Genomic DNA, 112,738 nt, shown 5'->3' on the forward strand with positions numbered 1-112,738 from the left:
TCGAGCCGGGACAACTGGCCTACGCAGTGCCGGTGGATGCGCTGAGTGGTGAATTGCGCCTGCGCCATCTGGTGCGTTTCTCGCAAAAAGGCCAGTTCAACCTGCCGCCGGTGCGGTTCAAGCAGGTCTATGCGCCGCAGCATCAGGCTCAGGAAACCAAAGCCGCGCTCGGCCAGGTCACGGTCAACTGACATGATCCGGCCGCTGCTGTGGCTGTTGATCGGGATCATGCCTGCGCTGGCAACGGCGCAGGACGAGCCCTTACGCCTGGCTTATCAGGGCGAACTGTTGTCGCTGAGCCAGACGCAACTGATCGCGCGCGAGCCGTTGCCTCCCTCGCTGGAGGCGCCGCTGGGTAGTTTGTGGAAATTGTTTGTCTACGCCTGGCTGGTCGATACCGGCGCGCGTGAGCCGGCTTATGAATGTCGCGGGCAGTCGAAAGAAGAAGTCTATTGCTGCACCGCGGGCGGCAAGATCGAGCGCGATCAGGCGTTGGTGAAATCCTGCGGCTTGTATTTTGAACCGGCACGGTTGGGCATTTCTGCTGCCGATTGGCGCAGCTATTGGCAGGCGCGGCAGGCACCGACGTGGTTGCTCGATCTGCCCTCGGTGCAGCCAGCGCAGCGGGTTTCCGTTGTGGAGTTGCTGAAGGTGCTGGCCTCGCTGCCGGCGCAGGATCAGGCGCGGCGGGTGTTGCTCGACGTGGTGCTGAACGCGGCTGACGGCAATGTCGTCGGCGAACTGGGCGGGCGCTTGCGGGTGAAAACCTGGAGCTGGTTCGGCGACCAGGATCCACAGTCGCGTCAGGGTGGCTTTGCCGGTTGGACGGCGGACGGTGCGCCGGTCTGGGCCGGCGGGCGTGGCACCAGTCAGATGGTGTTGCGGCATTACGGTCAGGCACTGGCGACGGCTTTGCCAGCGGCATGGCCGGCCGAGGCGGGGCGTTGTGTCGAAGTCGGGCTGTTTTCGAAGTACCCGCTTGCGAAGGTTTCGACGGGCGAACGAACAGTGACGTCCGGTCCGTTACAGGGTGACTACCGCGTCGAATTCGCCAACGGCAACGCGCTGGATATCCACAGTGACGGCGAACTGTTTTTGCTCAACGACAAACTGGTCGCCCGGCTTGATCGTGAGGAGTATGTCGCCCGCGTGCTTGAGCGCGAAGCCAAGGCGCAACCCGCCGAAGCCGCCAAAGCCCTCGCTGTGGCGATCCGCACCTACCTGTTGCAAAACGCCACGCGCCACGGCGACTGCCTGAGCATCGACGACAGCAGCAACCGCCAACGTGTCGCGCCACGCCCAGCCTCTGCCGAGTCACGCAACATCGCCGCCTGGACTGCGGATCTGGTCCTTGCCGGCAGCACCGTCACCTATCACTCCGACCAACCGGGCCCGGACAAACTCGCCTGGCAACAAGCCGTCGAGCAGGCCAACGCCGGCCAGCGCTACGACGCGATTCTGCTGCACGCCTACCCGCGCGCCAGCCTCAGCCGCTGGGACAACCCAGTCGCCTCCTGCGAAGCGCTGCCCGCCGCGCAGGACTGGCTACAAAAACAGCGACGCGGCTGGCGGCCGAAGCTTGCCAGCGAAACCGGCTACAACGACGTCAGCACTTTCGCCGTATGCAAACTTGCCTTCGGCCGGCCCTTCGTCGACCGCGAACGCCAGCGCATCTACGTGCGCGGCGTCCTGACGCTGCAGGACCGTCTCGACCTGACTCACGAATACCTGCACCTGGCCTTTGAAGCGCACCCCAACGGCCAGGACGAAACTTACATCGAAGGGCTCGCCCGTCACCTTTTGCTGGAATAGACCATGACACTCCGTTATCCACAGGTCTTGCTGCTGCTCTGCACGCTGACCGCGCTGGCGCCGATCTACGCCGCCGACAGCGTCAAACTTGACACCCCGATCAGCGGCTGGCGCAGCGGCGCACCGGAAGGTGAGGGCGAGAGCTTTCGCCAGACCGTCAACTACCCGGCTTCGTCGGTGAACACCCCGATTGGCCAGGCCAATACCGCGCGCATCAGCGGCGAAATCAAAGCCAGCGCGAAAAACAACCAGCCCGGCCGCCTGATCGTCAACGGCGTCAGCATGCCGCTGAAAATCGACGCCAGCGGTCGCTTCGACCGTCCGTTTTCGTTCCCGAACGGCAGCAACAGCGTCGAAGTGCGCAGCCCCGACGGCCAACAACGCCACCGTACCCAATTCCTCAACACTCGCGGCGGCGCCACCCCGGCCAAACTGCGCGTACTGCTGGCCTGGGACAGCGACGGCACCGACCTCGACCTGCACCTGATCACCCCCGACGGTGCGCACATCTGGTACGGCAACCGCGTCGCACCCAACGGCGCCGCCCTCGACGTCGACGTCACCACCGGCTACGGCCCAGAAATCGCAGCCATGCCCGCGCCGATCAAAGGCCAATATCTGGTGTATGTGAATTATTACGGCGGTGGCTATCGCGAGGATGACGAGGGCGAGGGCGAGGCGGTGCAGGCGTTGACCACGGCGCAGGTGACGGTGATCACCGAAGAGGGCACGCCGAGTGAGAAAATGGAGACGTTTCTGGTGCCGATGCGGGCGGTGGGTGAGCTGACGTTGGTGAAATCGTTTAGTTATCCGTGAGGGAATTGGTCCACAGGTTGGAGCAATGCGCTCGGCAGTATCTGGTTACTTAATTCGTGTTCGACGCTCGACTTACAGCTCAGCCAGTATGACCTTTTCCCGTTCAGGAGCGGCGAGGCGATCTTTAACGGTGGCGGTAAGTTGTTCATCTTCATCACTGCTGCGCTTTCCGTCGCACGGGGGCTCGCCAAGTTCGGCAATATGCTTCAGCGCGTCTTCAACGTGAAGCGAGACTATTGGCATTTGTCTACTTCCTGCGAGATTTGGCCCAACGGTAGCCAATGCATTACGCGATGTACAAGCGAGAAATACGTTTCAGCCAGTAAATGTGATTTCTTTCAGGCATTAAAAAGCCGGCTTGTGGCCGGCTTCTCGGGGACTGGCTTGGCTTATTTTTGGTAAGCCGCGCCAGCCTTCAAAACGTACATCCGGATCTTGCGTCCGGCTGTGGGACTTGGTCAGACGTTGGTCTGCCGCGTCGGGCGTCATCTGAGCCGCGGGAGCGGGTCGATGCGCAAATGTGGGGCGCAGGATACTGAGTTTTGCCTGGGATGCCCAGCCCAGAGTGCGGATTAGAGCGATTTCCGGGGCGCAAAAGCGGATCTGGACCGCCATGAAGGGCCTCATCGCCAGCAGGCTGGCTCCCACAGGGTTCGGTGCAGGAGCCATAAGCTGCGTCAGTTCAAAGAAACGGCACCACCGGCCGGCGCTTGCTCACCGTCGACCACCAGAACACCCAGCCCAAGATGTGAATCCTTTGCTCCTCGATCTGTGCCGGGCGGAAGACCTCGTCCGGGTACTCGGCGCTGTTGTGGCTGCGCAGGCGCAGGCCGTTGCCGGGCATGCGGTGCAGGTATTTGATGCGCAGCATGCCGTCGTGTTCGATGGCGTAGATTTCGCCGTCGACGACCTGGGTGAGGCTGCGGTCGATGGCGACGATGGAGCCGTCTTCGATGCGGTCGGCCATGCTGTTGCCGATCATGTGGGCGCAGATGGCGTCGCCGGGGCGCACTTCGAGCTGGTCGAGGTGGGCGCGCAGCAGGCGGATCGAGAGGTCCGGATCCTGGATGACGTGGGTCTTGTCGGAGCTGTCGAGCGGCGTTTCCTTGAAAAAGGCCAGTTCGACGTCGTTGGGGTGGATGAATCGGTAGCTGCCTTGCGGGTCGTTGGCGTCGAAATGGTCGCCATTGCTCGCCGGTGGGCTGAGGCTTGGGGATTCCTTGGTGCCTTCGCCGGTTTTCAGCCATTCGCTGTTGACGGACAGCAGGCGTGAGACTTCTTCCATGCGATACGCCGGGACGCCCCGGGTGTACCAGTTGTGGACATTTTGGGCTTCCGTGCCCCAGAACTTTGCGAAACCCGTCGTCGAGATGTTCGCAGCTTCCAGGAGTGCCTTGAATCTTGGACCGCTAGTGTTCTTTCTCATAAACACGGAGTCTACGGCCGTGCCAGAGCGGTTTGAATAAACCGCGCGTTCAAAATCGGGCTGAATTTTGCGACGGGATGTAAGCCGCACTTGTGGGAAATTACACGGCTTAAAACTTTTCTGTAGTCCGCTCTAAACAGCTTGTTTAAGCGAGCTTAGGCCGGACATAAAAAACCCCGGGTCAACCGGGGTTTTCTCAAGCATCACGCAGCGAGCCGTCGCTTAGCCTTTGTAGGCGGCAACCGACTTGGTGATCGCTTCGCGGGCGGCGTCTGCACCGGCCCAGCCTTCGATCTTGACCCATTTGCCTTTTTCGAGATCCTTGTAGTTCGCAAAGAAGTGCTCGATCTGCTGGATCAGCAGTGGCGGCAGGTCGGTGTATTCCTTCACGTCGACGTACAGCTGCGACAGCTTGTCGTGTGGCACTGCGATGACTTTGGCATCGCCGCCGCCGTCGTCGGTCATGTTCAGGATGCCGACCGGACGTGCGCGGATCACCGAACCTGGGGCAACCGGGTAAGGGGTCACGACCAGCACGTCGAGGGGATCACCGTCGTCAGCCAGAGTGTTCGGGATGTAACCGTAGTTGGCCGGGTAGAACATTGGGGTGGCCATGAAACGGTCAACGAACAGGCAATCGCTGTCTTTGTCGATTTCGTATTTGATCGGCGCGTGGTTGGCCGGGATCTCGATCGCGACGTAGATGTCGTTCGGCAGGTCTTTGCCAGCCGGAATCTTGCTGTAGCTCATTGGGCGTTGCCCCCGTAGTTGACCAAAAACACTTGGCCGGATTGACCAAAAAGTGGCGGCGATTATAGGCATATTCTGCCGTCGACGCCATGGACCGAAAGTCGTGTGCAGCTTAGTCGTGCGCCTGATAGACCGGGTCTGTGGCCTGAAGTTGCCGCAACCTGCCCAACGGGTCCTGGCGGTAGAAAAGCTGCAACTGCGCGTACACCTGCGGATAGGCCTCGTGCAGCAGATCCGGGGCGCTGAAAAAGTATTCACTGGTGACTGCGAAGAACTCCGCCGGGTTCTCCGCGGCGTACGGATCGATGGCGGTTTCGGCATCGGGATCATGGTCTAGCTGGCGGTTGAGATCGTCGTAGGCCGCCTGCATCACCTCAGCCCAGTCGCTGACGCGCATGGCGGCGTGCAGCGGCGGCAGGCCATTGGCGTCGCCGTTGAGCATGTCGAGTTTGTGCGCCAGTTCGTGGATGACCAGGTTGTAGCCTTCCCAGCCACCGCTGGCCATGACGCCCGGCCAGGCGAGAATCACCGGCCCCTGTTGCCAGGCTTCGCCGCTGTGTTCGCCGTCCCACTCGTGCTCGATGCCGCTGGCGTCGCGATGGCGTTGCGGGCTGAGGAAGTCGTCGGGGTAAAGGACGATCTCATGAAAGCCCTGATACCAGTTCAAATCACCGAGGTTGAGCAGCGGCAACTGCGCCTGGGCGGCGAGCAGCAGGCGTTGTTCCTGATGCAGTTCGACGCCGGGCAGGGCACTCAGGTGTTTGTCTTCAAGGAACAGCACACAGGCGTCGCGCAGCCACTGGTCTTGCGCGGCGCTGAGGCCATCAAGAAAGCTCAGATGATGGCGCACCCGCTGCCAGACATCATCGGCAATCGGATGCCTGGCCAGAATGCGCCGGCGACGCCAGGCGCTCAGCGACCACATCGCTTAGTGCGATTGCGCTTTGGTGCCGCCAAAACGGCTGCGCACCACACCGATGATCATCGGCACCAGCGACAGCAGGATAATGGCCACCACCAGCAGCGACAGGTTCTTCTTGATGAACGGCACATTGCCGAAGAAGTAGCCGAGCGTCACCAGGCCACCGACCCAGAGGATTGTGCCCAGTACGCTGAAACCGAAAAAGCGCGGATACGGCATGCGCGCGATGCCGGCGACGAATGGCGCAAACGTACGGATGATCGGCAGGAAGCGCGCCATGGTCACGGTCTTGCCGCCGTGCTTGTCGTAGAAATCGTGAGTTTTTTGCAGGTAGTCGCGGCGGAATATTTTCGAATTGGGATTGCTGAACAGCTTTTCCCCGGCGGTGCGCCCGATCACGTAGTTGGTGCTGTCGCCAAGGATCGCCGCGAGCATCAGCAGACCACCCAGCAATACCGGGTCCATGCCACCACCCGCCGCCACGGCGCCGGCAATGAACAGCAGCGAGTCGCCCGGCAGGAACGGCATCACCACCAGACCGGTTTCGCAGAAGATCACCAGAAACAGGATGGCGTAGATCCATGGCCCATAGTTGTTCACCAGCAAATCGAGGTAGACGTCGAGATGCAGGATAAGGTCGAGCGGGTTGAAATCCATGGAGGCACCTGTATGGCGGCCCGACTCGGCAGGCCTGTGCGGATGACTTCGTGTAAGCCTACAGCGAGGTGTAGTTTTTCTTACAAGCCGGAAAGCTCGCGATTATACGGTCTGGCAGGAGGAATGCGTGTCGGTTTTGTCGCGAGGAATGTCGCCTGTGATCAATTGTCAGGCAGACCCGACGTGTGGCGAGGGAGCGTGCTCCCTCAGCACCCGGCTGATGGCGATCAGAGCTCGTCGCTGATCGGCAACACGTAGTTCTTGAACTCGGTGTCTTCCTTGAATCCGATGGATTCGTAGGTTTTCTGCGCCACTTCGTTGTCGGCGCTGGTGGAGACGCGCATGCGCACGGCCTGGGTTTCCTTGGCCATTTTTTTCGCGGTGCGGATCAGGTTGTCGGCCACCAATTGCCGGCGCGCGTCTTCGGCGACATAGATGTCGTTGAGGATCCACACGCGCTTGAGCGACAGCGAGGAAAAGCTTGGATAGAGCTGACAGAAACCCATGAGTTTCTTGTCGTCGTCATCGGCCAGGGCCAGGTAGATCACCGATTCCTTGCGGCGCAGGCGCTTTTCGAGAAAGGCGCGGGAGGAATCCGGGTAAGGCAGGGAACCGTAGAACTCGCGATATTTGACGAACAACGGGGTCAGCAAATCCAGATGTTCGAGGGTCGCTTGAATAATCCGCATGATAGGTCTCGTCTTCAAGTGGCTGTCTTCAACTGCTCTGACGGCGATGGGAAACCCTGGCGGCCGTGCTTCGATCCTGCCTGAAACCGGCGCAGAAAGGCAATGCGGAAACGGTTCAGGCGGGCGGCGGATCAAGCAGGAAATTGCCCTTCATGTTCACCTCATCGTCCGACTCCAGCGTCTGCAGTTGGGCTTCGTCCTTCAGATTGACCCCCGACAGCTGCCGTCGACAGGCTTCACGCATCAGATACAGCAGGCGATGCGCCGCCATGCCATAGCTCAATCCCTCCAGGCGGACATTGGAGATGCAATTGCGGTAAGCGTCGGTCAGGCCGACCTTGGGCGCATAGGTGAAATACAGGCCGAGGCTGTCCGGCGAACTCAGGCCCGGCCGCTCGCCGATCAGCATCACCAGCATTTTCGCCCCGAGCAATTGGCCGATTTCGTCGCCGATGGCAACGCGGCCCTGTTCCACCAGCAGCACGGGTGCGAGCGACCAGCCGTCGGCGCTCATCTGATCTTCCAGGCGCTTGATAAACGGCAAGGTATGTCGATGCACGGCCAAGGCCGACAAGCCGTCCGCGACGACAATCGCCAGATCGACGCCGCCCGGATGGGCGCTGGCGTAATCGCGCAAAGATTGCGCCGACTCGTCGCTGAGCTTGCGGCCCAGGTCCGGGCGTTGCAGATAGGTGTTGCGATCCGGCGCCGCGCTGTGCAGCAGCAGGCTTTCGCGTCCTTCCTCCTGCAACTGTGCGCTGAGCCCGGCATGATCGAACGGCAGGTGCACCGCATCGCGCGCCTGCGCATGGGCGAGCTGGAAATCCAGCTGAGCGCCGGTCGGCAGGCTCGTGCCGGTACGGCCCAGAGCAATACGCGCCGGAGTCAGGCGACGCAGTTGCAGCCACGGGTTTTGCGGGTCTACAGGCGGTTTTTCCATGCCACTCATCCCAATTGCGCCAGCGCCTGGCGGAAGGCCGGCGGCAGATTGTTGCCAAAGCGCACCTTGCCATCGGCTTGCGTGAAGATGCCCATGTTGGCCAGCCACTGCTCGAACTCCGGCGCCGGTTTCAGGCCCAGGGTCTGCCGGGCGTAGAGGGCGTCGTGGAATGAGGTGGTCTGGTAATTGAGCATGATGTCATCGGAGCCGGGGATGCCCATGATGAAGTTGATCCCGGCGACACCGAGGAGCGTCAGCAGGGTGTCCATGTCGTCCTGATCGGCTTCGGCGTGGTTGGTGTAGCAGATGTCACAGCCCATCGGCACGCCAAGCAACTTGCCGCAGAAGTGATCTTCGAGGCCGGCGCGGATGATCTGTTTGCCGTTGTAGAGGTATTCCGGGCCGATAAATCCCACAACCGTGTTCACCAGAAACGGCTTGAAATGCCGCGCCACGGCATAGGCTCGCGTCTCGCAGGTCTGTTGATCGACGCCGTGGTGGGCATTGGCCGACAGCGCGCTGCCCTGACCGGTTTCGAAATACATCAGGTTCTGCCCGAGGGTGCCGCGGTTCAGGCTCAACCCGGCGTCATAGCCTTCCTGCAACACATTCAGATTGATACCGAAACTGGCGTTGGCCGCTTCGGTGCCAGCGATCGACTGGAACACCAGATCCAGCGGCACGCCACGGTTGATCGCCTCGATGGAGGTGGTGACGTGGGTGAGTACGCAGGCCTGGGTCGGAATGTCGTAGCGCTGGATGATCGCGTCGAGCATTTCCAGCATGGCGCAGATCGAGGCAATGCTGTCGGTGGCGGGATTGATGCCGATCATCGCGTCGCCATTGCCGTAGAGCAGGCCGTCGAGAATGCTCGCGGCGATCCCGGACGGCTCATCGGTCGGGTGGTTGGGCTGCAGGCGGGTCGACAGGCGACCTTTCAAGCCGAGGGTGCCGCGGAATTTCGTCACCACGCGAATCTTTTGCGCCACCAGCACCAGATCCTGTACGCGCATGATCTTTGACACGGCTGCGACCATTTCCGGCGTCAGGCCGGGGGCCAGCAGGCGCAGACTGGTTTCGTCGGCGGCGTCGCTGAGCAGCCAGTCGCGAAAGCCACCGACGGTGAGATGGCTGACGACTGCAAAGGCCTGCTTGTCGTGGGTATCGATGATCAGTCGGGTGACTTCATCGGCTTCGTAGGGAACCAGCGCTTCCTGCAGAAAATGCGTGAGTGGGGTGTTAGCCAGGGCCATTTGTGCGGCGACGCGCTCGCCGTCATTGAGCGCGGCGATTTCCGCGAGAAAATCCCCCGAACGTGCCGGACTGGCCTTGGCCATGAGGTCTTTGAGGCTGTCGAAGCGGTAGGTCTGCGCGCCGACCGTGTGAGCAAAACTGGCCATTCAGCGTTCTCCGTGACGGCGCAGAACACTCTGCGCCGTGGTTTTCGACAATCAGTGCAAGGCTTGTTCAGCTTTCTGAATCGCTGCGAATTCTTCTTCCGGCGTGCCCGCTACCAAGTGATGCCGACTGTAGAAGGCAAAGTAAGCAATTAACACTCCATAGATGATGGCGGCGCCGATCACCACCCGTGGATCGACGAGGAACCCCGCCACCACGGCGATGCACGCCAGCACCAGCGCCACGCCCGAAGTGAAAATCCCGCCCGGCGTGCGATACGGCCGATCCATTTTGGGGCGGCGGATGCGCAGCGTGATGTGCGCGGCCATCATCAGCACGTAGGAAATGGTTGCGCCGAACACCGCCACCAGAATCAGCAGGTCGCCCTGACCGGTCAATGACAGCCCGAAGCCGATAATCCCGGGAATTACTAGCGCCAGCACCGGCGCCTTGCTCTTGTTGGTCTGCGACAATTTGCGCGGCAGGTAACCGGCCCGCGACAACGCAAAGATCTGCCGCGAGTAGGCGTAGATGATCGAGAAGAAACTGGCGATCAGCCCGGCCAGGCCAACGAGGTTGACGAAGCTGCCCATCCAGGTCGAGCCGCCATAGGCTTTGCTCAAGGCTTCGACCAGCGGATTGCCGGAGGTCAGCAGCGAATTTGCGCCGGCGCCACCGGGGCCGACGATCAGAATCAGCAAGGCGAACATCAACAGCACCAGCATCGCGCCGATCAGGCCACGCGGCAGGTCGCGTTTGGGATTCTTGGTTTCTTCCGCTGCCAGCGGCACGCCTTCGACGGCGAGGAAGAACCAGATCGCATAGGGAATCGCCGCCCACACGCCAACATAGCCGAATGGCAGGAACGGGCTGGCGCCGGCAGCGGCGGTGACCGGAATGTCGAGCAGGTTGGCGACATCGAAGTGCGGCACCATCGCCACCAGAAACACTCCCAGCGCCAACGCGGCGACAGCGGTGATGATGAACATCAGCTTGAGCGCTTCGCCTACGCCGAAAATATGGATGGCGATAAAGATGATGTAGAAGGCCAGATAGATCACCCAGCCGCCGATGCCGAACAGCGACTCGCAGTAAGCACCGATGAACACCGCGATGGCGGCGGGCGCAATTGCATATTCGATGAGGATTGCGGTGCCAGTGAGAAATCCGCCCCACGGTCCGAACGCGCTGCGGGCAAAGCCGTAACCACCGCCGGCGGTGGGGATCATCGAGGACAGTTCGGCGAGGGAGAAGCACATGCACAGGTACATGGTCGCCATCAGCAGCGTGGCGAGAAACATGCCGCCCCAGCCACCCTGGGCGAGGCCGAAGTTCCAGCCGGCGTAGTCGCCGGAAATCACGTAAGCAACGCCCAGGCCCACCAGCAGGACCCAGCCGGCGGCGCCTTTTTTCAATTCGCGTTGCTGGAAGTAGTCGGTGCCGACTTTTTCGAAGTCGACAGAGGAGCCGGTCGCCGGAGCGCCAGCCGGGGATTCGCTTGGCATAGGGTGCACCTTTCTTATTGTTTTATTGGCCCGGCGGTATCGCCAGGAACCTGATCGTCCCTACGCGCAGCGAAGGAATGCCTCAACGGACGCTCCGCGTTCGGCTTTTATTGTCCCCGCTACAGCCGGGAACCTGATCGTTCCCACGCTCTGCGTGGGAATGCAGCCCGGGACGCTCCGCGTCCCTTCGAAACCGAACGCGGAGCGTCCGTTGAGGCATTCCCACGCGGAGCGTGGGAACGATCAACAAAGGGCGATGCGGTAATCACTGCTTCGCCCCATCCGCTTAGAAGAAGCCCAACGGATTGATGTCGTAGCTCACCAGCAGGTTCTTGGTCTGCTGATAGTGGTCGAGCATCATCTTGTGGGTTTCACGGCCGACACCGGACTTCTTGTAACCACCGAACGCGGCATGCGCCGGGTACAGGTGGTAGCAGTTGGTCCACACGCGGCCGGCCTTGATCGCCCGGCCCATGCGGTAGGCGCGATTGATGTCGCGGGTCCACAGACCGGCGCCGAGGCCGAACTCGGTGTCGTTGGCGATCGCCAGGGCTTCGGCTTCGTCCTTGAAGGTGGTGATGCTCACCACCGGGCCGAAGATTTCTTCCTGGAACACGCGCATCTTGTTGGTGCCCTTGAGCAGGGTCGGCTGGATGTAATAACCGGTGGCCAGGCTGCCTTCGAGTTTTTCCACTTTGCCGCCCGTCAGCAGCTCGGCGCCTTCGCCCTTGGCGATTTCCAGGTAGGACAAAATCTTGTCGAATTGCTGCTCGGATGCCTGGGCACCGACCATGGTGTCGGTGTCGAGCGGGTCGCCGCGTTTGATCTGGCTGACTTTCTTCATCACTGCCTGCATGAATTCGTCGTAGATCGATTCCTGTACCAGCGCGCGGGACGGGCAGGTGCACACTTCGCCCTGGTTGAAGAACGCCAGCACCAGGCCTTCAGCGGCTTTTTCGATGAAGCTCGGTTCGGCTTGCATGATGTCTTCGAAGAAGATGTTCGGTGATTTGCCGCCCAGTTCCACGGTGGACGGAATGATGTTTTCCGCCGCGCATTTCATGATGTGCGAACCGACCGGGGTCGAGCCGGTGAAGGCGATCTTGGCGATGCGCTTGCTGGTCGCCAGCGCTTCGCCGGCCTCTTTGCCGAAGCCTTGCACGACGTTGAGCACGCCCGGCGGCAGCAAGTCACCGATCAACTCCATCAGCACGCAGATGCCCAGCGGCGTTTGCTCGGCGGGCTTGAGGACCACGCAGTTACCGGCGGCCAGCGCCGGGGCGAGTTTCCACGCGGCCATCAGCAGCGGGAAGTTCCACGGGATGATCTGGCCGACCACGCCCAGCGGTTCATGAATGTGATAGGCCACGGTGTTGCCGTCAATTTCCGCGGCGCTACCTTCCTGCGCGCGCAGGCAACCGGCGAAGTAGCGGAAGTGGTCGGCGGCCAGCGGGATGTCGGCGTTGAGGGTTTCGCGAATGGCCTTGCCGTTGTCCCAGGTTTCGGTGATCGCCAGCAATTCGAGGTTGGCTTCGATGCGGTCGGCGATTTTCAGCAGGATCAGCGAGCGCGCCTGCACCGAAGTCGCACCCCAGGCATCGGCGGCGGCATGGGCGGCGTCCAGCGCCTTGTCGATGTCTTCGGCGGTGGAACGGGGGAATTCGGCAATCGGCTGGCCATTCACTGGCGAGGTGTTGGTGAAGTACTGACCTTTGACCGGCGCGACGAACTCGCCGCCGATGTAGTTACCGTACTTGCTCTTGAACGAGACCTTGGCGCCGTCAGTACCGGGGTGAGCGTAACGCATGATGATGTTCTCCTTGGCTTTGTACTTATTAGAGAAACGCGCAAGTGCGCTTGCTATAAGCGTAGAGCAAGGGCCGGGCCATTGCCGCGCAGGTCAGGCAAATCAAGGCGTTGCACGGTTTGTCTCGGACGAGCGGGGTGATGCTGTGAGGGGTTCGGTACAGCTGCGGTGACGATTTGTACCGTTTCTGGCACAGCCCGTGACCGGGCGGTCTTGCCAGCATTGCAATGCGCCGGTGCCTGGAGGATGCTGGGCGTCACCTCAGCATTGGGCCGCCGCGCCTCGGGGAGAACAATAAGAAATGCACGACAACCATTTGAGTCGCCATGCCCGCCAGGTCCTCACCGCCACCCAGGGCAAGCCGCATTTGCACGGCCCCGGTGCCGACCCGTCGATCGCCCGCTCCTGGCGGCGGTGTCTGCAGGACTATCACCTCGACCCGGCCCTGAGCATGGCCCCGACCGTGCTCGAACACGGGCGTGTGCTGGAAAGCCGCGAACGTCTGCAGCAAGTGCTGCAAATTGCCGGGACGGAAATGAGCAGCCTGCATCAACAGCTTTCCGGCGCCGGCCACGCGGTGTTGCTGACCGATGCGCGGGGGGTGATCCTCAATTGCGTCACCGCGCCGGCCGAACGCAAGATTTTCGAACGCGCCGGGCTCTGGCTCGGCGCCGACTGGAGTGAAGCCTGCGAAGGCACCAACGGCATCGGCACTTGCCTGGTCGAGCGCCAGGCGCTGACCATTCATCAGGACGAACACTTTCGCGGCCGCCACACCGGCCTGACCTGCTCGGCGAGCCCGGTGTTCGACCCGCACGGCGAATTGCTCGCTGTGCTCGACGTGTCTTCGGCGCGCCACGAGGTTTCGCGCCAGAGCCAGTTCCACACCATGGCGCTGGTCAATCTGTCGGCGAAGATGATCGAGAGTTGCTACTTCCTGCGCTGCTTCGATAACCAATGGTTGCTGCGTTTTCATCTGCAGGCCGAGTCGGTCGGGCTATTCAGCGAAGGCTTGCTGGCGTTTGACGGGGAAGGACGGATCAGCGCAGTCAACCAGAGTGCGTTGAACCTGCTTGGGCATATGCGCGGCGGCTTGCTGGGCAAACCGGTGGAAGCGTTTTTCGATTGTTCTCTCGATGACTTGCTCGCTCGCGCCAGTGCCAATGCCAGCGCCAGTTGGCCGCTGCGCACCCGCGACGGCCGGCATCTGTTTGCGGTACTGCGCGGCGAATCGCGCAAACCGCTGCCCATCCCGGCCCCGGCGAAAATCATCGAAGCGCCGCGCCTGCCCGGCATCTGCCTCGGTGACGAGGCGCTGCAAGCCAGTTTCCGAAAAGCCCTGCGCGTGTTCGAACGCGATGTGCCGCTACTGATCAACGGCGAAACCGGCACCGGCAAGGAAGCCTTCGCCAAGGCTGTGCATCAGGCCAGTCAGCGCTCGGGCAAGACCTTCGTCGCGCTCAATTGCGCGGCGATCCCGGAGAGCCTGATCGAGAGCGAACTGTTCGGTTATCGCGGCGGCAGCTTCACCGGCGCACGCAAGGACGGCATGCGCGGCAAGTTGCAGCAGGCCGATGGCGGCACCCTGTTTCTCGATGAAATCGGCGACATGCCGCTGGCTCTGCAAACCCGTTTGCTGCGGGTGCTGGAAGATCGCCAGGTGGTGCCGCTCGGCGGCGAACCGGAGACGGTCAATGTGCGGATCATCAGCGCCACCCACCGCAATCTGCTCGAACGGGTCGAGGACGGCAGTTTTCGCGAGGATTTGTATTACCGCTTGAATGGGCTCGAAGTTGCGCTGCCGGCGTTACGCGAGCGCAGTGACAAGGCGCAGTTGCTGGATTTTCTGCTCGCCGAGGAGGCGGGCGGTGAGGCGATTGTGATTGAAGAGACGGCGCGTCAGGCGTTGCTGGCGTTCGACTGGCCGGGCAATGTGCGGCAGTTGCGCAATGTGCTGCGGACGTTAGCGGCGTTGTGTGATGAGGGGCGGGTCGGGGTGGAGGATTTGCCGGGGATGATTCGGCAGGTGCGGCCGGTGGTTGTGGCGGTGGAGTCTTGCGAGCGACCGCTGGAAGATGCTGAACGTTCTGCGTTGCTTAATGCGTTGGAGCAAGCGCATTGGCATATGACTCGCACTGCTGAGCAACTGGGCATCAGCCGCAATACGCTTTACAGGAAGCTGCGCAAGCACGGGATTGAGCGGCGTGTCAGCTAGAAGGCCCTCACCCTGGCCCTCTCCCAGAGGGAGAAGGAACCGACCGCGTTGTTTGCGAAATTTTCGCCAACTTGCGATATCGAGCCGAACTCAGGATCTGAAAGTGACCGAGATCGGCTCCCTCTCCCTCGGGAGAGGGCTGGGGTGAGGGGCTACAGTCGAAAACCGAACCCGAGATCTAGCGGCGTACCCGTGCGCAGACTTCACCTAAAGAGTGCCATTTCCCCCTCCCTACGCTAACCTGCGGCCATGTTTTACGAGGTCGACTATGCACATTCATATTCTGGGTATCTGCGGGACTTTCATGGGCTCGATGGCGGTGTTGGCCAAAGAGCTGGGCCATCATGTGACCGGCTCCGACGCCAACGTCTATCCACCGATGAGCACACAGCTCGAAGCCCAGGGCATTCAACTGACTCAGGGCTACGACCCGGCGCAGCTCGATCCGGCGCCGGATCTGGTGGTGATTGGCAATGCCATGTCCCGTGGCAACCCGGCCGTGGAATACGTGCTGAACAAAGGCCTGCCGTACGTCTCCGGCCCGCAGTGGCTGGCTGATCATGTGCTGCAAGGTCGTTGGGTGCTGGCAGTTGCCGGCACCCACGGCAAGACCACCACCAGCAGCATGCTCGCCTGGGTGCTGGAACACGCTGGCATGAGCCCGGGCTTCCTGATCGGCGGTGTGCCGCAGAATTTCTCGGTGTCGGCGCGGCTGGGCGGTACGCCGTTCTTCGTGATCGAGGCCGATGAATACGACAGCGCGTTCTTCGACAAACGTTCGAAGTTCGTCCATTACCGCCCGCGCACGGCCATTCTCAACAATCTGGAATTCGATCACGCCGATATCTTCCCGGATCTGCCAGCGATCGAGCGGCAATTCCATCACTTGGTCCGCACCATCCCGAGCGAAGGTCTGGTTATTCACCCGACCACCGAGCCGGCGTTGCAGCGGGTGATCGAGATGGGTTGCTGGACCCCGGTGCAAACCACCGGTGCCGGCGGTCAGTGGCAGGTCAAACTGCTCAGCGAAGACGGTTCGGCGTTCGAAGTGATGTTCGAAGGCGCGTCGCAAGGCACCGTTGAATGGGAGCTGACCGGCCAGCACAACGTCGCCAACGCCCTGGCGGCGCTGGCAGCAGCGCGGCATGTCGGCGTGGTGCCGTCAATGGGCATTGCCGGTCTCAGCGCATTCAAGAACGTCAAACGCCGCATGGAAAAAGTCGCGGAAGTGCGCGGCATCACCATTTACGACGACTTTGCCCACCACCCGACTGCCATCGCCACCACCCTTGATGGCCTGCGCAAGCGCATTGGCGACGCGCCGCTGATCGCGATCATCGAGCCGCGCTCCAATTCGATGAAGCTCGGCGCGCACCGTGACGGTTTGCCGGACAGCGTGGTCGATGCCGATCAGGTGATCTGGTACGCCCCGGCCAATCTTGGCTGGGACCTGGCCGCGACTGCCGCGCTGTGCACGGTGCCGTCGATTGTCAGCGATTCGCTGGAAGGCATCATTGAACGCGTGAAGAGCCAGGCCCAGCCGGGCACGCATGTGGTGATCATGAGCAACGGTGGCTTCGGTGGTCTGCACGGCAAACTCGCCGAGGCGCTGCAATGAACGGTTACTCGCAGGCCGGTGGCCCGGAACGCATCACGCTGGCGATGACCGGCGCGTCCGGCGCGCAGTACGGTTTGCGTCTGCTCGATTGTCTGGTGCGTGAAGATCGCGAAGTGCACTTTCTGATTTCCAAGGCTGCGCAACTGGTGATGGCCACCGAAACCGACGTGTCGTTGCCGGCCAAGCCACAGATGATGCAGGCGTTTCTCACCGAATACACCGGCGCAGCCGCCGGGCAGATTCGCGTGTACGGCAAGGAAGACTGGATGTCGCCGGTGGCCTCGGGCTCCGGTGCGCCGGCGGCAATGGTCGTGGTGCCGTGCTCGACCGGCACGTTGTCGGCCATTGCGACCGGCGCCTGCAACAACCTGATCGAGCGCGCCGCTGACGTCACGTTGAAAGAGCGCCGCCAGTTGATTCTGGTGCCGCGCGAGGCGCCGTATTCGAGCATTCATCTGGAGCACATGCTCAAGCTGTCGAACATGGGCGTGACGATTCTGCCGGCATCGCCGGGGTTTTATCACCAGCCGCAGACCATCGATGATCTGATCGATTTTGTCGTGGCGCGCATTCTCAATCTGCTCGGCATCCCGCAAGACATGCTGCCGCGGTGGGGCGAGCATCATCTGAGCAGCGATGAATAAGCTGCTGGCGCTGGTGCTGGCCGTGCAATTGACCGGCTGCGCCACAGCGCGGACGCTGGACGCGGCGAAACCCGGCGCGCCGGTGGTGTATTCCGGTACGCGACTGGATTGGTATGCGCTCAATGGTGGCTGTTGTGCGAAAGACCGCTTCGGCGCCGAGGCGCCGAGCTATCCCGGGGTGGACCTGCCGGCCAGTGCGCTGCTCGATACACTGTTGTTGCCGTTGTCACTGCTGACTGTGATTGGCGTGGGTTTTCAGGCGACGGGCGGATTGTAGGGAGTGCTGCGCACTCCATCGCCAGCAGGCTGGCTCCCTCAGTTGCTCTGCGACTGATCGTTCCCACGCTCCGCGTGGGAATGCAGCCTGGGACGCTCCGCGTCCCTTCCAGAGCCGAACGCGGAGCGTCCGAAGAGGCATTCCCACGCAGAGCGTGGGAACGATCAACCCAGAGACGGTTATTTGCCGAGCTTGCGCAACTCATCCGACTCGATCACCCGCACCCCATCCTGCTCTTCCAGCGCCAGCCGCCACATCGCCCGCGCCAAGTGGCAGGCTTCGATGCCGCGGTACTTTCCCGGAATCAGCTTCGACAACGGCCCGGCCAGTTGCTCGGCCAGACGCGGTTCAACCCGCTCGCCCAGCAGCAATGAAGGCCGGCAGATGGTCAGCTGCGGCCAGTCCTGCGCGCGCAGTGCCTGTTCCATTTCGCCTTTGACCCGGTTGTAGAACACCGAGGATTTCGGATCGGCGCCAATCGCACTGATCACGATCAGATGCCGCGCGCCCATTTCCCGCGCGCGCTTGGCGAACGCCACGACCATGTCCAGATCCACCGCGCGAAAGGCTTCTTCCGAACCCGCCTGCTTGATCGTGGTGCCGAGGCAGCAATAAGCGATATCGACGCGACCGCTCAGCTGCGGCAGAAATACCTGCGGATCGCCGACCGGGTTTTCCAGGTGTGGATGTTCCGCCAGGGGGCGACGCGAAGGGGCGAGCACGCGCGAAATCGTCGGTTCGTTGAGCAGGCGATCGAGTAGATGTTCACCGGTCAGTCCGGTGGCTCCGGCAAGCAATACGTGCTGAGGCGTCAAGTACATAGTGTCTCTCCCTTGATACTGTTCAGCTTAGTTGCCTTTTGTCGCCACGTCGTTCAACGCAGCACTTTGCAACGCTTTACGGGCCTGCTGTTTGCGCAGCAGTTGCCAGTGCGACAACACGGTTTTCGGCGCCCAGATTTGCGGCTCCGAGGCTTCGAATCCGTCCGCCAGTTCACGCTCGGCGACGGTGGCCTTGGCCAGTTTGAACGCTTGCTCAAGATCGTCGGTCTGGTTCAGCGCCTGGGCGAACAGTGCGTCGCCGAAGTAGGTGAAATTGGCCTCTTCTGAACAGCCGAACGACACCCGGTCGGCGCGCGAGGCGGTCATGATCAGAGTGCGTTCGTCTTTCAGCGCTGGAATGAAACCGCCGGAATAGCACGACGAAATAACGATGATCTTGTCACGGTGTTTCAACGGCGCCAGCACCGCAGCGAGTTCGTCGGCGGGCAGGTCGGCCAGTTCCATGCGCGGCTGATCGAGCACCAGTTCATGCTCGGCGGTGCCGTGGCTGGTCAGGTAGATGAACAGCAAGTCTTCCGGGCCACTGCGTTCGGCCAGGGCTTGCGCGGCGCGGCGCAGGTTTTCGCGGGTGGCCATCGGCCGGTCGCCGAGGTGGTCGCGATGATTGACCAGACGAATCTGGCCGAAGGCACCGAAACGCGTGTTGAGCATGTTGGCGACAAAGTCCGACTCGCGCAGAAACACGCTTTGCTTGCCGTCGCCGCCGAGGGTCAGGGTGTACAGCTCCACGGCCGGGGTCGAGGCCGGTATCGCGCTCAGCGCGTCTTCGAGCAAACGGCCCTGCGCGAGCAGACCGAGTTCAAGGGTGTCGGGCAGCAATTTGCCGTCGGCGTCACGCACGCGCTGGCCATTGATCCAGGTGCCGCTGAGCACGCTGCCATCGGTCAGCACCAGGGTGCCGCGCCCGGAATAGCTGTCGTTGTCGAAACCGCCGATGTAGAAGCTGCCGTCAGACAGGTTCAAGCGGCCCTGGCCGGTGAAGCGCCAATCATTGAATACGCCGATGTAATGGCTGCCGTCGGCGCCGATCAGTTCGCCCTTGCCGGTCAGCGCGCCTTCCTTGAACTGGCCGAGCCAGACGTCGCCATCGGCGTTCTCGTAGCGGCCCTTGCCGTGCAATTGGTTGTTCTTGAAGCCGCCCACGTAAATGTCGCCGTCGGCGCTGTTGAACGTGCCGTTGCCTTCGAGCTGGCCGTTGACGAAATGGCCGGTGAAGGAGTTGCCGCTGGCGTCGCCGCGCTGGCCTTCACCGTTGGGTTTGCCGTGGGCGAACTGGCCCTGATAGGAGCTGCCGTCTTCCATTTCCAGACGGCCGAGCCCGGAATACTGGTCGGCACGGAATTCGCCACGGTACGTCATGCCGTTTTCTTTCAGCGTGCCTTCGCCGTCGCGCCGGCCCTGTTTGAAGCCGCCGGTGTAGCTGCTGGCGTTGGTGGTCAGGCTACCCTGACCGTCGAACAGACCCTGTGCGAACTGGCCGCGATAGACCTCGCCGTTGCTGCCGTGCCATTCGCCCTGACCGTGCCACTGGCCCTTGTCGAACTGCCCGGCGTACCAGCTGCCGTTGGGGTAGTCGACACGGCCCTGGCCTTGCAGCAAGCCATCGACCAGTTCGCCGCGATAGCGTCCGCCGTCCGGCAGGCGTGCATCCGGCGGCAACAGCGATTCGCCGTTGCCGCAAGCGGTGAGCATCAGGGTCAAGGCAAGGGGTGCAAGACAAGCAAGTGAGCGCATAGCGGGATCCGGGCAATTAGGCGACCGAGTATGCCGCAGCTATGCGTCGCATATATAGAGAGGTGACGCGAAACAGCGTGCGCTGCTTCGCATCCGGAACGATCAGACGAAGCAGAGCGACAAGGGTTCGGCAATATAGGCCGGTTTCTCCGAGCCCTCTATCTCGAGGGTTGCGATAGCCTTGAGCAACCACTGGCCGGGTTTTTTCTCGGTCACTTCAACCAGATCGACCTTCAATCGGACTTTCGAGTCGACCTTCACCGGCTGAATGAAACGCACGCTGTCCAGGCCATAGTTGACCACCATCTTCACGCCTTCCGGCAATACCAGAATGTCTTCCATCAGTTTCGGCATCAGCGACAGCGACAGGAAACCGTGGGCGATAGTGCTGCCAAAGGGCGTTTGCGCGGCTTTGACCGGGTCGACGTGAATGAACTGATAATCACCGGTGGCTTCGGCAAACAGGTTGATGCGTTCCTGATCGATGGTGAGCCATTCGGAACGTCCGAGTTCCTTGCCGACATGATCTTTGAGCTCTGCAACGGGAACATAGGGCATTGAGACTCTCCTTGGGTTCATCGGTTTTATAGTTTTTCAGGTGGGGGATTTGACCGCCCTGCGAACCACTGTAGATCATCACGGCGATTTGCTGCGGTCAACCGACCATGCTTTTGGCGAATGCCGATCCATAGCGCAGGCGTGCTTATAATGCAGGCGACTTGCGCGGAGAGATGTCTGATGTTGCTACGTGGCCTGACCCTGCTGGTGCTGTTTCAATTGCTCGGCACCGCCCTCAATCATTTGCTGTTGCCGGTATTGCCGGGGCCGATCATCGGTCTGCTGCTGTTGCTGGGGTTCCTGATCATTCGCGGTGAAGTCGGTGAGCCGCTGAACCTGGCGGCGGGCAGTCTGCTGCGTTATCTGCCGTTGCTGCTGGTGCCGCCAGCCGTTGGCGTGATGGTCTATGCAGCGGCGATTGCCGCGGATTTCTGGGCGATTGTCGGCGCGCTGGTGCTGTCGCTGATCCTGTCGATGGCCTTTGCCGGTGTGCTGATGCAGCGCCTGGTCAAGCGCCACGCGCCGCCGACGGAGGAATCCTGATGCTGTTCGATTGGCAAGGGGCCTGGGCGTCGGTCATTCATCATCCGCTGTTCGGCATCGGCATCACACTCGGTGCCTATCAACTGGTGCTGGCGGCGTTCGAGAAAACCCGCTGGATCTTTTTGCAGCCGGTGCTGGTCTCCATGTTGCTGGTGATCGGTGTGCTGGTCGGTTGTGGCGTGACGTACGCCGAGTACCGCAAGAGCACCGAAATCCTCAGCATCCTGCTCGGCCCGGCGACGGTGGCGCTGGCGGTGCCGCTGTATCTGAATTTGCGGCGCATTCGGCAATTGTTCTGGCCGATATTTACTACGCTGGTGATAGGCGGGGTGGTGGCGACCGGCATGGGCGTGGCGCTGGGCTGGTGGTTCGGCGCCGAGCACATGATTCTGATGACCATGGCGCCGAAGTCGGTGACTTCGCCGATTGCCATGCTGGTGGCCGAGCAGATCGGTGGCGTCGCGGCGCTGGCGGCGGTGTTCGTACTGATCACCGGGGTGATCGGGGCGATCTTCGGCCCGGCGCTGCTGACCCGTCTCGGCGTGCACAGCCCGGAGGCGCGCGGCATGGCGCTGGGCATGACCGCCCACGCGGTCGGCACGTCCGTGGCGTTGCAGGAGAGTGATGAGTGCGGCGCCTTCGCGGCGCTGGCGATGAGTCTGATGGGCGTGGCCACGGCGGTGTTCCTGCCGTTGGCGGTGTCGATGGTGGTGTAAGGAAATGTCTATGAGCCTGCCGCTTTTCCCGCTGAACACAGTGCTGTTCCCCGGCTGCAACCTCGATTTGCAGATCTTCGAGGCGCGCTACCTCGACATGATCGGCCGCTGCATGAAACAGGGCGTGGGCTTCGGCGTGGTGTGCATCCTGGAAGGCAGCGAAGTCGGCGTCGCACCGCAAGGTTTTGCCCTGGTTGGCTGCGAGGCACGCATCACCGATTTTCAGCAGCAGGACAACGGCCTGCTCGGTATTCGCGTGCAGGGCGGTCGCCGCTTCACGGTATTGCGCACCGAAGTCCAACGCGATCAGTTGATCCTGGCCGACGTCGAATGGCTCGACGACGAACCCGAACAACCGCTGCAGGACGAAGACGCCGATCTGGTCGCGCTGCTCAAGGCGCTGGCCGAACACCCGATGGTCGAAGCGCTCGACATGGGCACCGACGCTGCCGGTCAGCAATCGCTGGCCAATCAACTGGCCTATCTGTTGCCGTTCGCTGAAGAAGACAAGATCGACCTGCTGCAACTCGATGATCCCCAGCAGCGGCTGGACGCAATCCAGGCCTTGCTCGATGAGTTGCAAGGCGAGTTGTTCGCCTAGTCATTCATCTGGTTGTACTTTGAATCAACTGATCGCGTTTGCCAGCATTGTCGCACTGATGACTTTGTCTTACTTTCAAGTAGCCCGCAGGACGCGGGTAATTTGAATAAGAACAAGGAAGAAGTCATGACTGTATATGAAGATGAATGGGCATTCTGGGACGATATTGCCGGCAAGTATATTTTGAAACATGCCGAGACCGACCATAACGTCAATAATGTGATTGAAGCTGCATCGACGTATGCCGATCGCATGGTGATTGCCCGACGTAAACGAAAATCGGCAAAAGTCCCGACCGGGGATGTCCCTCGGATGTCTGCATCCGCCTCGACCATAGTGGCGTCCGCCGCTGTTTGAAGACTTTTCCTTTTTCGAGATTGCCTGTCGTGGGTATAGCCGACGGCAGGATGCTTACAGGTGCAAACCATGTCCATAACCAAAGTAAACAGCAAAACATTCAATGCGCATCTTTATCTGAACGGCCGGCCGGTGGTGCTCAATCAACAGCGTCTGCAAAAGGCCCTTGGCCAACTGCGCATTACCAAACGCGAGCAACTGGAAGCCGAGGTGGGGCTGGCGGATACGCGTGTCGCCAGTTTCATTACGCTGGCCGATCATGAAGACGACGAACCGCTGTTACTGAAGTTCGTCCCGCAGGGTGACAACTATGAGATCTCACTGGTGCATACCGGAGCGTTTGCCAATGCGCGCCTTTACATAGAGGCCCTGACCCATAATCTTTTAGCCAGCACCAGTGCCGCCGCGCAGCACTTTTCCATCAGTACGTACGGCGTACCCAAAGCTTCGCTGGGCGACTTCGAGGCGGGCCCGGCCCATCTTGAGTTGAGCAGCAAAGCGGTCGACAGTAAATCCACGAGCAAGCCTTTTTACCACCACGTAAGCAGCGGCCTGGATACCTTTGCGGATGAAGATCCCAACCTCACCGGGCACAACGCTTTCAATAACAAACCGGCGACATTTGTGATCAAAGTGGTTCGATAGTTACAGGCTTCACGCCAGTAAAAAAAACGCGCCATTCATCCTGGAATGAATGGCGCTTTATCTTACGTTCGGTAATGTTCGGCCACTGGCCAGGTTACATCGTTGGAGCTCGTCTCACGACCTTTGGGCAACTTCATCACCACGCCGCCGGAACGGGCTATTTCATCAATCAGACCGTCATAGGCATTGTTGCCATATCGATCGTAATCGTTGGTTCCTGCCCACGTGGCTTTCTCGATGGCCTCGGCCCTGTCACCGGCCTGCAGAAAAACATCCTCTACTCTCGCCGCCCGGCTCAGGTCTGAACTCACCAGCCAGATCCGCTCGGCACTGATACCACGCGTCGGCATCGATATCCGGCCCTCAAGGGTATCCCCGTCAAAATCCCTGTTGTTCAGGTATATGTTCTCTACTCGCGGGACCACTTCGATGTTGCGAGTGTCGATGACATAAAGAAAGCCAAGGTGCTGGTCACGCCGTAACAAGGGATAATCGCGGGTCTCGTCCATCTTGAAGGATGTGTCGGAGTCTTCGCCTGAACTGTGTCGGAATCCACTTGAAGAATCGCTATCGGAGAAATGTCCCGGGTAACGGTTGGCCTGGCTGTTGTAGTGCCGAGGGTTGGAGTAATAATCGAAGCCCATGTAGGACAAGGCGTTGGCCACACCGAAGGTTGAACTGAATGCCCGTTTGGTCGTTGAGTCAGAGGGATTGCCGCGCAATTTCACCAGGCGTTTGTCTCGCGCCAGTTCAAAAGGCGTGCGCAAATCGGCGCGGAACATTGCCGGAATGTCCGTTCGGTAGAGGTAATCATGCTGGTTGCGCTTGTATCCTGCGTATTCAAGATAATCGTTAAGGAACTTTTGCTCATAGCGTTGGGGAAGGGGAGGCAAATCGTACTCGTGGTTCTCGCCTTCCTCCCTCAGTCTCAGGCTGAAGGGTTCAAGCTCTTCTGCAATATGTGCAAACCTTGTTTCGTCCGACGTGCTCTGGGTTAAGCGCTTGTGCTGTTTGGCCCACTCGGGAAACGTTCCATGCTCCATTTCCAGGCGCAGCCGATTTTGTTGAGCGATGCTCAAGTTGTAGCTGCGCAGAATCTCCGTTCGTTCTTTTTGGGATTTGTCCGGAAAGGACCATCTCAGTGAGTCGGTCAGGAATTTATGGGCGCTCGGTTCATTGAAGCGGGTAGCCCAGTCGGGGGCTTTTCCGGCGGCTTCTGCTTCGCTGCGCAACACCAGCGCCCGCGCGCCCTCCAGACGGTAAGTGCTCCATATTTCGCCATCGCTCCAATGCGCCAGCTTCACGGGTACCGAGATGTCTCCCCGTGCTTCATCGGGATCGACTCGTATCAGACCGCCGTTTTCGTCGACAAACGCGTGACCTGCATTTTTTTCCACAATCTGCCGTTCATACCATTTGCCGTGCTCGCCCGAGTATTCGATCAGCCTGATTTTATCCACTGAATAATATCCGCGGCTGTCGGCGATATGAGACTGCGTGTATTGCCGGGAATCATAGTATCCAAGCGGTTTGTTCAAGCTCCAGTGATTGCTCTCACCAATTCGATAGAGCGGTGGCCCCGAAGCCGTTCGCTCGGTCGGCAGCTTGGCGCGGTAGGCTTTCATCGTTTCGTGATACACGACCATCACTGTCTGTATGGCGGTTGTTGCGTCGTCGCTGACATCAGCGAACTTTCTGCCTTTGTAACTCCGCAGCCCTTCTACATCGTGAGCGGAGAGCCCGGTCAAAGCGTTTTGTCGATAAGGCTCCAGTGGCGAGGAGCGCACGGGTGCCAGCGGCTCGTCAATTTCGCTCATTCGTGTGACCGAGACCGCAGTCTCTCCCCTCAGTGCTTCGTCACTCGTCCCGTCGGCGCTACGCCGCGTCGAGTCATCCATAGCGTCGGAGCGGGTCCGGCCAGAGAAGTGAAAATCCACGTCAACGGGACGCTCGACAGCGGGACGAGGCGTTGACGGGACAGGTGCGTCAGGCGTTGGCGAGGGGCGCAGAGTGCCAGTGTTCTTGCGCATATAAGGTTCATTCCTTTGTGTAGGTCAGCCATCCATTGGCTGAGTGGGGTTATGGATACAACAGATACAAATGTTCCCGGAATTCGGAAATTAGGGTTTCATCCATGACATACATATTGAGTATTTCTTCATCTGACCATTGGAATAGCTCGATACTCCGCCCGATGTCGGCCCCGCTGGGTTTGTGTCTGCACCGTCTCGTGGAGACTGCGCAGGGCTGGCGGTCTCGATGGGAGGTGTTTTCGGGCGCGTGCCCGTTTTTGGCCGCATGGTTCAATCTCCTTTTTGGAAGAAGCAGCCTTTCCGTTGGCTGAGTGTCAGAGCGCCGGCGCAGCAGTCAGAGCCACATCGGCGCCCATTGGGTGTTGGATGGATGATCAGATTTTCTGGTCTGACGTGATGAACAAATCTTCAGGACTGATCGGGTTCTGTGGATCGCTGTCGAGGCTCCAGTGCTGCTTCGTCGAGCGGTAAACCAGCGAGCCGGTTTTGCCCTTGGCGCTAAGGTGGGTGACATGCACGCTGGCGGCCAGTTCGTTGCGCTGGCGTTGCGCGTCGATCTCGGCCATGAGCGCTTCGACGCTGGTGTAAGCGCTCGCATCGATGGCATACAACTGAAGAACTTCGAACAGCAACGACACTTCGTAAATATGCCCCGCGGACGTCACCACGCTGACTGACTCGACCGGTGCGTCGTCGTCGACAGTCGGCAGTTCGATCACGGCGCTGCCGATACGCAGGCGGGTGGTATCGAGCTGAATGTCATCGCGCTTGATCGTCTCCGTCATGGCGCTGGTGAAGATGTTCCAGACCGATGCGTTGGCGGTTTTCGCTGCCGCGCCCGGTGTTGACAGACGCACGATCGAGTTGCTGGTCAGGTACACGTCGTACGTCGAGCTTTGCCCATGGAGCACATGGATGCCGGTGTGCGGCCCGGCGGGAATCACAACTTTGCTCGGGTGCGCGGGCAGTGCCAGTTTTTCCCCCGCCAGCGGCCGGGTGAACAGGTAATTGCCGGTACGCCGCTTCAGGCAACTGCGGGTGCTCTGGCTGCGGAGGCCAGGGTTAAGCGCATCGTCCTGGTAGTTCAGCTCCGGCACTTGCAGGCGATATGAAACCTCATCCTGCAAAATAAGGACGATGTCCTGAGCAAGCAGCGGCGTGGTGACTTTCAGGCTGTTTCTGCCGCTGTAGCCGGTGGCGGCGGCGATAGGCTGAACTACCCCTTTGAAGGTCACGACTTTCTCCGGCAGGTGCAGCGCCAGGTCGATGTCTTTGTAAGTCAGGTGGGTATTGCCGGAGACACCCTTGCGGATTTCGACTTCATAACTGACCACGACATCTTCTATTTCAGTGCTCTTGAAGTCGACGTGAACCGTACGTGAAGTGCGCGTCGCATGACGTTTGGCGACGAATTCGATATCGCCAGGCAGGCGCGACACATAATGCCGTTTGCGCCCCAGGTCATTGATGTCCAGCGTACCGCTACTGATGATCTCTGCCACAGGGCTCGGTTTGCCGATGACGGTCACCGCCACATCGACCCGCTCGACCGAGGCCGCGCCCGGTTTACTCGGCAGCAGCGCCAGCAGCTCATATTCGTCCTGCGTCTTGAACACCAGCTGGGTGTTTTTCAACTGGCGCTCGCCGTCGATCCGTTGGTAGACATTTTCGATGGTGAGGACATGCTCGGGATCGTTGCCGTCGACGCCGCGCAGAGAGCGGACCACCAGGGCGGTGTCGTTGATTTCCCAGCGCTGGATGACTTCCCGCGGCCAGCCGAACTCGATCAGGCTGGCGTGTTCGCCGTCTTCGATGATTGTCGTGCGCAAGCAGGTATCGGCGATGTAGTAGCGGTCCCTGCCGCTGCCGCCATCGACCCGGCAATCGACGCCGCCGATGGCGATGGTGTCGTCGCCAGCGCCGGCATTGACCCGGTCGTAACCATTGGCGGCGATCCGGTTGGCTTCGTCGCTGCCGGTCACGCGACTGGTGCCTTTGCGCAGTGTCGAGACGTTCTCGATCGATGTCAGCTGGGCGACGTGTACGGCGCCGACATCGGCATCCAGCCCGCGCAGGCTGACCTTGCCGGTCTGCAGGTTGATGTCGTGGCCTATATGGGTGGTGTCATCGAGTGGGCGGCTGCCTTCGAACGCCAGCGTGTCGGAACCGGCGCCGCCATCGAACACGCTCAGATGAGCCGGTTTGCTCGCCCGGTTGAGTTCGTCATGGGTCACTTCGTGGTAAAACGCGTCGCTCTGGGCGCCGCCCGTGAGGGCCTTGTGACCGGCGCGGAAAGAAAACAGGTTCGGTTGATCGTTTACCCCGACTACTCGATCATTGCCATCGCCGAGGCGCCAGAACACACCTTTGCCATCGCCCGCCGTGCCGGAAACCTTACCTGCAAGGTCCGCTGGCAAGCCTTTGCCGGCGTCGATCTCATCGTCACCGTCGACGACCGCCGCCTGGCTATCGAGCTTGAACGGCTGTTCGCCGGCTCGCTCGTTCCATTGGTAGCGCCAGAGTTCGACCGATTTGAGCTCGACCCGAAATGCGCCGTTTATCACATGTTCCAGAGAGTGTTTGTACGCGCCTTCGAGCATTTGTCGGGCAGACAATTGCAGTTGGTCCTGATGGTCGCGATAACCCTTGGAGACCTTGAAGCGGTCCATGACCTCCTTGTCCAGTTCCTTGCCGGTGAAGGCGAACCAGCCTGAGCGCAAGCGTTCGTGGGCGGTCAGCTCGATGTAGTCGTCGATGTCATCGACCACGCGCGCGGCCTGATAAATCATCGAGCCGGCGATCAACAGTGCGGCGGCGGCCAGGCCTAGAGGGCCGGCGACGCTGCCGAAACCCGCCAGGGCCGCCACGCCCAGTGCGAGGCTGATACCCGCGCCGGCGACACTCAGGCCGGCGCTGACGTAGTGGTCCTGCGCCACCTTGCCGGAGGTCACCGCTGCGGCTTTGAACGATTTCACCGCATCATTGATGTCGAAGGGCAGCGTGAGGATGCTGGCGAACATGCCGGCGCCGCGGCTCAGGAATTTGCCGACAGAAGTCCGCGGGAAATAACGGAAGATCATCCCGCCGTTTCTGATCATCGCCTGGCCACCTTTGCTGAAGCCCTGCTCAACGATCAGTGAACCCAGTTCGGCGGCTATCGAGCCGCCCTGAATCCAGGCTTCCCCGGTTTCACCGTGCTTGATTGCATCCGTCATCGCCATGTAGCCGCTGTAGATGCCGAACGCTTGCATGCCGACGCCGGCGCCGCTCATCAAATAGCTTTTGCCTCGATTGACCCAGCCAGGTGAGTTTTCAAAGGCGTCAACGCGCTGGATATCGAGTTTTTGCGCGGACTGACCCAAGCGGTTGAGGCGCTCGAAAGAACTGCCTGGATCGATACCGGTAGCGCGAACGAACAGGTCCCCGGCGACGGGCGAACGCTTGCAGCAGATCTCGAAAAACAGCATGGCAGGGGCACCACTGTCGGCGATGTCGGCGGAGCGCAAGCGTGCATGGACCTTGTCGGCATCGAAATTCAGACCGTCGAGAAAGGCTTGATCGGCGCTCTGCATGCCGGCGTTCGCCGGGCTGATGGGTTGGCCGTGGATGGTTGCGCCGAGGGCTTGCAATTCGACCCGACTGGTCATGACTTCGCCAATGCGTAACGGGCCGAAATGTTTGTCGAGGGTGGCCAGCGTACGTCGGTAGGGCGCGTCCGGGTCCGCCGCAGTGACCGAGGGTGGCGGTATCAACCGAGCGGGCTGGCGCCCGTACGGGTTGGCTGATGCGCTAATTTGCTCCATCCCGAGGGCGCGGGCTTCGAGGGCGGCGAGGCTGGGTGTGATGAGTTTTGACACGGTATCAGTCCTTTAATGATGTGTTTGACCGGCTTCCATGCCGGGTGCTTCAGTGCAGGCCGTTGCGTACTCACGGCCAGGTAATGTCGTAGGCGAATTCGTTGCGGTTGCCGGAAAGCCTGACGATCGGTTTGGCTGCCGCTTCGGCACTGTCGATCAAGCGGTCGTATTCCCAGGCATTGGCATGGCCGGCGCGCGTGGCGGCTTCGATGAGTTCGGCGCGGTCGCCGGCCTGCGCGGCGATGTCATCGATGCGGGCAGCTTTGGTCTGCGCTGAATTGAGCAGCCAGATGCGCTCGGCCGCCAAACCGCTGCGGGTGACTGAAATCAGCCCTTCGAAATCATCGGAAGGGAACCAGGTCGGCGGCGTGTCGCGGGCCGCCGAGTTGAACAGCATGTTTTCTTCATGCGGGACCACTTCCAGGCCGCGCGTGTCGAGGACGTAGAGAAACATTTCCTGTTGTTTAGAGCGGCTGCTGCGGTAGTGGCGATCGTTGTCCCACGGAATCGGACTGGCCGGATCCGACCAGTCGGAGGACGTCGCGCTGTCACTGTCACTCGCATCACTGACATCGCTGTCCGAGGACGATTCATCGGCGTCGCGCCCTGGATATTTGTTGGTCTGGCGCTCGTAACGCAGATACTCCGGGTCGGGGCTGCTTGCGTACATCTGGCCTTCCTTGAGGTTGAAGGTTGCGCTCAACGGCTTGTGCGTTGTCGCCCCCGGTTCGTGGTGATAGCGCGGCAACAGGGTGCGGTCAGTAGCCAGCTCGAACGGCGTACGTTCATCGCCTCGAAACAGCGCCGGGATGTCGGTGCGGTACAGGCAGTTGTTCTTGTTGCGCTGGTAGCCGAGCTTGCTCAGCAGTGCTTCACGGACCTCATGGGTCAGGCTGCTTTCCGGGGAGTACCAGTCATGCCGGGCGTCGCGTTTGAGGTTGAGTTCGGTGGTGGCGTCGCGGCTCAATTGTTCGAGACGCTGCGGATTGTCGACGTCCTCGGTCAAGCGCTTGTGCGCCTCGGCCCATTCCGGCATCGCCAGTGTGCTTTTGAGTTCCTGGCGCAGGCGGGTCAACTGGCTTGGCAGCAGGCTGTAGGACTGCAGAAGGGTTTCGCTTTGCGCGCGGGTCTTGTCCGGGTGCAGCCAGCGCAGGGCGTTGTCGAGCAGATCGCTGTGAGGATTAGCCGTCTCTCGAGCGTCGACCCAGTCCGGTGGCTTGCCGCTGGATTGGGCTTGGGCGCGAAACCGCGTGATCTGCTGACCTTCGATGCCGTACAGCATCCAGATTTCACGATCAGTCCAGGATGTCAGCTGCGCAGGCTCTGCACCGAAGCCAGCCGCTGGCGCAGTGACGCGGACGGGGTTGCCGTATCTGTCCATGAAAGCGAACTGAGCCTCGGCGGCGTTGGTGCTCGAGAACGGCACGAACTCGTGATAGCCCTGAGCATCCGGCGAGCGCATCGTCCGTCGGTAATGCAGCTGATCGATGTGCACTGGAGCGGGCAGCGGTCGCGGCTGCTTGGCGGCGCTCGCCTCGGTGCCTGGCATCGCGGGGCGCTTGTGCATCGTCGGATCGATTGCCCCTCGTTCAGCGCCGACTGCGGCGGGCTGTTCGCTCAGGCGCCAGGTCGAACGGTCGGCGTTTTTGTACAGCCTGGGGCCGGAGGGGCTGCGCTCGGTCAGCAGTTTGCTGCGCCAGATGCCGTCATCATCGAGCCCGACATGGGTGGTTTCGACGCCGTCGGCATATTCGACGTCGACAAAGCGCCGACCGACGATCCAGCGAAAACCATCGTCGTCGGCCGCTTGCATGCCGCGTAGAAAGTCCGGTTGCAACCAGTATTGATCCACCGCGCCGGTTTGGCGGGGCGGCGCAGGAGTTTGCGTCGAAAGGGCACTGATGGTGACGGCCGGCGCGGGTTCGATATCGGTGCGGGCATCAACGTTTCGCGGCGTGCTGACGGGGTCGGCAAAACCGGGTAGCCGCCAGGTTGCAGAAGTACCGGGGGAGGGCGCCGGAATCGGCGGGTCGGGTTGTCGAACGGTGGTGGTGGGTTTGCGTGGCAGCTTTGGGCTCATGAGTGACTCGAATCAATGGATCAGCAATATAGCTACAACTTCAAAGTCTGATTGGTTGAAGTGTTTTGATGATCGAAGTTATTGAATTTGACGAGTCAATCTAATGCTTTTTATGGAGTGCGGAATTGCTTATCGCGGTGCGCAGGGTTGAATTGTGTAACCCGGTTTTTTCAAATATTTACAGGTGGGAAAGTTTCCGTGTTGTCGCGCGAAAACTTACGAGCAATGAGAAAGTTTGAATAAGTTAATCGCGCTGCCCTTGTCGGAACTTTCCGAAAAGAGCAGGGCGAGAAAACAACGCTTGTGCAGTTCAATCAATAAGCGTAACGCAGCAGCGTATGTGGAAGATGGCGCAGCACGAAGAAACCGAACATCGCCAGCATCGCCGGCAGGACCAGCCACCAGACTTTGAAAGGCATCGCATTGAGCGAGGTCGAACGCTGGCTCAGCCACAGGCTCGCCGCGCACACGCAACTGGCGAGCATGGCGCCGGCCAGCACATCGGTCGGCCAGTGCGCGCCCAGATACACTCGCGACAGGGCAATGGCCAGCGCCGGTATGCAACCGATCAGCAACCAGGTCAGGCGCATGCGCGGTGGCTGGCCGCGACCGGCCAATACCGCGAGGCTCAGAAACAGGGCGAACGCGCCGGAGGCGTGGCCGCTGGGCATGCTGTAAGTGGTCAGCGGATCGCTCAGCACTTCCGGGCGTACCCGGGCGAAGAAGTATTTGGTGCCGGTGTTGGCCAGCGCCGTCACCAGCAGCGTAGCGCCGGTAAACATTGCGTGGCGCCATTGCTTGCACACCAGCAGCAGGATCACCAGCAAGGCGCTGAACATCAGCATGTTGCGGAATTCGCCGATCAGAGTCAGCGTCACCGCGATCTCGTCGAGCGCCGGCTGGCGATGTTCCTGGACCAGGGTCATCACGCCCTGGTCGAGCGCCGTGAGGTAGGGATAGCCGATGAACAGACCGATCAGGATCAGCAGGCTCATGCTGCCGATCCACAGCGTGGCGCGGCGATGGCGGCGCAAGCTGCTGTTGACGCTCATCCCCACCATGACGGCAATGCTGGCGGCGACGATCCCGGCTTCGAGCCAGAAGCCCTCGGGCAGGGGCAAGCGGAACGCCGCGCCGGTGGCCCAGCCCGGCAGCAGGTAGGCGAGGCTCCAGCCGGCCGCAGCGAGCAGGCTGACAGCGATAAAACGTGGGAACGGCATGTCGCACATGCCCGCCACCATCGGCAGCATCGGTCGTAGCGGGCCGATGAAGCGCCCGACCAGCAGGCTGGCGATGCCGTATCGATGAAAATACGACTCGGCGCCGGCCATCCACTCCGGATGGCTGCGCAGCCCCGGCAGGCGACGAATGTTCTGGTGAAAATGCCGACCGAGAAAATACGAAATCAGATCGCCGAGAATGCCGCCGAGAAAGCCCAGGAGCAGGGTTTCGCTCAACGACAGCGCGCCGCTGCCGGCCAGAACCGCGACAGCAAACAGCAGAACGGTGCCTGGCACGATCAGTCCGGCGATCGCCAGGCATTCCACCAGCGCCACAAGGAACACCGCCGCCGCCAGCCACTGTGGATTGGCCGCCAGCCAACCGGTCACGCTATCGAGCCATGGGCCCATACAGAAAAACTCCATTGATTCTTAATTGATATTCGGGGCTGACTACTCACCTGTGGGCGCGAGCCTGCTCGCGAATGCGCTGTATCAAGCGATGAAAATGCTTTTTTAGAGCCCCCTTCGCGAGCAGGCTCGCTCCCACAGAGGTAAATCATTGAGTTGCGGGTTCGGTGTCGGCTCCAGGCAGCAGAAAATAATCCCGGCCTTCGACCTGACCCCGGCGCAGCGGGTTCCGCGTGCACCATTGGGCGTAGGCCGCATCGACGAAGCGGTACATCAGGTGCTCGTCCCGTCCCAGCGGAATGCCCAGACGAGTCGTTTGAATAATGTGTGAGGGCGCGGGACCGGTGTCTTCCACCAATAACAGTTGATGGTCGAAACGCTTGGCATCCCACATCGGTACTTTCAGCCCGAGGGCCTTGCACAGCAATGTCTGCCCGGCGCAAAGCTTCTGCGCTGGGCGCGCGCGACCCTGAGCGTCGGGGTTGTTCAGGAGCATTTGTGCCATGCTCGCCGGACCGCTGATTTCATCGACCCATGGATACGCCGATTTGATCAGCACGGCGTTGCCCGGGCCCTGCGCGCTGAAGTTCAGCGAATCGCCGCCACGGGCGTAGTACATATAGATGTGCCCGCCATCCAGAAACAAAGCCTTACGCTTTTCCGTGTAACCGAGTGAGGCATGGCTGCCTTTTTCGGCGCAGTAATAGGCTTCGGTTTCGATGATCCGCGCGCTCAGCCACAGATCGCCGACGCGATGGCGGATGACTTTGCCGAGCAGATCCTGCGCCAGCACCTGGGCGTCACGCTCGAAAAAACTGTCCGGCAGGCCCACCGGCAGGCGTGTGGGCTGAGAGTGTAGAGGCTCGTTGCTCATGGTGGGCACGGTTGATCCAGGCTCAAGAGGCCGTGATGATAACAACGCGGAGCTTAATTACGTCTGAACGATGGCCATTCGCAGCTCATTTTGACCATCCGCCCGTCACCGCTGTTAGTCGGGGGACGTGACAGCTATAATCTGCCGCTTTCCTCTTTGCCAAGACCCCAGCAGACCATGACTGAGTCCGTTCTTGACTACATGACCCGATTGGGTCGCGCCGCCCGCAGCGCTTCCCGGGTCATCGGCCGTGCCAGCACCGCGCAGAAAAACCGCGCCCTGCAGGCTACCGCCAATGCCCTGGACGCTGCGCGTGCCGAGCTGGCAGCAGCCAACGAACAGGATCTGGTCGCCGGCCGCGCCAACGGTCTGGAGCCGGCCTTGCTGGAACGTCTGGAACTGACCCCGGCGCGCATCGACGGGATGATCGTCGGTTTGCGTCAGGTCGCTGCGCTGCCGGACCCGGTCGGCGCGATCCGTGACATGAGCTTCCGTCCGTCGGGGATTCAGGTCGGCAAAATGCGCGTGCCGCTGGGCGTGATCGGGATCATCTACGAATCCCGGCCCAACGTGACCATCGACGCCGCCAGCCTGTGCCTGAAGTCCGGCAACGCGACGATCCTGCGCGGCGGCTCCGAAGCGATCCATTCCAACCGGGCGATTGCTGCGTGCATTCAGCGCGGTCTGGCCGAGGCCGAGCTGCCCGCTGCCGTGGTGCAAGTGGTGGAAACCACCGACCGTGCCGCCGTCGGCGCGATGATCAGCATGCCCGAGCATGTCGATGTGATCGTACCGCGCGGCGGCCGCGGCCTGATCGAGCGCATCAGCCGCGATGCCCGCGTACCGGTGATCAAGCATCTGGACGGCATCTGCCACGTTTATGTCAGCGAACACGCTGATCTGGGCAAAGCCCAGCGCATTGCCTTCAACGCCAAGACTTATCGTTATGGCATCTGCGGGGCGATGGAAACGTTGCTGGTCGACCAGACCGTTGCGCAGGCTTTCCTGCCGGCAATGGCCGCGCAGTTCCGCGAAAAAGGCGTCGAGCTGCGTGGTTGCGAGCGCACTCGAGCGATCATCGAAGCCGTCGTGGCCATCGAGAACGACTGGAGCAGCGAGTATCTGGCGCCGATTCTGTCGATCCGCGTGGTCGACGGGCTGGATCAGGCCATCGAACACATCAACCATTACGGCTCCCACCACACCGACTCGATCGTCAGCGAAAACCTCGCCGACACCCGGCGTTTCGTGGCGGAAGTCGACTCGGCCTCGGTGATGATCAACACGCCGACCTGCTTTGCCGATGGATTTGAATACGGATTGGGTGCCGAGATCGGCATTTCTACTGATAAGCTGCACGCCCGCGGCCCGGTGGGCCTCGAAGGTCTGACCTGCGAGAAGTACATTGTGGTCGGTGATGGCCAGTTGCGCGGCCAGGCGACGGTCTGACTTGACCGACCTCGACCTGACAGCGCCGCACACCGGCAGCGAGTCGCGCCCACGACGCATCGGCGTTCTGGGCGGTACGTTCGACCCGGTGCACATTGGCCATTTGCGCGGCGGGCTGGAAGTCGCCGAGGCGCTGGCGCTCGATGAGCTGCGCATGCTGCCCAGCGCGCGCCCACCGCATCGCGGTACGCCGCAGGTGTCGGCGCAGGATCGGCTGGCCATGGTCGAGTGTGCGGTGGCCGGTTTGCCGCCGCTGATGGTGGACGCCCGCGAATTGCAGCGGGACAAGCCGTCATGGACCATCGATACCCTGGAGTCGCTGCGCGCCGAAATGCCCGCCGAGACCCAGGTTTTTCTGCTTTTGGGCTGGGACGCATTTTGCGGCCTGCCCACTTGGCACCGCTGGGAAGAGTTGCTCCAGCATTGCCACATCCTGGTGCTACAGCGCCCGGACGCCGACAGCGAACCGCCGGATGCCTTGCGCAACCTGCTGGCAGCGCGTTCGGTGAGCGACCCGCTGGCCCTGAACGGGCCGAGCGGACAGATTGCATTCGTCTGGCAGACACCGCTCGCGGTTTCCGCCACCCAGATCCGTCAACTGCTGGCCAGCGGTAAGTCGGTACGTTTCCTGGTGCCCGACGCGGTCCTGGCCTACATCGATGCGCACGGTCTGTACCGTGCGTCGAACTGAACAAGGCGTGCTTCACGGATACGAATCACCGTATCGCCAAGCCGCCGAATACATGAGCAAAACGAGTTTTATATGACTGACAAAGATCTACCGAAAGTAAAGCGCAAAGGCACGTTCAAGAGCGCGCCGCTGCCGGAAGTCGCCAGCACCAACGAACCGCTCAAGGGCGATGAACTGGTCAAGCTTGCCGTCGCCGCACTGGAAGACGTCAAGGCCCAGGACATTCAGGTCATCGATGTTCGCGACAAGCAGAGCATCACTGACTACATGATCATCGCCACCGGTACCTCCAACCGTCAGATCAACGCGATGCTCGACAAGGTTCGCGAAGAAGTCAAAAAGCAGGGCGCCAAGCCGCTGGGCGAAGAAGGCAAGGGCGACAGCGACTGGGTTCTGCTCGATCTCGACCTGGTCATCGTGCACATGATGACGGCCTCGGCGCGTCAGTTCTACGACCTGGAGCGCCTGTGGGCCGGTGCCGAGCAGAGCCGTGCGGCCGATGCCAGGCACCACAGCCCGGAAAACACCCACGAGCATTTCACCAAGCTCAACAAAGACCAGCTGTAAGGGATTGCTGTGCGACTGCGCCTGATCGCCGTCGGTTCACGCATGCCCAAGTGGGTGGAAGAAGGCTGGCATGAATATGCCAAGCGTCTTCCGTCCGAGCTGGCGCTGGAACTGGTGGAAATACCGCTCAATACCCGTGGCAAGAATGCCGACGTGGCCCGATTCATCCGCCAGGAAGGCGAAGCCATGCTGGCCAAGGTCGGGCAGAACGAGCGGATCGTCACGCTGGAAGTCCACGGCAAACCCTGGAGCACCGAGCAACTGGCGGTCGAACTCGATCGCTGGCGGCTGGATTCGCGCACGGTCAATTTCATGGTCGGTGGTCCCGAGGGGCTGGCGCCGGAAGTCTGCGCCCGTGCCGATCAGCGCTGGTCCTTGTCGCCGCTGACATTGCCGCATCCGTTGGTGCGCATCCTCATCGGCGAACAGTTGTATCGTGCCTGGACCGTGTTGTCCGGTCACCCTTACCACAAGTAAGCCTGCCCTCATGTCTCAGCCGATCCGCATCAAGGACCACGAAAAGGACGCCCGCCTGGTGCGCAGCCGCGTCGTGTTCGGGGCCATCACGGTCATGTTGCTGATCGTTGTGCTGATAGCGCGGTTGTATTACTTGCAGGTGATCCAGTACGAATATCACTCGACCTTGTCGGAAAACAACCGCGTCCATGTGCAGCCGATACCTCCCACGCGTGGGCTGATTTTCGACCGCAACGGCGTGGTGGTCGCGGACAACCGCCCAAGCTTCAGCCTGAGCATGACCCGCGAGCGTTCCGGCGACTGGCAGCAGGTGCTCGACGTCATCGTCGAAGTGCTGGAGCTGACGCCCGAGGACCGGGTGATCTTCGAGAAGCGCATGCGGCAGGGGCGCCGGCCCTTCGAGCCGGTGCCGATCCTGTTCGAGCTGAGCGAAGAGCAGATTGCCCGCATCGCGGTAAACCAGTTCCGCCTGCCGGGCGTCGAGGTGGTCGCGCAACTGGTCCGTCACTATCCGCAGGGCGCGCATTTTGCGCATTCGGTGGGCTACATGGGACGGATCAACGAGAAAGAGCTGAAGAGCCTCGATCCGGTCAACTACAGCGGCACCCACCACATCGGCAAAACCGGCATCGAGCGTTTCTACGAGCCGGAATTGCACGGGCAGGTCGGTTACGAGGAAGTCGAGACCAACGCCCGGGGCCGCGTTTTGCGCGTGCTCAAACGCACCGATCCGATTCCCGGCAAGGACATCGTCCTGAGTCTGGACATCAAGTTGCAGGAAGCCGCCGAGGCCGCGCTGGGCGGGCGGCGGGGCGCCGTGGTAGCGCTCGATCCGAAGACCGGTGAAGTGCTGGCGATGGTCAGTCAGCCGAGTTTCGACCCCAACCTGTTCGTCACCGGGATCAGCTTCAAGGCTTACGCCGAATTACGCGATTCCATCGACCGGCCGCTGTTCAACCGCGTGCTGCGCGGCCTGTATCCGCCGGGCTCGACGATCAAACCGGCGGTGGCGATTGCCGGCCTCGATGCCGGCGTCGTCACGGCGTCGAGCCGGGTGTTCGACCCGGGCTATTACATGCTGCCCAACTACGACCACAAGTATCGCAACTGGAACCGCACCGGGGACGGCTTCGTCGACCTCGACACGGCGATCATGCGGTCCAACGACACCTACTTCTATGACTTGGCACACAAGCTCGGCATCGATCGGCTGTCGGCGTACATGAACAAGTTCGGCATCGGCCAGAAAGTCTCGCTGGACATGTTCGAAGAATCCCCCGGCCTGATGCCGTCGCGTGAATGGAAGCGGGCGACCCGCAAACAGGCATGGTTCCCCGGCGAAACCCTGATTCTCGGGATCGGCCAGGGCTACATGCAATCGACACCGCTGCAACTGGCCCAGGCCACGGCACTGGTGGCCAACAAAGGCATCTGGAACCGTCCGCACCTGGCCAAGTCGCTTGACGGGGTCAAGCCTGTGGATGACAACCCGATGCCGAACATCGTGCTGCGCGATCCGTCCGACTGGAACAAGGTCAACCACGGCATGCAGCAGGTGATGCACGGCGCCCGCGGCACCGCGCGTAAAGCGGCGATCGGTGCGCAATACCGCATCGCCGGCAAGTCGGGTACCGCCCAGGTCGTGGCGATCAAGCAGGGCGAGAAGTACGACCGCTCCAAGGTCCAGGAACGCCACCGCGACCACGCCTTGTTCGTCGGCTTCGCCCCGGCCGAGGATCCGAAAATCGTCGTGTCGGTGATGGTCGAAAACGGTGAGTCCGGTTCCGGCGTCGCTGCGCCAGTGGTGCGTCAGGTCATGGATGCCTGGCTGCTCGATCAGGACGGACATTTGAAGGCCGAGTACGCCAGCCCAATCACTGCGGAGGCCACGGCCCGTGATGAATAACTTCGATCGCATGCTCTCCAGTGAGGATGTGATGCGTCGCCGTGCGACGTTGCTGCAAAGACTTCACATTGATGGCCCGCTGCTGATCCTGCTGCTGATCCTCGCCGCCGGCAGCCTGTTCGTGCTGTATTCGGCCAGCGGCAAGAGCTGGGATCTGCTGGGCAAACAGGCGACCTCGTTCGGCATCGGCCTGGTGGCGATGATTGTCATTGCCCAGTTCGAGCCGCGCTTCATGGCCCGCTGGGTGCCGCTCGGTTATGTCATTGGCGTGGTGTTGCTGCTGGTGGTGGACATCATGGGCCACAACGCCATGGGCGCCACGCGCTGGATCAACATCCCCGGGGTGATCCGCTTCCAGCCTTCGGAATTCATGAAAATCCTCATGCCGGCGACCATCGCCTGGTACTTGTCCAAGCGCACCTTGCCGCCGCAACTCAAGCATGTCGGGATCAGCCTGATGCTGATCGGCGTGCCGTTCGCGCTGATCGTGCGTCAGCCCGACCTCGGCACTTCGCTGTTGATTCTGGCCGGCGGCGCTTTTGTGCTGTTCATGGGCGGGTTGCGCTGGCGCTGGATCCTCAGCGTGCTGGCGGCGGCGGTGCCGGTGTCGGTGGCAATGTGGTTTTTCGTCATGCACGACTACCAGAAGCAGCGCGTGCTGACCTTCCTCGATCCGGAAAGCGATCCGCTGGGCACCGGCTGGAACATCATCCAGTCGAAAGCCGCGATCGGTTCCGGCGGTGTTTTCGGCAAAGGTTGGTTGCTCGGCACCCAGTCACACCTGGACTTCCTGCCGGAAAGCCATACCGACTTCATCATTGCCGTACTCGGTGAAGAGTTCGGGCTGGTCGGCATTTGCGCACTGTTGCTGATCTATTTGCTGCTGATCGGTCGCGGGCTGGTGATCACCGCTCAGGCGCAGACCCTGTTCGGCAAATTGCTCGCCGGGGCGTTGACCATGACATTTTTTGTTTACGTTTTCGTCAACATCGGTATGGTCAGTGGCCTGTTGCCGGTCGTAGGGGTGCCGTTGCCGTTCATTAGCTACGGAGGAACTTCGCTGGTGACACTGCTGTCAGCGTTTGGGGTTTTGATGTCGATCCATACCCATCGCAAGTGGATCGCACAGGTTTGAATAAGGTGAACAGTTCAATGCAAGTCATGCGTGGCTGGGCGACTCGATGCGCGCCGCTGGTTGGCCTGATGGGCCTGCTGGGCAGCGTCCAGGAAGCGCTGGCCGGCGAATACGAAGGCTCGCCGCAGGTGGCCGAATTCGTCGGTGAAATGACCCGCGACTACGGTTTCGCCGGTGAGCAATTGATGGCGGTGTTCCGTGAGGCGCAGCGCAAGCAGGCGATTCTCGATGCCATTTCCAGGCCTGCCGAGCGGGTCAAGCAGTGGAACGAATACCGCCCGATGTTCATCACCGACGCGCGCATCGCCCGTGGTGTCGACTTCTGGCGTCAGCACGAGGCAACCCTGGCGCGTGCCGAGCAGGAATACGGCGTGCCGGCACAAGTCATCGTATCGATCATCGGCGTTGAGACCTTTTTCGGACGTAATACCGGTAATTACCGGGTAATCGATGCGTTGTCGACGCTCGGTTTCGACTATCCTCCCCGTGCCGAGTTTTTCCGCAAGGAGTTGCGCGAGTTTCTGCTGCTGGCGCGTGAAGAGCAGGTTGATCCATTAACCCTCAAAGGCTCCTACGCCGGGGCCATGGGCCTGCCGCAATTCATGCCGAGCAGCTTTCGCGCCTATGCGGTGGATTTTGACGGTGACGGCCACATCAATATCTGGAACAACCCGGACGATGCGATCGGCAGCGTTGCCAGCTATTTCAAGCGTCACGGCTGGGTTGCCGGCGAGCCGGTGGTCAGCCGCGCCGATGTTGACGGCGAGCACGTCGATGAAGGCTTGACGAGCGGTATCGAGCCGACGAAAACGGTCGCAGAGTTGCGGGCGCTGGGCTGGTCAAGTCATGATGCGCTGCGCGATGATATGCCGGTTACCGCATTTCGCCTCGAAGGCGACAATGGCCCGGAATACTGGATGGGCCTGAAGAATTTCTACGCAATTACGCGTTATAACCGCAGCGTGATGTACGCCATGGCCGTACATCAACTGTCTGAACAGCTGGTACAAGCACGGGGCGTCAAGTAATGCAGGCATTGCCTAACCATAAACCCCTGAAGCTGGTGGCTTTCGCTGCGTTGGCAGTTCTGGTCGCCAGTTGCACGACCAGCCATACCCCGACGCAGAAAGCTCCGTCCACCGCTGTCCGCGCCCAACCGGGCCTGGACATCAACCGCGCGCACAAAGACGGCGCGCCATGGTGGGACGTCGATGTTTCGCGTATCCCGGATGCGACGCCGACCCTGCACACCGGGCCATACAAGGCCAACCCTTACACCGTGCTGGGCAAAACCTACTTTCCGCTGCAGGAATCCAAGACCTACGTCGCTTCCGGCACGGCGTCCTGGTACGGCACCAAGTTTCACGGGCAGAACACCGCCAATGGCGAGGTCTATGACCTGTACGGCATGAGTGCCGCACACAAGACCCTACCGCTGCCAAGTTACGTTCGGGTGACCAACCTGGACAACAACAAGACCGTGATCCTGCGCGTCAACGACCGCGGGCCGTTCTATTCCGATCGCATCATCGATCTGTCCTACGCGGCGGCGAAGAAACTCGGTTATGCCGAAACCGGCACCGCGCGGGTCAAGGTCGAAGGCATCGATCCGCAGCAATGGTGGGCCGCCAAGGGTCGTCCGGCGCCGCTGATGCTTAACGAGCCGCAAGTGGCGCAGACCAGCGCTCCGGTGATCACGGCCTCGGCCGGCACCGTCGAGCAATGGACCCCGCCGCCGCAGCAGCACGCCGCGGCCGTAGTGCCGGTGCAGATCGACGCAAAAAAAAACGCTTCTGCAACAGCGTCTGGCCAGTATCTGCAGGTGGGCGCGTTCGCCAACCCGGACGCTGCCGAACTGCTGAGGTCGAAGCTCAGCGGGATGGTGAGCGCTCCGGTGTTCATCAGCTCGATCGTGCGCAATCAGCAGACCCTGCATCGGGTTCGCCTGGGGCCGATCGGCTCGCCGGGTGAAATCGCCCAGGTGCAGAACAGCGTGCGTCTGGCCAACCTGGGTTCGCCCAGCGTGGTCACCGAGTAATACGTAGACCTTGATTGACGGTTCACTTGCGGTATTCGGGGGGTGGACCAGGTTGTTGGCTCGTCGAAGAACAAAAGCCCGGCAAGGGTACTGGAGTGAGCAACTGAACACGCGATGGCCCGTTAGAAGGCTGTCTGAACAAGTTTTGCCCTCGGGCAAGTTTCCATTAGCGATTTCGAGAGACGGATGAACATCACCACCTTTGCCAAACGCCTGTGTCTGCTAGTCCCGCTGCTCCTCTCGCCAGCCGCTTTTGCGGTCGAGATGATGCCGTCGCCACCGCAACTGGCCGCCAAGGCCTACGTTCTGATGGATGCCAGCAGCGGCAACGTGCTGGTCGAGAACAATGGCGACCAGCGTCTGCCACCGGCCAGCCTGACCAAGCTGATGACCGCGTACATCGCGACCCTGGAAATCCGTCGCGGCCAGATCGGTGAAAACGATCCGGTGACCGTCAGCGAAAACGCCTGGCGTACCGGCGGTTCGCGGATGTTCATCAAGGTCGGCTCGCAGGTGACCGTCAGCGACCTGCTGCACGGCATCATCATCCAGTCCGGCAACGACGCCAGCGTCGCGCTGGCCGAGCACATCGCCGGTAGCGAAGATGCCTTCGCCGACCTGATGAACAAGACGGTTACCGAACTGGGCATGACCAATACCCACTTCATGAACCCGACCGGTCTGCCGAACCCTGAGCACTACTCCTCGGCGCACGACATGGCGACTCTGGCTCGCGCGATCATTCACGAAGACCCGGCTCACTACGCGATCTACTCGCAGAAAGAGTTCTTCTGGAACGGCATCAAGCAGCCTAACCGCAACCTGCTGCTGTGGCGCGACAAGACCGTCGACGGTCTGAAAACCGGTCATACCGACGAAGCCGGCTACTGCATGGTGTCTTCGGCGGTACGTGATGGCCAGCGTCTGATCGCCGTGGTATTCGGTACCAACAGCGAAGTGGCCCGTGCGGCTGAAACCCAGAAGCTGCTGACTTACGGCTTCCGCTTCTTCGAAACCCAGACCTTCTATCAGAAGGGCACCGAACTGGCGCAAGCGCCGGTGTGGAAAGGCACCACCAATCAGGTCAAGGCCGGCCTGGCGCAAGACCTGACCATGACCTTGCCAAAAGGCCAGCTGAAAAAGCTCGCTGCCAGCATGACCATGAACCCGCAACTGACCGCGCCTATCGCCAAGGGCGACGTGATCGGTAAAGTCGAAGTCAAACTGGAAGACAAGGTCGTGCACAGCGCTGACCTGATCGCTCTGGATGGCGTCGAAGAGGGTGGTATCTTCCGCCGCATGTGGGATAGCATCCGCCTATTCTTCTACGGCTTGTTCAACTGATTTTGTGTTGACCTGCATGGCCCCGCCCCGATCCGGAGCGGGGCCATGTGCGTTACCACGGCTTGCGCTCAAGAGGCCGTTACGCCATGACCGATACCGAAGTAAAGGCGCCAAAGATCGAATTCCCTGTTACGGATTATCCCGTCAAGGTGATCAGCGATACGGGCGTCGGTCGCAAAGACCAGATCATTGAAATCGTCAAGAAACACGCGACCATCAACGATGAGCGCATCGACGAGCGTCAAAGCAGCACTGGCAAGTACACCACCATTCAGCTGCACATTGTCGCCACCGATCAGGATCAGCTGTACAACATCAACAGCGAACTGCGGGCGACCGGCTTCGTGCACATGGTGTTGTGATGCCCGGCACGCTGGGCTTTCGCGAACTTGGCCGGATGGCTTACGAGCCGGTCTGGCATGCCATGCAGCGCTTCACCAACGAACGCGGCAGCGCTGCCGCCGACGAAATCTGGCTCGTCGAGCACCCGCCGGTGTTCACCCAGGGCCAGGCCGGCAAGGCCGAACACCTGCTGCTGCCGGGAGATATCCCGGTGGTGCAGGTCGATCGCGGCGGGCAAGTGACTTATCATGGTCCCGGCCAACTGGTGGCGTATCTGCTGCTGGATGTACGCAAGCTGGGTTTCGGCGTACGTGATCTGGTCTCGCGCATGGAACAGTGCCTGATCGACCTGTTGGCCAGCTACGGCGTGACCGCAGCGGCCAAGCCGGATGCTCCCGGCGTTTACGTCGAGGGCGCAAAAATCGCGTCTCTGGGTTTGCGCATTCGCCACGGTTGTTCCTTTCATGGCCTGGCCCTTAACGTGGATATGGACCTGGAACCGTTTCGACGGATTAATCCCTGCGGCTATGCCGGGCTGGCGATGACCCAGCTGAGCGATCACGCAGGATCGATTGAATTTGCCGAGGTAAGTGCCCGGCTGCGTGCGCAGCTCGTCAAACACCTCGACTATGCTGAGCAGACGACCCTCACGGGCGGAATCGACTGATATGACTACTGATGCAGTGCAAACCATGATCCCGACGCTCGACGTGACCGAGCGCCCGGCCCCGCGTCCCAAGGTCGAAGCCGGCGTCAAGCTGCGCGGCGCCGAGAAGGTTGCACGCATCCCGGTGAAGATCATTCCGACCACCGAACTGCCGAAGAAGCCCGACTGGATTCGTGTGCGCATTCCGGTGTCGCCGGAAGTCGACCGGATCAAGAGCCTGCTGCGCAAGCACAAGCTGCACAGCGTCTGCGAAGAAGCCTCCTGCCCGAACCTCGGTGAATGCTTCTCCGGCGGCACTGCCACGTTCATGATCATGGGCGACATCTGCACCCGTCGCTGCCCGTTCTGCGACGTCGGCCACGGTCGTCCGAAGCCACTAGACGTCAACGAGCCGGAAAGCCTGGCGATCGCCATCGCCGATCTCAAGCTCAAGTACGTGGTGATCACCTCGGTTGACCGTGACGACCTGCGTGACGGCGGTGCGCAGCACTTCGCCGACTGCATTCGCGAAATCCGCAAGCTGTCGCCGAACGTGCAGCTGGAGACGCTGGTACCGGACTACCGTGGCCGCATGGACATCGCCCTGGAAATCACCGCCGCCGAGCCGCCGGATGTGTTCAACCACAACCTGGAAACCGTACCGCGTCTGTACAAGGCCGCGCGTCCGGGTTCGGATTACCAGTGGTCGCTGACCCTGCTGCAGCGCTTCAAGCAGATGATGCCGCACATTCCGACCAAGTCCGGGCTGATGCTGGGTCTTGGCGAAACCGACGAAGAAGTCATCGAAGTGATGAAGCGCATGCGCGAACACGACATCGACATGCTGACCCTCGGTCAGTACCTGCAACCGTCGCGCAGCCACTTGCCCGTGCAGCGTTTCGTGCACCCGGACACCTTCGCCTGGTTCGCCGAGGAAGGTTACAAGATGGGCTTCAAAAACGTCGCCTCGGGCCCGCTGGTGCGTTCTTCGTACCATGCCGATGAGCAAGCGAAGCTGGTCAAGGCCGAGCTGCTGGGTTCCTGATCCTGGGCTGAATGAAAATTGCCCGCCGAGGTTTTAACGCCCGGCGGGCATTTTTTTGCCCGTCTCACATCCGATGCTGACTTTTCCTGCAACTTGCGGCGGGGTCGACCCTCTTCTGTTTGCCCGCGTTCCTGACTACTGTGTGTGCATGAATTCATAGAGAGATCCAAGGATGACCATTCGACCGACTCACACGCTTTGCCCGCACCGAGCCGTGCCCGCACTGCCGGCAGAAGGGCTTATCGGCGTCATTGCGCCCGCCGGGCCTGGCGCTCTGGACACGGAAAAGGCGCTGCAATGGATGCGCGCCCGTGGCTATGGGCTGAAGGTGTTTCCTGGTGTTTACGAGAAGGACGGCTATCTGGCCGGTAGCGATGACGTGCGCCTGCGTGATCTGCACGCGGCATTCGCAGATCCCGAAGTCGACGCGATCATTTGTCTGCGCGGCGGTTACGGCACGCCGCGGTTGCTTGACCGGATCGACTACGACTTGCTCAGTCGCCACGCCAAGCCCTTCGTCGGCTACAGCGACATCACCGCGTTGCACCTGGCGATCAGTCGCTATGCCGGCTTCGTGACCTTTCACGGGCCGTTGCTCAATGCTGATTTGCTGGGCGAAAAGGAACCGCCGACCGTCACTTCGTTCTTCGCCATGTTGCGCGGGCAGTCGAAGGCGGGAAATGTGCTCAGCCACCCAGTGGCGTATCCGTTGACCACTGTCGAGCCGGGCGTCGCTCACGGGCGTCTGCTGGGCGGCAATCTGGCAATGATCGCCGCAACGTTGGGCACGCCTTATGAAATCGATGTCGAAGGGGTGATCCTGCTGATCGAGGATATCAACGAGCCGCTGTATCGCATCGACCGCTTGCTGACGCAGATGCGTCTGGCGGGCAAGTTGGCGAAATTGCGTGGGGTGTTGGTGGGAGATGTCGCGGGGGTCGATATTCAGGCCCTGAACCGCTTGCTCAAGCAGACCTTCGAACCGTTGCGGATTCCGGTTTTGTCAGGCTGGCGCAGCGGGCATTGCGACCCGAACCTGACGCTGCCGATGGGCGCGCTGGTGCGCCTGGATGCTGGGAAGCAGGAGTTGATGCTGGAGCAGGATGTGGTGATCAAGGCTTAGACATTAGTCGCCTGACAGTAGGTCTTCGCGAGCAGGCTCGCTCCCACAGTGACCGCGTTTCAACTGGAGAATGCGGTCGAATGTGGGAGAGCGAGCCTGCTCGCGATGGCGGCATCAGCCATACAACCTGGCCACTATTGAGCGCGCAGGCTTTCCAGCAACTTGTGCGTCGGATAACCATCCGCCGGCCAGCCCAGTGACTGCTGCGCGCTGCGAATCGCTTTGCGCGTGTTGGCGCCGATGATCCCGTCCGCCGTGCCGGCGTCGAAGTTGCGCGCACTCATCAACGTCTGCAGTTCCATCCGCTCGGTGCGGCTCAACGGCAGGTCGTCTTTCGGCCAGGTTCCGTTGATCAAGCCACCCCCATTGAAGCGCTCCGACAGCAGGCTCACCGCCAAGGCGTAGGACGATGAGTTGTTGTACTTGAGGATCGCCCGGAAGTTGTCGAGGATCAGGAACGCCGGACCGCGATAACCGGCCGGCAGCAGCAGGGCGGCGGACAGTTGCTCAGAGCCGACAGGCACTTGCGCACCGTTCGGCAGGCTCACGCCCAACTGACGCCATTCGGCGACGCTTTTGCGAATCGCACCGTCGGCCAGGGTGTAATCGAAGGCGCTTGGCAATAGCACTTCGAAGCCCCACGGTTGGCCACGCTGCCAGCCCGAACTCTGCAAATAATGCGCAGTCGAAGCCAGCGCATCGGCGGGGCTGCCCCAGATGTCGCGGCGGCCATCACCGTCAAAATCCACGGCGTGGGTGTTGTAGGTGGTCGGAATGAACTGGGTCTGGCCCATGGCGCCAGCCCAGGAGCCGAGCATTTTATCCGGCGTGATATCGCCCTGTTGCAGGATTTGCAGCGCGGCAATCAGTTGCGCGTGGGCAAAGCCCGGGCGGCGGCCTTCGTAGGCGAGGGTGGCCAGTGAGTTGATCACCGACTTGCTGCCCTGGAACTGGCCGAAGTTGCTTTCCATGCCCCATACCGACACCAGCGCCTGGCGATCAACGCCATAGCGTTGTTCGATGTCGCGCAGGATGTCGGCGTATTGATTGACCAGCGTCTGGCCTTTGCGCACGCGCAGCGGCGACAGTGCGCCGTCGAGGTATTCCCACACCGGGCGGGAGAATTCCGGCTGACTGCGGTCGGCACGAATCACGCTGGCATCGAAGCTGACATCGGCAAACGCACGATCGAACAACTCAGGGCGAATCCCGGCGGCCAGGGCATCCTTGCGGAATCCCGCTTGCCATTCGGCAAAAGTCTGGGTGGGTTGCAGATCGAGAGGGTCGGCGGACGGCACTACCGGCGGGATGATCGCTGGGGCCGTGGCGACAGGTGCGGCTTGCAGGGGTTGTGCATCGGCGGCGGTGGGTTTTTCCGCGCAGGCGACAAGCAGAATGAAGCTGGAGGCAGCGATCAGTTGGCGAACAGGCCAACGATTGGAAAGACTGAAGGGCATGCACGGTTCCAGGGAATACGAATCAGGTGCAGACCTTAACATGACCGAGGGGTACTGCGCTTCAGGCAGCCAGAAAGTAAGAAGCCTCCCAGCTGTCAGACTGGAAGGCTTCGCGGCGGTAGCTGCCTTTGCCCTTGGAGGGTCGTTCCTGACGACTGCGGAACAAGGGCTGGGCGACGATGGATTTGGCCTTGTTGGGGCCATGCTTTGCTGGCTTTTTGCTCATGAGGATCTCTCGGTGAGGTGGGTTTTGCGGGGGAAATAATCTGCCGATGTTGTGCGTCTGTCCAGTACCGCTTGTATGCAAATGTTAAGGCGCTTTCGCGAGCAGGCTCGCTCCCACAGTAGACCGGGTTCCACTGAGAGAGCGCGGCCAAATGTGGGAGCGAGCCTGCTCGCGAATGGGGGCTATGCGGTTGAAGGTCTTACTCGGCGGGGAGTGTCAGCCGCTGTCCGGCCATCAACAACGCCAGTCGACTCAGGCTCATCCACGGCGAACCCGCAGCCTGGCCTTTGATCTGCGCATCGATACGCTGAGCTTCGAGCAACAGCTGCGCCCAGCGTTGCGCCGAGTAGCGTTGCAGGGCTTTGCTGACCAACGGCTTGCGCTTGTCCCAGACCGGCGGTTTTGACTGGCTGAAGCACTTGTCCAGCGGCGTGCCCTGGCTGTATTGCAAGGCGATGTTGGCCAACAGCCGCAACTCACGGGCCAGCGCCCAGAGAATCACCGGCGGTTCGACCCCTTCGCCACGCAAGCCCTCAAGCATGCGCAGCGCATGGGCCGGCTCGCCATTGAGCACCGCGTCGGTCAGGCCGAATACATCGAAGCGGGCACTGTCCGCCACGGCGGCCTGCACGGTTTCGACGGTGATCTGGCCTCCTTCGGCCATCAGCTTGAGCTTTTCGATTTCCTGCGCGGCGGCGAGCAGGTTACCCTCCACGCGCGCGGCGATCAGTTCGACAGCGTCCTGACTGGCCGACAAGCCGGCCTGGGACAGACGCTGGCGAATCCAGCTCGGCAACTGATTGGCATCCACCGGCCAGATCTGAATGAACTGGGTCTGCTGGCCTTCAACCAGGGCCTTGCCCCATTTGGTCTTCTGCGCACTGCCGTCCAGCTTGGGCAGGCTGATCAGCAGCACGGTGTCTTCAGCCGGGCGTGAGCAATATTCGATGAGCGCGGCAGCGCCCTTGTCACCGGGCTTGCCCGAAGGCAGGCGCAGTTCCAGCAGGCGCTTTTCGGCGAACAGCGACATGCTCGCGCCAGCCAGCAGCAACGTGCCCCAATCGAAATTGGCGTCGGCGGCGAACACCTGGCGCTCGTCGAAACCTTGCTGGCGCGCAGCACTGCGAATGGCGTCGGCGGCCTCCTGGCACAGCAGCGGGTCATCGCCGCTGATGATATAAACAGGCGCGAGTGCGCCTTGCAGGTGTTTGCCGAGTTGAGCGGGAGCGAGCTTCATAAGAAAAGTCGATCGGGGCGCCTGAGCGCCCCGAACAGCTTACTGCTGCGGTATTTCGAGCGGCGACTGACGCGGGGTTTCCGCTTCAGCCTTTTGCGCCGCTTCCAGCGCATCGGCTTCAGCCTTGGCGCGGTCGTTGGCGGCTTGCTGCAGTTGCTGCAACTGGCCCGGCGTCAATTGCTGCAGACGCAGCATCATGCGTTGCACCAGCTCGCGGCGGGTTTCGCGACGGGCGTCGTTGGCTTCCTGATCGGAACCGACGAGGTTGTTGCCGTCGTGAATGAACACCTTTTGTACTTCCAGCTTGTCGCTCAGCAATTGCAGGTTCTTATCGCCACGGATTTCGTAGCTCAGGATCGTGCTGACCTGATATTCCCCGGTCCGGCCTGCGCCGGCATAGCTGAGAATGCGCTGGCTTTCCTGCTCGTCAGCCAGGAACAGCTTGTACGGCGCACCGCTGTAAACCTTGACGCCGCTCGACTCGAGCAACTGACGCAGTTGCGTCACGGTTTCGCCGTAGCTGTTGCGAGCGCTCAGATCGAGTTCCTTGATCGACAGTTCGTTGGTGCCGGTACCGCGCAGCTGGAAGCCACAGGCGCTCAACAGAACGGCGAGGCCTATCACCAGCAGATTGCGTTTGATCATTGTGTTGCTCCCCTTGAAACCAGGTGGGCCGACCGTGCGGCCCGAAAGGTTTTATCCGGCGTCAGGCGAACCTGACACTCGATCCAATTAGCTGGCGACGATATTGACCAGTTTCCCCGGCACCACGATCACTTTGCGAATCGTCAGGCCATCGACGAAGCGCAGCACGTTTTCGTTGGCACGCGCGGCCGCTTCGACTTCTTCGCGGGTCGCGCTGGCCGGCATTTCAATCTGCCCGCGCAGTTTGCCGTTGACCTGAATCACCAGGGTCAGGCTGTCCTGCACCAGCGCGGATTCATCCACGGCCGGCCAGCCGGCGTCGATCACCGCACCCGCGTGACCGAGCTGACTCCACAGCTCGTGGCTGATGTGCGGAGTGATCGGTGCCAGCAGCAACGTGACGGCTTCGAGGCCTTCGTGGATCAGTGCGCGATCCTGTTCGGTGGCTTGTGCGGCTTTTTCCAGCACGTTCATCAGCGTCATTACCTGAGCGATGGCGGTGTTGAATTTGTGGTTCTGGCCGACGTCGTGGCTGGCCTGCTTGATCGCGAGGTGAATCGCGCGGCGCACGGCTTTCTGCTCGTCGTTCAGGCTGGCGATGTCCAGTTTGCCCGGCAGGCCCTGAGTGACATGAGCCTGCGCCAGGCGCCAGACGCGCTTGAGGAAACGGTGCGAGCCTTCCACGCCGGAGTCCGACCATTCCGCGCTCATGTCAGGCGGCGAGGCGAACATCATGAACAGGCGGCAGGTGTCGGCGCCGAACTGGTCGATCATCGACTGTGGGTCGACGCCGTTGTTCTTCGACTTGGCCATTTTCTCGGTGCCACCGATTTCCACCGGCAAGCCGTCGGATTTCAGTTTGGCGCTGATGACCTTGGCTTTGCTGTCGCGTTCCAGTTCCACGTCCGCCGGGTTGAACCAGGTGTAGGCACCGTTGGCTTCGCGACGATAGTAGGTTTCGGCGATCACCATGCCTTGGGTCAGCAGGTTCTTGAACGGCTCGTTGGAGCTGACCAGGCCTTCGTCACGCATCAGCTTGTGGAAGAAACGCGCATAGAGCAGGTGCAGAATCGCGTGTTCGATGCCGCCGATGTACTGATCGACCGGCAGCCAGTGATCGGCCGCGGATTTTTCCACCAGCCCACCGGTGAAGTGTGGCGAGGCGTAGCGGGCGTAGTACCACGACGACTCGACGAAGGTGTCCATGGTGTCGGTTTCACGCTTGGCAGGCTGGCCGCATTTCGGGCAGCTGCACTCGTAGAACTCGGGCATGCGCGCCAGCGGCGAACCGGCGCCGTCCGGCACCACGTCTTCTGGCAGGACCACCGGCAGTCGATCTTCCGGCACCGGCACGTCACCGCAGGTCTCGCAGTGGATGATCGGAATCGGGCAGCCCCAGTAGCGCTGGCGGCTGATGCCCCAGTCGCGCAGGCGGAACTGGGTGCGCGAGGCGCCCAGTTGTTTCTTGATCAGGGCGACTTCCATGGCGTCGAACGCGCCGGCGAAATCGAGGCCGTCGAACTCACCGGAATTGATCAGCGTGCCGTGCTCGCCGTAGGCATCTTGCCACGGGGCCGGGTTGCTTTCGCCGGAACTGGTACGCACCACCGATTTCACCGGCAGGTTGTACTTGTGGGCAAATTCGAAATCGCGCTCGTCGTGCGCCGGTACCGCCATGACCGCGCCGTCGCCGTAGTGCATCAGCACATAGTTGGCGACCCACACCGAGAGTTTTTCGCCGGTCAGCGGGTGCTCGACGAACAGGCCGGTCGGCAGGCCTTTTTTCTCCTGCGTGGCGACGTCGGCTTCGGCGACGCTGCCGCCCTTGCACTCAGCGATGAACGCTTGCAGCTCAGGGTTGTTTTTTGCCGCCAGAGTGGCCAGCGGGTGTTCGGCCGCCACGGCGACGTAGGTCGCGCCCATCAGGGTGTCCGGACGGGTGGTGAAGACTTTGAGGGTGCCGGCTTCGCCGATCGAATCGACGTTGTACGGGAACTGCACTTCCATCCCGCGCGACTTGCCGATCCAGTTGCGCTGCATGGTCTTGACCTGTTCCGGCCAGCCATCCAGTTCGTCGAGGCTTTCAAGCAGCTCATCGGCGTAGGCGGTGATCTTGAAGTAGTACATCGGGATTTCGCGCTTTTCGATCAGCGCGCCGGAACGCCAGCCGCGACCGTCGATCACCTGCTCGTTGGCGAGAACAGTCTGGTCGATCGGGTCCCAGTTGACGGTCCCGTTCTTGCGGTAGATCACGCCTTTTTCGAACAGGCGCGTGAACAGCCATTGTTCCCAGCGATAGTAGTCAGGCTTGCAGGTGGTGACTTCGCGCGACCAGTCGACCGCCAGACCCAGGCTGCGCAGCTGGGTCTTCATGTAGGCGATGTTTTCGTAGGTCCACTTGGCCGGCGCGACGTTGTTTTTCATCGCCGCGTTTTCCGCCGGCATGCCGAACGCGTCCCAGCCCATCGGTTGCAGGACGTTCTTGCCAAGCATGCGCTGGTAGCGGGAAATCACGTCGCCGATGGTGTAGTTGCGCACGTGCCCCATGTGTAGCTTGCCGCTGGGGTAAGGGAACATCGACAGGCAGTAGTAGGTTTCCTTGCCTGGCTGTTCACTGACTTCAAAGGACTTTTGCTCGTCCCAGAACGACTGGGCGGCGGCTTCGATCTCACGGGGTTGATATTGTTCGTGCATGGCTACTTTTGTACTGGATAGGGGTGGCCTAATCCTCTTCGACGGCGGCAGACGGGGTGGCCCGGATGCGCTGGAAGTGGAATGACAGGAAGCGCCGTAGCATACATGACCGCGCTTGGCCTAGGGAAACCCTGATTCAGCAGTTTGGCCCGGCCGGTTCGGGGCGAGGGCCGTTTGTCGCGGCGCGCAGCCGGTTTGTGCAGTGAAGCTAAGCTCTAGGTGGGGAGTGAGTCTTATCTTCAATGAGGTGAGGGATGGTGGAGCAACGGCAGAAAAACGTGACGAAACCCGAGTTGTACGAAAGGTTGATCGACCGTCTGGGCATGGCCCTGGACGCTGTAAAAACTGCTGACCGGCTGCGCGATGAGCGCCCCCTGGAACTGGAATTGCGTGGCTTGAGTCCCGCCGAGTTCAAACTGGTCAAGGCTTATCTGGATCGCAGCGAGCGGGAAATGCAGGGTTGTCTGTCACAGGCAGTCAAGCAGCTCGATGCAGCACATTCGGCCAAGGTCATCTGGCTCAAGGACCGGGCACCCGGCAAAGACGCCGTCAAGGTTCGCTCGTCGCGGGCCAGGTAAACGCATGGCAGGTCAGGACACGGATCTTTTTCAACGGGATCCAGCCTATTGGTTGTAACGCATCAGCAACACTCTTAGGCTTCGGGCATCTGTGGAGATGCCCGATGCCATTTCGTTATCTGATCAAACAATTACTGTTGCCGCCCGGCATTCTCTTGCTGCTGTTGCTGGCCGCCTGGTGGCTGCGCCGTTCGCGGCCGCGGCTCGCTGGCGTGTGTTTCGCGCTCGGCCTTGGCGGCCTGTGGCTGATGAGCCTGCCGGTGGTCGTGCAATGGGGCGCCAAGGCGCTGGAACGCGAGCCGCCGCTGGCCCGCGAGGCGTGGACGACGCTGGCGCAGCGGGCCGATGCGATTGTCGTACTCGGTTCCGGTCGCGAGCGGGGCGATCTGGCGTGGGGTGAAGACCAGCCGACCGGTGTCGGGCTCGAGCGCCAGCGCTATGCGGCGCGTCTTGCCAAAGCCTCTGGGTTGCCGATCCTGACCAGCGGTGGCTTGCATTACGGTACGCCGCCGACCGAGGCGAAGTTGATGGCGGATTCACTGCGCGACGATTTCGCGGTGACGGTGCGTTGGCAGGAAGGTGAAAGCCGCACCACTTGGGAAAACGCCAGATTCGGCGCCGATATACTGCTGCCCCAGGGCATCAAACGCGTGGCTGTAGTCACGCAGGCCTGGCACATGCCGCGGGCGGTGTGGAGCTTCGAGCAGGCTGGATTCGAGGTGGTGCCGGCGCCGGTCGGCTTTCTCGGCACCGACAACGCCCGACCGTTTGGCGGCTGGTTGCCGGAGTTCAAATCGATCTGGCAGAGCGGGCAGTTGCTGAACGAGGCGGTGGGGCAGGTGGGGTATTCGGTGTTTTACCGAGGTGATGCCAGTCCCGATTGATCGGCTGCTGCTGATGTCCTCTTCGCGAGCAGGCTCGCTCCCACCTTGAAATGCATTTCATCTGTGGGAGCGAGCCTGCTCGCGAAGCTTTTAAAGCGTGTTCGACATCCGGTTAGCCATCAGCGCCCAGCCGAACAACAGCAGGCACAGCACGATCAACGGCCATGAGCGCCATTGCAGATACGGCGTCAGGTCGTGCATCGGCACCACATCACCGTACAGCACACCCTGTTCGAACTGCGGGATCTGCGCGGTGATCTGGCCGAACGGGTTGATCAGGCCCGTCACGCCGTTGTTGGTGGCGCGAATCATCCAGCGCCCCGCCTCAAGTGCGCGCATCTGCGCCATCTGCAAATGTTGCAGCGGGCCAATCGAAGTGCCGAACCAGGTGTCGTTGCTGATCGTCAGCAGCAGATCGCTGCGCGCCGACAGCCCGGCAGCAAACTCCGGGTAGACCACTTCGTAACAGATGAAAGGCGCGATCTGGTAACCCTTGGCTTGCAGCAACGCCTGATCGGACGGGCCACGGGCAAAGTCGGACATCGGCAGGTCGAAGAATGCGATCAGCCCGCGCAGGATGTCCTGCAACGGCACGTATTCGCCGAACGGCACCAGTTTCTGCTTCAGGTAAGTGCCATCGCCTTCGCCGACCACGGTGATGCCGTTGAAGAAACGTCTTTCCTTGTGCACGATCTGGCGGATCGGCACGCCGGTAATCAGCGCAGATTTACGCTCGGCGGCAAAGTTACCCATCATGTTCAGGTAACCCTCGGCAGATTCCTTGAGCACCGGCACCGCAGTTTCCGGCCAGATCAACAGATCGACCGGTTTCGAGCGAAAGCTCAAGTCCCGGTACAGCGCCAGTTGCGCGTTGAGTTCGGCCGGGTCCCATTTCATGCTCTGTGCAACGTTGCCCTGAATCGCCGCGACGCTCAGCGGCGCGCCCGACGGACTGGTCCAGGCATGACCCTTGAGCGCGATCCCGGCCACCCATGGCCCGACCAGCAACAACAATCCAGCGGCCATAAAAGCTTTGCGACGAGTTTGCAGCAAACGCCGCGCGTTGTAGATCAGCGCGGCGGTCAGCGCCAGAACGAACGACACCAGCCACATGCCGCCGACCGGTGCGAGCCCGGCCAAGGGCCCATCGAGCTGGCTGTAACCGGAGTACAACCACGGGAAACCGGTGAGGAACCAGCCACGAAACGCTTCTTGCCCGACCCACAGCGCGGCGAACGCCAGAGCATCGGCCACCGGCGCTTCATTGCGGCGCAACCAGCGCGCCCACAACCAGGCGGGCAGGGCGAAAAACCAGGCGATCGCTGCGGTGAACATCAGCATGAGGAATCCGGCGAGCAACACTGAAGCGCCGCCAAAATGGTGAATGCTGTAATAGATCCAGCTGGTGCCGGCACCGAACAGACCGAAGCCGAAGCACCAGCCACGACCCAGCGCCTGACGGGGGCTCAGCTCGCGCAACCCGGCATAAAACAAGCCGACCGCCAGCAAAGCCAGCGGCCAGATGTTGAACGGCGCAAGCGCGAAGGTGGTGATTGCACCGGCCGCCACGGCCAGCAGGTTACCGGGCCAGCCGGGGCGGGTAGTCCAGCGCAGGGGGTATGTCATCAGCTATTTCCTGTATCGCGCCGGGCCTGCTGTTACGTAGGGCAAGGCACGAGGAGTGTGGTTTGGTTTTTCAAATGAGCGACGAGTAACGCAGCCCTACGTAACAGCAGGCCCGGCCCTTCGGGTTGTGCCTGAAAGCGGGCCATGCTGCGTTGCAGCCTTGGAAAGGGAATGCCATTCCCTACGGACTGCGCCTTGCCTGGCACGCTTTCAGGCGCAACGCGATGCAGGAAAATAGCTGATGACATACCCCAATCCTTAGATTTCTTACCGGGCGATAGGGGTCAGACGCAGCAAATGAATCCGACGGCTGTCGGCGTTCAGGATGCGGAAACGATAGGCGCCGATTTCAGTGATTTCGTTGCGTTTGGGCAAGTGGCCGAACGCGCTCATCACCAGACCGCCGACCGTGTCGAACTCGTCATCGGAGAACTCGCTGTCGAAGAACTCGTTGAAGTTCTCGATCGGCGTCAGCGCCTTGATCAGGAAGTCACCGCTGGGCAGCGGCTTGATGTAGCTGTCTTCTTCGACGTCGTGTTCGTCTTCGATGTCGCCGACGATCTGTTCCAGCACGTCTTCGATCGTCACCAGGCCGGCCACACCACCGTATTCGTCGATGACGATGGCCATGTGGTTGTGGTTGGCACGGAATTCACGAAGCAACACGTTCAGACGCTTGGACTCCGGCACGAAGGTGGCCGGGCGCAGCAGGTCCTTGATGTTGAAGCTGTCGCCGTTCTCCTTGAGGATCAGCGGCAGCAGATCCTTGGCCAGCAGCACGCCCATCACGTCGTCATGGCTTTCGCCGATGACCGGATAGCGCGAGTGGGCCGAGTCGACCACGGCAGGGAGGAATTCGCGGGGTGTCTGCGTCGCCTTGATGCTGATCATCTGCGAGCGCGGGACCATGATGTCGCGTACTTGCAGGTCAGCCACCTGAATGGCGCCTTCGACGATGGCCAGCGCTTCGCTGTCCAGGAGTTTGTTCTGATGTGCATCACGCAGCAGCTCGAGGAGCTCCTGACGGTTCTTCGGCTCGTGGGCAAAAGCCTGGGTGAGCTTACCCAGCCATGACTTCTGCCCGTTGCTCGATCGATCTTCGCTCATAGCGATTACTCTGAATCCTTTGTTGTAACAGTAGGAGATGGTTCGGTTTCGTCGTCCGCGTACGGATCGGGAAAGCCGAGTTCAGCAAGCAACTCGCGTTCCAGTGCTTCCATTTCTTCGGCTTCGTCATCTTCTATATGGTCGTAACCGAGCAGATGCAAGCAGCCGTGAATGACCAGATGTGCCCAGTGGGCGTTAAGTTCCTTGCCCTGTTCGGCGGCTTCGCGTTCAACCACGGCGACGCAGATCACCAGATCGCCGAGCAGCGGGATATCCAGCAGCTCGTCCGGGACATCGGCGGGGAACGACAGGACATTGGTTGCGTAGTCCTTGTGCCGCCAGGTGTGGTTGAGCTCGCGACCTTCGTCTTCGTCGACCAGACGAATGGTCATTTCCGAATCAGCGGTGCGCTGGCGCAGGGCCAATTCGCACCACTGACGGAATTGCGCTTCACTCGGCGCCGACGCTTCGGTGGCAATTTGCAGATCAAGCTCAAGCATCGCGCGCGGCTTCCTTGGGTGCGTCGGCGCGGCTTTCGAAGCGCTCGTAGGCTTCGACGATCCGCTGCACCAGAGGATGGCGCACCACGTCCTTGGGCTGGAAGTGCGTGAAACTGATGCCCGGCACGTCTTTGAGCACTTCGATCACATGATGCAGGCCGGACTTGGTGCCACGCGGCAGGTCGACCTGGGTGATGTCACCGGTGATCACTGCGGTGGAACCGAAACCGATGCGCGTCAGGAACATCTTCATCTGTTCGACGGTGGTGTTCTGGCTTTCGTCGAGAATGATGAAGCTGTTGTTCAGCGTGCGACCGCGCATGTAAGCCAGCGGTGCCACTTCGATCACCTGACGTTCGATCAGCTTGGCGACGTATTCGAATCCGAGCATTTCGTACAGCGCGTCATAGAGCGGGCGCAGGTACGGGTCGATCTTCTGCGACAGGTCGCCGGGCAGGAAGCCGAGTTTTTCACCCGCTTCAACCGCCGGACGCACCAGCAAAATGCGGCGGATCTGCTCACGTTCCAGTGCATCGACGGCGCAGGCCACGGCCAGATAGGTCTTGCCGGTACCGGCCGGGCCGATGCCAAAGTTGATGTCGTTGCCGAGGATTTCCTTCACGTAACGCTGCTGATTCAAGCCGCGAGGGCGAATCATGCCTTTTTTCGTGCGCAGGGCGACGGACGGTTCGGCAGGGGCGTGGTTGTCCAGTTGCTCGGCAGCCGATTCCTGCAGGAACAGGTGGACCATGTCCGGCGACAACTCGGTCGCCTTGGTTTCCCGGTACAGACGGCGCAGCAGGTTTTCCGCAGACGTGGTGAGCTTGGGGTCGCCGATCAGTTCGAATTGATTGCCGCGGTTGCGGATCTCGATGGCCAGGCGCTGTTCGATCAAGCGCAGATGCTCGTCGAATTGCCCGCACAGATTGGCGAAGCGGCGAGCCTCAAAGGGCTCGAGAAGGAAGCGATGTGGTTCGATGGGTGCGTTCAAGGTCGTATTTAGCCGCCCTGGGGCAATTGAGGTGAAATCAAGGATAACGCCAGAGGCGTGGGGGCGAAAGCTCTTAAATATCTCAGCTTCAATCAACATCCCTGTGGGAGCTGGCTTGCCAGCGATAGCGGTTCAGCAGGCGAATTGACTTTCCGACTGATGGCCCCATCGCTGGCAAGCCAGCTCCCACAGGCTCTCCAGTGCCGCTGATCTTGTTACTGGATTAGTGAGCCGCGCAACGAGTGCGGTTGCGCCGCGTCGATGTGCACGTCGGCGAACTGGCCGATCAGGGTTGGATTGTCGCAGCGGAAGTTGACGATACGGTTATTCTCGGTGCGCCCCTGCAGCTCGCCGGGGTCTTTCTTCGAATAATCGGTCACCAGGATGCGCTGGATCGAACCGACCATCTGTCGGCTGATTTCGAACCCTTGCTGGTTCAAGCGATGTTGCAGCGCATTCAGGCGCTCTTTCTTCAATTCTTCCGGAGTGTCGTCAGCCAGATCTGCCGCCGGGGTGCCGGGGCGCTGGCTGTAGACGAACGAGTAGGAAAAGTCGAAGCCGACATCGGCGATCAGCTTCATGGTCTGCTCGAAATCTTTCTCGGTCTCGCCGGGGAAACCCACGATAAAGTCCGAGCTGATGCAGATCCCCGGCACCGCCGCGCGCAGTTTGCGCAGTTTGGATTTGTATTCCAGCGCGGTGTGGTTGCGCTTCATTGCCGCGAGAATCCGGTCGGAACCCGACTGCACCGGCAAATGCAGGTGCTTGACCAGCTCCGGCACCTCGGCGTGGGCCTGGATCAGGCTGTCGGAAAACTCCAGCGGGTGCGACGTGGTGTAGCGGATGCGGTCGATGCCATCGACGGCCGCGACCACGCGGATCAGCTCGGCCAGATCGGCCATGCGCCCGTCATGCGTAGCGCCGCGGTAGCCGTTGACGTTCTGGCCCAGCAGGGTCACTTCACGCACGCCGTGTTCGGCCAGGTGAATGATCTCGGCGATCACGTCGTCGAACGGCCGGCTGACTTCTTCGCCACGGGTGTAAGGCACCACGCAGAACGTGCAGTACTTGCTGCAACCTTCCATTACCGACACATAAGCGCTCGGGCCGTCGATGCGCGGCTCGGGCAAGTGGTCGAATTTTTCGATTTCCGGGAATGACACATCGACCTGCGGCAGCTTGCTGCTGCGCGCGGCGTCGATCATTTCCGGCAGGCGGTGCAGGGTCTGCGGTCCGAACACAACGTCGACGTATGGGGCGCGATCGCGGATCGCCGCGCCTTCCTGACTGGCGACGCAACCGCCGACCGCAATGACCATGTCCGGGTTGGCCAGCTTCAGTTCGCGCCAGCGCCCGAGCTGCGAGTACACCCGATCCTGGGCGCGCTCGCGGATCGAGCAGGTGTTGAGCAGAATCACGTCGGCGTCTTCCGCGCGAGCGGTGACTTCCAGGGCCTGATGTTCGCCCAGCAGATCGACCATGCGCGAGCTGTCGTACTCGTTCATCTGGCAACCGTGGGTTTCGATGTAAAGCTTCTTGGCCATGGATTAGTGTCGTCACGTGATTCGAAGAACCGCGCATTATAGGGAACAAGCCGTCAGGTTCCTACCGCTGTGCGTCCGGTGGCTATGCTATAGTTCGCGCCCCCATTTTTACCCCGATGTTATCCGCCCGCCATGACCAAACGCGAAGCTCCAATCTACAAGGTGATTTTCCTCAACCAGGGCCAGGTGTTCGAAATGTACGCCAAGCAGATCTATCAAAGTGATCTGTGGGGTTTTCTGGAAGTTGAAGAGTTCGTCTTTGGCGAGCGCACGCAAGTGGTCGTCGACCCGAGCGAAGAAAAGCTCAAGGCGCAATTCGAAGGCGTGGTGCGCAGCTTTGTGCCGATGCATTCGATCGTGCGTATCGACGAAGTAGAGCGTCTGGGTACACCGAAAATCAGCGAAGCCCGCGGCGCGGTCGGCAATGTCATGCCGTTCCCGATGCCGATGCCCGAGAAGTAAGACTCAGAGCACGTCGCCTCCTTCGCGAGCAGCGCTACAAGAATCAGGGAAGCGGCGAGAACGGCGTACGCCCATCGGCGCTCTGCAATTCCATCAGGTATTTGCGGAAGATCTGCCCGAGCACCTGAGTCGCGGTTTCGAGGTCTTCGCGGGACATGTTCTCGGAGACTTCATCGGCCGTGTCCAGCGCCTCTTCGGCACCGTTGACCGCCGCCATCTTCAGCACAATGTACGCCTGGATATTGTTGGCCTGCACGCCTTCGCCGTGGAAGAACATGGTGCCGAGCTTGAACTGTGCCTGAGCGTGGCCTTGCAGCGAGGCCTTTTCGAAATAGCTCAGGGCTTGATTGAGGTCGCGCGGCGCGTTCTTGCCGTCGTAGTAGAACTCACCCAACTCGTATTGTGCTTGTGCATCCCCTTCGTCCGCCGCTTTCTGGCAGGCGGCCAGTGCCTGCGTGACGTCTTGCGGCTGAGTATTGAGGGTGCAACGACCCATCGCCGGGATCAACAACGAGTTGCCGCCTGCTTGTGCATGCGCGAGCAGGGGCTGAAGGAGCAACAGGCAGCCCAATGCAAGGGTGCGGCCGGTGCGGTTCATGGGAATCGACTTACCTCTGAAGGGCGCGCGGACCCGTCGGGGGATCCAATAAGCGCGCATTATGAAATAAGCAGGGCCAACCTTACAAAGTCTTTACTCGTTTTTCTGCTGCGTGGGGGATATATCGCCCACTTTCTACAAGATTTTTAGCAGCGGCGTGGGAAAAACGGCAGGGGTGTAGGTGAAAGCTGACGCTGGCGATAGCCAACGTCAGCGGTACGGCGATTATTTCAGTGCGGCGAAGGCACGCTCGGCGGCGTCCAGCGTCAGTTGCAACTCGGCTTCGCCGTGGGCGATCGAGGTGAAACCGGCTTCGAAGGCGCTCGGCGCGAGGTACACGCCACCTTCGAGCATCAGGTGGAAGAAGCGCCCGAACAGTGCAGCGTCGCTGGCCATCACGTCGTCAAAGGTGACGATGTCGTCAGCGCCGCTGAAATACAGACCGAACATGCCGCCGGCCTGTGTCGTCACGAACGGAATGCCGGCAGCATCGGCGCGTTGTTGCAGACCGTCGAGCAGGCGCGTGGTGTAGTCGGTCAGTTCGGCATGGAAGCCCGGACGGCTGATCAGGCGCAGGGTGGTCAGGCCAGCGGCCATCGCCAGCGGGTTACCCGACAGCGTACCGGCCTGGTACACCGGGCCCAGCGGCGCGATGCGTTCCATGATTGCGCGTTTGCCGCCGAAGCAGCCGACCGGCATGCCGCCGCCGATGATCTTGCCGAAGGTGGTCAGGTCCGGGGTGACGCCGTAGTACGCCTGCGCACCGCCGAGGGCGACGCGGAAACCGGTCATCACTTCGTCGAAAATCAGCACCACGCCGTGCTTGTCGCACAGCGAACGCAGACCTTCGAGGAAACCTGGAGCCGGTGGCACGCAGTTCATGTTGCCGGCAACCGGCTCGACGATGATGCAGGCGACGTCCTCACCGACTTCGGCAAGCATCTGCTCCACCGCTGCGATGTCGTTGAACGGCAGGGTCAGGGTGTGTTTGGCGAACGCCGCCGGTACACCGGCCGAACTCGGTACGCCCTGGGTCAGCGCGCCGGAACCGGCCTTGACCAGCAGGCTGTCGGAGTGGCCGTGGTAGCAGCCTTCGAATTTGATGATGCTGTCGCGGCCGGTGTAACCACGGGCCAGACGGATCGCGCTCATGGTCGCTTCGGTGCCGGAGCTGACCATGCGCACCATGTCCATCGACGGCACCAACGAGCAGACCAGATCGGCCATCTCGGTTTCCATCGCGGTCGGCGCGCCATAGGACAGACCGTGTTGCAGTTGATTGCGCACAGCATCAAGTACGTCCGGGTGGCTGTGGCCGAGGATCATCGGCCCCCACGAACCGACGTAATCGACATAACGCTTGTCGTCTTCGTCGGTAACGTAAGCGCCTTCCGCGTGTTTGAAGAACAGCGGCGTACCACCGACGCTTTTGAACGCGCGCACCGGCGAGTTGACGCCACCGGGAATGTGTTTCTGGGCATTGGCAAACAGGGTTTCGGAACGAGACATGATCGGGCTCTCAATCTTCAGGCTTTGAACAATTCATTGAACGCGCGGGCGCGGCGAGTCACTTCGGCGGTGTTTTCAGCACCGAACAGGCCGTGGACCACCGCCAGCAGGTCGACCCCATGGGCCACCAGTGGCGCGGCGTTATCGAGGGTGATGCCGCCAATCGCGCAGACCGGCAGATGCAGCGTGCGTTTGGCTTGGTCGAGCAAATCTAGGCCGCAACTCGGCGCACCGGGCTTGGTGCTGGAGTTGAAGAAGCGGCCGAAGGCGACGTAGCTCGCGCCTTCTTTGGCGGCTTGCCCGGCGAGGCCGAGCTGGTCGTGACAGGTCGAACCGATGATCGCTTTCGAGCCGAGCAGGGCGCGGGTCGGCGACAGCGGGCCGTCGGTCTGGCCCAGATGCACGCCGACATTCAGGCGCGCGGCCAGCTCGGCGTCATCGTTGATGATCAACTGGGTCTTGTAGCGCTCGCACAAATCACGCAGCGCTTCGGCCTCGCGCAAGCGGCGGGCCTCATCGCTGCTTTTGTCGCGGTATTGCAGCAGGGTGACGCCGCCTTCCAGCGCCGCCTCCACGTAAGACAGAAACTTGCCGGCCAGCAGTGTGCTGTCGGTAATGGCATACAGGCCACGTAGTTTCATCGGGCAGACCTCACGACGTTACGAGCAGAAATCCAGCGGCAGGCGACGCGGGACGAACTGGCCTTTGCCCAGTTGTTCGGCATCGCGCAGGGTGCGCCAGGTGTAATCCAGTGCGCTGCGCACAGCGCTGGCCAGGTGTTCGCCCTGGGCCAGGCGACCGGCGAGGGCGCTGGCCAGGGTGCAACCAGAACCGTGATAGCTGCCCGGCAGACGCTGACAAATGAAAGTTTCACGCAGACCGTCGCGGCTGTACACGCGGTTGTGGATTTCAGTTTCGTCGCCATGGCCGCCAGTGATCAGCAGGTTTTTGACGAATGGCAGGAGTTTTTCAGCGCACTCATCCGCGGTGCCATCAGGCAGTTCGGCGAGGATGCGCGCTTCGGGAAGGTTGGGCGTGGCAATGATCGACAGCGGCAGCAGACGCTCGCGCATCGCATAACCGACTTCGTCCTTGCCCAGGCGTCCGCCGCCGCCGGCGCGCAGCACCGGGTCGCAGACCACCGGCAAATGCGGGTGCGCCGAGAGCAGTTCGACAACGGTGTCGACCATCGCCAGCGAACCAAGCATGCCCAGCTTCACCGCCGCGACTTCAGAATCGTTGAGCACGGCATTGGCCTGGGCCAGTACCCACTCACGGTCGAGGACGCGAAAGTCAGTGACATTGACCGTGTCTTGCACGGTCAGGGCGGTGACGGCCGGAGCCGCATGGCAGCCCTGCGCGAGCAGGGCTTCGATATCTGCCTGCAGGCCGGCGCCACCACTGGGGTCGTGGCCGGAGAGACAGAGGACAACGGGGCGGGAGCTGTAGATATTCATGGTGCGCGAGCTTACCACCAAAGCTGATTTTCGGGTTCAGTGCCGTTGCCCCTGGCCGATATCGCGGACAGAGAAACCAGGCCTATTCTGACAAGTTGACCGACTCAACAGCTCTAGTCCGCAGCTTTGCTCTGAAACGCCCGTTCTAGAGCCTTTGTAGGAAAAGTTTCGATGGTGCTTAATGGCCATCAACGGCTATGCTAGGCTGGATCCAAACCAATAACAGGTAATACCGGTTTTACGTCTACTCAAAGGGAATGGGGGGCTTCCTGACACAACCGGACGAGCCACGCTGGGGCTTCAATGCGCTATTTGCTGATGTTGCTGTTCTGCTTGCCCCTCATGGCGAGCGCTGTCGAGTTCGACGAATTCACCCAAAGCCTGCCACTGGGCCGATCGCTGCAAGTGTTCGAAGACCCGAGCGGTCAGGCGAGCCTTGCTGACGTCCGCGCACAGGCTGCCGCCGGCCAGTTCAAGGCGCACGACAAGGCCACGCTCAACGCCGGTTACTCGCGTTCGGCGTTCTGGCTGAAGATCGACCTGCATTATCGTCCGCGCAACCCCGCCGCCCAGCGCACCTGGTTGCTGGAGCTGGCCTACCCACCGCTCGATCACCTCGACTTGTACTTGCCCGACGCGGCTGGCGACTATCGACTGGTGCGCCAGACCGGCGATGCCTTGGCGTTCGCCAGCCGCGAGATCCGCCAGAACAATTACCTGTTCGACCTGCCGTTCAAGCCCGATCAGCAACAGACGCTGTACCTGCGACTGGCCAGCGAAGGCTCGATCCAGGCGCCGGTGACGTTGTGGTCGAGCACCGCTTACCTCGAAGATCAGCCCGTGCGCCTGTACGTGCTCGGCATCATTTATGGCGTGTTGCTGGGGATGCTGGTCTACAACCTGTTCATCTACCTGAGCGTGCGCGACACCAGTTACCTCTATTACATCTTCTATATCGGCTCGTTCGGCCTCTATCAGTTGTCGGTGAACGGCGCGGCGGTCGAGTATTTCTGGCCGGACAACCCATGGTGGGCGAACGCTGCCACGCCATTTTTCATCGGCTGCGCCGGCCTGTTCGGCAGCCAGTTCGCCCGCAGCTTCCTGCAAACCCACACCCACAGCCGCTGGCTCGATCGCTTGCTGATCGGACTGATTGCCTTCAGTGCCGTGGTGATCGGCCTGTCGCTGATGACCAGCTATGCGCTGGCCTTGCGTCTGGCGACGACACTCGCGCTGACCTTCACCGTGGTGATTTTCGCCGCAGGGATTCTCGCCTGGTGGCGCGGTCTGCGCGTGGCGCGCTATTTCATCATTGCCTGGTCGGCGTTCCTGCTCGGCGGCATCGTCAATACGTTGATGGTGCTGGGTCTGCTGCCGAACGTGTTCCTGACCATGTACGCCAGCCAGATCGGTTCGGCCATCGAAGTGGCGCTGCTGTCACTGGCGCTGGCCGACCGCATCAACGCCATGCGTGAGCAGCAGGCGCAGACGCTGTACGACGCCGGGCAGAAGCTTGAAGTGCTCAACCAGCAACTGGCGCACAGCAACAAGCTCAAGGACGAATTCCTCGCCACCCTGACCCATGAATTGCGCACGCCCATGAACGGTGTGATCGGCTCGCTGGAATTGATGCAGACCGTCGAGATGGACCCGGAACTCGAGCAATATCAGCAGACGGCCGCCGGTTCTGCGCGCGACATGATGCGCATGGTCAACGGCATCCTCACGCTGACCGAATTGCAGGCGGGCAAGCTCAAGGCGTCCTCGGGCACTTTCAGCCTGCGCGCGGTGATCGAGGCACTGCGCGTGCAATTCGAGGGCAACGCGGCGAGCAAGTCGCTGGACTTCAAGGTCGATGTGCTGCCAACGCTGCCCGATCGCCTGCACGGCGACAGTGCCAAGCTTGCGCAGTGCCTGGAATGCCTGCTGGACAATGCGATCAAGTTCACTCGCGTCGGTGGTCTGGCGCTGCGCGTGACCGGCAAACCCTCGACGGACAATCGTCTGGCGCTGTCGTTTGCGGTCATCGACACCGGCATCGGCTTTACCGATCTGGGCGAGGCGACGATGTATCAGCGCTTCTTCCAGCTCGACGGCTCGATGACCCGTGAATACGGCGGCCTCGGTGTCGGCCTGGCGATCTGCCGACAACTGGTCGAACTGCTCGGCGGCAAGCTGACCCACCGCTCCGAGCCGGGGCGTGGCAGCCGTTTTCAACTGGACGTCGAGTTTGAACTGCCGATGATCGAACCGGCGCCGGAATTCTCGTCCACGCAGGAGCGAATTCGTTTGCCGCAGGACTGCACGGTGTTGCTGGTGGACGACAACAGCGTCAACCAGTTGGTGATGCGCGGCATGCTGCTCAAGCTCGGCTTTCGCGTGCGCACCGCCGACAACGCTGCGGCAGCACTGGCCTGCTTGCAGCGCGAAAGCTTCGACGCCGTGCTGATCGACTGCCAGTTGCCGGCCCACGACGGCGCCTCGTTGTGCTGCCAGATTCATGCGTTGCCTGGCTGCGCGCACCTGCCGGTGTTCCTGCTCGCCCTGCAGGCCGAGCGCGACCTGTGCGTCACCGGCGTGGCCATCGATTACCTGAACAAACCGGTAAAATTCGAAGATTTGCAGTCGGCGCTGGAGCGTCGCGTGCTGTGCTGATAGCAGGGTAAAAGCGCCGCAAATTCGGCGTATATGCCACTTTGATCGGTGTGAGGGCGGTGCTTAACTGACCCTCTGCCGAATCAAGGAGCCGCCGCGATGAACCTGCATCAGTTCGCCGAAACCCACGAAGTCACCAACCAGCCACCTTCGCTGGACGGCACCAATCTGTACCGCATCGACCTGCCATTGCAGGAGTGGTCGCGGCGGTTTGGCGCCGGCTGGGCAGAGTCGCGGATCGATGCCTACGGTGCGCTCGCCGGTGGCCCGCTGATGGAGGCCGGTTTCCTCGCCAACCAGAACAAGCCGGTGTTCGCCAGCCACGACCGCTACGGTCATCGCATCGATCTGGTGGAGTTTCACCCGGCGTATCACCAGTTGATGCGCAGCGCGATCGAACACGGTCTGACCTCGCTGCCGTGGGCTCAGCCGCAGGACGGCGCGCATGTCGCCCGCGCCTCGATGACCTATCTGCACAGCCAGGCCGAGGCCGGCAGCGGTTGCCCGTTGACCATGACCTTCGCCAGCGTGCCAGCCCTGCGTTTGCAGGCGGATCTGGCCGAGCAATGGCTGCCGAAAGTCCTCTCCAGCGAATACGACCCGCGCAATGTTGGCATGGCACACAAGGCCGGCGTGACCATCGGCATGGCGATGACCGAGAAGCAGGGCGGCACCGACGTGCGCGCCAACACCACCAAAGCTTATCCGGTCGGCGCCAGTGGCCCGGGCCAGGCGTATGAACTGGTCGGGCACAAGTGGTTCTGCTCGGCGCCGATGTGCGATGCCTTCCTCACGCTGGCGCAGACCGACAAGGGCTTGAGCTGCTTTCTGCTGCCGCGCCATCGCCCGGACGACACGCGCAATCAGTTCTACATCCAGCGTCTGAAAAACAAACTCGGCAACCAGTCCAACGCCTCCAGCGAAGTGGAATTTCGCGGTGCGCTGGCGTGGATGATCGGCGAAGAAGGCCGCGGCGTGCCGACCATCATCGAAATGGTGGCGATGACCCGTTTCGATTGCATGGTCGGCTCCAGCTCGCTGATGCGCCAGGCGCTGACCCAGGCCAGCCATCACTGCGCGCACCGCAAGGTCGGCGGCAAGCTGCTCAGCGAGCAACCGTTGATGCAGAATGTGCTGGCCGATCTGGCGCTGGAAAGTGAAGCCGCGCTGGCGCTCAGTTTGCGCATGGGCAAGGCGCTCGATCATCTGGATGATCGCCACGAAGCGCAGTTTGCGCGGCTGGTGACAGCGGTGGGCAAATACTGGATCTGCAAACGGGCGCCGGGAATGATCAACGAAGCCGCCGAATGCATGGGCGGTGCCGGTTATGTCGAGGACAGCATCCTGCCGCGGCTGTACCGCGAAGCGCCGGTGAATTCGACGTGGGAAGGTTCGGGCAACGTGCAGTGCCTCGACGTGCTGCGCGCGTTGTCGAAAGAGCCGGGTGTGCTGGATGTGTTGTTCAGTGAACTCGGCGATGGCCATGGCGACAAGCGTCTGGCCGCGCATATCCAGCAATTGCAGGCGCAGTTCAAGGACACCAGTGACATTCAGTATCGGGCGCGGCAGTTGACCGAAGATATAGCCCTCGGTTTGCAGGCCAAACTGTTGCTCGAGGCCGGTAACGCGGCGGTCAGCGATGCGTTCATTGCCAGCCGCTTGAGTTGCGGCGGCCGGGTCTACGGCGCGTTGCCGCGGGGGCTGGATGTCGAAGCGATCGTCGCGCGCTCGACCCCGCAGCTTTTCTGACCTCAATTTTGCCGACACCACAAAACCCTGTGGGAGCTGGCTTGCCAGCGATGGCGGTCTGTCAGTCAACATCGATGTTGAATGTAACGGCCGCATCGCTGGCAAGCCAGCTCCCACCGGGATTCTCTTCGCCTGAAAGAATTGCCTGCACCCACAACGCCACTGTTCCCGTGACGCGACGATGCAGGCAAGATGAAGCTCTGCAAGTCAGAACACAGGAAGCTGATCGTGACCGAAGCGTTTATTGTCGTTCAAACCGCCGAACAAGCCGTGGATCGTCTGGCCGAGCTGCATGAGCGGGCCACCACTGCGTTGAATTCGGCGCTCAAGCGTTATCTCAAGGACCGCGTCGAACCCGACGCCGAACAGCGTGCCCTGTTTCGTTATCCCGAACTGCGTCTGACCTATCACTGCCAGGGCGAAGTCCCGCAGACCACTCGCGCCTACGCCAAGGTGCAGTTGCCCGGCACCTACAGCGTCACCGTCACTCACCCGGCGGCATTTCGCAAATACCTGCTCGAACAACTGACGCCGTTGATGCACGACTTCACCGTGACCGTCGAAGTCGGCGTCAGCCAGCAGAACATTCCGTACCCGTACGTGGTCGAGCAGGGCGATGAGCTGGCCGGTTCTGGCGTCACCGCTGCGGTCCTGGCGCGAGTGTTTCCGAGTACCGACCTGTCCGCGGCCACCGATGGCATCGCCGACGGTCTCTACGATTGGGAAAACACCGATCCGCTGCCGCTGGCGCTGTTCGACGCCGCGCGTGTGGATTTCTCGCTGCGCCGTCTGGTGCATTACACCGGCAGTGACTGGCGCCATGTGCAGCCGTGGATCCTGCTGACCAACTATCACCGCTACGTCGACCAGTTCATCGTTCATGGCCTGGAGCAACTGCGCAGCGACCCGCGTTTCGTGCGCATGGTCTTGCCGGGCAACGTGATCATCGAGAAGGGCATGGACCACGGCGAAGCCTCGGCCATTGCCGCCGGTGTGGTCTGGCACCGTTACCAGATGCCGGCCTATCACCTGATCGCCAACGATGGCCACGGCGTGACGCTGGTCAACATCGGCGTCGGCCCGTCCAACGCCAAGAACATCACCGACCACCTAGCCGTGCTGCGTCCGCACTGCTGGCTGATGATCGGCCACTGTGGCGGCCTGCGTCAGTCGCAGACCATCGGCGACTATGTGCTGGCCCACGCGTATATGCGCCGCGACGGCATTCTCGATCGCGTGGTGCCGCCGAATATCCCGATCCCGGCGCTGGCCGAAGTGCAGTTGGCACTGCAGCAGGCGGCGGCGAACGTCACCGGTGAGAAGGGCGACGACCTGAAAAAACGCCTGCGCACCGGCACCGTGCTGACCTACGACGACCGCAACTGGGAACTGCGCTGGGCGCAGGAACGGCCGTTGATCAACCTGTCCCGTGCTGTCGCTGTGGACATGGAAAGCGGCACGATTGCGGCGCAGGGGTATCGCTTGCGGGTGCCGTACGGCACGTTGCTTTGCGTCTCGGACAAACCGCTGCACAGCGAAATCAAGCTGCCGGGTTCGGCCAACGCCTTCTACGAACGCGCGGTCAGCCAGCACTTGAAAATCGGCATCGAAGCGGTGGATCTGCTGCGCACCGAACTCAACTCACTGCACTCGCGCAAACTGCGCAGCTTCGACGAGCCGCCGTTCCGTTAACGGTTAGTCGTGGTCATTTGGCGGTCGGGGCACTAGCATTGTCAGCCCTGATCGCTGAATGTTTTTCTCTTCTTATGTCCCGTCCTACTCGTCCACCTTCCCGCCGCCCTGGCCCGAAGCCTCAGTCGTCCTCGCCGCGCCGTGTTGCCAAGGCACCACCGGCCGAGTCGAAACTGATCCTGTTCAACAAGCCGTTCGATGTGCTGACGCAGTTCAGCGACGGTGAGGGGCGGGCGACGCTCAAGGATTACATCGATGTGCCCGGCATTTACCCGGCCGGACGCCTGGATCGCGACAGCGAAGGCTTGTTGCTGCTGACCAATGACGGCCAGTTGCAGGCGCGCATTGCCGATCCGAAACACAAACTGGCGAAGACTTATTGGGTGCAGGTCGAAGGCGTGCCGACTGCCGAGCAGTTGCAGCGTTTGCGTGACGGTGTCGAGTTGAACGACGGCATGACCCTGCCCGCCGAAGCGCGGCAACTGGACGAGCCTGACTTGTGGCCGCGCAATCCACCGGTACGCTTTCGCGCGACCATACCGACTTCATGGCTGGAACTGGTGATTCGCGAGGGGCGCAACCGCCAGGTGCGGCGCATGACTGCTGCGGTTGGGCTGCCGACGTTGCGTCTGGTGCGGGTCAGGATTGGCGACTGGACGATCGATGGGCTCGATCAGGGCCAGTGGAAGGAAGTGCCGGCGCGCTTATAACGCGCCGGATTCGATCAGGCCGATCACCACACTCTTGATGATGAACGCGGCCACGCCCAGGCCCAGTACGAAAAACAGAATGAACGAGCCAAAGCGCCCGGCCTTGGACTTCTTTGCCAGATCCCAGACGATGAAACCCATGAAAATGATCAGGATGCTGACCAGACCGGTCATCATCCATTCTTCGAGCAGTGCTGGATCCATTGGCAATCTCCGGCGCGCGGCAGGCTGAAAGGGCGGCGGGGAGTATACGGCATGGTGGGTGGGGTGGCATTGATCTGGGTCTGATCCGCAATGGTTGGCCTCACCCTGGCCCTCTCCCGGAGGGAGAGGGGACCGACTGAGGTGTCTGGCATCATGCATCGACCTGAAATATCGAGTCGATTATGGATTCACAGCAGAACCCTCAGGTCGGCGTACTTCTTCAGCATCTCACGGTCGGCTCCCTCTCCCTCCGGGAGAGGGCTGGGGTGAGGGGCTTTTGATCAGTTGCGCAGGTGGGTCAGCGGCAGTTCCGTGCTGTTCAACACCTGATTCAGCACAAAACTCGAGCGCACACTGGTCACGCCTTCAATCCGGGTCAGGTGTCCCAGCAACAACTTCTGATAGTGATCCATATCCGGCACCACCACCTTCAACTGGTAATCCGCATCCACGCCCGTCACCAGACTGCACTCCAGTACCTGCGGCAACGTCCGGATCGCCGCTTCGAAATTCTCGAAACGCTCCGGTGTGTGGCGGTCCATGCCGATCAGCACATAGGCCGTCAGGCTCAGCCCGAGCATCTTGCGGTCGAGCAACGCGACCTGGCGCGAAATGTAGCCGTCGTCTTCCAGTTGCTTGACCCGACGCGAGCAAGGCGAAGGGGACAGACCGATGCGCTCGGCCAACTCCTGGTTGGAGATGCGGGCGTCGCGTTGCAATTCCGCCAAAATACTCAGGTCGTAACGGTCGAGTTTGCTCATCAATCTGTCCTTGGCTGTAACTATTGCGGCAGATTATCTATCCAGGGTTAAAAATTGCGCAAGTGGTGTTTATTTGAGCAATCTTCGCAATCATCTGTCGCGGCGTCCGGCCTATTCTTATCACCAGAATCACTGCTCGGTAACACAGTCCACGCGGCCCGCCCAATCCGGCCCGCCGCGGCCGCCACCCCCACCGGGGTTGTGCCGGCCCCCGAGCTGCACACTGTCCAGAAGACGGCGTGAGGTGAGCCGACGTCAAAAGCGTCGAGCCAGGACGCAATTCTCTAAAAGGGAGGCCGACGGGTCTCCCTTTTTTCTTGCCGGCGATTTCATCTTGCCGCCTCAATAAATAAGTCGCGCGACTGATAACCTGTCGCAGAACCCGGTGGGCCTGTTGCGAGTCTTAGCAACAGGCCCACCCAATGACAGGCTCCCCCGCAGTGAGGAACAACATGAATTCGCGCATCTGGCGTCTGGCCGGTGTTGGTTTGCTGTGTGTGAGTGTCGGTGCGCAAGCGCTGGCCGACGAGCCGCAGAATCGTGGACCCGATGGCGACGGGCGTGGCCAGCAGCATCAGGGCAACGATCAGGGCCGTGGCGCTGATCAGCCGCAACGCGGGCCGGGCAATGGGCCGCAGTATCAACCGCGGCCGCAGAACAACGAAATCATTCGTGGCGACAATAGCCGCCAGTTCGAGCACAACGGCCAGTCGCACAACAATGACGGTCAATGGCAGAACCGCAACCGCCCCGATGATCGGCCAGAACCGCCGCGGCAACCGGGCAATAACCTGCCGATCCAGCCACGTCCCGACACTGTGCGCCAGACCCAGGAACCACGCCAGGGTTACTACCGCGACGAACGCCCGCAAAACGCTTACCACAATCAGCAATGGCAGACCCAGAACCGTCCTGATGACAACCGCTGGCCGGGGCGTCCGAACGGTCATGGCAATGGCTGGGGCCCGGGCCCGCAATACCGTCCGGGCCATGTGATCGATCGTTTCCCGGATCGCGACTACCGCGTGCCGTATCGGGGTCAGGATTATTTCTGTTCCGGTGGTTACTGGTATCGCCCGCAAGGCCCGCGCTACATCGTCGTGCAGCCGCCGCGCGGGATCCGCATCCAGTATTTGCCTGATTACGCCCGCGAAGTATGGATCGGCGGCTCGCTGCTGTTCCTCGCCGCTGGCTCTTATTACGCCTATCAGCAAGCGACGCAGGATTACGTCGTGGTCGAGCCGCCGGTGCAGCAACCGCCGCAATCACAGGCTCAAGGTTATGACGTCGAAGCTTATCCTGCGAATGGCCAATCGCCGGAGCAGGTCCAGCAGGATGGCTATCAGTGCTACCAATATGCGGTGCAGCAAAGCGGTTTTGATCCGCGCACCGCGACCTACCAACCGGCGCCCGAAGTGGTTCAAGCGTATCGCCAGGCCCAGGGCAACTGCCTGAGCAGTCGCGGTTACCAAGTCAGATGAAGCAGCTGCAAGCTTCGAGTTTTCAGCTGCAAGCTTGAAGCTAATAGCTTGTAGCTGCCTTTATCGGATCTGCGTGCACCAGCACTTCGGCCCGTGGGTAGGCTTTGTGAATGGCGTCGGCGGCTTGATCGCTGATGCCGTGAGCGACTGACAGTGTCAACTCTCCCGGCAACTCCAGATGCAACTGCACGAACCAGTGGTTGCCGGAGATGCGCGTGCGCAAGTCATGCGCGCCCAGTACACCCGGCACGCTGCACGCCAGTTCAAGCATGTGCTGGCTGACGTCGGTCGGCAGTTCCTCATCCATCAACACCGAAAAACTTTCGCGGGCGATCTGAATCGCGCTCCACAAAATGTAGGCGGCAATGCCCAGGCCGAACCACGCATCCAGTTGCTCGAAGCCAAACCCGGCCAACACCAGCGCCAGCAGGATGCTGCCGTTGAGCAGCATGTCCGAGCGATAGTGCAGCGAGTCGGCGCGCACGGCGTTGGAGCCGGTCTGCTTGATCACTCGGTGCTGCAACACCAGCAACGCCGCGGTCAGCAGCAATGAAAACACGATCACGCCGATGCTCAGCCATGGCGCGCCCAGAGGCTGCGGCGTCTGCAAGCGCTCGTAGGCCTGAAACGCGATCAGCAGCGCGCTGCCGCCGATGAACAATGCCTGCGCCATCCCTGCCAGGGACTCCGCTTTGCCGTGGCCATAACGGTGATCGTCATCCGCCGGGCGCAGCGCGTAATGCACCGCGAGCAGATTGAGCATCGAAGTAACGCCGTCCAGCGCCGAGTCGGTGAGGCCGGCGAGCATGCTCACCGAACCGCTGAGCCACCAGGCGATGGCTTTGGCAACGATCAGCGTGCACGCCACCGCCACCGAGGCGCGGGTCGCCAGGCGCAGCAGGCGGGCGTGTTCGGGACTGGAGGTCATCGATCTTCCTTGTTATGCCGCAGGTTGCAGGCCGAACATCGCCAGTTGCTGGGTGCTGCCCTTGTGCTGGATCAGGCGCGGGTCGTCGAGCGGAAAGTCTCGCCCCAACTCGCTTTCGAGAATCGCCTGCAACTTTTGCTTGTCGACCTGACCGTCCGCGCCGATGGCTGGCTTGAGCTTGGCCGGGTCGATCTGCGCAGTGTGGCCCGGTTCGAAATAGATCGCGCCGGTGGCGAAGTCGACAGCAAACGCGATCAGCCCGGGAATGATGTAGAACAACAGGCCGACAGCATCGAGCGCGGCAATCGCCGGGTCGATCTTGCCGTCGATCTGGCCGCGACGGTCCGGGTAGAAAATCGACCCGCACGCAGTGATCTGCGTGAGCAGGCTGGCGACCAGAACACCGCCGATCAGGCGAAAAGGTAAGCGCATGGGGAAATCTCCTGATTCATCTAAGAACGAAGCTTCGTCGAGTGAAGTTAAGACCCTGACGAACGCCTTGCAGTTCGCCGTTATACTCGCGCCTCTGTTTGGGAGCCAGCATGATTTCTTTGCCGATCGACGATGTTTTACCCGCCCTGCGTGAAGCCCTAGCGTCACGCCACGAAGCCGTGCTCGAAGCGCCGCCCGGTGCCGGTAAAACCACCCGCGTGCCGCTGGCCCTGCTTGATCAAGCATGGCTCGCCGGGCAGACCATTCTGATGCTTGAACCGCGCCGACTGGCCGCGCGTGCCGCTGCAGAACGTCTGGCCAGTGAGCTGGGCGAGCAGGTCGGGGAAACCGTTGGTTATCGCATTCGTCTGGACAGCAAGGTCGGCCCGAAGACGCGCATCGAAGTGGTCACCGAAGGCATTCTCACCCGTCGTCTGCAGGATGACCCGGCGCTGGAAGGCGTGGGTCTGCTGATTTTCGATGAGTTTCACGAACGCAGCCTCGACGCCGATCTGGCGTTGGCCCTGAGTCTGAACGGTCGCGAGCTGTTTCGGGCTGAACAGCCGCTGAAGATTCTGCTCATGTCGGCCACGCTCGAAGGCGAGCGTCTGGCCGGGTTGCTGAATGACGCGCCGATCCTGCGCAGCGAAGGGCGGATGTATCCGGTAACGATGCGCTGGTGCCGACCGTTTCAGCCCGGTGAGTACATCGATCAGCGCGTCACGCAAACCGTACTCGAAGCCCTCAACGATGAATCCGGCAGCCTGCTGGTGTTCCTGCCGGGGCAGGCGGAAATCCGTCGTGTGTATCAACAATTGGCCGACGCCATCGGCGCGCGCAGCGATGTCTTGCTCTGCCCGCTGCACGGCGAGCTTGACCTCACTGCCCAGCGCGCGGCGATCGACCCGGCGCCGGCCGGTCAGCGCAAAGTGGTGCTGGCGACCAACATCGCCGAGACCAGCCTGACCATCAACGGCGTGCGCGTGGTGATCGATGCCGGGCTGGCGCGAGTACCGCGTTTCGATCCGGGCAGCGGCATGACCCGCCTCGACACCCAGCGCATTTCCAGGGCCAGCGCCACCCAGCGTGCCGGCCGTGCCGGGCGACTCGAACCGGGCGTTTGCTACCGCTTGTGGTCGCAGGATCAGCACGAACAACTGGCGGCTTACGGCAGTGCGGAAATTCTCTCGGCGGACCTCGCCAGCCTCGCCCTGCAACTGGGGCGCTGGGGCGTAACGCCAAATGAACTGGTGTGGCTGGATGTGCCGCCTGCGGCGGCATATGCACAAGCGCAGGATTTGTTGCAGCGCCTCGGTGCGCTCGACGGCGAGGTGCTGACCCCGCATGGTCAGTCGATGGCCGAACTGCCGGCGCATCCACGGATCGGCCATTTGCTGTTGCGCGGTCAGGCCTTGGGCCTGGCGAACATGGCTTGTGACGTCGCGGCGCTGCTCGGCGAGCGCGATATCTTGCGCGGCGCCGGCGCGGACTTGCACAGTCGTCTGGCCCTGCTATCGGGTGAAGAGCGTGCAGCGCGTGGCGCCCAGGGCGGGGTGCAACGCGCTCGGCAACTGGCGCGGCAATATCGCGGCTACCTGCGCGGCAAGGCCAGCGCGCCGGTCAGCGATCCCGAGCATCCGCGCTGGCTCGGCGCGTTGCTGGCGTTGGCCTACCCGGATCGCGTCGCACAACAACGGCGTGCCGGTGGCGCGGAATATCGTCTGGCCAACGGTCGTGCCGCACTGTTCGCTGAAGCCGACAGCCTGATGAAAGAGCCGTGGATCGTCATCGCTGACCTCGGCAGCCGTCAGGGCCAGCGCGAGGAGCGGATTTATCTGGCGGCGGATTTTGATCCGGCGCTGTTCGACTCGGTACTGGCCGAACAGGTGCACAGCGTCGATCAACTGGATTGGGACGAACGCGAAGGCGTGCTGCGCGCCGAGCGTCAGCGCAAGGTCGGCGAGCTGATTCTCAGCCGCGAACCGTTGACCGGTCTGGATGAAACTGCACGCAGTCAGGCACTGGTCAATCTGGTCCGGCGCAAAGGTCTCGAGCTGTTGCCATGGACCCCGGAACTGCGCCAGTGGCAGGCACGGGTGGCGTTGTTGCGTCAGCTCGATCTGAACAGTCAGGACGACAGCCAGTGGCCGGATGTCAGTGACGCAACGCTGCTCGACACTCTGGAAAACTGGCTGATGCCGTATCTGGGCAAAGTCTCGCGACTCAGCCATTTTGCCAACCTCGACCTGTGGAGCATCGTGCGCAATCTGCTGCCATGGCCGCTGCCGCAAAAGCTCGACGAACTGGCACCGCACCATTTGAGCGTGCCGTCGGGCTCTTCGATTCGCCTGGATTACAGCGAGTCGCCGCCGATTCTCGCGGTGCGCTTGCAAGAGCTGTTCGGGCTCGCCGATACACCGCGAATTGCCGGCGGGCGGCAAGTGGTCAAATTGCATCTGCTGTCGCCGGCGAGGCGGCCGGTGCAGGTGACGCAGGACCTGGCCAACTTCTGGCGCAGTACCTATGCCGAAGTGAAGAAGGATCTGAAGGGGCGCTATCCGAAGCATTACTGGCCGGATGATCCGCTAGTGGCCGAAGCCACTGCGCGGGCAAAACCGCGCGGTACCTGAGGCCGATGGCAGCGCGCCATTAGCCCATCCGTGCTAATTGCCCTTGTTTGTACAGGCTCGCAAAATCGCGGCCTGAACAATAACAAGTGTTGCTGCCCGCAACTTGTGCCCAAGGAACGGAACTGCCCATGACCTCTTTCTTCAAGTTCAAGAAGTTGTTCTTCTTGTCGGCTGCGCTGCTGGCCGCCTCCAGTTCGGCAATCGCCGAAGAGCCCAATCCGATTGGCGACTGGTGGATTATCTACGGCAACGGCGTTGCCCAAAAAAACATCATGTACGTGGCGGATGCAACGTCGGTGGTGCCCTCGGAAAAAACCAAAGGCGCGACCATGGTTGCGGTGACCCTGGTGTATGAAGAACCGGGCAAACCGATGATCGACGTCTACAACATTGAAGCCCAGTGCTCTACGGGCAAGGTACGTTTTATTAACGGCCAGTCCATCGAACGTCTCGCTTACACCCTGCGTCATTTGAAAGTTGCCAATCAATGGCAGACCCCGAAAGAGTTCTGGGTTCAGCAGGCGCTGAAGTTTGCCTGCGCGCCGGGCAGTCGCGCTAAAAACGACATGGCCGCGGTGGGCAAGATGGAATACCTGCAGATGATCGAAATGCTCCAGCAGATGTTCTTCAAGCTCGCGCCGATTCAGCAAAAGAGCCAGATGATGGACAACATCGACAGTCTGCTCGAACTTAAAAAATAAGCCGGGAATTCACATGACTTGCACACGCTTATTGCTGACAACCCTGTTGGCGGGATTGCTCTTGGCCGGCTGTTCCACCATCGCGCAGAGCCGTTGGGAAGGCCGCGACCTTCAGGAAGCACTGAACCTGTTCGGTACGCCCGATTCGATGCAAAAGGAAACCGGCCCGAACGGCGAACCCTTGGCCGTGCTCACCTGGTTCAAGTCCGCAAGCTGGACCACCACCGAAGCGGCCGGCACGTCGATGAACCATACCGGTAATGGCATGGTTTACACCGAGCACTACCAACAGGTGGGGCACAGCTCAACCTGCAAATTGCAGGCAAAGGTCAATCAACAGAAAAAGATCGCCCAGTTCCTGATCGAGGACGGGCGGATACTGCACGGCAAGTGCGCCAATGTGCGGTATGTGCCCGGTTATGTCCCTCCGGGCCTCTGAAGCTAACCATGATTATGGTGATGTGAAAACCGTCTCGACCCAACCTTGCAAGGTGTACTGGCGATAGATCTGTTCGGGCACATCGACGTATGGCGTGGAAACGAATGCTGGCGGAATCACCGGATCGGCCTCGTCGATCACCAGAATGTTCGCGGGGTTGTAGAAGTCATAATCGACCACGCTCGGGTTGGTGGTAATGACTTTCTTACGTGCGGCCATGGCTTCGAAAAAACGGAAGCTCAACCCGGCCTGACCGGGTTTGGCGATGTCGAGAATGATCCGCGAGCGTTTGACCAGCGCGCCGACGGTGTCCAGTGGCAGGCGTTGCTCGAAAAACGTGATCCCGGGATGCGCGCCCGGGATCGGTTTGCACTGCACCAGAAACTTGTAGTCGCTGATGCCAAGTCGATCGAATGCCCTTGCCAGACCTTCGAGCGCCGGGACGCGGTCCTTGCCAGCCATGACCACCAAGGCGCTGTAGTCGCCTTCGTCAGCGTTCGCGTCGTAGTCGTCGTAAATGAAGTTGTGCAGTTTCTTCAGGCCGTATTGCTGCGCATTCTGCGGATCGAACGAGAACACCTCGTCGTACCCGGCAAGTTGTTCCCGGGTCATCGGCCAGCGGCTGAAACTGTCATAGAGGTAGGCGATCTTGCGCGAGGATGCGTCCAGGCCGATAGCCAAATGCTCTGGGTCTATTTGTGCCGGGTTGATAACGAGGGCAACGTCAAACGGCCCGTGTGCCTCTACTGCCTTTTTGAACTGGCGTAATTTCGCCCAGCGTCTGAGCGGGCGGCGCAGAATTTTCGGCGCCCGGTTGAACGCATCGGCCATCAACGCCGTATCGATGAAGCACACAGCGTTCTCGGCCCGTAAATGATCTGCCAGCTTGCGCGCATAACCGCCAATATCCTTGCACACCAATAATATTTTCATGGCTTTCCATGTCGTGAATCGGGGGCCGTCGACTACACCGGTCGTTCGCCGTGCAGCTAAGGCGCGGCGGGTAACAGGAAGCGCGCAATCACCGGCAGGTGATCGGAAATGCGCAACGTATCATCCTGGCGCACTCGTGCTTCGATGCGTTTGATCTTCGGGCTGTAAAACAAGTAGTCGACGGTACGATCCGGGCCGTTCAGGCCGGGATCGTTGGGATAATGAGTCAGCCACCTGGCGCGGTCGATGCCGCTGGCTTCATTGTTGGTCGGGATCATCGGGTACTTGTCCCACAGCAGGTGCAGCTCGCTGTCGGCCGAGTAGGGCCTGCGCTGATCGGTCGAAAGGCGCCGGTACTGACCTAGCGGCAGCAGGTTGAAGTCGCCGCCGGTCAGCCATGGCAAGCCCTGGCTTTCATATTTGTCGAGCACCTTGGCCACCGCGCTCACTTGCGCCTGCAAGGTCGCGTCCGGACGGCTGGTGTGTTCCAGATGAGTGTTGAAAAGGGTCAATTGCCCGCCATCGCTCAGCGGCAGTTTGCTGACCAGCAGTGCATCTTTGGGCTGGAACTGGCGGCTGATGATATTGGCTGAAGCCACTGGCAGTTGCAGGCGCTCGGCGTGTTCGATGCGATAGCGGCTGAGGGTTGCCAACTGCCGGCCAACGCTGCCGAACACCTGCGACTCGGGGACGAAGTCGGCTTTCCAGTCAAACGCGCTGACGCTGCACGGATACAGATCGGCGACCCGTTCCTGCAACAGTTTGAGCTGGTTCTGGTAGTCGCTGGCCTTGGCGCCGTCGTCAAGTTCCTGCAACAGCACCACGTCGGGCTGTTCGTCGCGAATTACCCGCGCCACTTCGTCGAGGCTGAACGCCATGTCTTCGGCGGTCGGTGCTTCATCGTTGCCCTGGGCCAGGTCATTCCAGAATACGTAACGCTTGCCGGCGAGGTATTGCACGTTCCAGGTCATGACTTTCAGCGCCTGGCCCGGCACCAGCGTCGGCGCTGTGGCGGTGCAACTGACCGGCAGGGTTTCGCGGGCGTCGGGGCGCCAGGTCAGGCTGAAGATCAGCGTGCCGATCACGACGATGGCCAGTACAACCAACAACAACGAGTAGCGCAGTAGACGGGTCATGGCTCGGCTTATAGCGTTACAGAAAGTGGCCCCGAGCATACCTGACGGGCGGCGCGATGCCCAAGCGCTGCGCGGTCAGATCGTTCTGTCACGCTTGTCAGGCAATTCGCTGATCAGCATGAACAGGCGGAACAGGACGACGCAGGTGAACAGTTGCAGGAAGCTGTGCGCACTGTCGATCAGCATTGCAATCAACGGATTCTGCGGCTCGGGATACACCGCCAGCGTCGCGCCTTTGAGCAGCCACAGCGGCGTCATCACACAGAGAATGCACAGCAGGATCCGCCAGAAATGCCCACGGGTCAGGCGCAGGCTTTCCTTCATCGCCTGCAACGGGCCCATGCCGCGCAGCACCAGCAGGTACTCGCCGAACGCGAGCATGACCATCAGCATCAGGCCCGGCAGGAAGTACAGCGACAGGCCGAGCAGAATCAGCAGGGTATTGAGCGCCGTCAGCAGGGCGAAGCGCGGCCACAACATCGCGGCCATCGCCAGCAGGTCGCGGTTGCGCGGCGACTCGCCACGGCTGCGGGCATCGAGAAACAGGATCAGTGCAGCGGTGTACAACGGATACACCAGCAGACCGACAACGATGCTGATCGCGGAAAAGCCTTCGGGGCCGCTGGCGTGATCGACCACCTGCTGCAAAAACGCCTCGAAAATCACCAGCGGCAGGCACAGCTGCACGATGCTGCCCAGATGGCGTTTGAAAAAATACAAAGAGTCGCGCAGTACTTCGAGGGCATTCATCAGTCGGTATCGCAGGTCAAAAACAGTGGCTCACTTTAACCGATGCAACACGGGGCGACACAAACGTAAACATTCGGTAAAGGTCATTGAAACGTTTTGTCACTGTCTCCATTACAGGAGAGCACCACGCCCAGAGTGGGCGAGGGCACGTTATTACCGGCAATCTACGAGGTCGCCATGAACAGCGAAGAGCAAACCCTGATCGATGGACTGTTTTCCCGGCTGCAACAGGCCGAAACGGAGGCAGCCCCGCGTGACGTCCAGGCCGAGGCGCGGATCAAGGAACACCTGACGCGCCAGCCGGCGGCAGGCTATTTCATGACCCAGGCGATTCTGGTGCAAGAGGCGGCGCTCAAGAGCCTCAATGAACAGAACCAGCAATTGACTCAGCAAGTGCAGTGTCTGCAGGCCGAGTTGCAGTCGGCCAAGGCGCAGAGTGCCGCACCAGCCACGAACGCGGGCGGTGGGTTCCTGTCGAGCATTTTTGGCGGTGGCAGTTCGCGCCCGGCGCAGACGCAAAATCCCGCCCCGGCATCCACGGGTGGCTGGCGTGAACCGGCGCCGCAGCAGAATTACGCGGCCCCGGCGCCACAAGCGAACTTCGGCGCAGCGCCGACCAATTACGCACAACAAGCCGCGCCAGCAGCGGGCAACAGCTTCCTCGGCGGTGCGTTGAAAACCGCGGCCGGCGTCGCTGGCGGCGTGATGCTCGCGCAAGGCATCAGCAGCCTGTTTCATCACAACCAGCAGCCGCAGGAAATCGTCGAGGTGATCAAGGAAGAGCCCGCCCAGGTCGCCGACCAGAGCAATAACGGCTGGGGCGATGACCAGCGCGTGGCGGACAGCGGTTTCACCGACACCGATTACAGCAACGACAGCTCGTCGTTCTTCGATGACGACGATTCCTTCGTCTGACTCCACCATTCGTCCGGAGCCCCTCGGGGCTTCGGGCCGATTATTCGCGGAATCTTCCCTCGGGCTGGCATACTGAGCGCCTTTTTCAGGCCCTGGGCCTGATCCCGCTTCGTGCGCGTGCGCACCCACAGGAACTCCGGTGAAAAAAATCGCAGTGTTCGCCGACGTGCAGAACCTCTACTACACCGTGCGTCAGGCCTATGGTTGCCATTTCAACTACGCCGCGTTGTGGGCCGACATCAGCAAGGACGGGCAGATCGTCGAGGCCTACGCCTACGCGATCGACCGCGGCGACAGCAAGCAGCAGCAGTTCCAGCAGATCCTGCGCAACCTCGGTTTCACCGTGAAGCTCAAGCCCTACATCCAGCGCAGCGACGGCTCGGCCAAGGGCGACTGGGACGTAGGCATCACCCTGGACATCATGGACGCCGCCGACCACGTCGACGAAATCGTCCTCGCTTCCGGTGACGGCGATTTCGACATGCTGCTCGAACGCATTATCAGCAAACACGGCGTGCAAGCGGTGGCCTACGGCGTACCCGGGCTGACCGCCAACTCGCTGATCCGCGCCGCCAGCCGCTACGTGCCGATCGAAGGCGCGCTGTTGCTGAAGAATTAAGCTCAAAGATTGATTTGAACGGAGTTGAACCCGGTTTGGAACGCATTGCAGTCATCGACTTTGAAACCACTGGCCTGGCGCCGAACAGCAATTGCCGCGCCACGGAAATCGCCGTGGTCATGCTGGAAAACGGCCGCATCGTCGAGCGTTACCAAAGCCTGATGAACGCCGGTGTGCGCGTCCCGGCGTTCATCGAACAACTGACCGGCATCAGCAACACCATGCTGCGCAGCGCGCCGCCGGCCGAGCGGGTGATGGAAGAGGTCAACGAATTCGTCGGCTGCACGCCATTGCTGGCGCACAACGCCTCGTTCGACCAGAAGTTCTGGGATTTCGAACTGGGGCGTATCAAGCGCACCCGCTTGCAGAACTTTGCCTGCTCGTTGCTGCTGGCACGGCGCTTGATGCCGGCGGCACCCAATCACAAACTCGGCACCCTTACGACCTTCGCCAGCCTCCCACACACTGGCCAGGCTCACCGGGCCATGGCCGACGCCGAAATGGCGGCCAACCTGATGGCGCATCTGGCCGACGAGTTGCGGCACAAGCACGGCGTGCGCGAGCTGAACCATGACCTGCTGTGCAAATTGCAGAAAGTCCCCGCTGCCAAGGTCAACGAACACCTGCTGCGCTATCGCTGATCCCGAGACCGACAGCGACAACGAACCCCTGTGGGAGCCAGCCTGCTGGCGATGGCGGTGTGTCATTCAACCTTTCTTTCGGCTGAACGAACGTCATCGCCAGCAGGCTGGCTCCCACATTGGGAACTGCGTGTATACCCAAATAGTCCATGCGCGGGCTTCCGGATAAGTCTTACTTTCGAAACTGGATAAACCCGACGACCTCTGTGTTTTCAAAAGTGTACCGGCGCGATAAACAGGTTTTGTAACTTAATTTTGCTCGCGCGCCTTTCTAGAATACTTAATTTCCTGACACTGACTGTCGAGCTGCCCATGCCTGCCTTGCGCCGTTTTTCCTTGCCGCTGATCGCCGCGTTTTTTGCGCTGTATGTGATTTGGGGATCGACTTATCTGGTGATCCGCATCGGCGTTGAATACTGGCCGCCGCTGATGCTGGGCGGGGTGCGCTTTGTGATTGCTGGCACGTTGATGTACGCCTTTCTGCGCTGGCGCGGGGCACCAGCGCCGACCTGGGCGCAGTGGAAAGCGGCGGGGCTGATCGGGATTTTGCTGCTCAGTTTTGGTAACGGCGCGGTGAGCGTGGCCGAGCACACCGGTGTGGCTTCCGGGGTGGCGGCGCTGGCGGTGGCGACGGTGCCGCTGTTCACTTTGCTGTTCGGTTATTTCTGGGGCGCGCGTAATACCCGTCTCGAGTGGGCCGGGGTGGCGCTGGGGATTATCGGCATCGCCATGCTCAACATGGGTTCAAACCTGCAATCGAGCCCGCTCGGCGCCGCATTGCTGATTTTCGCTGCGGCGACCTGGGCGTTCGGTTCGGTGTGGAGCAAGTATCTGCCGTTGCCACAGGGGGCCATGGCCAGCGCGGTGGAAATGCTGGTCGGCGGTGTGGTGCTGCTGATCGGCAGCGCAGTGAGCGGTGAACACCTGCAAGCGCTGCCGCCGGTCGAAGGCTGGCTGGCGCTGGCCTACCTGATTTTCTTCGGCTCGATCATCGCCTTCAACTCCTACATGTACCTGCTCAAGCATGTGCGCCCGGCGGCGGCAACCAGTTATGCCTACGTCAACCCGGCCGTCGCCGTACTGCTGGGGATCGTGTTTGTGGGCGAGACCATCGGCATCGAAGAAGCGCTGGCGATGCTGGTGATCATCAGCGCCGTATTGCTGATCAGCCTGCCGCAGTGGCGCCGGCCGAAGCAAGTGCCGGTCGAGGAAGCGCAAGCCGATCCGACGGAAGCGCGGACGAATTAGGGTAAACTGCGCGGCATTGCATCCCCGCGTGATTTTTTCCTACGGTACTCCCATGACTTTCGCCTCCCTTGGCCTGATCGAACCCTTGCTGCGCTCCCTCGAGACGCTCGGCTACCAGACCCCGACGCCGGTGCAGGCGCAAGCTATTCCGGCGGTGCTGGCCGGTCGCGACCTGATGGCGGCGGCGCAGACCGGGACCGGCAAGACCGCCGGCTTCGCCTTGCCGCTGTTGCAGCTGCTGGCCATGGAAGGGCCGAAAGTCACCGCCAACTCGGCGCGTGCGCTGATCCTGGTGCCGACCCGCGAACTGGCCGAGCAGGTCCACGAGGCCGTGCGCCAGTACGCGGAAAATCTGCCGCTGCGCACTTATGCGGTGTACGGCGGTGTCAGCATCAACCCGCAGATGATGAAGCTGCGCGGCGGCGTCGATGTGCTGGTCGCCACGCCCGGTCGCTTGATCGACCTGTTCCGCCAGAACGCGCTGAAACTCAATCAGTTGCAAACGCTGGTGCTGGATGAAGCTGACCGTATGCTCGACCTGGGCTTCTCCGAAGAACTGGCGAACATTTATCGCATGTTGCCGAAAAAGCGCCAGACCTTGCTGTTCTCGGCGACGTTCTCCGATGACATTCGTCTGCTGGCCGGGCAGATGCTTAACGATCCGCTAACCGTCGAAGTCAGCCCACGCAACGTGGCGGCCAACACGGTCAAGCAGTGGATCGTGACCGTGGACAAGAAACGCAAGGCCGAGCTGTTCGTGCACCTGATGCGCAAGAACAAGTGGAAGCAAGTGCTGGTGTTCGCCAAGACCCGCAACGGTGTCGATGCGCTGGTGGAAAAACTCCAGGGCCTGGGCGTCAACGCCGACGGTATTCACGGCGACAAACCGCAGGCGACCCGCCAGCGTGCGCTGGACCGCTTCAAACTCAGTGAAGTGCAGATTCTGGTGGCGACCGATGTGGCCGCCCGTGGTCTGGACATCGAGGATTTGCCGCTGGTGGTGAACTTCGACCTGCCGATCGTGGCTGAGGATTACATTCACCGCATCGGTCGTACCGGGCGCGCGGGCGCGACCGGTGAGGCGATCTCGCTGGTGTGTGCCGACGAAGTGAACATGCTCTCGGCGATTGAAATGCTCACGCGCCAGACCTTGAAGCGTCAGAACGAGCCGGACTTTGAACCTGAGCACCGCGTGCCGGATACCGATGCCAGCGGACAGGTGATCAAGAAGCCGAAGAAACCGAAGAAGCCGAAAGTGTCCGGCGGTGGCGGCAAGCGCAATCTGGGCAAATGGGTGGACAGTGGTGATACGCAGGCGCCGGAGCCGTCGATCAAGCCTGTGCGCAAGGTGCCGGTGTTCAATACCGGACCGCGCAAGCGTAAGCCTTGAAAGCAGCTTCGAGTGGCAAGCTGCAAGCTGCAAGTTAGAAGCGCTTTGCTTTGGCTTGCAGCTTGAAGCTCAAAGCTTGCCGCTGCTTTTAAGCCATTGCAGCATTCCCAGCCCAGCCGCCCGTCCACTGGCAAAACACGCGGTCAGCAAATACCCTCCGGTCGGCGCTTCCCAATCAAGCATTTCGCCGGCGCAAAACACCCCCGGCAGCGCCTTGAGCATCAAGCGCTCGTCCATCGCCTCGAAGGTCACGCCGCCGGCGCTGCTGATCGCTTCGTCCAGCGGACGGGTTTTCACCAAGGTCAGCGGCAGCGCTTTGATCGCCCGAGCCAACAGCGCCGGGTCGGCGAACGTTTCGGCATCGGTCAATTCACGCAACAGCGCCGCTTTCACCCCATCAATCCCGACCTGACTGTGCAGATGCTTGGCCATCGAACGCGAGCCGCGGGGTTTGCTCAACGCCGCGTGCAATTTATCCACAGGGCGGCCGGGCAGCAGATCAATGTGGATAACCGCCGCGCCATAACGATTGATCGCCTCGCGGATCGGCGCCGACAGGGCATAGATCAGGCTGCCTTCGATCCCGGTCGCGGTGATCACGCATTCGCCCAAGCGCGGAACATCGTCGTCCAGGCCAATGGCGATGTTTTTCAGGGGCGCACCGGCGAATTTGTTCACCAGCAATTCGCTCCAGGCCTGCACCTCGAAGCCGCAATTACTCGGCTGCAACGGCGCCAGGGCCACGCCACGCTGCTCCAGCGGCAACATCCACGCGCCGTCCGAACCGAGGCGCGACCAACTGCCGCCGCCGAGGGCCAGCAAAACAGCGTCGGGGCTGACGCGGATTTCGCCGTCCGGGCTGTCGATGCGCAAGGCACCGTGCTCATCCCAGCCGAGCCAGCGGTGGCGGGTGTGGATAACCACGCCGCTGTCGCGCAGGCGTTTAAGCCAGGCGCGCAGCAGCGGGGCGGCTTTCATGTCGGTGGGAAATACGCGGCCGGAGCTGCCGACAAAGGTTTCGATGCCCAGCTCATGAATCCACTGGCACAACGCATCAGCGTCAAAACCGCGCAGCAGCGGGGCGATGTGCGGTGCGCGTTCGGCGTAGCGCGAGAGGAAGGCCGGGTAAGGTTCGGAGTGGGTAATGTTCATGCCGCCGACCCCGGCCAGCAGAAACTTGCGCCCCACCGAGGGCATGCCGTCGTACAGATCGACGCGGACTCCGGCCTGGCTCAGCACTTCGGCGGCCATCAGGCCGGCGGGGCCACCGCCGATGATGGCGACGTGAGCAGTAATGGGGGCGGAGTTCTCGGTCATGGGCTGTGCGCTGCGGTATGGCGGGATAAGGTGCGCATTCTAACAGCGCCGCCCCTTGTAGGAGTGAGCCTGCTCGCGATAGCGGTTGATCAGCCGGCATCAATGTTGAATGTCAGTCCGCCATCGTGAGCAGGCTCACTCCTACAGGGTTTTGCGGGCTGGCTAATTATTAACCAGTCTCCTCACCGCCACGGTCCATATGGCCTGCAACCCCTTTCACTCAGGTTATCCACAGGCAGTTCCACAGCGATTGTGGGTAACGCAGCACACCTCAGTGACAACCGTGTGAATCCCACACCCGTTGCGCGCTGTGATGGAGGATGCCGTGGCGGCGGGCGAGGGCGTGGCGGTCCTTGCTGTAGCCGCCGCCGATCACCCCGACCACAGGTATGTCGCGGCCCAGACAATGGCGCATCACACTTTCATCGCGGGCAGCCACGCCTTCGTCGGTCAATTGCAGATAGCCGAGGGCATCGTCCTTGTGTACATCGACGCCGGCGTCGTACAGCACCAGATCTGGTTGATACAGCGGCAACAGGTAGTTGAGCGTGTCATCGACGACCTGCAGATAATCGGCATTACCCATGCCTTTGGGCAGCGGAATGTCCCAGTCGCTGTCGGCCTTGCGTGCAGGAAAATTCTTCTCGCAGTGCAAGGAAACGGTAATTGCCTCCGGTGTGTCGTGAAGAATCCGCGCGGTGCCGTCGCCCTGATGCACGTCGCAATCGAAAATCAGCACGCGATTGACCCGGCCGCTTTGCAGCAGGTACTGGCTGATGATCGCCAGGTCATTAAAGATGCAGAAACCGGCCGGATAATCGTAATGCGCGTGATGGGTGCCGCCCGCGAGGTGGCAGGCCAGGCCATGCTCCAACGCTTTCTCCGCCGCCAGGATCGAACCACCGACCGCGCGCACCGTGCGCCGCGCCAAGGCTTCGTTCCAGGGCAGGCCGAGACGCCGTTGGTCTTCGCGGGACAACTCGCCGCTCATGTAGCGTTCGATATAGCTGCGGTCATGAGCGAGGGCGAGGATGCCGTTGGGGCAGATCTGCGGCCGCAGCAGATCGGCATCGCGGGTCAGGCCCGTGTTGATCAGGTGATCGCGCAGCAGGCGGAACTTGTCCATCGGGAAGCGGTGATCCGCCGGGAACTCGGGGCTGTAGTCTTCGTGGTAGATCAGCGGCAAAGGCATGGTGATGTCTGGTATCGGCGGGTCATTGGAATTCGGCGCAGCGCTGACGATCCTACCAGCGATGTAGACTGGCGGCATGGAAATGGAGAAGACGATGGAGCCAATACTGGAACTGCAAAGCGCACGCTTGCTGATGCGACAGTGGCAGGACGAGGATTTGCCGGCCTTCGCGGCGATGTGTGCCGATCCGCAGGTGATGCGCTACTTTCCGGCACCCTTGACCCGGCTGGAAAGCGCGGCGGTGATCGGGCGCATACGCGGGCATTTTTCCGAGCACGGCTTTGGCCTGTGGGCGCTGGAGCGCAAGGACACCGGCGAATTCATCGGTTTCACCGGGCTCGGCGTGGTCGGTTTCGATGCGCCGTTCACCCCGGCCGTGGAAATCGGCTGGCGCCTGGCCAAGGAACACTGGGGCCTGGGCTATGCCAGTGAAGCGGCGTGGACCGCGTTGCGCGCCGGTTTCGACCAACTGAAGCTGGAGGAAATCGTCTCGTTCACCGCGCAAAGCAACCTGCCCTCGGAGAAGGTCATGCAGGCAATCGGCATGCACCACGATCCGCAGGATGACTTCGACCATCCCAAGCTTGCCGCCGACCATCCGTTGCGTCGGCATGTGCTGTACCGCATCAGCCGCGAACAATGGTTGCAAACCTTGCATGAATAAGCCGACACGGACGTTTACAATGGCCACCAAATCATTGGCCCGCGCCAGAATCTGAATCGGCCGCCGCAGCCAAGACTGCGCGGCACTGCTTTGTGTGAGGAGAGTCTGAATGAGCCAAGTGTTGGAAGATCTGGTCGACTTGCTGACCCTGGAACCGATCGAAGAAAACCTTTTCCGTGGCCGCAGCCAGGATCTGGGTTTCCGTCAGTTGTTCGGTGGTCAGGTGCTCGGCCAGTCGCTGTCGGCGGCCAGTCAGACCGTTGAAGAAGCGCGGCATGTGCATTCGATGCACGGCTATTTCCTGCGCCCCGGCGACGCCAAGTTGCCGGTGGTGTACTCGGTGGATCGCGTGCGCGATGGCGGCAGTTTCAGCACGCGTCGCGTCACGGCGATCCAGAAGGGCCACCCGATCTTCACTTGCAGCGCTTCGTTCCAGTACGACGAAAAAGGCTTCGAGCACCAGAGCCAGATGCCGGTGGTGGTCGGCCCGGAAAACCTGCCGTCCGAGCTGGAATTGACCCAGCAACGCGCGCACCTGATCCCCGAGCACATGCGCGAAAAACTGCTCTGCCCGAAACCGATCGAAGTCCGCCCGGTCACCGAAAAAGATCCGTACAACCCGCAACCGGCCGATCCGGTCAAGTACGTCTGGTTCCGCGCCGATGGCGCCCTGGCCGACATTCCCGCGTTGCACAAATACCTGCTGGCCTACGCCTCGGACTTCGGTCTGCTGACCACCTCGATGCTGCCGCACGGCAAATCGGTCTGGCAGAAAGACATGCAGGTCGCCAGCCTCGATCACGCGCTGTGGTTCCACAACGATCTGCGCGCCGATGACTGGTTGCTCTACGCCATGGACAGCCCATGGGCCGGTAATTCCCGCGGGTTCTCCCGTGGCAGCGTGTACAACCGCGCCGGGCAACTGGTCGCCTCAGTGACGCAGGAAGGCCTGATCCGCCATCGCCAGGATTGGGCATGAGCCTGGCCGAGGTGCGTCATTGGGTGTTCGACATGGACGGCACCCTGACGGTGGCCGTGCACGATTTCGCCGCGATTCGCGTGGCGCTGGCGATCCCGCCGGAAGACGACATCCTCACCCACCTCGCCGCGCTGCCGGCCGCTGAAGCGGCGGCGAAACATGCGTGGCTGCTCGAGCATGAACGCGATCTGGCGCTGGGTTCGACCCCGGCGACTGGCGCGGTGGAGCTGGTGCGTGAGCTGCACGCACGCGGTTATCGCCTCGGTATCCTCACCCGCAATGCACGGGAACTGGCGCATGTGACGCTGGAGGCGATCGGTCTGGCCGACTGCTTCAAGGTCGAGGACGTACTGGGCCGCGATGAAGCGCCGCCGAAACCACACCCCGGTGGCTTGCTGAAACTGGCGCAGGCCTGGGAGGTGCCGGCCAGCGAGATGGTCATGGTCGGTGATTACCGCTTCGATCTCGATTGCGGGCGAGCGGCGGGGGCGCGGACGGTGTTGGTGAATTTGCCGGACAACCCGTGGCCGGAATTGACCGATTGGCATGCACGCGATTGTGTGGAGTTGCGGCGGATGCTTCAGGCTTAAGGAATATTTTGTTTGTGATGGCCTCATCGCGAGCAGGCTCACTCCTACAATTTGAAATGCGTCCCCCTGTAGGAGTGAGCCTGCTCGCGATAGCGTCGGCACATCCAATAAAAACTCACTGATCGAACAACGCCTTCTGCCCCTCCGCCGAGGTCAGCATCTCATCGCCGTTATGCCCGACCCCAGGCACTTCGATCAGCCGCTGGTTGACGCCTTCCGGATGCCGGCGCAGCAAATACCCGAAATACAGCTTGCCGCGCATCAACCGATAAGCGCCTTGCGCCTCGGCAGCGCAGCTCTTGTCCAGCGCCGGGTGCTCGGGGTCGGTGTCCTGCTGGCCGAGCAGATATATAACTTCGCGTTTGACGTAGCGGCTTTCCACCTGCAGCGGCGTTTGCCCACCGGCGTACACCGGCATGTCGGCGAGGCCATACTTCCAGCGATTGAAGCCCGGACAGGCAGCATGATCGAACGCCACCGGCCGCTGCTCGTTGAAATAGGCGTAGGAGGACGGATTGGCGACGACGTAGCGCAAGCGGATGCCGTTGATTTTCAGCGCTGGCTGGTCCTTGGCGAGCAGGGCATAGCGTTGCACAACCTGAGCGCCGCCGGAGTGGCCGAAGATCACCACCTGCTTCACATCGGGGAACTGCTTGCGATCACTGACGCGCGCGACGATCTCATCGAGGGCTGCGTAGGAGCTCAACGGATTCGGCCCGATCGACAAGCCGCCGCCCATCCAATCGTTGCCCTGCCAACGCAGCACTGTCGCGGGCAGCGAATACAGGGCGACGTCGCTTTCATTGAGAAACTGCGGCGCGATCACCAGTGTGTGGCTGCTTTGCCCGGCCAGTTCAGTGGCGCTTTCCGCGCTCTTGCGGTAAGTCTCGGCGTTGCGCAAGCGGCCATGAACCACGATCACTACGCGCTCGATTTTCTCTGGCGCCGGGCCGATGCCCACCGCCATTTCTCCGGCCTTGAGTTGCAAGCGACCGGGGCTGACCGCATCGACACCCGCAGCTTGCGCTGTGCCAGCAACGATCATTAACGCCAAAAGCCATTTATGCATTTACAGGTTTTTCGCCGCGAAGGTGTCGCACTGGCCGACCTGGCCTTGCGCGAATCCGGTTTTGAACCAGCGCACCCTTTGCGCCGACGTGCCGTGGGTAAACGAGTCTGGCACGACTCGGCCCTGACCCTGTTGTTGCAGGCGATCATCACCGATGGCGTTGGCGGCGTTCAAGGCTTCTTCGATATCGCCGGGCTCAAGCCAGTTGAGACGCTTCTGCGCGCTGTAAGCCCAGACGCCGGCGAGGCAGTCGGCTTGCAGTTCCTGCCGCACCAACAGACCGCCGTCGCCTTCCATCTGCCGACCTTGCTGGCGCGCGGTCTGCATTTTCGCCGAGACGCCGAGCAGCGTCTGCACGTGGTGGCCGACTTCGTGCGCGATCACGTAGGCCTGGGCGAAGTCGCCGGCGGCTTTGAAACGTTGCGACATTTCCTGGAAGAACGCCATGTCCAGATAGACTTTCTGGTCGGCCGGGCAATAGAACGGGCCGCTGGCCGAAGTTGCCATGCCGCAGGCGGAATTGACCCGATTGCTGAACAGCACCAGGGTCGGCTCTTTGTATTGCCGCCCGGCCTGCTGGAAAATCGCGCCCCAGGTGTCTTCGGTATCGCCGAGGATCGAACGGACGAATTCGGCTTGCTCATCGTTGGCCGGCGGTGCCTGACGGGTTTGCGAGGTCGGCGCCGGTTGCTCCATTTGCCCGGTCAACTGACCGAGAATCTGCAACGGGTCCTGGCCGGTGATCCAGCCAATGCCGACAATCAGCAGGATCGCCCCCAGGCTCAGGCCCTTGCCACCGCCAAAACGCATACCGCCGCCACCGCCTGAGTCATCACCCCGGGCGTCGACGACGTTGTCACTGCGTCGGCCTTTTTTCCATAGCATGTGGGAATCCTCTTTTATTGCCGGTGATGAATCAGATGGTGATGAGTGTTGCCGCTGTGTGAGTGTGGCGCCAGTCCGGTCGTCCGTCCATTCACCAGTGCCCGCGTCGGGCGGGCTTGTTATTGACGGTCGGCAGGTCCGCAAATTCAATCCACAGCAGAATTTCTCCGGGCATTTGCGTGAACTGGCACTTTAGACAGCAGTCTGTGATGGGGCAGGCTGCGCGCCGACATGGCCGGAATCTTGCCTTGCTCTTTTGCTCAACGGCGGTTTCCCGGCGAAGATGTTTCAGGTCGGTTCGGCTTGCTGAAAGCTCGGCCAGCTATGCTTGCCGCAGCCGATCGCCATCGTATTGTTCTCAGAGATTGCCAATGACCGTCAGCACTCCGCTCTCCGGCGTCAACCAGCCCTTCAAGGGGATTCTGCTGATTGTCGTGGCGACGTTTCTGTTTTCCAGCCACGACGCGTTGTCGAAATACCTTTCCGGTTTCTATCCCATCGTAATGGTGGTGTGGGCGCGTTATGTGGTGCACACCTTGTTGATGGCGGGGATCTTTCTGCCGCAATCCGGGTTGCGCGTGCTGCGCACCAAAAAACCGTTGTGGCAACTGGCCCGCGCGCTGTGCCTGCTCGGCACCAGTCTGTTTTTCACCACGGCGCTGCTGTACATCCCGCTGGCCGAAGCTACGGCGGTCAACTTTCTTGCCCCGGTATTGGTCACGGCGTTGTCGGTGCCGCTGCTCAAAGAACGGGTCACGCGCGGGCAGTGGATTGCGGTGATCTGCGGTTTTATTGGTGTGCTGATCATCGTCCATCCCGGCGGTGAATTGTTCACCCCGGCGATCCTGCTGCCGTTCTGTTCGGCGCTGTTCTTCTGCTTCTATCAATTGCTGACGCGCAAGCTCGCTGAAGTCGACAGTCCGACCACCAGCAACTTTTTCGCCGGGTTGTGCAACACCTTGGTGATGAGTGCGCTGGTGCCGTTCTTCTGGCAGGTGCCAACGCTGACTCACGCCGCGCTGATGCTGGCGCTGGGCAGTTGCGGGATGACTGCGCACCTGTTTCTGACCCAGGCGTTCAGGCATGCCGCGCCGGCGCTGCTGGCGCCGTTCGGTTATTGCCAGATCGTGTTTGCCGGGTTGCTGGGCTGGTTGCTGTTCAGTCACACGCCGAGTTTGCTGACGGTGGTCGGCATCGCAGTGATCTGTTGCAGCGGGCTGGCGGCGGCGTGGCAGCAGAGCCGCCGCTGAAGAAACGCAACCCCATGTTGGAGTGAGCCTGCTCGCGATGGCGGCGGATCAGGCGACATTTTCATCGACTGACGCACCGCTATCGCGAGCAGGCTCACTCCTACAGGGGATGGTTGCGAGGCAGGGTTATTCGCTGACAGTCGGGATCTTGCGCGGTGCCATGAAGTACATCCACGTCAGCGCAAGGAAATACATCGCCGGAATCAGGGTGAACAACACGGTGTAGTTATTGTTGGTGACGGTGAGGATATGGCCGACGATCTGGGTCATGAACATCCCGCCGATGGCCGCGCACATGCCGCCGAAACCGAACACCGTGCTCATCATGTGCTTGGGCGTATAGTCCATTACCAGGCTCCAGATGTTCGCGGTCCAGGCCTGGTGCGCACCGATCGCCAGCGAGATCGCCGCCACCGCTACCCACAGATTCGCCGTACCGGCCGCCATGACCACGCCGATGATGCAGCAGGCGAACAGCAACATCGACAGCAGCCGCGCCTTGATCGAGTTCATCCCGCGACCGATCAGGAACGACGAGAGAATGCCGCCGCCGACACTGCCGAAGTCGGCCGTGACGTAGATGATGATCAGCGGAATACCCATCTGCGTGACGTTGATGCCCAGGTTGTATTGCTGATTAAGAAACGGCGGCAGCCAGTACAGATAGAACCAGAACACCGGCGCGGTCAGCGAGTAGGCGAGGGCGAAGGCCCAGGTGCCGCGCATCCGCAGGATTTTCGAGAACGGCACGCGGGCCTGCTCCGGTTCGACTTCTTGCTGAATGTAGTCCAGCTCCGACTGTTTCACGCTCGGGTGATCTTCCGGGTTGAAATACTTCAAACCCCAGAACAGCAGCCAGATCCCGCCCAGTGCCGCCATGCACAGGAACGCCGCCTGCCAGCCCCAGACATGCAGCACCAGCGGCAGCAGCATCGGCGTGAACATCGCGCCGACGTTGGTACCGGCGTTGAAGATGCCGGTGGCGACTGCGCGCTCGCCGGCCGGGAACCACAGGCGGGTGGTTTTTACGCAGGCCGGGTAGTTGGCCGCTTCGGTGAGGCCGAGGATGAACCGGCAGACCATGAAGCCGACCGCCGACGTCGCCAGACCGTGGGCACCGGTGGCCAGGCTCCACAGCAGTACCGCGCAGAAAAACACGCGCTTGACGCCAACACGGTCGATCAAGCGACCTTGCAGGACGAAACCGATCGCGTAGCCAACCTGAAACCAGAAGTTGATGTTGGCGTAATCCATCGCCGTCCAGCTCATCTCCTTTGCAAGGATCGGCTGCATGACGCCGAGGGCGGCGCGGTCGATGTAGTTCAGGGTGGTGGCGAAGAATACCAGCGCCAGCATGCCCCAACGGGTCTTGCCGACGGCCATGGCGCCGCGGATCTTGTCGCCGATGCCACCCGTGGCAGTGCTCATGGCCGGAGCCATGCGGGAAGTCTGTGAAGGAATCATGTGTTCCACCCGTTTTTGGATTTGTTATTTGGTGTGCTTTTGCTTGCACGCTGCGACCGGTGGTTCAGATCCGGACTCAATGTGCGGTCGATGTTGGGCAGTGGACGAAAAATCGTCAATTCGCCAAACCGCCATTGTGTTCGATAATCGCACGCAAAACTAACCGGGTAGTACACTTTAAATTGCTGCCGGAAACGATGCAGCCAATAATTTGCTCATCCTATAAAAGCGGCGCGGCTCACGCAGCCGCCGTCTCCAGCGGGAGTTCAAACATGCAGCGTTCCATTGCCACCGTTTCCTTGAGCGGCACCCTGCCGGAAAAACTCGAAGCTATCGCCGCCGCCGGGTTCGACGGCGTGGAGATTTTCGAAAACGACCTGCTGTATTACGACGGTAGCCCGCGCGAAATCAAGCAGATGTGCGCCGACCTCGGCATCGCCATCACGTTGTTTCAGCCGTTCCGGGATTTCGAAGGCTGCCGCCGTGATCGGCTGGCGCGCAATCTGGAACGCGCCGAGCGCAAGTTCGACCTGATGCAGGAACTCGGCACCGACCTGGTGCTGGTGTGCAGCAACGCCGCGGCCGACAGCGTCGGTGATCAGCAGATTCTCGTCGATGACCTGCGCCTGCTGGCCGAACGCGCCGGCGCCCGCGGTTTGCGCATCGGTTACGAGGCGCTGGCCTGGGGCCGCCACGTCAACACTTATCAACAGGTCTGGGACATCGTGCGTCAGGCCGATCATCCAAGCCTTGGCGTGCTGCTCGACAGCTTCCACACCTTGTCGCTCAAGGGCGATCCCGCGGCGATTGCCGAGATTCCCGGCGACAAGATCTTCTTCGTGCAAATGGCCGACGCGCCGATCCTGCAAATGGATGTGCTGGAGTGGAGCCGGCATTTCCGTTGCTTCCCGGGGCAGGGCGAATTCGATCTGCCGGGCTTTCTCGCACCGATCATTCAGAGCGGCTACAGCGGGCCGTTGTCGCTGGAGATCTTCAATGACGGCTTCCGCGCCGCGCCGCCGCGGGCCAATGCTGCCGATGGTCTGCGCTCGCTGCTGTATCTGGAAGAGAAGACCCGCCAGCATCTCGAGCAGCAAGCCGAACTGGTGTCCAATCGCGAGATTCTGTTCGAAACGCCGAAGGCCAGCGAATACAACGGCATCGAATTTCTCGAGTTCGCCGTCGACGAGGCGCTGGGCGCCAAGCTCAGCCATTGGCTGGAGCGCCTCGGTTTCGTCAAGGCCGGGCAGCATCGTTCCAAGAGCGTCAGCCTGCTGCGTCAGGGCGATATCAACCTGATCCTCAACTCCGAGCCGTATTCCTTCGCGCACAGTTTCTTTGAAGCCCATGGCCCGTCGTTGTGCGCCACGGCGGTACGGGTCAGGGACAGCGCCAGTGCGCTGGCCCGGGCCGTTGCCTATAAAGGTCAGCCTTATCGTGGACTGGTCGGCCCCAACGAACTGGAACTGGCGGCGGTCCGTGCGCCGGACGGCAGCCTGATTTATCTGGTGGATGAAGAGGCGGACGTCTACGGCACCGATTTCAATCTGCTCGCGGACGCGCAGGCCCGTGGCGGCCTCAAGCGCATCGATCACATGGCCATGGCGCTTCCGGCAGACAGCCTCGACAGCTGGGTGCTGTTCTATAAAAGCCTGCTGGACTTCGAGGCCGATGACGAAGTGGTGCTGCCTGACCCGTACGGCCTGGTGAAGAGCCGCGCCTTGCGCAGCCGCGACAGTTCGATCCGCTTGCCGCTGAACATCTCCGAGAACCGTAACACCGCGATTTCCCACGCGCTGTCGAGTTATCGCGGTTCTGGCGTGCATCACATTGCCTTCGATTGTGATGACATCTTCGCCGAAGTCAGTCGCGCCAAAGAGGCGGGCGTGCCGTTGCTGGACATTCCACTCAATTATTACGACGACCTCGCGGCGCGTTTCGATTTCGATGACGAGTTTCTCAGCGAACTGGCGTATTTCAACGTGCTGTACGACCGCGATGCCCAGGGCGGTGAACTGTTTCACGTCTACACCGAACCATTCGAAGGACGGTTCTTCTTCGAGATCATCCAGCGCAAGAACGGCTATGCCGGTTACGGCGCGGCCAACGTTGCCGTACGTCTGGCGGCGATGGCCAAATCGCGCAGCGGTGCGGTGCGCCAGGCGAAGTTGTAGGAAATTCGTAAACGCGGTGTTAAACGCAGGCTGCGCGGCTTCCTTCACTGTGTCGCGCGGCCCATAATCGGCGCTTGTGCAGTGATGGCCGTGAGCCCGCAATGACCGTGAATTCAGAACTGTCCGTCGCCCCGGACGCAGCCGCCACAGAGCCGCGCAAGGGCCGCAAGAACAACCCGGAAAAGACCCGCGAAAACATTTTGCAGGAGGCGATCGTCGAGTTCGTCCAGCAAGGCTTGTCCGGTGCGCGTGTCGACGCGATCGCCGAGCGCATCCACACTTCCAAGCGCATGATCTATTACTACTTCGGCAGCAAGGAGCAGTTGTATGTCGAGGTGCTGGAAAAGCTCTACGGCGACATCCGCAGCACCGAAAACCGTCTGCACCTGGACGAGCTGCCACCGGAAATGGCGATCCGCCGATTGGTGGAATTCACCTTCGATCACCACGACCACAACGTCGATTTCGTGCGCATCGTCAGCATCGAAAATATCCACAACGCCGAATACGTGAAACGCTCCGATGCGATCAAGGCGCTGAACAACACGATCCTCGATACCCTCGGCGCGATCTTGCACAGAGGTGCTGACGAAGGGCTGTTCCGTCGCGGGATCAATGCGCTCGACGTGCATCTGCTGATCAGTTCGTTCTGCTTCTATCGCGTCTCGAATCGCCATACGCTGGGCGAGATCTTCCAGATCGATCTGCCCGATCCGCAGATCAAACAGCGCCACCGCGAGATGATTTGCGAGTCGGTGTTGCGTTACCTGCAGGCCTGACGCGATTCCCCTGTAGGAGTGAGCCTGCTCGCGATAGCGGTATATCAGTCAATACACTTTTAGCTGACATACCGCTATCGCGAGCAGGCTCACTCCTACAAGGGGGGCAGGGTTCAGTCATTCATGCTCTGAAAATGCGCCAGCATGCGTTGCGCATCCGCCGCCACGCCGCTGAACAGTTCAAAGGCTTTCACCGCCTGAAATACCGCCATGTTGCCGCCGTCCAGCGTGCGGCAACCGAGCGCGCGGGCGTTGCGCAGCAGTTCGGTTTCCAGGGGGAAATACACAATCTCCGCCACCCACAGGTCCGTGCGCAGCAATTCGACCGGCACCGGCATGCCCGGCAGTTTCGCCATGCCCATCGGCGTGGTGTTGACCAGGCCGTCGGCCAGATTCATTGCGCTCGGCAGATCGCACCCGGCGATGGCGCGATCGGCGCCGAAATGCTGATTGAGGTTGTATGCCAGACTCTCGGCGCGCTCACTGTCGACGTCGAAAATGTCCAGTTGCTGTACGCCTTCGCTCAATAACGCGTGGGCTACGGCCGCACCAGCGCCGCCAGCGCCCATCTGCACCACACGCTCGCGCGGCGCGTCCTTCAGGCCCCGGCGAAAGCCTTCGGCAAAACCGAGGCAGTCGGTGTTGTGACCGATACGTTTGCCGTCCTTCAACACCACCGTATTTACCGCGCCGATCCCGCGCGCTTCCGGCGACAGTTCATCGAGCAGCGGGATGATCGCCTGCTTGCACGGGAAGGTGATGTTCAGGCCGGTGTAGTTCATGCGCTCGGCGGCCAGCAGCAGGTCGGGCAGGGCGTTGCTGTCGAGGTGCAATTGATCGAGATCGATCAACCGGTACAGGTAACGCAGACCCTGCGCATCACCTTCGTGTTCATGCAACACCGGTGTACGCGAAGCCTGAATACCGGCGCCGATCAGCCCGGCGAGTACCGCATTAGCGCGCGCCATGTTTCGCCCCCTGCAACCGCTGGCTGAAATGCTCCAGCGCCAAGCGGTAACCATGGCTGCCAAAACCGCAGAGTACCGCTGTGGCAATCGCCGAGACGAACGAATGATGGCGGAACGGCTCGCGAGCATGCACGTTGGACAGGTGCACTTCGATTACCGGCAACTCACTGGCCACCAGCGCATCGCGAATCGCCACCGACGTGTGCGTCCACGCCGCCGGGTTGATCACAATTCCGGCGCAACGGCCGCGGGCAGCGTGAATCCAGTCGAGCAATTCGCCTTCATGATTGGTCTGGCGAAACTCCACCGTCAGGCCGAATTCCTCAGCGGCACGCCCGCATAACGCAGAAATGTCAGCCAGGGTTTCATGGCCATAAGTCGCCGGCTCACGGGTGCCGAGCAGGTTCAGGTTCGGGCCGTTGAGCACCAGAACGATAGGGGACATGGGGGCAAACTCCACTTTTTGTTTTTGGCATTGGCCGAGGGTTTCAGCCTGTGGAGATAAAATGTACTAGATGGTTACCATGGTCAATTGAACAAAAAATACCCTTGGCGTTATGTGTTCGGTGATCGCACAAAAGTATTTTCAGTCAAAGTGCTGACCAGGATGTCATGACAGCTTTGCTTACGTTTTTAACTGAATATTTTTCAATTCTTGATACGCGTCGACGCTATCTTAGGGCGCGCTGAGGCGGCTCTTAACGGTGATTCGTTGTACTGCGCAATTAGATGGTCACCGATACGACCCATAGGATCGTTTCGGCGCGCTATTAGTCTGGCAAGCACAAGGTGGTTGCCGATATTGGTTGGCAACCGTAAAGAGTGGAAAATCCAATTATGAAAATCATCAAGGCGAAGCCTTCGGCACATCGCCCGCTGACGGAAGAAATGCTCGATGCGGCCATCAAACTGGGAGAGGAACGACGCGCTGGCAGCTTTCACGCGGTGTCTGTCACCTTTGAGAAGCCCCTCTGATCATTCGTTTTGAAGACGGTAGCGGCGTGTTGCTGCCGGTGGATCGTTATCCTGAGTTCGACGGCTTCGATGCGCAGGATTACGAGGACCTGACGATTGGTTTCGCCGGCACTGCGCTTTGCCATGCAGGCAAGGACCTCGACGTCTCCATCGCCGGCATGATTTCAGCAAGTCCATCGCTGATGCACATGGCCGCCTCGGTAGTGGCGTCGCGTAACGGTCGTCAAAGCAGTGCGGCAAAGTCGGCGGCGGCACGAGCCAACGGGAAAAAGGGCGGGCGTCCCCGCAAGGCCGATCCTGCGGTGTAAGCGAGCACAAAAAAGCCGTCAATCACGACGGCTTTTTCGTATCCGGCATTGGCCTCAACGGCGGGTCAGCAACACACCCGATTCCATGTGATGGGTCCACGGGAACTGGTCGAACAGTGCGCAGCGGGTGATGCGGTGCGTGTCGTGCAACTGGGCGATGTTGGCGGCCAGGGTTTCCGGGTTGCAGGAGATGTACAGGATGTTGTCGAAGCGCCGGGTCAGCTCGCAGGTGTCCGGGTCCATGCCGGCGCGTGGCGGGTCGACGAAGACGCTGCCGAACTCGTAGCTTTTCAGGTCGATGCCGTGCAGGCGGCGGAACGGGCGCACTTCGTTGAGGGCTTCGGTCAACTCCTCGGCGGACAAGCGCACCAGAGTGACGTTATCCACAGCGTTTTCGCTGAGGTTGCTCAACGCGGCGTTGACCGAAGTCTTGCTGATTTCGGTGGCTAGTACTTTGCGCACGCGAGTGGCGAGCGGCAGGGTGAAGTTGCCGTTGCCGCAGTACAACTCCAGCAGATCGTCAGGCCGATCGCCCAGCGCTTCGTACGCCCAGTTGAGCATCTTCTGGTTCACCGTGCCGTTGGGCTGAGTGAACGCGCCTTCCGGCTGGCGATAGCTGAAGGTGCGGCCGCCGACGTCGAGTTTCTCGACCACATAATCGAGGCCCAGGACTTCGCGTTTGCCCTTCGAACGGCCGATGATGCTGACGCCCAGATCCGCCGACAACTGCGTTGCAGCGGCATGCCAGTGTTCATCCAGCGGGCGGTGATAACACAGGGTGATCATCGCGTCGCCGGACAGCGTGGTGAGAAATTCCACCTGAAACAGCTTGTGGCTCAGCGCCGAACTGGCCTGCCACGCAGCCTTCAGTTGCGGCATCAACAGGTTGATGCGCAGGCTGGCGATCGGAAACGCTTCGATGAGGATCGGTGTGCGTTTGTCGTCCTGGGAAAACATCGCGTAGTGCCGCTCACCGGCCTCGCGCCACAGACGGAATTCGGCGCGCAGACGGAAGTTCTGCAGCGGCGAATCGAACACCGACGGCTCGGGAGCATCGAACGGCGCCAGCAGGTCACGCAAACGCGTGACCTTGGCTTGAAGTTGTTCGGCGTAGGCCTGGGAATCGAAAGTCATGCGTTGAACCAACCCAGCTTGATCACGAACAGAATCGACAGGATCACCAGCGCCGGGTTCAGCTCGCGAGCGCGGCCCGACAGCAGCTTGATCACGGTCCAGGAAATGAAGCCGAATGCGATGCCGTTGGCGATCGAGTAAGTGAACGGCATGGCCAGCGCGGTGACCACGACCGGCGCGGCGACGGTGATGTCGTCCCAGTCTATTTCCGCCAGGCCAGAAGTCATCAGCACGGCGACGAACAGCAGTGCCGGTGCGGTGGCGAATGCCGGAACGCTGGCCGCCAGTGGCGAGAAGAACAGCGCCAGCAGGAACAGAATCGCCACCACGATGGCGGTCAGGCCTGTGCGGCCACCGGCACTCACGCCAGCGGCGGATTCGATGTAGCTGGTGGTGGTCGAGGTGCCCAGCAGCGAGCCGGCCATGGCCGCGGTGCTGTCGGCGATCAGCGCACGCCCCATTTTCGGCATGTGGCCGTCCTTGCCCATCAGGCCGGCGCGCTTGGCGACGCCGATCAGGGTACCTGAATTGTCGAACAGGTCGACGAACAGGAAGGCGAAGATCACGCTGACCAGACCGATGTTCAGTGCGCCGTTGATATCCAGCTGCAGGAACGTCGGGGCCAGCGAGGGTGGCATCGAGGTGACGCCGCCGAACGGCGTGAAGCCCATGACGATCGACACGATCGTCACCGCGAGAATGCCGATCAGCACCGCGCCGCGCACTTTCAGTGCTTCAAGCCCGACGATCAGGGCGAAGCCGAGGGTAGCGAGGATCGGTGCCGGTGCTTTGAGGTCACCGAGGCCGACCATGGTCGCCGGGTTGCTGACGACGATGCCGGCGTTGTGCAGGGCGATCAACGCGAGGAACAGGCCGATACCGGCCGCAATCGCCGAACGCAGCGGCAGCGGGATGCTGTTGATGATCCACTCACGGATGCGGAAGATCGACAGCAGGAAAAACAGCACGGCGGAGATGAACACCGCACCCAGCGCCACTTGCCAGGTGTGGCCCATGTGCAGGACCACGGTGTAGGTGAAGAAGGCGTTCAGGCCCATGCCCGGTGCGAGGGCGATCGGGTAGTTGGCGATCAGTCCCATGACCGTCGAGCCGATGGCGGCCGCCAGACAGGTGGCAACGAACACCGCACCCTTGTCCATGCCGGTCTCGCCGAGAATGCTCGGGTTGACGAACAGAATGTAGGCCATGGCCAGAAACGTGGTGATGCCCGCGAGAATCTCGGTGCGCACGTTGGTGTTGTGTGCCTTGAGTTGAAACAGCCTTTCCAGCATGTCTGCTCCCCGTGGCGCGCATGGCGCCGTGAATGTATCGACCTCAACAGCAAAGCACAGACCATCGCAAGCGCCTGGAAAATTGTGCTGGGCCGGAAAAAGCCGCGCATCATACCAGCAGCGTGAGCAATATGGCGGTTGTCGGTGTCGATCGTCGGCGAAGTTTTGCGCAGCGGACAACTGCGCCATACTGCGCGCTGAATTTTTCCGGGTGAGCGACGCATGAGCAAGGGCGCGGTGGCAGGTTTGGGCTTGATGGCGGTGCTGATGGCTGCAGCTCCGATGACGTGGGCCGCTCCGGCGGCAGCGTTGACGCAGGTGAAAGTCATCAAGGTGCAATCGCCGAGCTGTGGTCTGGAAGACATCGCCGATAACCAGCCGCAGACCCAATGCAATCACAGCGGGCCGAGCATCAAGGTCTATGTGCTGGAAGTCGGTTACGGCCAGAACCAGCCACAGGCCACGCTGAATGGTTTCGAAGTCAACGGCTACCGTTCCCCGGTGTGTGCGTACGACAATGGCAATCTGACCGAATGCACGCCCGGGCGCAAAACTGTCGGTTCGCTGTATACCTTCGATCTGGCTGGGAAACAGGACGGCACCTTCAGCTTCAGCAACACCTCGATCAACGCCCCGCGCAATACGATGTCGACCCAGCTTTACATCAAGTAACGGCTGGCGCTGCGCGATCCGGGGGAAGCTGACTACGCTTGAAGGATCACCCTGTGGATAACGCCCATGACTTCAAGAGTGCTGATTACCCTCGCCGAGGGCATCGATGATCTGCAAAGCGTGACATTGATCGACGTGCTGCGTCGCGCCGAAATCGAAGTGGTCGCCGCCAGCATCGAAGGCCGACGCATGCTCACCTGCGCCCGCGGTACGCGCCTGACCGCCGACGGCATGCTGGTCGATGTGTTGGCGCAAAGCTTCGATCTGATTGTCCTGCCCGGCGGCGCCGTCGGCTCACAGCACCTGGCGGCGCATCAACCCTTGCAACAATTGCTCAAGGATCAGGCCAGCGCCGGACGCCTGTTCGCCGCCATCGGCGAATCCCCGGCCGTCGCCCTGCAAGCCTTCGGCGTGCTGCGCCAACGCCGCATGACCTGTTTGCCCGGCGCCAGTCATCAACTGGCGGGTTGTACGTTTGTTGACCAACCGGTGGTGGTCGATGGCAACTGCGTCACTGCACAGGGTTCCGGCGCCGCATTGGAGTTCGCCCTGACGCTGGTCGAGCAGCTTGGTGGCAAGGGGTTGCGGGCGAAAGTGGCCAGTGATTTGCGGGCTTGAAGTCGTCAGGCGTGTACCGCGAGGCGCTCAATGGCCGGCTGCTCCCGATGCTCTGCTTGCCACAGATCATAGTCAGTTTGAACGCCTAGCCACATGCGCGCCTTGCCAATGCCTGCACGCTCAAGTCGCACGGCCAGATCCGGGCTGATCGGCGCATGTCCGTGCAATACACGCGAAAGATGTGGGCGCGCAAAGCCCAGATGCCGCGCCAATTCGGTAACGCTGATCCCTAGTTCGGGTAAAACATCCATCAACAATGTTTCACCAGGGTGTGGCGGGTTGTGCATGGGCATGAGGTGATTTGGCCGAGGTTCGAGTGTAATGCGATACATTACACTCAGTGCGGTAAATATGTACCGCACTCTGTCGACTTGTTTGTGCTTGCTGCTGAGGTTGTCGGTGAAATCAGACCTTCGTCTCTTCCACCGGCACATGCATCCGGTCCCGGTTGGCCAGGGTCGGAAACAGTTTGATCCATGTACCTGTCACCACCAGCGTGCCGATCCCGCCCATGACCACCGCCGGGACGGTGCCGAACCAGTGGGCGGTGAGGCCGGATTCGAATTCGCCCAGCTGGTTCGAGGCGCCGATGAACAGGCCGTTGACCGCGCTGACCCGGCCGCGCATTTCGTCGGGGGTTTCCAGCTGGACGAAGGAGGCGCGGATGACCATGCTGATCATGTCCGCCGCGCCGAGCACCACCAGCACCGCCAATGAGAACCAGAACGAGGTCGACAGGCCGAAGGCAATGGTCGCGACGCCGAACACGCCAACTGCGGTGAACATCACGCGGCCGACGTTGCGTTCCACGGCAAACCGCGCGAGGAACAGCGACATCGCCAGTGCGCCGACCGCCGGTGCCGAGCGCAGCAGGCCGAGGCCCCACGGGCCAGTCAGGAGAATGTCCTTGGCGAATACCGGCAACAGCGCCGTGGCGCCGCCGAGCAACACCGCAAACAGGTCCAGCGAAATCGCCCCGAGAATGTCCTGGCGGCTGCGAATGAAGCGGATCCCTGCGAGCAACGAATCCAGGGTGGCTTTGCCTTTGTTCAGCGGTGTTTGCCGCGCGGGCAAGTTCAGCATCAGGGTGCAGGCAATCACATAGAGCAGCACGGTCGGACCGTAGACCCAGACGCTGCCGAACGCGTAGAGCAAGCCACCGAGGGCTGGCGCGATGATCGTCGCCGACTGTTGCGCCGACTGCGCTGCCGCCACTGCCCGTGGGAACAGCGCGCTGGGCACGATGCTCGGCAGCAATGCCTGGGTGGTCGGCATCTCGAACGAACGCGCCGCACCGAGGAGGAACGCGAGGATGAAGATCATTTCGCGGGTGACGTGATCGGTGGCGCTGCCGATCGCCAGTGCAAGGGCGATCATCGCCTGCAGCGACTGGCAAAGCGCTGCAACCTTGCGCCGGTCATAGCGGTCGGCGACATGCCCGGTGTGCAGCATGAACAGCACCCGCGGGGCAAACTCGACCAGACCGACCAGACCCAGGTCGAGAACGTTGCCGGTCAGTTGATAAAGGTTCCAGCCAATCGCTACGGTGAGCATCTGGAAACCGCTGGCGGTGAAAATCCGCGCGAACCAAAAAGCGAGAAACGGACGATGGTGACGTAACAGCAGGGGCTCTTGGCTGGGCATCTGAAGGCAGGTCTGGCTCGAGGGAATCGCGAGATTATCACCAGTCTGTAACAGGAAGTTGCTATGAGTGAAAAATTTACTTAGCCAGACATCGAATTGTCCCCGTCAGCTTGCGAAGCCACCGGCAAATGCCCTGCCAGGACGATGAGGCAACTTGTCACGCGGCAAACGACCACGCCGTTCAACGGCAAAAATGGGACTACTCTTTTAACGTTGCTTGATCCAGATCAACACCTCACGAGGGTTTGATCTGACGGCCAGTTGGCCAGACTCCCTGCGTTGCGATGGCTGTAAAAAAAGAACGAATCCGAATTCGCCGCACTCCATATCCGTGGGGGCAGTGGTGCAGGCCTCCGGGTCTGCCACCCGTATTACCTGACAGAGGAAGCCATATGTTCGGTTTAGAGGCTCTCGATCTCGCCCGAATTCAGTTCGCGTTCACCATCTCGTTCCACATTCTGTTCCCGGCCATCACCATTGGCCTGGCGAGCTACCTGGCGGTGCTCGAAGGTCTGTGGCTGAAGACTCGAAACGACACCTACCGTGACCTTTACCACTTCTGGTCGAAGATTTTTGCCGTCAACTTCGGCATGGGCGTGGTCTCCGGCCTGGTCATGGCCTACCAGTTCGGCACCAACTGGAGTCGCTTCTCGGACTTCGCCGGTGCCGTCACTGGGCCACTGCTGACTTATGAAGTTCTCACGGCGTTCTTCCTCGAAGCCGGTTTCCTCGGCGTCATGCTGTTCGGCTGGAACAAGGTCGGGCGCGGGCTGCACTTTTTCTCCACGGTCATGGTGGCGATCGGCACGCTGATCTCGACGTTCTGGATTCTCGCTTCCAACAGCTGGATGCAAACTCCGCAGGGCTTCGAGATCGTCAACGGTCAGGTTATCCCGACCGACTGGCTGGCCATCGTCTTCAACCCTTCGTTCCCGTATCGCCTGCTGCACATGGCGACGGCGGCGTTCATCGCTACGGCTTTCTTTGTCGGCTCGTCAGCGGCCTGGCATTTGCTGCGCGGCCGGGACAATCCGGCGATTCGCACCATGCTCTCGATGGCCATGTGGATGGCGCTGATCGTTGCGCCGATCCAGGCGGTCATCGGCGACTTCCATGGACTCAATACCCTCAAGCATCAACCGGCGAAAATTGCTGCCATTGAAGGTCACTGGGAAAACCACGGTGACGAAGCAACGCCGCTGATTCTGTTCGGCTGGCCGGACATGAAAGAAGAACGCACTAAATTTGCCGTAGAGATTCCCTACCTCGGCAGCCTGATCCTGACCCACTCGCTGGACAAACAAGTACCGGCGCTGAAGGAATTTCCGCCAGAAGACCGGCCGAATTCGACCATCGTGTTCTGGTCGTTCCGGGTCATGGTCGGCCTCGGTTTCCTGATGATCTTCACCGGTCTGTGGAGTTTGTGGCTGCGCAAACGTGACTCGCTGTATACCTCGCGGCCGTTCCTGCATCTGGCGCTGTGGATGGGCCCGTCCGGCCTGATCGCGATTCTGGCGGGCTGGTTCACTACCGAGATCGGCCGTCAGCCGTGGGTGGTCTACGGCCTGATGCGCACCGCGGACGCCTCGTCCAATCACAGCTTCCTGCAGATGAGCATCACCCTGATCATGTTCGTCGTAGTGTATTTCGCCCTGTTTGGCGCCGGCCTCGGCTACATGATGCGCCTGGTGCGCAAAGGTCCGAAGCTCAGCGAGGGCACCGGTACGCCGGACGGTGGTCCGGGCAAGAAGCGCACCCCGGCGCGTCCGTTGTCCGCTGCCGATGATCCGGCCGATGGCGAACACGAAGACAACACTCGCTTGACCAAGGAGATTTGAGCCATGGGTATTGATCTTCCGCTGATCTGGGCCGTGATCATCATCTTCGGCATCATGATGTACGTGGTCATGGACGGTTTCGACCTGGGCATCGGGATTCTCTTCCCGTTCGTTCCGGGCAAGACCGACCGTGACGTGATGATGAACACCGTCGCCCCGGTCTGGGACGGCAACGAAACCTGGCTGGTACTCGGCGGCGCCGCATTATTCGGCGCGTTTCCGCTGGCGTATTCGGTGGTGTTGTCAGCGCTGTACCTGCCGCTGATCTTCATGCTGATGGGGCTGATCTTTCGCGGCGTGGCATTCGAGTTCCGCTTCAAGGCCAAGGATGAAAAACGTCATCTGTGGGACAAGGCGTTCATCGGCGGCTCAATCGCGGCGACGTTCTTCCAGGGCGTGGCGCTGGGGGCGTTCATCGACGGCTTGCCGGTGGTCAACCGCCAGTTCGCCGGGGGCTCGATGGACTGGTTAACCCCGTTCACGCTGTTCTGCGGCGCCGCCCTGGTGGTCGCCTATGCCTTGCTCGGCTGCACCTGGCTGATCATGAAGACCGAAGGCAAGCTGCAAGAGCAGATGCACGATCTGGCGCGGCCACTGGCATTCGTGCTGCTGGCGGTGATCGGGATTGTCAGTCTGTGGACGCCGTTGTCGCATCCGGAAATCGCCTCGCGCTGGTTCAGCATGCCCAATCTGTTCTGGTTCATGCCAGTACCAATTCTGGTGCTGATCACTTTGTACGGCTTGATCCGTGCCGTGGCGCGTAACGCCAACTACACGCCGTTTCTGCTGACGCTGGTGCTGATCTTCCTTGGCTACAGCGGTCTGGGCATCAGCCTGTGGCCGAACATCGTGCCGCCATCGATCTCGATCTGGGACGCCGCGGCACCGCCGCAAAGTCAGGGCTTCATGTTGGTGGGCACGCTGTTCATCATTCCGTTCATCCTGGGTTACACCTTCTGGAGCTACTACGTGTTCCGCGGCAAGGTGACCCATGAAGACGGTTATCACTAGTCTGCTGCTGGGCTTCTCTTGTGGGAGCGAGCCTGCTCGCGAGGGCGTCCTCAGTGACGCCTTGACTTAACGGAGATCGATGCAATGACCGGCAAACATTCCCTGCACGACATTGAACAAGCCGAAAAGAAACCGCTGTGGCAGCGGCTCGGCTGGCTGGCCCTGATCTGGGTCGGTAGCGTGGGTGTGCTGTTTATCGCCGCCAGCCTGATGCGCATGTTCATGAACGCAGCAGGCCTGACCACGCACTGAAATCATCCTGCCCCGGCGCCTTCGGGTACGGATTTGCCAACCCTCCTTGCGGAGGGTTTTTTTCGTCTGCGGGTTTATTTGCGCGCTTTGAGGATGACGAACTTTGGCGTCGCCGCCACTTGCTCGACGCCACGGAACAGCCGCGCCAGTTTGCTGTGGTAACCCAGATGGCGGTTGCCGACGATGTACAGTGCACCGCCGACCACCAGCGCTTCGCGCGCCTGCTGGAACATGCGCCAGGCGAGGAAGTCGCCGACCACCTGCTGTTGATGGAACGGCGGGTTGCACAGCACCACATCCAGCGATTGCGCTTCTTGTCCGGCCAGGCCATCGGCGGCACGCACGATTACCTCGCGATCGCCCAGTGCGGCCCGCCAGTTTTCCAGGGCCGATTGCACCGCCATGAATGACTCGTCGACCAGCGTGTAATGCGCATCCGGATTTTGCAAAGCACTGGCGATGGCCAATACACCGTTGCCACAGCCGAGATCGGCGACTCGGGCCTGGCCGAGGTTTTTCGGCAAATGCGGGAGGAAGGCCCGGGTGCCGATGTCCAGCCCTTCGCGGCAGAACACGTTGGCGTGGTTGAGCAGTTCGATCGGCGGCTCGTCGAGGCGATAGCGCGTAGGGTAGGGCGAGACGACGGCAGCCTTGGCTTCAGGCGCGGCAATCAGCAGGCGGGCCTTCTTCACCGCCAGCGAGGCCTGCACCGGACCAATGTAACGTTCGAGCAGGTCACCGGCGGCGCGCGGCAGGTGCTTGACCATCGCAGCGGCGATCACTTCGGCGCCGGGCGCGAGTTGCCCTTGCAGGCGGATCAATTGTTCTTCCAGCAGCGCGAGGGTTTTCGGCACCCGGATCAGGACCCGGTCGAACGGCCCGACCAAAGGCTCGCTCGCCGGGATACCGCGCACCGCATCGAACGCCTGGCCGTTGCGCAGCAGGTTTTTCTCCAGCCCTTGAAAGCCGAGAAACGAGTCGCTGCTGCTGCTGACCTTGACCTTGCCGAGCAGGCTGGCGGCCAGTGCGCCGAAGCTGTCGTTGAGCACCAGCACACGGGTGTCGGCCGTCGGTTGCTGCGCCGCGAGATGATTGAGCAGGTACTCGTCGGCGGCATCGAAGGCTTGCAGCGGTTCGTTCTGCTGCTCAGGCTGGCGGATCAGGTCGAGTTGGGCGAAGGGCGTTTCAAGCAAAGGCATGGGGCGGGACTCAGGGATGATCAACGGATATTCCGCAGCCCTGGCGTGTGCGGCGGAACCGACCGAGTGTAAGGCAACGCATTCTGCTGGCGTCATCACTCAGGAAGGTTACGAATGTTACGTTTATTTCTTTGGCATTACCCGTGTGATTACAAGGAAAGCGCGGCTGGCCGATCAGATGATGCCGGCTCTGGCGGCTGCGATAACGGCGGAAATCTTGTTGCAGACGTTGAGCTTTATGATCAGGTTCTGCACGTGGTAATTCACCGTGCGTTCGCTGAGGCTGAGGATTTTCGAGATTTCATAGGCGGTCTTGCCAACGGCTGACAGTTTCAAAACCTGCAGTTCTCGCGTAGAGAGCTGAGGGTTGCGGGGCCTGAGCGCTTCTGCCGGCAGGGTCCGGGCGAACAGTTCACTCAAGTGGCTGCTGGCATAAAACATATAGCCAAAATGCTCATACAGCTCCAATGGGCTGATGGAACAGTGTCTGCGCGCCAGGCTGATAATACTGCACAAACCACTTGGTTCATGATGAAAGGACTGCGACCAGCCATTCTGCAATCCATGTTTTTGCAAGCCCAGCCATATGTCGTGGGATTCTGTAAACAACGATTCAGTCCAGACTATGGGTGACATGGAGTGATTGCAGTGTGATATCAAGGGGTCTGTTTTTATGTAACTGTTCTGTTCATATTGACTGTTCCACTCTTCTGGATAGTTATTGATTTGCAAGGGCTTGAGCTGCATGTCGCGGTGTAATGGAACAACTGAAATCGCACAAAAATTGAACCCGAGATTTTCGGCAAATCGCAGCAGTATCGGATAAGCAGCATCGATGCCCTTGGCAAACGTCAGTTGTTTCAGCTGTGATTCCTTCCATGTTTCCATAATGAAACGCTCCATGACGTTACCGGGGGCGCCTGATGGATCCAAAAGATCCGGCACGCAGCGAAGTGTAGGACGTTTCATACACTGAGCTATAAATTTTTTCGGTATTGAGCGGTAATATATTTGGATAAAGGGTTCTTAATGCTTTTTTGTATTACATTGAAGTTGTCATCTGAAGTAGTTACTCGAATTCTGACCGGCATGACCACTTTCAACTGAATCTCCGGTTCGGCACGGGCTCAATACCATTATCAATCGTCGGTGTTTAACCGCGTCTTTTTGCGCGAGACTGGCAGCAACCGTTCAATGGAGTCCCCCATGACCGCCAGCGCTGAGAAGTACACCACGCAAACTTTGCTCGACGTCAGACCTGTGACCCCGAACCTGTTTACCCTGCGCACCACTCGTGATGCCGGTTTTCGTTTCCGCGCCGGGCAGTTCGCCCGGCTTGGTGTGGCCAAGGCCGATGGCAGCACCGTCTGGCGCGCCTATTCGATGGTGTCGTCGCCGTTTGACGAGTTTCTCGAGTTCTTCTCCATCGTCGTCCCGGGCGGTGAGTTCACCAGCGAACTGAGCCGGCTGCAGGTGGGCGATACGTTGCTGGTCGATCGCCAGGCATTCGGCTACCTGACCCTTGATCGTTTCGTTGATGGCCGTGATCTCTGGCTGTTATCGACGGGTACGGGGGTGGCACCGTTTCTGTCGATTCTGCAGGACTTCGAAGTCTGGGAAAAATTCGAGCGCATCATTCTGGTGTACAGCGTGCGCGAGGCCCGCGAGCTGGCGTATCAGGAACTGATTGCCGGCCTTACTCAACGCGACTACCTCAGCGAATACGCGCACAAGTTGAGGTTCATCGCGACGGTGACGCGCGAGGCGCACCCGGGAACGCTGCACGGGCGCATTACCACGCTGATCGAAAGCGGTGAACTGGAGCGTGCGGCGGGCGTGGAGCTGTCGGCGGAGCATTCACGGGTCATGTTGTGCGGCAATCCGCAGATGATCGACGAGACCCGCGCGCTGCTTAAACAGAGGGACATGCGCCTGAGCCTGACGCGCCGGCCCGGCCAGGTCGCCGTGGAAAATTACTGGTAACGAAAACGGCACCCACAGGTGCCGTTTCTTGTTGAGGCCAATGACTCAGGGCCGCTCGTTCTGCGCCTTGAGCAGGTCGCGGATTTCCCCCAGCAGTTGCTCTTCCTTGCTCGGGATCGGCGGTGCGGTCGGGGCCACGGCCTCTTCGCGCTTGAGGCGGTTGATGGCTTTGACGCCCATGAAGATAGCGAAAGCGACAATGATGAAGTCCAGTACCGTCTGGATGAATTTGCCGTAAGCCA

General features: G+C 61.1%; 106 protein-coding genes and 1 pseudogene (2 of these 107 cut by a window edge). 54 read left to right on the forward strand and 53 right to left on the reverse strand.

The genetic code is table 11. From position 1 onward, the window contains the following. The 3 genes in view from J3P93_RS03690 to J3P93_RS03700 are tightly spaced (at most 3 nt apart) and all read left to right on the forward strand, a layout consistent with a single transcriptional unit that may run on beyond the window. A protein-coding gene (locus J3P93_RS03690; RefSeq protein ID WP_434595177.1) for an alpha-2-macroglobulin family protein crosses the window boundary here: on the forward strand, nt 1-191 show its final stretch. The gene continues 4,384 nt to the left of window position 1, outside the view; 191 of the gene's 4,575 nt are visible here — the last part of the coding sequence; the start codon falls outside the window, past its left edge; it ends in the stop codon at nt 189-191. Nucleotide 192: 1 nt separating this feature from the next. Then, entirely contained in the window at nt 193-1,812 is a 1,620-nt protein-coding gene (locus J3P93_RS03695) for a DUF2300 domain-containing protein (protein ID WP_434595179.1), read from the forward strand. 3 nt (nt 1,813-1,815) lie between these two features. Beyond that, entirely contained in the window at nt 1,816-2,628 is an 813-nt protein-coding gene (locus J3P93_RS03700; RefSeq protein WP_434595182.1) for a YfaP family protein, read from the forward strand. A gap of 72 nt (nt 2,629-2,700) precedes the next feature. On the opposite strand, the gene J3P93_RS03705 is transcribed toward J3P93_RS03700, so the two are convergent. From J3P93_RS03705 to exaC, 10 genes are all read right to left on the reverse strand, one after another. Continuing rightward, a complete protein-coding gene (locus J3P93_RS03705) occupies nt 2,701-2,871 on the reverse strand; it encodes a hypothetical protein (protein WP_336356068.1) in 171 nt (56 codons plus the stop codon). 439 nt (nt 2,872-3,310) lie between these two features. Then, nucleotides 3,311-4,054, reverse strand: coding sequence for a S24 family peptidase (locus J3P93_RS03710; RefSeq protein WP_434595185.1), 744 nt, complete (start codon nt 4,052-4,054; stop codon nt 3,311-3,313). Between the two features lie 222 nt (nt 4,055-4,276). After that, nucleotides 4,277-4,804, reverse strand: coding sequence for an inorganic diphosphatase (ppa, locus tag J3P93_RS03715; RefSeq protein WP_003205933.1), 528 nt, complete (start codon nt 4,802-4,804; stop codon nt 4,277-4,279). 112 nt (nt 4,805-4,916) lie between these two features. Next, on the reverse strand, nt 4,917-5,729 hold the full coding sequence (locus tag J3P93_RS03720) for a zinc-dependent peptidase (RefSeq protein ID WP_434595188.1): 813 nt from the start codon (nt 5,727-5,729) through the stop codon (nt 4,917-4,919). Nucleotides 5,730-5,732: 3 nt separating this feature from the next. Continuing rightward, the gene (locus tag J3P93_RS03725) at nt 5,733-6,383 is read right to left on the reverse strand and encodes a DedA family protein (RefSeq protein ID WP_093097959.1); all 651 of its coding nucleotides are present in this window, start codon (nt 6,381-6,383) and stop codon (nt 5,733-5,735) included. A gap of 227 nt (nt 6,384-6,610) precedes the next feature. Beyond that, the gene (locus J3P93_RS03730; protein ID WP_007958617.1) at nt 6,611-7,072 is read right to left on the reverse strand and encodes a GNAT family N-acetyltransferase; all 462 of its coding nucleotides are present in this window, start codon (nt 7,070-7,072) and stop codon (nt 6,611-6,613) included. 115 nt (nt 7,073-7,187) lie between these two features. Continuing rightward, the gene (gene eutC, locus J3P93_RS03735) at nt 7,188-8,012 is read right to left on the reverse strand and encodes an ethanolamine ammonia-lyase subunit EutC (protein WP_434595192.1); all 825 of its coding nucleotides are present in this window, start codon (nt 8,010-8,012) and stop codon (nt 7,188-7,190) included. A 5-nt stretch (nt 8,013-8,017) separates the two neighbouring features. After that, nucleotides 8,018-9,412: an ethanolamine ammonia-lyase subunit EutB gene (locus tag J3P93_RS03740; protein WP_434595195.1), complete on the reverse strand. Its 1,395-nt coding sequence runs from the start codon at nt 9,410-9,412 to the stop codon at nt 8,018-8,020. A 51-nt stretch (nt 9,413-9,463) separates the two neighbouring features. Beyond that, nucleotides 9,464-10,915: an ethanolamine permease gene (eat, locus tag J3P93_RS03745; RefSeq protein WP_206415582.1), complete on the reverse strand. Its 1,452-nt coding sequence runs from the start codon at nt 10,913-10,915 to the stop codon at nt 9,464-9,466. Between the two features lie 286 nt (nt 10,916-11,201). Beyond that, nucleotides 11,202-12,722: an acetaldehyde dehydrogenase ExaC gene (gene exaC, locus J3P93_RS03750; RefSeq protein ID WP_090286659.1), complete on the reverse strand. Its 1,521-nt coding sequence runs from the start codon at nt 12,720-12,722 to the stop codon at nt 11,202-11,204. Between the two features lie 301 nt (nt 12,723-13,023). Between exaC and J3P93_RS03755 the strand changes: the two genes are divergently transcribed. The 4 genes from J3P93_RS03755 (at nt 13,024) to J3P93_RS03770 (ending at nt 17,476) form a co-directional block, all read left to right on the forward strand. Beyond that, the gene (locus J3P93_RS03755) at nt 13,024-14,937 is read left to right on the forward strand and encodes a sigma-54-dependent Fis family transcriptional regulator (RefSeq protein WP_434595199.1); all 1,914 of its coding nucleotides are present in this window, start codon (nt 13,024-13,026) and stop codon (nt 14,935-14,937) included. Nucleotides 14,938-15,205: 268 nt separating this feature from the next. Continuing rightward, complete coding sequence (gene mpl / locus J3P93_RS03760) at nt 15,206-16,555, forward strand: UDP-N-acetylmuramate:L-alanyl-gamma-D-glutamyl-meso-diaminopimelate ligase (protein WP_434595201.1); 1,350 nt, start codon at nt 15,206-15,208, stop codon at nt 16,553-16,555. Then, nucleotides 16,552-17,199, forward strand: coding sequence for a flavin prenyltransferase UbiX (gene ubiX / locus J3P93_RS03765; protein ID WP_258447890.1), 648 nt, complete (start codon nt 16,552-16,554; stop codon nt 17,197-17,199). The genes mpl and ubiX overlap by 4 nt, the downstream gene beginning before the upstream one ends. Beyond that, a complete protein-coding gene (locus tag J3P93_RS03770; RefSeq protein ID WP_434595203.1) occupies nt 17,192-17,476 on the forward strand; it encodes a YceK/YidQ family lipoprotein in 285 nt (94 codons plus the stop codon). The genes ubiX and J3P93_RS03770 overlap by 8 nt, the downstream gene beginning before the upstream one ends. 179 nt (nt 17,477-17,655) lie before the next feature. On the opposite strand, the gene J3P93_RS03775 is transcribed toward J3P93_RS03770, so the two are convergent. From J3P93_RS03775 to J3P93_RS03785, 3 genes are all read right to left on the reverse strand, one after another. Further along, complete coding sequence (locus tag J3P93_RS03775; protein ID WP_203419629.1) at nt 17,656-18,297, reverse strand: oxidoreductase; 642 nt, start codon at nt 18,295-18,297, stop codon at nt 17,656-17,658. Between the two features lie 27 nt (nt 18,298-18,324). Beyond that, nucleotides 18,325-20,052, reverse strand: coding sequence for a C13 family peptidase (locus J3P93_RS03780; RefSeq protein ID WP_434595205.1), 1,728 nt, complete (start codon nt 20,050-20,052; stop codon nt 18,325-18,327). Nucleotides 20,053-20,154: 102 nt separating this feature from the next. After that, a complete protein-coding gene (locus J3P93_RS03785; protein WP_090286645.1) occupies nt 20,155-20,610 on the reverse strand; it encodes a MaoC family dehydratase in 456 nt (151 codons plus the stop codon). 180 nt (nt 20,611-20,790) lie between these two features. Here J3P93_RS03785 and J3P93_RS03790 point away from each other — a divergent pair, with 180 nt between their 5' ends. The 5 genes from J3P93_RS03790 (at nt 20,791) to J3P93_RS03810 (ending at nt 23,472) form a co-directional block, all read left to right on the forward strand. After that, nucleotides 20,791-21,153, forward strand: coding sequence for a CidA/LrgA family protein (locus J3P93_RS03790; protein ID WP_394507891.1), 363 nt, complete (start codon nt 20,791-20,793; stop codon nt 21,151-21,153). Beyond that, complete coding sequence (locus J3P93_RS03795) at nt 21,153-21,869, forward strand: LrgB family protein (RefSeq protein ID WP_093097985.1); 717 nt, start codon at nt 21,153-21,155, stop codon at nt 21,867-21,869. The genes J3P93_RS03790 and J3P93_RS03795 overlap by 1 nt, the downstream gene beginning before the upstream one ends. A gap of 10 nt (nt 21,870-21,879) precedes the next feature. Beyond that, entirely contained in the window at nt 21,880-22,470 is a 591-nt protein-coding gene (locus J3P93_RS03800) for an LON peptidase substrate-binding domain-containing protein (RefSeq protein WP_434595207.1), read from the forward strand. 126 nt (nt 22,471-22,596) lie between these two features. Continuing rightward, nucleotides 22,597-22,827, forward strand: coding sequence for a hypothetical protein (locus tag J3P93_RS03805; protein WP_434595208.1), 231 nt, complete (start codon nt 22,597-22,599; stop codon nt 22,825-22,827). Nucleotides 22,828-22,896: 69 nt separating this feature from the next. Continuing rightward, complete coding sequence (locus tag J3P93_RS03810; RefSeq protein WP_434595209.1) at nt 22,897-23,472, forward strand: hypothetical protein; 576 nt, start codon at nt 22,897-22,899, stop codon at nt 23,470-23,472. A 62-nt stretch (nt 23,473-23,534) separates the two neighbouring features. Here J3P93_RS03810 and J3P93_RS03815 read toward each other — a convergent pair whose 3' ends face one another. From J3P93_RS03815 to J3P93_RS03835, 5 genes are all read right to left on the reverse strand, one after another. Continuing rightward, the gene (locus tag J3P93_RS03815) at nt 23,535-25,289 is read right to left on the reverse strand and encodes a hypothetical protein (protein ID WP_434595210.1); all 1,755 of its coding nucleotides are present in this window, start codon (nt 25,287-25,289) and stop codon (nt 23,535-23,537) included. Nucleotides 25,290-25,879: 590 nt separating this feature from the next. Next, the gene (locus J3P93_RS03820) at nt 25,880-29,362 is read right to left on the reverse strand and encodes a calcium-binding protein (RefSeq protein ID WP_434595212.1); all 3,483 of its coding nucleotides are present in this window, start codon (nt 29,360-29,362) and stop codon (nt 25,880-25,882) included. A 70-nt stretch (nt 29,363-29,432) separates the two neighbouring features. Next, nucleotides 29,433-31,442, reverse strand: a complete 2,010-nt coding sequence (locus J3P93_RS03825) for a hypothetical protein (RefSeq protein ID WP_434595213.1) — start codon at nt 31,440-31,442, stop codon at nt 29,433-29,435. Nucleotides 31,443-31,756: 314 nt separating this feature from the next. After that, on the reverse strand, nt 31,757-33,073 hold the full coding sequence (locus J3P93_RS03830) for a bifunctional DedA family/phosphatase PAP2 family protein (RefSeq protein WP_434595214.1): 1,317 nt from the start codon (nt 33,071-33,073) through the stop codon (nt 31,757-31,759). A gap of 148 nt (nt 33,074-33,221) precedes the next feature. Further along, a complete protein-coding gene (locus tag J3P93_RS03835; protein WP_434595215.1) occupies nt 33,222-33,947 on the reverse strand; it encodes a DNA-3-methyladenine glycosylase in 726 nt (241 codons plus the stop codon). A 177-nt stretch (nt 33,948-34,124) separates the two neighbouring features. Here J3P93_RS03835 and J3P93_RS03840 point away from each other — a divergent pair, with 177 nt between their 5' ends. From J3P93_RS03840 to J3P93_RS03900, 13 genes are all read left to right on the forward strand, one after another. Next, the gene (locus J3P93_RS03840; RefSeq protein ID WP_434595217.1) at nt 34,125-35,396 is read left to right on the forward strand and encodes a glutamate-5-semialdehyde dehydrogenase; all 1,272 of its coding nucleotides are present in this window, start codon (nt 34,125-34,127) and stop codon (nt 35,394-35,396) included. Next, nucleotides 35,365-36,087: a nicotinate-nucleotide adenylyltransferase gene (nadD, locus tag J3P93_RS03845; protein ID WP_425516387.1), complete on the forward strand. Its 723-nt coding sequence runs from the start codon at nt 35,365-35,367 to the stop codon at nt 36,085-36,087. The genes J3P93_RS03840 and nadD overlap by 32 nt, the downstream gene beginning before the upstream one ends. A 72-nt stretch (nt 36,088-36,159) precedes the next feature. Further along, complete coding sequence (gene rsfS / locus J3P93_RS03850) at nt 36,160-36,654, forward strand: ribosome silencing factor (RefSeq protein ID WP_090286619.1); 495 nt, start codon at nt 36,160-36,162, stop codon at nt 36,652-36,654. A gap of 9 nt (nt 36,655-36,663) precedes the next feature. After that, nucleotides 36,664-37,131 carry a 23S rRNA (pseudouridine(1915)-N(3))-methyltransferase RlmH gene (rlmH, locus tag J3P93_RS03855; RefSeq protein WP_009051038.1) on the forward strand — a complete coding sequence of 156 codons (468 nt, stop codon included), beginning with the start codon at nt 36,664-36,666 and terminating at the stop codon, nt 37,129-37,131. A gap of 10 nt (nt 37,132-37,141) precedes the next feature. Next, the gene (gene mrdA, locus J3P93_RS03860) at nt 37,142-39,037 is read left to right on the forward strand and encodes a penicillin-binding protein 2 (protein ID WP_434595221.1); all 1,896 of its coding nucleotides are present in this window, start codon (nt 37,142-37,144) and stop codon (nt 39,035-39,037) included. A gap of 31 nt (nt 39,038-39,068) precedes the next feature. Further along, nucleotides 39,069-40,172, forward strand: coding sequence for a rod shape-determining protein RodA (gene rodA, locus J3P93_RS03865; RefSeq protein WP_167359939.1), 1,104 nt, complete (start codon nt 39,069-39,071; stop codon nt 40,170-40,172). 17 nt (nt 40,173-40,189) lie between these two features. After that, nucleotides 40,190-41,200 (forward strand): lytic murein transglycosylase B, encoded by a 1,011-nt coding sequence (gene mltB / locus J3P93_RS03870; protein ID WP_434595224.1) that lies wholly within the window; start codon nt 40,190-40,192, stop codon nt 41,198-41,200. After that, a complete protein-coding gene (locus J3P93_RS03875) occupies nt 41,200-42,210 on the forward strand; it encodes a septal ring lytic transglycosylase RlpA family protein (RefSeq protein WP_434595226.1) in 1,011 nt (336 codons plus the stop codon). The genes mltB and J3P93_RS03875 overlap by 1 nt, the downstream gene beginning before the upstream one ends. Nucleotides 42,211-42,396: 186 nt before the next feature. Further along, a complete protein-coding gene (locus J3P93_RS03880) occupies nt 42,397-43,554 on the forward strand; it encodes a D-alanyl-D-alanine carboxypeptidase family protein (RefSeq protein WP_434595229.1) in 1,158 nt (385 codons plus the stop codon). Nucleotides 43,555-43,640: 86 nt separating this feature from the next. Further along, nucleotides 43,641-43,916, forward strand: a complete 276-nt coding sequence (locus J3P93_RS03885) for a DUF493 domain-containing protein (RefSeq protein ID WP_093098020.1) — start codon at nt 43,641-43,643, stop codon at nt 43,914-43,916. Then, the gene (gene lipB / locus J3P93_RS03890; RefSeq protein WP_434595232.1) at nt 43,916-44,563 is read left to right on the forward strand and encodes a lipoyl(octanoyl) transferase LipB; all 648 of its coding nucleotides are present in this window, start codon (nt 43,916-43,918) and stop codon (nt 44,561-44,563) included. The genes J3P93_RS03885 and lipB overlap by 1 nt, the downstream gene beginning before the upstream one ends. A 25-nt stretch (nt 44,564-44,588) precedes the next feature. Then, complete coding sequence (gene lipA, locus J3P93_RS03895) at nt 44,589-45,587, forward strand: lipoyl synthase (RefSeq protein ID WP_160768663.1); 999 nt, start codon at nt 44,589-44,591, stop codon at nt 45,585-45,587. Nucleotides 45,588-45,759: 172 nt separating this feature from the next. Beyond that, the gene (locus tag J3P93_RS03900; RefSeq protein WP_434595234.1) at nt 45,760-46,710 is read left to right on the forward strand and encodes a S66 peptidase family protein; all 951 of its coding nucleotides are present in this window, start codon (nt 45,760-45,762) and stop codon (nt 46,708-46,710) included. Between the two features lie 134 nt (nt 46,711-46,844). On the opposite strand, the gene J3P93_RS03905 is transcribed toward J3P93_RS03900, so the two are convergent. From J3P93_RS03905 to leuS, 5 genes are all read right to left on the reverse strand, one after another. Next, complete coding sequence (locus tag J3P93_RS03905; protein WP_434595237.1) at nt 46,845-48,167, reverse strand: lytic murein transglycosylase; 1,323 nt, start codon at nt 48,165-48,167, stop codon at nt 46,845-46,847. A 61-nt stretch (nt 48,168-48,228) separates the two neighbouring features. Then, nucleotides 48,229-48,393 carry an alternative ribosome rescue factor ArfA gene (arfA, locus tag J3P93_RS03910; protein WP_090286599.1) on the reverse strand — a complete coding sequence of 55 codons (165 nt, stop codon included), beginning with the start codon at nt 48,391-48,393 and terminating at the stop codon, nt 48,229-48,231. 199 nt (nt 48,394-48,592) lie between these two features. Beyond that, nucleotides 48,593-49,630 (reverse strand): DNA polymerase III subunit delta, encoded by a 1,038-nt coding sequence (holA, locus tag J3P93_RS03915; protein ID WP_434595240.1) that lies wholly within the window; start codon nt 49,628-49,630, stop codon nt 48,593-48,595. Nucleotides 49,631-49,669: 39 nt separating this feature from the next. After that, nucleotides 49,670-50,275, reverse strand: coding sequence for an LPS assembly lipoprotein LptE (lptE, locus tag J3P93_RS03920; protein WP_434595244.1), 606 nt, complete (start codon nt 50,273-50,275; stop codon nt 49,670-49,672). 87 nt (nt 50,276-50,362) lie between these two features. Next, on the reverse strand, nt 50,363-52,969 hold the full coding sequence (leuS, locus tag J3P93_RS03925) for a leucine--tRNA ligase (protein ID WP_434595246.1): 2,607 nt from the start codon (nt 52,967-52,969) through the stop codon (nt 50,363-50,365). 254 nt (nt 52,970-53,223) lie between these two features. On the opposite strand from leuS, the gene J3P93_RS03930 reads away from it, so the two are divergent. Further along, nucleotides 53,224-53,547: a hypothetical protein gene (locus J3P93_RS03930; protein ID WP_434595249.1), complete on the forward strand. Its 324-nt coding sequence runs from the start codon at nt 53,224-53,226 to the stop codon at nt 53,545-53,547. Between the two features lie 104 nt (nt 53,548-53,651). After that, nucleotides 53,652-54,431, forward strand: coding sequence for a YdcF family protein (locus J3P93_RS03935; protein ID WP_434595251.1), 780 nt, complete (start codon nt 53,652-53,654; stop codon nt 54,429-54,431). 90 nt (nt 54,432-54,521) lie between these two features. Here the strand turns inward: J3P93_RS03935 and lnt are convergent, their stop codons facing one another. From lnt to miaB, 5 genes are all read right to left on the reverse strand, one after another. Further along, nucleotides 54,522-56,045, reverse strand: coding sequence for an apolipoprotein N-acyltransferase (gene lnt, locus J3P93_RS03940; RefSeq protein WP_434598283.1), 1,524 nt, complete (start codon nt 56,043-56,045; stop codon nt 54,522-54,524). A 279-nt stretch (nt 56,046-56,324) separates the two neighbouring features. Continuing rightward, nucleotides 56,325-57,164: an HlyC/CorC family transporter gene (locus J3P93_RS03945; RefSeq protein WP_007909641.1), complete on the reverse strand. Its 840-nt coding sequence runs from the start codon at nt 57,162-57,164 to the stop codon at nt 56,325-56,327. 5 nt (nt 57,165-57,169) lie between these two features. Continuing rightward, a complete protein-coding gene (gene ybeY, locus J3P93_RS03950; RefSeq protein ID WP_203419606.1) occupies nt 57,170-57,664 on the reverse strand; it encodes an rRNA maturation RNase YbeY in 495 nt (164 codons plus the stop codon). Next, complete coding sequence (locus tag J3P93_RS03955; RefSeq protein ID WP_434595254.1) at nt 57,657-58,655, reverse strand: PhoH family protein; 999 nt, start codon at nt 58,653-58,655, stop codon at nt 57,657-57,659. The genes ybeY and J3P93_RS03955 overlap by 8 nt, the downstream gene beginning before the upstream one ends. A gap of 215 nt (nt 58,656-58,870) precedes the next feature. Beyond that, complete coding sequence (miaB, locus tag J3P93_RS03960) at nt 58,871-60,199, reverse strand: tRNA (N6-isopentenyl adenosine(37)-C2)-methylthiotransferase MiaB (RefSeq protein WP_090286583.1); 1,329 nt, start codon at nt 60,197-60,199, stop codon at nt 58,871-58,873. A gap of 132 nt (nt 60,200-60,331) precedes the next feature. On the opposite strand from miaB, the gene J3P93_RS03965 reads away from it, so the two are divergent. After that, the gene (locus J3P93_RS03965; protein WP_003185742.1) at nt 60,332-60,661 is read left to right on the forward strand and encodes a DUF1820 family protein; all 330 of its coding nucleotides are present in this window, start codon (nt 60,332-60,334) and stop codon (nt 60,659-60,661) included. 43 nt (nt 60,662-60,704) lie between these two features. Here the strand turns inward: J3P93_RS03965 and J3P93_RS03970 are convergent, their stop codons facing one another. The 4 genes from J3P93_RS03970 to J3P93_RS03985 all read right to left on the reverse strand — a co-directional run bounded on the left by J3P93_RS03970 (nt 60,705) and on the right by J3P93_RS03985 (nt 64,225). Beyond that, on the reverse strand, nt 60,705-61,259 hold the full coding sequence (locus J3P93_RS03970) for a tetratricopeptide repeat protein (RefSeq protein WP_093098052.1): 555 nt from the start codon (nt 61,257-61,259) through the stop codon (nt 60,705-60,707). A gap of 225 nt (nt 61,260-61,484) precedes the next feature. Next, on the reverse strand, nt 61,485-62,768 hold the full coding sequence (hemL, locus tag J3P93_RS03975) for a glutamate-1-semialdehyde 2,1-aminomutase (protein WP_434595257.1): 1,284 nt from the start codon (nt 62,766-62,768) through the stop codon (nt 61,485-61,487). A gap of 17 nt (nt 62,769-62,785) precedes the next feature. Then, nucleotides 62,786-63,409 carry a thiamine phosphate synthase gene (thiE, locus tag J3P93_RS03980; protein ID WP_434595259.1) on the reverse strand — a complete coding sequence of 208 codons (624 nt, stop codon included), beginning with the start codon at nt 63,407-63,409 and terminating at the stop codon, nt 62,786-62,788. Between the two features lie 18 nt (nt 63,410-63,427). Beyond that, on the reverse strand, nt 63,428-64,225 hold the full coding sequence (locus J3P93_RS03985; protein ID WP_203419602.1) for a hydroxymethylpyrimidine/phosphomethylpyrimidine kinase: 798 nt from the start codon (nt 64,223-64,225) through the stop codon (nt 63,428-63,430). A gap of 303 nt (nt 64,226-64,528) precedes the next feature. Here J3P93_RS03985 and J3P93_RS03990 point away from each other — a divergent pair, with 303 nt between their 5' ends. The 4 genes from J3P93_RS03990 to J3P93_RS04005 all read left to right on the forward strand — a co-directional run bounded on the left by J3P93_RS03990 (nt 64,529) and on the right by J3P93_RS04005 (nt 71,031). Beyond that, complete coding sequence (locus J3P93_RS03990) at nt 64,529-66,880, forward strand: 7TM diverse intracellular signaling domain-containing protein (RefSeq protein WP_434595262.1); 2,352 nt, start codon at nt 64,529-64,531, stop codon at nt 66,878-66,880. 99 nt (nt 66,881-66,979) lie between these two features. Then, on the forward strand, nt 66,980-68,629 hold the full coding sequence (locus J3P93_RS03995) for an acyl-CoA dehydrogenase family protein (protein ID WP_434595265.1): 1,650 nt from the start codon (nt 66,980-66,982) through the stop codon (nt 68,627-68,629). A gap of 192 nt (nt 68,630-68,821) precedes the next feature. Next, on the forward strand, nt 68,822-70,321 hold the full coding sequence (amn, locus tag J3P93_RS04000; protein ID WP_434595268.1) for an AMP nucleosidase: 1,500 nt from the start codon (nt 68,822-68,824) through the stop codon (nt 70,319-70,321). Nucleotides 70,322-70,395: 74 nt separating this feature from the next. Then, nucleotides 70,396-71,031, forward strand: a complete 636-nt coding sequence (locus J3P93_RS04005; RefSeq protein ID WP_434595270.1) for a pseudouridine synthase — start codon at nt 70,396-70,398, stop codon at nt 71,029-71,031. Here the strand turns inward: J3P93_RS04005 and J3P93_RS04010 are convergent. Beyond that, nucleotides 71,026-71,235, reverse strand: coding sequence for a DUF2788 domain-containing protein (locus tag J3P93_RS04010; RefSeq protein ID WP_007909655.1), 210 nt, complete (start codon nt 71,233-71,235; stop codon nt 71,026-71,028). The genes J3P93_RS04005 and J3P93_RS04010 overlap by 6 nt on opposite strands. A 281-nt stretch (nt 71,236-71,516) precedes the next feature. Beyond that, complete coding sequence (locus J3P93_RS04015; RefSeq protein ID WP_008081091.1) at nt 71,517-71,996, reverse strand: Lrp/AsnC family transcriptional regulator; 480 nt, start codon at nt 71,994-71,996, stop codon at nt 71,517-71,519. Between the two features lie 452 nt (nt 71,997-72,448). Between J3P93_RS04015 and J3P93_RS04020 the strand changes: the two genes are divergently transcribed. Beyond that, nucleotides 72,449-73,477, forward strand: coding sequence for a DUF6515 family protein (locus tag J3P93_RS04020; protein WP_434595273.1), 1,029 nt, complete (start codon nt 72,449-72,451; stop codon nt 73,475-73,477). A 40-nt stretch (nt 73,478-73,517) separates the two neighbouring features. Here the strand turns inward: J3P93_RS04020 and J3P93_RS04025 are convergent, their stop codons facing one another. Together J3P93_RS04025 and J3P93_RS04030 are read right to left on the reverse strand one after the other, a co-directional pair. After that, the gene (locus tag J3P93_RS04025) at nt 73,518-74,405 is read right to left on the reverse strand and encodes a cation diffusion facilitator family transporter (protein ID WP_434595276.1); all 888 of its coding nucleotides are present in this window, start codon (nt 74,403-74,405) and stop codon (nt 73,518-73,520) included. 12 nt (nt 74,406-74,417) lie between these two features. Continuing rightward, nucleotides 74,418-74,837, reverse strand: coding sequence for a polyribonucleotide nucleotidyltransferase (locus J3P93_RS04030; protein ID WP_434595278.1), 420 nt, complete (start codon nt 74,835-74,837; stop codon nt 74,418-74,420). A 110-nt stretch (nt 74,838-74,947) separates the two neighbouring features. Between J3P93_RS04030 and hrpB the strand changes: the two genes are divergently transcribed. The 3 genes from hrpB to J3P93_RS04045 all read left to right on the forward strand — a co-directional run bounded on the left by hrpB (nt 74,948) and on the right by J3P93_RS04045 (nt 78,607). Beyond that, nucleotides 74,948-77,467 (forward strand): ATP-dependent helicase HrpB, encoded by a 2,520-nt coding sequence (gene hrpB / locus J3P93_RS04035; protein WP_434595280.1) that lies wholly within the window; start codon nt 74,948-74,950, stop codon nt 77,465-77,467. 128 nt (nt 77,468-77,595) lie between these two features. Then, entirely contained in the window at nt 77,596-78,168 is a 573-nt protein-coding gene (locus J3P93_RS04040; protein WP_434595282.1) for a hypothetical protein, read from the forward strand. A gap of 13 nt (nt 78,169-78,181) precedes the next feature. Next, nucleotides 78,182-78,607: a hypothetical protein gene (locus J3P93_RS04045; protein WP_090286554.1), complete on the forward strand. Its 426-nt coding sequence runs from the start codon at nt 78,182-78,184 to the stop codon at nt 78,605-78,607. A 12-nt stretch (nt 78,608-78,619) separates the two neighbouring features. Here the strand turns inward: J3P93_RS04045 and J3P93_RS04050 are convergent, their stop codons facing one another. From J3P93_RS04050 to J3P93_RS04060, 3 genes are all read right to left on the reverse strand, one after another. After that, nucleotides 78,620-79,540 carry a hypothetical protein gene (locus J3P93_RS04050; RefSeq protein ID WP_434595285.1) on the reverse strand — a complete coding sequence of 307 codons (921 nt, stop codon included), beginning with the start codon at nt 79,538-79,540 and terminating at the stop codon, nt 78,620-78,622. Nucleotides 79,541-79,596: 56 nt separating this feature from the next. Next, nucleotides 79,597-80,676, reverse strand: coding sequence for an endonuclease/exonuclease/phosphatase family protein (locus J3P93_RS04055; RefSeq protein ID WP_434595287.1), 1,080 nt, complete (start codon nt 80,674-80,676; stop codon nt 79,597-79,599). A 75-nt stretch (nt 80,677-80,751) separates the two neighbouring features. Continuing rightward, complete coding sequence (locus tag J3P93_RS04060) at nt 80,752-81,426, reverse strand: YciC family protein (protein ID WP_434595289.1); 675 nt, start codon at nt 81,424-81,426, stop codon at nt 80,752-80,754. Between the two features lie 177 nt (nt 81,427-81,603). Here J3P93_RS04060 and J3P93_RS04065 point away from each other — a divergent pair, with 177 nt between their 5' ends. The 5 genes from J3P93_RS04065 to J3P93_RS04085 all read left to right on the forward strand — a co-directional run bounded on the left by J3P93_RS04065 (nt 81,604) and on the right by J3P93_RS04085 (nt 86,239). Continuing rightward, the gene (locus J3P93_RS04065; RefSeq protein ID WP_434595290.1) at nt 81,604-82,341 is read left to right on the forward strand and encodes a DUF2076 domain-containing protein; all 738 of its coding nucleotides are present in this window, start codon (nt 81,604-81,606) and stop codon (nt 82,339-82,341) included. A gap of 139 nt (nt 82,342-82,480) precedes the next feature. Next, entirely contained in the window at nt 82,481-82,960 is a 480-nt protein-coding gene (locus J3P93_RS04070) for an NYN domain-containing protein (RefSeq protein ID WP_007949802.1), read from the forward strand. A gap of 35 nt (nt 82,961-82,995) precedes the next feature. Continuing rightward, complete coding sequence (locus tag J3P93_RS04075) at nt 82,996-83,601, forward strand: 3'-5' exonuclease (protein WP_434595293.1); 606 nt, start codon at nt 82,996-82,998, stop codon at nt 83,599-83,601. Between the two features lie 312 nt (nt 83,602-83,913). Continuing rightward, nucleotides 83,914-84,849 (forward strand): drug/metabolite exporter YedA, encoded by a 936-nt coding sequence (gene yedA, locus J3P93_RS04080; RefSeq protein WP_203419590.1) that lies wholly within the window; start codon nt 83,914-83,916, stop codon nt 84,847-84,849. A 52-nt stretch (nt 84,850-84,901) separates the two neighbouring features. Then, entirely contained in the window at nt 84,902-86,239 is a 1,338-nt protein-coding gene (locus tag J3P93_RS04085) for a DEAD/DEAH box helicase (protein ID WP_203419589.1), read from the forward strand. Nucleotides 86,240-86,308: 69 nt separating this feature from the next. Here J3P93_RS04085 and J3P93_RS04090 read toward each other — a convergent pair whose 3' ends face one another. Then, entirely contained in the window at nt 86,309-87,556 is a 1,248-nt protein-coding gene (locus J3P93_RS04090; protein ID WP_434595296.1) for a TIGR03862 family flavoprotein, read from the reverse strand. Nucleotides 87,557-87,827: 271 nt separating this feature from the next. Beyond that, on the reverse strand, nt 87,828-88,748 hold the full coding sequence (locus J3P93_RS04095; RefSeq protein WP_434595299.1) for a histone deacetylase family protein: 921 nt from the start codon (nt 88,746-88,748) through the stop codon (nt 87,828-87,830). 94 nt (nt 88,749-88,842) lie between these two features. Here J3P93_RS04095 and J3P93_RS04100 point away from each other — a divergent pair, with 94 nt between their 5' ends. The 3 genes from J3P93_RS04100 (at nt 88,843) to J3P93_RS04110 (ending at nt 90,981) form a co-directional block, all read left to right on the forward strand. Then, nucleotides 88,843-89,412, forward strand: coding sequence for a GNAT family N-acetyltransferase (locus J3P93_RS04100; protein ID WP_203419587.1), 570 nt, complete (start codon nt 88,843-88,845; stop codon nt 89,410-89,412). 109 nt (nt 89,413-89,521) lie between these two features. Then, the gene (gene tesB / locus J3P93_RS04105; RefSeq protein ID WP_208939671.1) at nt 89,522-90,391 is read left to right on the forward strand and encodes an acyl-CoA thioesterase II; all 870 of its coding nucleotides are present in this window, start codon (nt 89,522-89,524) and stop codon (nt 90,389-90,391) included. Beyond that, nucleotides 90,388-90,981 (forward strand): HAD family hydrolase, encoded by a 594-nt coding sequence (locus J3P93_RS04110; RefSeq protein WP_434595303.1) that lies wholly within the window; start codon nt 90,388-90,390, stop codon nt 90,979-90,981. Before tesB ends, J3P93_RS04110 begins: the two co-directional genes overlap by 4 nt. Nucleotides 90,982-91,096: 115 nt before the next feature. Here the strand turns inward: J3P93_RS04110 and J3P93_RS04115 are convergent, their stop codons facing one another. Together J3P93_RS04115 and ypfJ are read right to left on the reverse strand one after the other, a co-directional pair. Beyond that, nucleotides 91,097-92,050, reverse strand: coding sequence for an alpha/beta fold hydrolase (locus J3P93_RS04115; RefSeq protein WP_434595306.1), 954 nt, complete (start codon nt 92,048-92,050; stop codon nt 91,097-91,099). Beyond that, nucleotides 92,051-92,935 carry a KPN_02809 family neutral zinc metallopeptidase gene (gene ypfJ / locus J3P93_RS04120; RefSeq protein ID WP_434595308.1) on the reverse strand — a complete coding sequence of 295 codons (885 nt, stop codon included), beginning with the start codon at nt 92,933-92,935 and terminating at the stop codon, nt 92,051-92,053. Between the two features lie 371 nt (nt 92,936-93,306). On the opposite strand from ypfJ, the gene J3P93_RS04125 reads away from it, so the two are divergent. Further along, nucleotides 93,307-94,185 (forward strand): DMT family transporter, encoded by an 879-nt coding sequence (locus J3P93_RS04125; RefSeq protein ID WP_090286526.1) that lies wholly within the window; start codon nt 93,307-93,309, stop codon nt 94,183-94,185. Between the two features lie 126 nt (nt 94,186-94,311). Here the strand turns inward: J3P93_RS04125 and J3P93_RS04130 are convergent, their stop codons facing one another. Continuing rightward, a complete protein-coding gene (locus tag J3P93_RS04130; RefSeq protein ID WP_203419584.1) occupies nt 94,312-95,649 on the reverse strand; it encodes an MFS transporter in 1,338 nt (445 codons plus the stop codon). Between the two features lie 272 nt (nt 95,650-95,921). Between J3P93_RS04130 and quiC the strand changes: the two genes are divergently transcribed. Beyond that, nucleotides 95,922-97,823, forward strand: a complete 1,902-nt coding sequence (gene quiC, locus J3P93_RS04135; RefSeq protein WP_434595312.1) for a 3-dehydroshikimate dehydratase QuiC — start codon at nt 95,922-95,924, stop codon at nt 97,821-97,823. A 101-nt stretch (nt 97,824-97,924) separates the two neighbouring features. Continuing rightward, nucleotides 97,925-98,602, forward strand: coding sequence for a TetR/AcrR family transcriptional regulator (locus tag J3P93_RS04140; protein WP_434595314.1), 678 nt, complete (start codon nt 97,925-97,927; stop codon nt 98,600-98,602). A 113-nt stretch (nt 98,603-98,715) separates the two neighbouring features. On the opposite strand, the gene J3P93_RS04145 is transcribed toward J3P93_RS04140, so the two are convergent. Then, nucleotides 98,716-99,570 carry a shikimate dehydrogenase gene (locus J3P93_RS04145; RefSeq protein WP_434595317.1) on the reverse strand — a complete coding sequence of 285 codons (855 nt, stop codon included), beginning with the start codon at nt 99,568-99,570 and terminating at the stop codon, nt 98,716-98,718. Beyond that, nucleotides 99,557-100,015 (reverse strand): type II 3-dehydroquinate dehydratase, encoded by a 459-nt coding sequence (gene aroQ / locus J3P93_RS04150; protein ID WP_093098129.1) that lies wholly within the window; start codon nt 100,013-100,015, stop codon nt 99,557-99,559. Before aroQ ends, J3P93_RS04145 begins: the two co-directional genes overlap by 14 nt. Nucleotides 100,016-100,407: 392 nt before the next feature. Between aroQ and J3P93_RS04155 the strand changes: the two are divergent. Continuing rightward, nucleotides 100,408-100,853 (forward strand): annotated as a pseudogene (locus J3P93_RS04155) (DUF2442 domain-containing protein). A 54-nt stretch (nt 100,854-100,907) separates the two neighbouring features. Here J3P93_RS04155 and trmA read toward each other — a convergent pair. Beyond that, nucleotides 100,908-101,987 carry a tRNA (uridine(54)-C5)-methyltransferase TrmA gene (trmA, locus tag J3P93_RS04160; protein ID WP_434595319.1) on the reverse strand — a complete coding sequence of 360 codons (1,080 nt, stop codon included), beginning with the start codon at nt 101,985-101,987 and terminating at the stop codon, nt 100,908-100,910. Then, nucleotides 101,984-103,279, reverse strand: a complete 1,296-nt coding sequence (locus tag J3P93_RS04165) for an NCS2 family permease (RefSeq protein WP_434595322.1) — start codon at nt 103,277-103,279, stop codon at nt 101,984-101,986. Before J3P93_RS04165 ends, trmA begins: the two co-directional genes overlap by 4 nt. A 222-nt stretch (nt 103,280-103,501) precedes the next feature. Between J3P93_RS04165 and J3P93_RS04170 the strand changes: the two genes are divergently transcribed. Then, nucleotides 103,502-103,951: a DUF4879 domain-containing protein gene (locus J3P93_RS04170; protein ID WP_434595325.1), complete on the forward strand. Its 450-nt coding sequence runs from the start codon at nt 103,502-103,504 to the stop codon at nt 103,949-103,951. A gap of 66 nt (nt 103,952-104,017) precedes the next feature. Continuing rightward, a complete protein-coding gene (locus J3P93_RS04175; protein WP_434595327.1) occupies nt 104,018-104,569 on the forward strand; it encodes a DJ-1 family glyoxalase III in 552 nt (183 codons plus the stop codon). 5 nt (nt 104,570-104,574) lie between these two features. Here J3P93_RS04175 and J3P93_RS04180 read toward each other — a convergent pair whose 3' ends face one another. Beyond that, a complete protein-coding gene (locus J3P93_RS04180) occupies nt 104,575-104,862 on the reverse strand; it encodes a HigA family addiction module antitoxin (RefSeq protein WP_434595330.1) in 288 nt (95 codons plus the stop codon). A 112-nt stretch (nt 104,863-104,974) separates the two neighbouring features. Then, complete coding sequence (locus J3P93_RS04185) at nt 104,975-106,213, reverse strand: MFS transporter (RefSeq protein WP_434595332.1); 1,239 nt, start codon at nt 106,211-106,213, stop codon at nt 104,975-104,977. Nucleotides 106,214-106,605: 392 nt separating this feature from the next. Between J3P93_RS04185 and J3P93_RS04190 the strand changes: the two genes are divergently transcribed. The 3 genes from J3P93_RS04190 to J3P93_RS04200 all read left to right on the forward strand — a co-directional run bounded on the left by J3P93_RS04190 (nt 106,606) and on the right by J3P93_RS04200 (nt 109,314). Further along, nucleotides 106,606-108,051, forward strand: a complete 1,446-nt coding sequence (locus J3P93_RS04190) for a cytochrome ubiquinol oxidase subunit I (RefSeq protein ID WP_434595335.1) — start codon at nt 106,606-106,608, stop codon at nt 108,049-108,051. A 3-nt stretch (nt 108,052-108,054) separates the two neighbouring features. Continuing rightward, nucleotides 108,055-109,062, forward strand: a complete 1,008-nt coding sequence (gene cydB, locus J3P93_RS04195; protein ID WP_434595338.1) for a cytochrome d ubiquinol oxidase subunit II — start codon at nt 108,055-108,057, stop codon at nt 109,060-109,062. 84 nt (nt 109,063-109,146) lie between these two features. After that, nucleotides 109,147-109,314: a DUF2474 domain-containing protein gene (locus J3P93_RS04200; protein WP_150706869.1), complete on the forward strand. Its 168-nt coding sequence runs from the start codon at nt 109,147-109,149 to the stop codon at nt 109,312-109,314. A 74-nt stretch (nt 109,315-109,388) separates the two neighbouring features. Here J3P93_RS04200 and J3P93_RS04205 read toward each other — a convergent pair whose 3' ends face one another. Then, nucleotides 109,389-110,513: a methyltransferase gene (locus J3P93_RS04205; protein ID WP_434595341.1), complete on the reverse strand. Its 1,125-nt coding sequence runs from the start codon at nt 110,511-110,513 to the stop codon at nt 109,389-109,391. Between the two features lie 174 nt (nt 110,514-110,687). After that, a complete protein-coding gene (locus J3P93_RS04210) occupies nt 110,688-111,401 on the reverse strand; it encodes an autoinducer binding domain-containing protein (protein ID WP_434598285.1) in 714 nt (237 codons plus the stop codon). Nucleotides 111,402-111,719: 318 nt separating this feature from the next. On the opposite strand from J3P93_RS04210, the gene J3P93_RS04215 reads away from it, so the two are divergent. Further along, nucleotides 111,720-112,496, forward strand: coding sequence for a ferredoxin--NADP reductase (locus J3P93_RS04215; RefSeq protein ID WP_434595344.1), 777 nt, complete (start codon nt 111,720-111,722; stop codon nt 112,494-112,496). A gap of 45 nt (nt 112,497-112,541) precedes the next feature. On the opposite strand, the gene mscL is transcribed toward J3P93_RS04215, so the two are convergent. Further along, a protein-coding gene (gene mscL, locus J3P93_RS04220) for a large-conductance mechanosensitive channel protein MscL (protein WP_203419572.1) crosses the window boundary here: on the reverse strand, nt 112,542-112,738 show its end. It continues 217 nt past the right edge of the window; 197 of the gene's 414 nt are visible here — the last part of the coding sequence; the start codon falls outside the window, past its right edge; its stop codon occupies nt 112,542-112,544.

Origin of the sequence: Pseudomonas sp. R3-57 (assembly GCF_051132065.1) — a bacterium.
GTDB lineage: Bacteria > Pseudomonadota > Gammaproteobacteria > Pseudomonadales > Pseudomonadaceae > Aquipseudomonas.

Bases quoted from the DNA above. Each gene is read 5' to 3' on its own strand.
- J3P93_RS03695 (WP_434595179.1), top strand. From the start codon at position 193: ATGATCCGGCCGCTGCTGTGGCTGTTGATCGGGATCATGCCTGCGCTG.
- J3P93_RS03700 (WP_434595182.1), top strand. From the start codon at position 1,816: ATGACACTCCGTTATCCACAGGTCTTGCTGCTGCTCTGCACGCTGACC.
- J3P93_RS03705 (WP_336356068.1), bottom strand. From the start codon at position 2,871: ATGCCAATAGTCTCGCTTCACGTTGAAGACGCGCTGAAGCATATTGCC.
- J3P93_RS03710 (WP_434595185.1), bottom strand. From the start codon at position 4,054: ATGAGAAAGAACACTAGCGGTCCAAGATTCAAGGCACTCCTGGAAGCT.
- ppa (WP_003205933.1), bottom strand. From the start codon at position 4,804: ATGAGCTACAGCAAGATTCCGGCTGGCAAAGACCTGCCGAACGACATC.
- J3P93_RS03720 (WP_434595188.1), bottom strand. From the start codon at position 5,729: ATGTGGTCGCTGAGCGCCTGGCGTCGCCGGCGCATTCTGGCCAGGCAT.
- J3P93_RS03725 (WP_093097959.1), bottom strand. From the start codon at position 6,383: ATGGATTTCAACCCGCTCGACCTTATCCTGCATCTCGACGTCTACCTC.
- J3P93_RS03730 (WP_007958617.1), bottom strand. From the start codon at position 7,072: ATGCGGATTATTCAAGCGACCCTCGAACATCTGGATTTGCTGACCCCG.
- eutC (WP_434595192.1), bottom strand. From the start codon at position 8,012: ATGGAAAAACCGCCTGTAGACCCGCAAAACCCGTGGCTGCAACTGCGT.
- J3P93_RS03740 (WP_434595195.1), bottom strand. From the start codon at position 9,412: ATGGCCAGTTTTGCTCACACGGTCGGCGCGCAGACCTACCGCTTCGAC.
- eat (WP_206415582.1), bottom strand. From the start codon at position 10,915: ATGCCAAGCGAATCCCCGGCTGGCGCTCCGGCGACCGGCTCCTCTGTC.
- exaC (WP_090286659.1), bottom strand. From the start codon at position 12,722: ATGCGTTACGCTCACCCCGGTACTGACGGCGCCAAGGTCTCGTTCAAG.
- J3P93_RS03755 (WP_434595199.1), top strand. From the start codon at position 13,024: ATGCACGACAACCATTTGAGTCGCCATGCCCGCCAGGTCCTCACCGCC.
- mpl (WP_434595201.1), top strand. From the start codon at position 15,206: ATGCACATTCATATTCTGGGTATCTGCGGGACTTTCATGGGCTCGATG.
- ubiX (WP_258447890.1), top strand. From the start codon at position 16,552: ATGAACGGTTACTCGCAGGCCGGTGGCCCGGAACGCATCACGCTGGCG.
- J3P93_RS03770 (WP_434595203.1), top strand. From the start codon at position 17,192: ATGAATAAGCTGCTGGCGCTGGTGCTGGCCGTGCAATTGACCGGCTGC.
- J3P93_RS03775 (WP_203419629.1), bottom strand. From the start codon at position 18,297: ATGTACTTGACGCCTCAGCACGTATTGCTTGCCGGAGCCACCGGACTG.
- J3P93_RS03780 (WP_434595205.1), bottom strand. From the start codon at position 20,052: ATGCGCTCACTTGCTTGTCTTGCACCCCTTGCCTTGACCCTGATGCTC.
- J3P93_RS03785 (WP_090286645.1), bottom strand. From the start codon at position 20,610: ATGCCCTATGTTCCCGTTGCAGAGCTCAAAGATCATGTCGGCAAGGAA.
- J3P93_RS03790 (WP_394507891.1), top strand. From the start codon at position 20,791: ATGTTGCTACGTGGCCTGACCCTGCTGGTGCTGTTTCAATTGCTCGGC.
- J3P93_RS03795 (WP_093097985.1), top strand. From the start codon at position 21,153: ATGCTGTTCGATTGGCAAGGGGCCTGGGCGTCGGTCATTCATCATCCG.
- J3P93_RS03800 (WP_434595207.1), top strand. From the start codon at position 21,880: ATGAGCCTGCCGCTTTTCCCGCTGAACACAGTGCTGTTCCCCGGCTGC.
- J3P93_RS03805 (WP_434595208.1), top strand. From the start codon at position 22,597: ATGACTGTATATGAAGATGAATGGGCATTCTGGGACGATATTGCCGGC.
- J3P93_RS03810 (WP_434595209.1), top strand. From the start codon at position 22,897: ATGTCCATAACCAAAGTAAACAGCAAAACATTCAATGCGCATCTTTAT.
- J3P93_RS03815 (WP_434595210.1), bottom strand. From the start codon at position 25,289: ATGAGCGAAATTGACGAGCCGCTGGCACCCGTGCGCTCCTCGCCACTG.
- J3P93_RS03825 (WP_434595213.1), bottom strand. From the start codon at position 31,442: ATGAGCCCAAAGCTGCCACGCAAACCCACCACCACCGTTCGACAACCC.
- J3P93_RS03830 (WP_434595214.1), bottom strand. From the start codon at position 33,073: ATGGGCCCATGGCTCGATAGCGTGACCGGTTGGCTGGCGGCCAATCCA.
- J3P93_RS03835 (WP_434595215.1), bottom strand. From the start codon at position 33,947: ATGAGCAACGAGCCTCTACACTCTCAGCCCACACGCCTGCCGGTGGGC.
- J3P93_RS03840 (WP_434595217.1), top strand. From the start codon at position 34,125: ATGACTGAGTCCGTTCTTGACTACATGACCCGATTGGGTCGCGCCGCC.
- nadD (WP_425516387.1), top strand. From the start codon at position 35,365: ATGGCCAGTTGCGCGGCCAGGCGACGGTCTGACTTGACCGACCTCGAC.
- rsfS (WP_090286619.1), top strand. From the start codon at position 36,160: ATGACTGACAAAGATCTACCGAAAGTAAAGCGCAAAGGCACGTTCAAG.
- mrdA (WP_434595221.1), top strand. From the start codon at position 37,142: ATGTCTCAGCCGATCCGCATCAAGGACCACGAAAAGGACGCCCGCCTG.
- rodA (WP_167359939.1), top strand. From the start codon at position 39,069: ATGCGTCGCCGTGCGACGTTGCTGCAAAGACTTCACATTGATGGCCCG.
- mltB (WP_434595224.1), top strand. From the start codon at position 40,190: ATGCAAGTCATGCGTGGCTGGGCGACTCGATGCGCGCCGCTGGTTGGC.
- J3P93_RS03875 (WP_434595226.1), top strand. From the start codon at position 41,200: ATGCAGGCATTGCCTAACCATAAACCCCTGAAGCTGGTGGCTTTCGCT.
- J3P93_RS03880 (WP_434595229.1), top strand. From the start codon at position 42,397: ATGAACATCACCACCTTTGCCAAACGCCTGTGTCTGCTAGTCCCGCTG.
- J3P93_RS03885 (WP_093098020.1), top strand. From the start codon at position 43,641: ATGACCGATACCGAAGTAAAGGCGCCAAAGATCGAATTCCCTGTTACG.
- lipB (WP_434595232.1), top strand. From the start codon at position 43,916: ATGCCCGGCACGCTGGGCTTTCGCGAACTTGGCCGGATGGCTTACGAG.
- lipA (WP_160768663.1), top strand. From the start codon at position 44,589: ATGATCCCGACGCTCGACGTGACCGAGCGCCCGGCCCCGCGTCCCAAG.
- J3P93_RS03900 (WP_434595234.1), top strand. From the start codon at position 45,760: ATGACCATTCGACCGACTCACACGCTTTGCCCGCACCGAGCCGTGCCC.
- J3P93_RS03905 (WP_434595237.1), bottom strand. From the start codon at position 48,167: ATGCCCTTCAGTCTTTCCAATCGTTGGCCTGTTCGCCAACTGATCGCT.
- arfA (WP_090286599.1), bottom strand. From the start codon at position 48,393: ATGAGCAAAAAGCCAGCAAAGCATGGCCCCAACAAGGCCAAATCCATC.
- holA (WP_434595240.1), bottom strand. From the start codon at position 49,630: ATGAAGCTCGCTCCCGCTCAACTCGGCAAACACCTGCAAGGCGCACTC.
- lptE (WP_434595244.1), bottom strand. From the start codon at position 50,275: ATGATCAAACGCAATCTGCTGGTGATAGGCCTCGCCGTTCTGTTGAGC.
- leuS (WP_434595246.1), bottom strand. From the start codon at position 52,969: ATGCACGAACAATATCAACCCCGTGAGATCGAAGCCGCCGCCCAGTCG.
- J3P93_RS03930 (WP_434595249.1), top strand. From the start codon at position 53,224: ATGGTGGAGCAACGGCAGAAAAACGTGACGAAACCCGAGTTGTACGAA.
- J3P93_RS03935 (WP_434595251.1), top strand. From the start codon at position 53,652: ATGCCATTTCGTTATCTGATCAAACAATTACTGTTGCCGCCCGGCATT.
- J3P93_RS03945 (WP_007909641.1), bottom strand. From the start codon at position 57,164: ATGAGCGAAGATCGATCGAGCAACGGGCAGAAGTCATGGCTGGGTAAG.
- ybeY (WP_203419606.1), bottom strand. From the start codon at position 57,664: ATGCTTGAGCTTGATCTGCAAATTGCCACCGAAGCGTCGGCGCCGAGT.
- miaB (WP_090286583.1), bottom strand. From the start codon at position 60,199: ATGGCCAAGAAGCTTTACATCGAAACCCACGGTTGCCAGATGAACGAG.
- J3P93_RS03965 (WP_003185742.1), top strand. From the start codon at position 60,332: ATGACCAAACGCGAAGCTCCAATCTACAAGGTGATTTTCCTCAACCAG.
- J3P93_RS03970 (WP_093098052.1), bottom strand. From the start codon at position 61,259: ATGAACCGCACCGGCCGCACCCTTGCATTGGGCTGCCTGTTGCTCCTT.
- hemL (WP_434595257.1), bottom strand. From the start codon at position 62,768: ATGTCTCGTTCCGAAACCCTGTTTGCCAATGCCCAGAAACACATTCCC.
- thiE (WP_434595259.1), bottom strand. From the start codon at position 63,409: ATGAAACTACGTGGCCTGTATGCCATTACCGACAGCACACTGCTGGCC.
- J3P93_RS03985 (WP_203419602.1), bottom strand. From the start codon at position 64,225: ATGAATATCTACAGCTCCCGCCCCGTTGTCCTCTGTCTCTCCGGCCAC.
- J3P93_RS03990 (WP_434595262.1), top strand. From the start codon at position 64,529: ATGCGCTATTTGCTGATGTTGCTGTTCTGCTTGCCCCTCATGGCGAGC.
- J3P93_RS03995 (WP_434595265.1), top strand. From the start codon at position 66,980: ATGAACCTGCATCAGTTCGCCGAAACCCACGAAGTCACCAACCAGCCA.
- amn (WP_434595268.1), top strand. From the start codon at position 68,822: ATGAAGCTCTGCAAGTCAGAACACAGGAAGCTGATCGTGACCGAAGCG.
- J3P93_RS04005 (WP_434595270.1), top strand. From the start codon at position 70,396: ATGTCCCGTCCTACTCGTCCACCTTCCCGCCGCCCTGGCCCGAAGCCT.
- J3P93_RS04010 (WP_007909655.1), bottom strand. From the start codon at position 71,235: ATGGATCCAGCACTGCTCGAAGAATGGATGATGACCGGTCTGGTCAGC.
- J3P93_RS04015 (WP_008081091.1), bottom strand. From the start codon at position 71,996: ATGAGCAAACTCGACCGTTACGACCTGAGTATTTTGGCGGAATTGCAA.
- J3P93_RS04020 (WP_434595273.1), top strand. From the start codon at position 72,449: ATGAATTCGCGCATCTGGCGTCTGGCCGGTGTTGGTTTGCTGTGTGTG.
- J3P93_RS04025 (WP_434595276.1), bottom strand. From the start codon at position 74,405: ATGACCTCCAGTCCCGAACACGCCCGCCTGCTGCGCCTGGCGACCCGC.
- J3P93_RS04030 (WP_434595278.1), bottom strand. From the start codon at position 74,837: ATGCGCTTACCTTTTCGCCTGATCGGCGGTGTTCTGGTCGCCAGCCTG.
- hrpB (WP_434595280.1), top strand. From the start codon at position 74,948: ATGATTTCTTTGCCGATCGACGATGTTTTACCCGCCCTGCGTGAAGCC.
- J3P93_RS04040 (WP_434595282.1), top strand. From the start codon at position 77,596: ATGACCTCTTTCTTCAAGTTCAAGAAGTTGTTCTTCTTGTCGGCTGCG.
- J3P93_RS04045 (WP_090286554.1), top strand. From the start codon at position 78,182: ATGACTTGCACACGCTTATTGCTGACAACCCTGTTGGCGGGATTGCTC.
- J3P93_RS04050 (WP_434595285.1), bottom strand. From the start codon at position 79,540: ATGAAAATATTATTGGTGTGCAAGGATATTGGCGGTTATGCGCGCAAG.
- J3P93_RS04055 (WP_434595287.1), bottom strand. From the start codon at position 80,676: ATGACCCGTCTACTGCGCTACTCGTTGTTGTTGGTTGTACTGGCCATC.
- J3P93_RS04060 (WP_434595289.1), bottom strand. From the start codon at position 81,426: ATGAATGCCCTCGAAGTACTGCGCGACTCTTTGTATTTTTTCAAACGC.
- J3P93_RS04065 (WP_434595290.1), top strand. From the start codon at position 81,604: ATGAACAGCGAAGAGCAAACCCTGATCGATGGACTGTTTTCCCGGCTG.
- yedA (WP_203419590.1), top strand. From the start codon at position 83,914: ATGCCTGCCTTGCGCCGTTTTTCCTTGCCGCTGATCGCCGCGTTTTTT.
- J3P93_RS04085 (WP_203419589.1), top strand. From the start codon at position 84,902: ATGACTTTCGCCTCCCTTGGCCTGATCGAACCCTTGCTGCGCTCCCTC.
- J3P93_RS04090 (WP_434595296.1), bottom strand. From the start codon at position 87,556: ATGACCGAGAACTCCGCCCCCATTACTGCTCACGTCGCCATCATCGGC.
- J3P93_RS04095 (WP_434595299.1), bottom strand. From the start codon at position 88,748: ATGCCTTTGCCGCTGATCTACCACGAAGACTACAGCCCCGAGTTCCCG.
- J3P93_RS04100 (WP_203419587.1), top strand. From the start codon at position 88,843: ATGGAGCCAATACTGGAACTGCAAAGCGCACGCTTGCTGATGCGACAG.
- tesB (WP_208939671.1), top strand. From the start codon at position 89,522: ATGAGCCAAGTGTTGGAAGATCTGGTCGACTTGCTGACCCTGGAACCG.
- J3P93_RS04110 (WP_434595303.1), top strand. From the start codon at position 90,388: ATGAGCCTGGCCGAGGTGCGTCATTGGGTGTTCGACATGGACGGCACC.
- J3P93_RS04115 (WP_434595306.1), bottom strand. From the start codon at position 92,050: ATGCATAAATGGCTTTTGGCGTTAATGATCGTTGCTGGCACAGCGCAA.
- ypfJ (WP_434595308.1), bottom strand. From the start codon at position 92,935: ATGCTATGGAAAAAAGGCCGACGCAGTGACAACGTCGTCGACGCCCGG.
- J3P93_RS04125 (WP_090286526.1), top strand. From the start codon at position 93,307: ATGACCGTCAGCACTCCGCTCTCCGGCGTCAACCAGCCCTTCAAGGGG.
- J3P93_RS04130 (WP_203419584.1), bottom strand. From the start codon at position 95,649: ATGATTCCTTCACAGACTTCCCGCATGGCTCCGGCCATGAGCACTGCC.
- quiC (WP_434595312.1), top strand. From the start codon at position 95,922: ATGCAGCGTTCCATTGCCACCGTTTCCTTGAGCGGCACCCTGCCGGAA.
- J3P93_RS04140 (WP_434595314.1), top strand. From the start codon at position 97,925: ATGACCGTGAATTCAGAACTGTCCGTCGCCCCGGACGCAGCCGCCACA.
- J3P93_RS04145 (WP_434595317.1), bottom strand. From the start codon at position 99,570: ATGGCGCGCGCTAATGCGGTACTCGCCGGGCTGATCGGCGCCGGTATT.
- aroQ (WP_093098129.1), bottom strand. From the start codon at position 100,015: ATGTCCCCTATCGTTCTGGTGCTCAACGGCCCGAACCTGAACCTGCTC.
- trmA (WP_434595319.1), bottom strand. From the start codon at position 101,987: ATGACTTTCGATTCCCAGGCCTACGCCGAACAACTTCAAGCCAAGGTC.
- J3P93_RS04165 (WP_434595322.1), bottom strand. From the start codon at position 103,279: ATGCTGGAAAGGCTGTTTCAACTCAAGGCACACAACACCAACGTGCGC.
- J3P93_RS04170 (WP_434595325.1), top strand. From the start codon at position 103,502: ATGAGCAAGGGCGCGGTGGCAGGTTTGGGCTTGATGGCGGTGCTGATG.
- J3P93_RS04175 (WP_434595327.1), top strand. From the start codon at position 104,018: ATGACTTCAAGAGTGCTGATTACCCTCGCCGAGGGCATCGATGATCTG.
- J3P93_RS04180 (WP_434595330.1), bottom strand. From the start codon at position 104,862: ATGCCCATGCACAACCCGCCACACCCTGGTGAAACATTGTTGATGGAT.
- J3P93_RS04185 (WP_434595332.1), bottom strand. From the start codon at position 106,213: ATGCCCAGCCAAGAGCCCCTGCTGTTACGTCACCATCGTCCGTTTCTC.
- J3P93_RS04190 (WP_434595335.1), top strand. From the start codon at position 106,606: ATGTTCGGTTTAGAGGCTCTCGATCTCGCCCGAATTCAGTTCGCGTTC.
- cydB (WP_434595338.1), top strand. From the start codon at position 108,055: ATGGGTATTGATCTTCCGCTGATCTGGGCCGTGATCATCATCTTCGGC.
- J3P93_RS04200 (WP_150706869.1), top strand. From the start codon at position 109,147: ATGACCGGCAAACATTCCCTGCACGACATTGAACAAGCCGAAAAGAAA.
- J3P93_RS04205 (WP_434595341.1), bottom strand. From the start codon at position 110,513: ATGCCTTTGCTTGAAACGCCCTTCGCCCAACTCGACCTGATCCGCCAG.
- J3P93_RS04210 (WP_434598285.1), bottom strand. From the start codon at position 111,401: ATGGAAACATGGAAGGAATCACAGCTGAAACAACTGACGTTTGCCAAG.
- J3P93_RS04215 (WP_434595344.1), top strand. From the start codon at position 111,720: ATGACCGCCAGCGCTGAGAAGTACACCACGCAAACTTTGCTCGACGTC.